Genomic DNA, 115,343 nt, shown 5'->3' on the forward strand with positions numbered 1-115,343 from the left:
TCATTTTTCGTGATAATGAATTGTCAAATGTGGCATCTACTAAATTACTAGGCGATTCATTGGCTTGCTGTTCAAGACTTTCAATTTCGCGGCTCATTTGCGCTTGATAGGTATCTATTTTTGATTGGTGCTGTTGTATTTCACGCGTAATTTGTTGAGTACGAATAAACGAATCAATCTCTTGGCTTTGCTGGTTTTTTGGGGAGAGAGATACAGATTGTGTATTCATTTCTAGGCGTTGCTTTTCTTTGATTAAGCGGTCTACATCACGTTGCTCACGCTCAATTAACGAATTATAACGCTCTGCCACAGAAGCCATTTGGTTAGCAATAGCGGTTTCTTTTTTTGCCCCTGTCAGATTATTTAATTGTGCGTCGGATTGATTTTTTAACGTCGCAATTTCATTATTCATTTGCTCAGTGTAAGTATCTACTTTATTTTGATGCTCTTGTATTTTTGCATTAATTTTCTTAATACGTATGTACGTATCCACACTGCCATTTTGCGTTTGGTTATTTTGACTATGAGTAATAATGTTACCTGGCACGCTGGGGTTTTGCTCTTTGATGGTAATGAGTTCTGCATCTTTACCACACGGGAACTGGCTAAACTCGACCACACCTTCTTTTTCACATTTGTATACCGACGCGTGTACTGGCTCTGACAAAAACGTAACAGTTCCAGCAAATAGGCAAGTTGCCGTTCGGGCAGTGAGTAAATAAAGTTTATTGGTATTCACAAATCAGCACTCCATTAGCTATCAACTCCTTTATACCGGAAAAATGAAATAAGTGCGATCGGACTTCCTAAACAATTCGTAGTAATTAAATTTGGGCGGCTATTTTGAAATACACTACTTTACGTTTAGTTTTAGGCGATCAGCTCAACGCCAATCACAGCTGGCTTAAGCAGCACTCTCAGGATGATGTACTTTATGTTATTAGTGAGCTTCATCAAGAAGCTAACTATGTAAAACATCATATACAAAAAGTGGCCGCTTTTTTTAAAGCCATGGAAGATTTTGCGAATGCTCTACAAAAAGCGAAGTTTAATGTTTTACACCTCACCTTAGATGACACAAAAAACGATAACTCGCTGCCTGATTTACTTAATCGTTTAGCCAAGCATTATCAGTGTAATAATATCGAATACCAATATCCTGACGAATATCGGTTAAAATCCCAGCTTGCGGAGTTTGCTAAAAATAGTAACTACACCGTTACGGCCCACGATACAGAACACTTTTTACTGCCTTTTACCGACATTAAACATCATTTCAAAAAAGACCAAGCAGTTAAAATGGAGTTTTTTTATCGAGCCATGCGCAAGCGTTTTAATATACTAATGCAAGATGATACGCCTCAAGGCGGCCAGTGGAATTTTGATAAACAAAACAGAAATAAACTTAAAAAATCAGATATTGCAGCGATCCCCGCCGCCAAATGTTTTGATAACAATGTTGCCACTATTATAAAACGTATTAAAAAGCACGCTATTGAAACCATGGGGGAATGCCCAAATAACTTAATTTGGCCAACCACTCGCAGCCAAGCAAAAAGCTTACTTAATCACTTTTGTAAGCACCTTTTGCCACTGTTTGGCCAGTTTCAAGACGCGATGACCTGCCAAAGCAACGAACAATGGACGCTTTACCATAGTCGTCTATCGTTTGCACTTAACAGTAAAATGTTGCATCCAATGCAAGTTGTTAGTCGGGTGCTTGAAGAGTTTACATCTCGTCCTGATGACATCGATATTGCGCAAGTAGAAGGCTTTATTCGTCAGATTATTGGATGGCGAGAGTTTGTCCGAGGTATTTACTGGCAACATATGCCTGATTACGCCGATAAAAATTATCTTACAGCAAACAATAAACTCCCCGATTATTTTTGGCACGCAAAAACAAAAATGAATTGCATGAAGCATGCTATAAAACAAAGCTTGGAGACCGCTTACGCACACCACATTCAACGATTGATGATTACCGGCAACTTTTGTTTACTAACCGCTATTGATCCAAAACAAGTCGATGAATGGTATCTGGGCATATACATTGATGCCATTGAGTGGGTTGAAATGCCCAATACGCGTGGCATGAGCCAATTCGCTGATGGCGGAATTATTGCAACCAAACCTTATGCAGCCAGTGGTAACTACATAAATAAAATGAGCGATTACTGTAAAAGCTGCCATTACAATGTAAAACAAAAAAGTGAAGACAGCGCTTGCCCATTTAACAGTTTGTATTGGCAGTTTATGTTACGCCATGAGCAGCAACTAACTAACAACCCGCGTATTGGTATGATTTATAAAAATTGGTACAAACAAGATAAGCATCAACAACAGGCTATTTTAAAGCGCGCTAAGTGGTGCCTAGATAATATTGAAAGCTTATAAACGATATTTATTACTGCACCTGCAATAAAAAGCCGCCTCAATGAGGCGGCTAAAACAACAAATAATCAGGGAAAATACGAAGGTTTATTCACCTTCTAGCAAGTTACCACTGCCAATTTCTATTTTACGTGGCTTAAGTGCTTCTGGTATCTCACGTTGGAGTTCAATACTCAGCAATCCATTGGCAAGATCTGCGCCCAACACTTTTACATGGTCGCCTAGCTGGAATTTGCGTTCGAAATTGCGCTCTGCAATACCTTGATGAATAAACTTACGTTCAATATCTTCAGTTTTGTCAGCCTTCACGCCGGCAACTTTTAAAGTATTGTTTTCTGACTCAATGGTCAGCTCATTGTCACTAAAGCCTGCAACGGCCATAGTAATACAATATTTGTCTTTATCGAGCGCTTCGATGTTATACGGAGGAAAACTTGGCTGCTTGTCAGTGCGAGCTGCTGCATCCATTAAAGATGCTAAATGATCAAAGCCAATAAATGAACGATAAAGGGGTGATAAATCTACTGTACGCATAATAATATCCTCTTATTTAAGCGATATTTTGTCTTTACTTTTCGGTTGAACAAGTACAGACAAAGTTAATTAATAATATAATTTTCAATTACTTTAGTTTTGTTTGGGACCCATCAGGCGTCCTCACTTAACTATATATGGACGGTAAAATTGTTTTCAAGTAAATAAATTAAAAAATCATAAAAACATTTCGCCACGCATTAATTATGCGTGGCGAAATACGCCTATTTATCCAATGTGCCGCGGATTGGATAATCATTATCGCGGATATAATTAATACCCGACAACAAGCTATTTAAATCTGGGCGTGAAAATGGCGCATTTGATCTGTCGAGAATATGCACTTGATTTTGTTCATTGAGTACAATAATCATCGGCTCTGAAAATGGATGATCCGTTTCGTTCTCATTACGCGGCTCACTGATATAAACACCCAGCTCTGTCATTTGCTTAAGCGTTAAACCGCTATATAAAGGGAAGTTAACATCAAGCTGTTCAAGGTGCTTTTTAAGTTGCTCACCACTATCGCCACTGACTGCACTTAGCTCGACTCCTGCAGTCGTGAAATCATCTTTCATGGTTGCAAGTTCATTAAGCTGTTTAGTACATAAAGGACAGTGCTTTCCTCGATAAACAACAAGCATCTTCCACGGTAAATCCGTTTCTCGCTTAGTGATATCAACCGCGTTATCATCAATATCGTTAACTATTAACTCTGGCATTTTCATTGCAGGTTTAAGTTCTGTATTTATATATCTGTGCTCCTTACATTAGAATTTACAACTTTTAACTATCTTATAAACAGACCTAAGGGCTAAGCTGATTAATTCAACTATAAAAATGTAACTAACAACTGTTTTTTGGAGCTTAAGTAAAATTAAGACGCAGTATAGTGGCCAATTGCTTTTAATAGGCCTAGTTAGCACAGCAGTGACTGTATTTCAGTAGCGCAATTTGCTTAACGCAAGCAATACTAAAGTGGTTCTTTGTTCCTTGGTTCAGTATTTTTCGCTACAGCATGCCTAATTTGCAAAGCGCTATTACAGGTATAGATACTAACGCCATCGGTATTGCTGTAGATTATCAATGTGAAAAAAGGTCAATAAGTTTATAAAGAACTAAAATTTGAACTCTCCGATTGTACTTAGCGACCGACAAATCCAGACTAACTATAAAATAAATGCTTTTTCTACTTATTATGTGATTGATGAATATTTACAGATCTCTTCACGCTTAATGGGTTATTCAAGTCAGCTTGGTATTTCAGTACGCGCGAAAATACATGCGAATTAAAAACGAGTAAATCGAACAGACTAATCGCTTTTTTGCACTGTTTATTTTCTATCAGTTAGTTAAGATAGTGATAAATAAAATTGAGGAGAACGATATGCTAACAGTTATTTTTGGCCGTGAAGGCTGCCCTTTTTGTGTTCGTGCAAAAAACGTTGCTGAAAAGCTAATGAACGAGCGTGATGACTTCAAATATCGCTATATTGATATAAATAAAGAAGGTATCAGTAAAGCTGATTTAGAGCAGTCTGCCGGTAAACCTTGCCCGACTGTTCCACAAATTTTTGTAGACCAAACACATGTTGGTGGTTTCACTGAATTTGAAGCCTATGCCAAGGAAAACCTAGGTCTTTATCAATAGATTTGTATCTAATATGTTAATCAGTTTAACTTACTCAAAAATTAAACTGATTAAATATTAACCAACATCAATCACATACAAATTAGTTGTAATTTATACAAGCAATTGCCTTATATTTCCTATATAATGCGCGCCTCTTTAAATTCGTTGAGGCGTATTAATGTCAGAACCAGTCACGTTTGAATCTTTAAATCTTTCTCCTGCAATTTTGAAAGCAGTTGAAGAATTGGGTTACAAGACTCCATCTGAAATCCAAGCTCAATGTATACCGTTATTGCTAGAAAGAAAGGACGTACTGGGACTAGCTCAAACGGGTACAGGTAAAACCGCAGCATTTGCACTGCCATTACTTAATAATATTGACCCGTCTGTGAAACAGCCACAGATCCTTGTACTCACACCAACACGTGAGCTTGCGATCCAAGTAGCTGAGGCATTCGAACAATATGCTAAACATGTTCGTGGTATTGAAGTATTGGCACTTTATGGTGGCCAAAGCTACAGTATCCAATTAAGTGCACTTCGTCGTGGCGCGCAAGTTATTGTCGCTACACCAGGTCGCTTAATCGATCACATTAACCGCGGCACTATCAAGTTTGATGCATTACAAGCACTTGTACTTGATGAAGCCGATGAAATGTTACGTATGGGCTTTATCGATGATGTTGAAAGCATCATGGAAAAAACACCGCGCGAAAAGCAAACATGTCTTTTCTCTGCGACTATGCCTAAGCAAATTCAAAACATCAGCAGCAAATATATGAATAACCCTGAACAGGTTCATATTTCTGCGCGTAACTCGACGGTATCGTCAGTTGAGCAAGTGTTTTGGAATGCCCACGTACACAAAAACAAAGCCATTGTTCGGTTCTTAGAAGCTGAGCAATATGAAGGTGCTATTGTTTTCGTACGTACGCGTAATGATACAGTACAACTAGCTGAGTTATTAGAGCGTGAAGGTTTCTCTGCAGCTCCACTTAACGGTGACATGAACCAGCAAGCGCGTGAGCGCACTGTTGATCGCTTAAAAAATGGCATGCTAAACGTAGTTATTGCTACAGACGTAGCGGCTCGTGGTCTTGATGTAGACCGTTTAAGCTTAGTTATCAACTACGATATTCCACAAGACTCTGAAGCCTACGTTCACCGTATCGGTCGTACAGGTCGTGCTGGTCGTACGGGTAAAGCAATATTATTTGTTAAGCATAACGAACGTTATTTACTTAAAAATATCATTCGTCATACTAAATCTGAAATTGCTCAAGTTGAATTACCAACAGCTAAAGTTGTTGAAGAAAAACGTATCAATGCATTACAAGAAAAGCTTACGCTTGCGCTTGAAAACAAAGATATCTCTTTCTTCAATGAAGTGGCTGCAAGCATGGCTGAAAAGCTTAATTCTGCGCCTGAAGACTTAGCCGGTGCGTTACTGTGTTTAGCACAGCAACAATCACCTATTAAAGTTGAAGAAGTTAAAATTCAACCTCGCGAACGTAACGATAGAAATGATCGCAACTCACGTAATGACCGTGGTCGTCGTAACGAGCGCGGTGGCGAACGTGGCGGTGAGCGTGCAGAACGTAAACCTCGCGAACGTAATAGTCGTGATGCAGGCCCTATGGATACTTACCGTATCGAAGTAGGTCGTGAGCATGGCGTTCAGGTTAAGAACATTGTTGGCGCTATCGCTAACGAAGCTGATATCTCAAGCAAGTTTATTGGTGACATTCGTCTACACGACAGTCACAGTACGGTACAGTTACCGCAGAACATGCCTAAAGATGTACTTGATCACTTTCAAAAAGTGTTTATTTGTAAACGCCCAATGGGTATGACAATTACACAAGATCAAGGCCCTTCTGAGCCACGTGGCGAGCGCCCAAGTGGTGACAAGAAGCGCGCACCAAGTAAAAGTGGTGACAAACGCGGCGGACCTCGTAAAGAGCGTCGCCCAGTAAGCTTCACATCTAAATAAATTTAATTTAGCTAGATACTAAAAACCTCGTCATGCAAATGGCGAGGTTTTTTTGTGTTTGAGAGTAAGTAAAAGTTAGCGAGCATGCAAGAGGATAGTTAGCTATAGGTTGGGTCGAGTCTGACGAAATCCTACGATAAATCAACCACCAGCCAAAATTTTAAAGAAAAATGAGAAGTAGATGAAGAAAAAATCGTATTTACTTTTATGGCGTCACTTTATTTGATTTACTTAAAGCCTACGCAAAAAAAGCCCCACCTTCATCGCAGGGCTATTAGTTTAATTGTTATTTATATTTACGGTGTTACTGCTGGATAGACATAACTGGCATCTAGCCCTAGTGGAATACCTATAGCCCAGTAACCGAGTAAAAATATACTCCAGCCGATCATAAAGGCGATTGAGTATGGCAGCATCATAGCGATAAGTGTGCCGATACCGGTGCCTTTTACATATTTTTGGCAATATACAACCACTAACGGAAAGTATGGCATGAGTGGCGTGATAATATTGGAGCTTGAATCCCCTACGCGGTAAGCAGCTTGCGTTAAATCTGGCGATATACCTAACTGCATTAGCATAGGCACAAACACCGGCCCTAGTAGCGCCCACTTAGCTGAGCTTGAGCCTACAAATAAATTAACAAAGCCAGTTAAAAAGATAATTCCCACTACAGTAACAGCACTTGGTAGCTCCATCGCCTTTAACAGCTGCGCACCTTCAATAGCCAAAAGCGCACCTAAGTTAGATTTACTAAACGCAGCGATAAAAAGCGAACAGAAGAAAGCCATAACTACGTAATAAGCCATGCCATGCATAGCTTTACTCATAGCGTCTATCATGTCTTTTGAGCTCTTGAAGGTGCCTACAGTAAAACCATACACAGCACCAGGGATCCAAAACAATAAGAAAATTAGCGGTACAATTGATTGCATTAATGGCGAGCGAAAGTTGGTAAGTGAGCCATCAGCGCTTCGCATAGCGGAGTCACTAGGGGCTGATACATACGCCAATAAAGCAAGACCTGCAATCATTACAGAGCTTGCAATAAAGAACGCACGCTTTTCGTCACTGCGGGCATCTTCAAATGCGGGTAAGTCCTCAGTCTCACCATCAACGGCCGTATTTTTTAATCTAGGCTCAATAATTTTATCGGTGATGTACCAACCTAATAGCACAATAAACAAGCTCGATGCTGAGGTGAATGCCCAGTTGTTAAGCGGGTTAATCGACATCGCTGGGTTAATAATTTGCGCTGCACTTTGAGTAAAGCTTTGCAATAATGGATCAATGCCTGATGGAATAAAGTTAGCACCAAAACCACCACTTACACCAGCAAACGCAGCGGCAATACCTGCAAGTGGATGACGCCCTGCAGCATAAAAAATAACACCAGCAAGAGGAATAACTAAAACATAACCGGCATCTGTTGCTGTGTGGCTAACAATAGCAACCAAAATAATAGAAGGTGTAAGTAGCTGTTTAGGTGTTACTTTTAACATGAGCTTTAAGCCCGTATTGATAAAGCCCGAATGTTCAGCAACCCCTACCCCTAGCATAGCGACTAGTACTACGCCCAGTGGCGCAAAACCAGTAAAAGTTTTTACCATAGAAGATAAAAACGTGGCAAGTGAGTCACTGGCCAACATATTATTGATAATAATAGCTTCGCCAGTACGTGGATCGATGGCATCAAAGTTAACACCTGAAAACCACCACGACAAAACCCAAATCAGCAACATGGCAAATAAAAATATAATTGCTGGATCCGGTAGTTTATTTCCGACTTTTTCTACAAAGTTTAAAAATCGTGCAACAAGCCCTGTCGGCATTGTCCCATCATTATTGTTATTCATTTCGCTTGTTCCCTAGAATTTTAACCCGCATACATTAACCCAAATGTTGTGTTAGGTAAATTTTTAGTAAACATAAAAATCATTTATTAGGAACAATTTATATTCGCGCACAAAAAAACGGCATGCTTGCCGTTTTTAGTCTTCATCGCTGTAACAAGCACTTAGGCGAGCGCTTTAACTTCCTCCCACAAGCGCACCACTAATACCTTGTCTTCTTCGTCAAGCTCACCATTGTGATAGGCTTTAATTAAACTTTTCTCTACAGTGTCATTAAGCTCTTCGATGGTAATAGTTAGCTCTTCAACTTCGGCGTAACCAACGGCTAAATCATAATGGCCGCGTAAGTAGCCACCTGCAAATAACTCATCATCGGTCGCTTTAATCACTAAATCATCAAAATAATGCTGAGCTGCATTGATATAACTTACTAAACTCATTTACTTCTCCTCACCTTGCAGCGCATCTTGATGACCTACTGCATACATAATATGGTCGTTAAATCCGGTGGTTACACGAATATAACCGCTTAATTCATCATCTAATTCACTATCGCCGGTATCGCTAATAAGCGGTCGACCCTGTAAAGCTTGTAATTTGGTTTTAGTAGCCACCACAATAATATTCTCGATGCCAATGCTACGAATAAGAGCTGGGCTTAACTGCTGATTACCACGGCCAAAAATATGCCCTTGGCCACCAATTAAAGTGATCACTAGTTTCGTATCACGACCAAGTGTTAGCTCACGTAACTGCTGAGCAGTTAGATCTTTTGTTACCAAGCTTTGATCTTCTACTAAGTCAACGCCTAATAGTGTGTTATCAAGCCCCATTTCTTGCATAATTGCGGCAACCGTTGAACCACTCCCCATAACATAGAGTGTGTCTTCGTCCATTTCTGATACCACATAGGCCGCAATATCCATCAGTACAAGTTCATCGGTTTCTTTGCCGCCATTTTTTACAGCTTGAACATAACGCACTTCGCTAGGTACTTGCATTTCACCATAGCGTTTAGCTTTTACAGTGCCTTGGCGAAACGCGACTTCGTCAATATCCATAACATCAGCATCACCTAGGCTGACAAGCTCACCTTTTACTAGCATTTCAACAACTCTACCCGCTGCTTTTGGTGTAATAGCGTATACGCCTGAATGAATTTTACACCCTGCAGGAATACCCAGTACCGGTAATGCATCTTCTACTGCATGGCAAATATTACGCGCAGTGCCGTCACCACCAGCAAATAAAATTAAATCCACATCTAATTGCTGCAATGCTTGCGCTGCAAGCTCAGTATCGTTGCTTGTGGTCGGTGTGTTACTTTGATAAATAACTTCGGTGGTAAAACCTAGCTCTTTTGCTGTGTTTTCGCCCATTGAGCCACTAACGGTATAAATAGTTAACTGCTCTTTATACGGCAGTATTACTTCAAGTGCCGCTTTAGTGCGCAAATTTGCTTTAGGCTCTGCGCCAAGAGCAATTGCTTTGGCGGCGGTATCAACACCGTCACTGCCTTTAAGAGCGACACTACCGCCTAAGCCCGCAACCGGATTAACAATTAAGCCTAATTTAAACTGCATTACGTAATTCCTTTGGGTGTTGCCAAGCAAACTGTTTCGCTGAAAGCGGCCATGGGGTACTATAATAATCACTCAATGCTTTTAATAATAATTGAGTGCGAGTATTAAAGCCTTGCTCGACTAAGCTAAGTACTTGCGAGTGTACCCGCGCTTGGAAGTCAAGCCGGCAGGTTTGTTCGCCGTTTAAATTATCAACCGAGACGTTAAATGCAAAGCCAGCTGCAACGCTCAACGCCCACTCGATGGCTTGCGGTTTAATTTCAACGCTTTCAAACTCTGCCTGCTGCGCCTTATCACGGCCATCAGGGCAATACCAATAACCGTAATCTTCTAATAATCGTCGTTTATCACCTGCCACTAACCAATGAGCGATCTCGTGTAGAGCACTGGCATAAAAACCATGGGCAAAAATAATTTGGTGATAAGGTGTTTGTTCGTCACGTGGAATGTAGATGGGTTCATGCTCACCCTTAACCAAACGCGTATCATAGGTTTGGTAAAAGGTGGCTTCAAAAATAGAAATCAAATCAGCTATTTGATGCATAAAATACAGCTACTCTACCTATTAACTCGAAAACACACTCAAAAATTAGGGCGAATTGTACGGGCTTTTTTAGTCAAAGTAAAAATCAATACTTTACAACCTTAATCTGTGCCTTCAATTATAAATTGATTTCGGCCATTATTTTTTGCTTTATACAGCGCCGAATCAGCACGAGCCAATACTTCTTTACTTTTCTCATTAGGTATAAGCCTAAAGTATCCCCAAAATTAGCCTTTATATATCAATGAACTAATAGTGTTAAAAAATATGGGTAGTGAGGGAACATTCATGGTGTTTTGTGATCTTATGAATCGCTTAAAAACAACAGAACTAAACACCATGAATGCGTCTACTATTTTGCACAATATGCTCCGCGCTGTCACCCCTAACTCTATTCATAAAGCCAGATTTAATACTCTAGTCGCTGCCGTTAAATCTCTTTTGCACTGTCAGCAATGCACCTTGACATCTATTGGTCGCAATTTGGATTCAAAAACAACTGAAAAACATGATATTAAGCGTATTGATCGACTACTCAATAACCACGAGCTTTTGCGTGAATCGACATCGGTTTATGTTCGCTTAAGCCGTTTTGTGGTCACTGAAAAGCATCCCGTCATATTGGTTGATTGGAGTCATGCAGATACACAAACCAAATACTGTATTCTGCGTGCTAGCATTGTCAGTGAAGGTCGCTCTTTGACCTTATACCAGGAAAGTGCATTCAGCTTTCAATATCATTGCCCAAAAGTACAAAAACGGTTCTTGAAGATGCTCAAACTGATCTTGCCGAGTGATTGTCGGCCCGTTATTGTTACGGATGCGGGCTTTAAAGTTCCTTGGCTCAAAGCCGTGCGAAACAATGACTGGCATTATATTAGCCGAGTTCGAGGTACGGCACACTTGAAAACGCAGGGCAGCGATGAGTTTGTTCCATGCCAGTCACTATTCAAGAGCAATCAACGTAAGAGCCAGTATCTTGGCGCGACCGAGCTGACCAAAAGTGCAAAATATCAAACGCATGCAGTGTTGGTTGGCAAGGGACATAAGTTATTAAAAAGAGATAAAGAACGCGGTTATAAAGAGCCTTGGCTACTCGTTTCTTCACTTCCAAAAAGGCACCATTTTCTCGAAAAAGTGCTCAAGCTATATGGTATGAGAATGCAGATAGAGGCAGGGTTTCGAGATCAAAAAAGTGTTAGATTCGGCTTAGGCTCAGATCTGCACAGAACGAACAAACTCAATCGATTAGACATACTTTTACTGCTCGCAACTCTGGTTCATTGGTTCTCAATGATGCTGGGGGCAGTGATAGACAAAGCAGGAAAGACAGGCGCTTTTCAAGCTAATTCAACCAAAAAAAGACGAGTAGTGTCATGGGCATTTGTTGGGCTGCGATACTTCAAAAAACAGTCCATTAAACTGCGACGGCGAGATTATTTGGAAGGGCTAGCCTATTTCGTACAGGTGGTAGTGAAACTCGATTGGAAAAATATGGATGTGAGTGATGTAATTGAAACTTAATGATTATTTCTGGGGATCCCTTAGGGTATAAGCGCTGTCACTCCAAAGCTTGCTGTGATTGGGTGTTCTATTTCTTTAATATTAAATATATTTTTGTTGAGCTGCAGAATGATTTTATTAAATAAGCCCCTTATCTCTTCGTAGGTATACATGGGTAGAATCATAACAAACTCCTCTCCACCCAAACGAAATAAGGCGTCACTTGATTGTAGTGTTTTAATTAAAGTTTGAGAAAACTCAATCAAAGCCGCATCTCCAACATCATGCCCGTAAGTGTCATTTATATACTTGAAAAAGTCGATATCTGCTATAGCTACATATACTTTTCTAGACTTATACTCCGCTTCATCTTGGTAAAGAGGAAAATGAGCATTAAATGCGCGCCGATTTGGGAGTTGTGTTAAAACGTCTTTAAACGCTTGCACTTTCATTTCTTTGGCTAGTGCTTTAAGCCACTTATTACGCACATGTAATTGCCTTTTTATAATATGCTCATGGGCTGAAATAGCAGCTCCAGCTAAATTAGTTGACACATATGCTGCACAAACCATAAGTTGCGCATGTAAACTCACTGACTTGAGAATAAATAAGAGAATAACGGCTACAACACAATATATGAGTCCAACTATACATGATGACTTAAATGAGAATAGCGCTGAAAAGTATAATGAAATTAAAATTATTACATCAAAACAGACATAAAATATGTAACTATCGTTAAATAGTAATGTCATACTTTGGAGGTGAACAAACAAAAATATGACAAAACACCAACGAATATACTGGAGTTGCTTAACCGTTTTTATGTAGTTAACTGAAACAGCAACTGCAATACATATAAAAATTAGCTTCCCTCGCAAAATCAAAGTAATCTCAGGCCAAAACTCAGGCTGGACAATCATGGGGTCGCAAAAAGTAATAAAGATTAGAATAATCGCAATAATACCACTTAAATACTGCGCTATTTTTTTATCGCGGGGCAACTTACTAAGTAGAAACGCTTGCTCATCTTCCATTGACTCAAATTGACATGTCCATCTAGAGATAGGTACTTGCTGGTAGGGGTAGAGTGTTTCTAGATCTTTCATATCACAAGTTCCACAACTAATTAAAAAGCGCAACCAGTTCTTCACCGATAAAGACCCCATCGCGAGCTTAATATATTTTATTACAAATTATACTATAAAAAAATTATATTCCTTGGAATTAACAGCATTCAGTGTCACCAAAATCACTTTGCCACGGATATTATTAACTACTAAAAAACATCGTAGACGCATTTTTCAAAAAACAAGCCATCGCAGCCATAATTTTAATAAAACAAATACTCAAGTTTACTCCTAAAGAAACAAGCATTATTATAGGTACTCGATCACTGAGTAAAAATAATTAATATGTACAAACTAATTATGGATAAACTGTTTAAAACCTTACTTATGGCTTTATTGAGTTTATCTTTTCCAACTATTGCAAAAAGTATCAGTATTAATGTGTTTGCAATTCCTTCAAAACCTATTATAAATTTGGTAGAACAAACCAGTAACTCATTAAAACAAAAAGGCATCGTTAGCTTTTACGAAAAAGGCATGCCAGTACACGCCACGCTGTATTTAGCTGATTATCCTGAAGGAACTCAAGAAGCAATTAAGCGCGCAGTAAAAAGCCTTGTTGAACAACACCAAGCTTTTGCTATTACTGCTGAGGGTTTTAAAGTGTCAAAAAGTAATTGGGCATTTATAAACTTGCACTTATCTGACAAGCTACAAAGGCTTTCAGATAAAGTGACCCTCGCCCTAGCCCCCCTGCGTAACCAACATGCAATAGTTCCTGTTTGGGTAAAAAGCTATCCAAATAAATTAACTGCATTTGAACGTTACGGTAGTCCAAACGTATTTCAAAACTTTCAGCCTCACTTAACATTATTAGCCAACGAGAAAAGCCCTCAACTTGCTATTTTTAATCAGCAAATGCAAGCTCAGCCACCAAAAGCACAAGGTAAAATAATAGGTATCGGTATTGGGCTTTCAGATCAGTTTGGCCAACAGAAACAGGTGATTGCAGAGTACTTTTTTCAAAACAATAAAAACTAAGTTTTATCGTTTTTGCTCTACTAAGTAACTTTTAAGTAATTGGGTATTGCGTGTATTTGCCTTAAAGAAAGCATCAAAAATATCACCGACAATTGGGAGTAAACCACAAAAGAAATCAACCAGCATATTAAGAATGATACGAAATTTAACCCCTTTACTAACTCCCAAACGCTGCGCTTCAAAAAGTACATAGCTTGATAGAATAAGGCCTACTAAGTCACCAACTCCTGGTACAATACCAATAAGTGACTCCGCACCCAGCTTAAAATTAGTAAAAGGAATACTAATGCTACTATCGGTAAAGTGGCTAAACTTCTCTAAACGCTTGAGTGCGCCTTGGTGTTTTGAATTGTTGTTCATAAAGCCCCCCAAATCAAAAAGCGCGGAGTAAATCCGCGCCTACAATTTTGTATGCTTTAAGCGTTACACCGAGCCATTTATTGGCCCATGTTCGTGGTTAACATGTGGGTTTTGTCCGCGCTGGCGCAGTAAGTGATCCATTAAAGTAATGGCCATCATCGCTTCTGCAATTGGAATGGCGCGAATACCTACACATGGGTCGTGACGACCTTTAGTGATCATCTCTACCGCTTCGTTCTCGGTGTTAATACTGTTACCGGGAATAGTAATACTCGATGTTGGTTTGAGTGCAATTGACGCGATAATATCTTGCCCAGTAGAAATACCCGCAAGTACGCCACCTGCATGATTTGATGTAAAACCTTCTGGTGTGAGTTCGTCGCGATGCTCTGAGCCTTTTTGTTCAACCACCTCAAAACCGTCGCCAATTTCAACGCCTTTTACAGCGTTAATGCTCATTAAAGAATGGGCAAGTTCAGCGTCAAGTCTGTCAAATACTGGCTCACCTAAGCCAACGGGTACATTTTTAGCGACCACTTTCACTTTAGCGCCAACGGAGTCACCTTGTTTTTTAAGGTCACGCATATATTCATCGAGTGCTTCAATCTTACTGGCATCTGGGAAAAAGAATAAATTGTTTTCGACTTCATCCCAGTCATAGTTTTCAGCTTTTATAGGTCCTAGTTGGCTTAAACACGCCCGTACTTCAATACCATGAAATTGCTTTAGGTACTTTTTAGCGATTGAGCCTGCAGCTACACGAATAGCGGTTTCGCGAGCTGACGAACGACCCCCACCGCGATAATCGCGCTGGCCGTATTTATGCCAATAGGTGTAATCGCCATGGCCTGGACGAAAAACATCTTTAATTTTACCGTAATCTTTTGAACGTTGATCGGTATTTTCAATCAACAATCCTATACTGGTGCCTGTGGTTTTACCTTCAAACACGCCTGATAAGATTTTAATTACATCGTCTTCTCGGCGCTGGGTAGTGTAACGACTTTGCCCTGGTTTACGACGATCTAAATCTATTTGTAAGTCGGCCTCTGTGATTTCAAGGCCTGCGGGCGTACCGTCCACAACACCGCCTAAGGCAACGCCGTGGCTTTCACCAAAGGTGGACACTTTAAATAACTGCCCGATGCTATTACCTGCCATTAACTTTCCTCATTCATAATGACTACTGAGTACCGAGCCTAAGGCTCGGCTTTAATTTTTGCTGTGATCAATCAGCGAAATACGCTACTAATTGTTTTTTACTGATCACAAATACACCAAGTCCGCCTTGTTCAAATTCAACCCATTCAAACGGCGCACCAGGGTAAAGTGCATCCATATGTACCATAGAGTTACCAACCTCGACAAATAACAAACCGTTATCAGTTAGATGATCTGCCGCTTCATTTAAGATAGTACGGGTAACATCTAGGCCATCATGTCCTGATGCAAGGCCTAGCTCTGGCTCATGGTGGAACTCGCGGGGTAAATCGGCCATATCTTCGGCGTCCACATACGGTGGGTTTGCAACAATTAGGTCGTATCTTTGTCCTGGTACGCCACTAAATACGTCTGACTGAATAGGAAGTACACGGTCACTGAGCATGTAATCACTAATATTAATATCAGCCACTTCTAACGCTTCGTAAGAGATATCTACCGCGTCTACTTGAGCCTGTCCAAATACTTGTGCAAGGGCGATAGCAATACAACCAGAGCCGGTGCATAAATCTAAAATACGGTTCACTGACTCAGGCTCTTCTAGCCATGGAGTAAAACGGTTATTAATTAGCTCTGCAAATGGCGAACGTGGAATAAGCACGCGCTCATCTACATAAAATGGCATATTGGCAAACCAAGCAATATTGGTTAGGTATGGGACGGGTGTAAAATCATTAATACGCTCTGCAATTAGGCCTGCGAAACGGTTTTTTTCTGTGCTAGTTAAACGCGCATGCATTAACTCTTTAGGTGCATCAACCGGTAAACTTAACGCCGGTAATAATAGGCTTACGGCTTCATCCCATGCGTTGTCTGTACCATGACCAAAAAAGATACCTGTGCTGGCAAATTGGCTGGTTGTCCAACGTAACCAATCATGTAAGGTTGAAAGTTCTGCAACAGCTTCGTCTAGGGTTGCTTCTTCTATTAGTAATTCACTCATCTGTTATCTGCCTGCTACTTTCAAAATTATTTATTTCAATCGAGGCACAACTAAGGCCCCATGATTGCCCTATTGTAACGTCTTTTCTCTTGGTTTTAACTCGGTTTTCACTCGATTTTTAGCGTTTTTTTGTTTAGACTGCCGCCATGAAAAAAGATCCTCACTCAAACAGCCCAATCAGCACTGACGACATTGATTTGTTTCGTCAAAGTATTAGTGGTGCCAAAGTGTTTAAACAAGACACTCATCGCTTTGCTAATAAACCTAAAGTGTCACAAGCTAAGCAATTTGCCCAGCAAAAAAAGCAGCATCAGTCAGAATTTTTCTTTTCGGACGAGTATATCCCTGATATTGACACGAATGGTACGGTTAATTACGTACAGGAGGGTCAAGACCGATTTTTAGCTAAGCAGTTGCGACGCGGCGATTATATACCTGATCTAACGCTCGATTTGCATGGTCTTAATAAAGAAATCGCAAAAGATGAACTTGCAGGGCTGGTCCATGAATGCAAAAAAAGGCATTACTACTGCGCCTGTGTTGTTCACGGTATTGGCGGGCATATTTTAAGACATAAAGTGCCGCAATATTTAGTGCAGCACCCCGATATTATTGCGATGCACCAAGCGCCCCTCGAATATGGTGGTAAAGGCGCGGTACTAATTTTAATTAACTTACCGCAAAGTGATGAGTTTAGGCGCTAAACTGTAAAGTATTTTTTAACCTAAGGCTGTAATGTAGTGCAGATTTTTTCAATCATCTTTCCGCTTATTTTTATTGTTGCGCTTGGGTTTAGCAGCTGCAAGTTAAAGTTCTTTGCAAAGGAACATATTGCAGGGCTGAGCAAGTTTACGTTTTATATTAGTTTACCTGCTTTTTTATTATTAAATATGGCGCAAATAGATTTACACCAAAGTTTAAGCCTATCCGCTTTTCTCAGCTTTTATGTACCAGTATTAACCGTGTTTAGCTTAGGAATATTATTCGACCGTTTTTATTTAGCTGAACAAAAAAACTATCAAAGACACAGTGTGTTTGGCTTAGCATCTAGCTATTCAAATATGGTGCTGGTCGGCATTCCTATTATCATTGCTTCTCTTGGCAAAGAAATGATTGCCATTGCCTTTATGATCATCACGTTCCATAGCACTTTGTTGTTTGCACTTACTTATTTAATTGGTGCTAAAGGCAACCTTGAGCGTTTTTCATGGCCAAATTTTGCTAAGAGCATGGTCTTAAACCCTATTGTTTTTAGTATCGGCTGCGGATTAATTATCAATGTTTCAGGAATTGAACTATTCGAAAACCTAATAAGTAGTTTAGAGCTACTAGCAACACCCGCTATAGCCTGTGCCCTATTTGTACTAGGAGCCAATTTAGCCTTTTATAAAATAGCCGCAAACTGGCAACCAGCACTAATTGCCTCATTAATGAAGATATTTTTACTCCCTGCATTGGTATTTTTAGTAGGTACTTATGTATTTACTTTAAACGAGCAAACTTTAACCGTACTGGTACTTTTAAGTGCATCCCCGGTGGGAGTGAATGCTTACCTCATTGCCAGCCAAATAGGCCAGCACCAAGTAACGCTCGCAGGGGCGGTGGTATTATCAACGGTATTGAGTGTGGTTAGTTTTACTTTTTGGCTAGCTTTATTACTATAGCGTTATTGCTCGGATGGCTTATTACTGTCACTTTATAAGCCACCCGCAACATCAATAAAACCACCGGTAGTAAATGATGCCTGCTCAGAGGCTAAAAAATAAATCGCAGCGGCCACTTCTTCTGGCTGCCCGCCACGTCTTAAAGGTAGTTTTTGTTTGAGCCTATCAACGCGATTTGCTTCGCCGCCATCGAGGTGCATGTCGGTGTAAATTAATCCTGGTCTTACTGAATTAACGCGGATATTTTGTTTAGCCACTTCTTTTGCTAAACCAATTGTTAATGTGTCCATCGCCCCTTTAGATGCCGCATAATCGATATATTCGTTTGGCGAACCTGTTTTTGCTGCACCGGATGAAACATTTACAATGCAGCCACCTTGTGGCATTCGTTTAATGGCTTCACGGCTGCACAAAAAAGCACTAGTGATATTAGTGGTGAGTATTTCATTTATACGCGCAGCATCCATTTCTAACAGTGGCATTTGTGGTTTTAAAATACCGGCGTTATTGACCAACACAGCTATTTCGTCAAATAATTCATCCAATTTTTGGAACATGGCAACAACGTTCACCTCTTTAGACACGTCTGCTTTTATTATTTCAGCACGCACACCATAGCCACGAACTTTCTCGGCTACTTGTTCAGCGCTATATTGATTCGTTTTATAATTAATACAGACGTCATAACCATGGCGAGCAAAATAGATAGCCGTAGCAGCCCCTATTCCTCGACTTGCCCCAGTAATTAACACCACAGAATTAGCAGACATAAATGATCCTTTTATAAAATAAAGCAACACATGCGCAGTCGTTTGCAGGCGTTCAATAGTCATAATAAAATTCACTAAGGTAATTTGGCACTAACTTAACAAAGCCAGTTGTTAAGCAGTATTTATTAAATAGTATCAGTAACTTTAAATATTGGCTGGGGCATGAATGCTGCGGTATTGGCACTTTTGCTTAGTTTCGTCATAATCAATAACGGCCACAGCACCGGTATTAAAAATAGGCATATTACCGGGACAAAGTTGGTCAACTATATAACTAACTATGGGCATATGCGCAACTAACAACCAAGAATTGCACTCAGGATGCATGGCAATTAGAGTTTCCAAGTAGTCGGCCGCAACTTGTGGGTTACCCTCCGGCACCATATCTTGGCAAGTTTGCTCAAAAGAGAAAGTATTGTTAGCCTTTACCTCTGTGGCGGTTTGCTGCGCACGAATGTAAGGACTTACCAACAAACCGGTGGGTAGGTATTGCGCTTGTAGCCAACACCCCATTTTTGCTGTTTCTTGGTGGCCATGTTGGGTTAACTTTCTACCCGCATCATCAGCCTGCATAGGCATTGCTTCACCGTGACGCATTATTAAGATTGTTTTCATAAAAAATCAACCAATTAAAGAATATAAAACAGTAGCCAGTTTGCCCGATTGTCCGCTATATTAAAACTAAGTCATACGACTCATCTAACAAGAAATCGCTTATGATATTCAGGTAGAATCCAGTTGCAGTTTCAATGCTGTCCTGAAGTTATCATCTGTTGTTAACAAGTAAACTTTAACGTTTCAGGAGCATCATTTGAATATCAGCCGCAATGATAACAGAACATACCGTGCCCTCACACTGGACAATGGTCTAAAAATTCTATTAGTTCAAGATAAAGATTCGTCGAAGGCAGCGGCTTCTATGGCGGTTAATGCCGGCCATTTTGACGATCCCCTTGATAGGCAGGGCCTTGCCCATTTTTTGGAACACATGCTTTTCTTAGGCACTGATCAATTTCCAGAATCTGGCGGCTTTAACAATTATGTTTCTCAAGCCGGTGGTAACACCAATGCGTGGACCGGCACTGAACATACCTGCTACTTTTTTGATATTAATAACCAAGAGTTTGAACAAGCACTGGCACAATTTAGTCGTTTTTTTATCGCGCCTTTATTAAACCCGGCTGAAACTGAGAAAGAGCGAAATGCCATTGAGGCCGAGTTTAAACTGAAAATAAAAGACGATGGCAGACGCATTTACCAAGCTCATAAAGAAACCGTTAACCCTGACCACCCTTTTGCAAAGTTTTCAGTCGGTAACCAACAAACCTTGGCCGACCGTCACGGCTGTATTAGCGACGAACTACAGGCATTTTTTAATACGTATTATCAAGCCCAGTGGATGACACTGGTTATTTGTTCAAGTGCTGATATTGTAACGATGGAGCTATGGGCGCAGCAGCTATTTAGCGATATTAAAGGCTCAAGCACTCAAAAACCGGTTATTAAAGCACCTCTTTATCGTTCTGAAGATTTAGGGAAAGTACTACATATTGAGCCGCATAAGCACATGCAAAAGCTGATCGTTAGCTTTGCTATGCCGAATATAGATGATTTTTACCGCCATAAAACGGTGAGTTTTATTGCCCATTTACTCGGTTATGAAGGCCAAGGTTCATTGTATTCTATTTTAAAAGAACAAGGCTGGATCAATGCATTGTCCGCCGGTGGCGGCATTAATGGTAGTAACTTTAAAGATTTTAATATTAGTGTCGCGCTTACTGATGAAGGTATTGAGTACTATGAAGATATTGTAGAAATGGTGTTTGAATACATTTTTTTAATTACCCAAAACACAGATAAACTACCGCGACTTTATCAAGATAAAAAGAACCTGCTACAAATCGCCTTTGATAACCAAGAACAAGCCCGTTTAATTGACTGGGTTAGTAACTTAAGTATCAACATGCAGCATTACGATGAAACTCATTATGTGCAAGGCGACTATTTAATGGATGGCTTTAATCAAGTCGCCCATGAAACAGCTATGCAGTGGTTAACCCCACACAATATGCGCTTAGTACTTATTCATCCGGATGTAGAGCCCGAACATAAAACCGCTTGGTATAATACACCGTATCGCGTGGAACCAATTTCATCTTGTTGGCTAGATGCGTTAGCAGAAATAAACACAGCCCTACCCGATATGCTTTTACCAACTGCAAATCCCTATTTAACTAAAGAGGTGGTACTGCATGACGTACTTGCACCGCAAACTAAACCAACACGGTTAGTACAACAACCTGGCTTTGATTTTTGGTTTAAACAAGACAACACCTTTCGCGTAGCAAAAGGTCATTTTTATCTAGCTATGGATTCTGACTTTGCAGTCAAAGATGTTAAGCATATGGCACTTACACGGCTTTTTGCTGATTTATTTATGGACAGTGTAGCTGAAAAATTTTACCCCGCAGAGCTGGCAGGTTTAAGCTATCATTTAACTTCACATCAAGGCGGGTTGACCTTACATACCGCAGGACTCTCATCAAGCCAATTAACCTTGGTAGATGAATTAATTGATGCGCTATTCAATGTCGACATTTGTGCAAAACGCTTTGCCGAATATAAAAAACAACTAGTAAGGCATTGGCGTAATAGTAACCATAACAAGCCTGTTGGTGAACTATTTAGTGTATTAGCCGCTCAAATAATGCCATGGAACCCTGAACCTAACACCTTGGCAAAAGCACTAAAAGATACTAGTTTTCATCAGTTTAATTGCTTTAGAAGTGAGTTTTTTAAAGCGCTGCACGTCGAGTCATTTTTACATGGTAACTGGCAAAAAAAAGATGCCGAAGACTTCCATAAAAAACTCAGCAAACATTTAGTAAAATCAACCGCAATTGAGGATTTAACACGCCCTTTGGTAGAAATTAATAAAGTCACGCACAATCCGCTGACACTTAATTGCAGCGATAATGCAATGGTAGTTTATTATCAAACGCTAACCGATTCTGTAGCTGAAAAAGTAAAGATGATGGCCTTAAACCATTTAATCAATCAAGATTACTTTAATGAACTTAGAACCAATCAACAACTCGGTTACTTAGTAGGTGCAGGTTATGCGCCATTTAATACCCGCGCTGGAATTGCTTTTTACGTGCAATCGCCAAACTATGCGCCTGAAACTATTTTAGCTCGCCATAATAGCTTTATTAATGAGTATGTCGCGTCTTTAAAACAATTAAGCGAGCAGCAATGGCAACAGAAAAAGCATGGTTTAAAAACGCATATTGGTGAGAAAGACAAAAACCTTCGCTTACGCTCACAACGTTTGTGGCTTGCTATTGGCAATCAAGATCACCAATTTCATATTCAAAAAAAATTACTAAACGAGCTTGAAAAGCTTAGCCTACAAGACATTTTAAACTATGCGAGAGCGACCTTTCAGGATGATAGGCCAAGATATGAACTGTTAAGCTCTGCAAAGCCCAATAAACAGAAAAAAAGTGAAGTTTATATGCATTCTCTTTGACTCTTCAAAGCGCTTGATTTAAATTATCGTTGCAAATATAAGAATTACATAATGATAATTAAAAAGATAATAACATCGTTACTAACAATTTTATTACTAAGCTATAGCCCATTGAGCTTTGGCTTTAGTGTGTCAGTGCTTCCACAAAGCTATTTGCAATATTTACCGAGCCTATTTATTCTTATAGTACTGCCCTACTTACTCTTTACTATTTACAAACTGCGCAGATCTCGCCACCAACTTAACATTTCAGAAAAACGCTTAAAAAGTACGGTCGAAGGCAGCGGAGATACGCTTTGGGATTGGCACATTACCAATAAGCAAGTTTTTAGAATCAATGATAAATACGCTTTAAACAGAAGTAATAACGTTGATTTTCCTCCCCACAGGACTTTAATTCATCCCCACGACATAACTCAAGTTGAGCAATTACTAAAACAACATTTCGCTCAAAAAACTAACTTTTTCGAAGCAAGTTATCGTTTAAAAGATAATTTAGGACATTGGCAGTGGGTGCTTGATCGAGGCAAAATAATCGAAAAAGATGCAAGCTTAACTCCCACTCGCATGGCTGGCACGCTAAGGGATATTACCCAATTAAAAGCCACCGAAGAGCGCTTAAATTTATTCGCTAAATGCGTGGAGTCATTAACTGACGCCATTGCCATTTATGATAAAGACTTTAATTTAGTCGATTTAAACCCTGGCTTTTTAAACTTATTTGGTGGTAAGCGCGAACACTATTTAAGTAAACCTTTTACCTTGTTTGGCTACGATAAAAGCTATATTGATGAAATTAAAAAAACAGTTCGCGACACCGAGCACTGGCAACAAGAATTAAAACTTCGTAACAGCGAACACACTATACTTCCAGTCGAGATTTCGATTGATGAAATCAAAAACGAGCAACAGCAAATTTGTAATTATGTCGTAGTGTATTCTGACTTAACTGAGCGAAAAAAAGCCGAGTCGCAACTTCATAACTTATCTAACCGCGACCGTACAACCGGCTTACCTAACCGTAACTTATTTTTTATTAACCTTAAAAAGCTCGCCAAACAAGGCGCTCATCATGCTTTATTAGTATTTGATTTAGACGACTTTAAAAAAATTAACGACTCGCTCGGTCATCACCTAGGTGACAGCTTACTTGCTAAATTAGGGATGCGATTAAATAAACTAACTCGCGAAAAAGACATTTTTTACCGCTTAGGCGGCGATGAGTTTGCACTGGTAATGTCGGATACCAACGATATTCACACTATCACACGCATGACCAAAAAGTTTTTAGGCGCCATAGCTACCCCCTTTAAAATGGCAGGCCATGAACTGGTGATCACTTCAAGCGTGGGCATTGTATTATTTCCTGAAGATGGCCATACGCCGGAAATTTTATTAAAAAATGCAGATACAGCCATGTATCACGCCAAGAAAAAAGGCAATAGTTACTTATTTTTTAACGATACCATGAACCGCCAAGCGGTAAAGCGCCTACAAATAGAAAACCTGATACGCTTTGGTTTAAAAGGAGATCATTTTGAAGTTTACTATCAACCAAAAATGAATATCCGTAACGGTAAACTTGAAGGGATGGAAGCATTAGTACGCTTTATTACCCCTAAAAAGGGCATTATTAGCACGGCTAGCGCATTTTAATCCCAGACTCTAGCAGGGTTGAGCGGTAATCATCGTCTAGCCCTGCCATTTTCTTTTTCCTCGCCATACTTGCTGACTTAGATGCATCTTGTTTAAAAAGCGCCATGGCTATCTTTCGCATTACATTAAACATTAATGGCCCTTGAAGTTTGCGTATTCTCGATTCATCTTCTCTGAAGTTCATATCAAGCATCCAATGCATGCTTTCAACCTGCCAGTGACTGCGTACTGCATTGAGTGCTTGCGCTGCATTTAAGTCTAATGAACTTATATACCAGCGTGTTTCAGTGGTATCCGACCCTGCCGACTTATCATGAACTTCAGCCCTGACCTTAATAATACTCGTTAAGCCAGGCCAACGATAATCCTTGCCTAGCCAGCTTTTATCTATAAGTAACTGCTGGCATGTACGTGTTTCAACACGCCCATGTCCTGAGCTTATTTCGGTATGTTCATCACAATTATGCTTAGTTAACCTTTCACGCTCGCACTTGTGCCACCACGCTTCTAGTTCCTTTTGCATGCCTGAATGATTACCTTTAAGTGCAAGAATATAATCTGCTTTTTGTTGGATGATTTGTTTTGCTATTTCTTGTTGGCATCCCATCGCATCTAACGTAATGATACTGTTTTCAATATCGAGCAGGGTGAGTAATTCTGGTATTGCGGTGATTTCATTTGTTTTATTATCAACAGCCGTCTGCCCAAGCACTAACTGGTGTTGGCAACTCCATGCACTGACCGTGTGTAAGGCACTTTTTCTGTCTTTTGTGGTAAATGAACGCCGTGCGGTTTTGCCATCGATAGCGATGATATCTGCACCTGTAGTTTCAATCAGTGATGATATCCAAGATTGAAATGCCCTTTCTATTTCATTTGCTTTTAACCGACACATGACGCGAGCAATCGTGTCATGTTTTGGAATTCCTGCGTTGAACGTGCCGTATTTTTTTAACCAATCAAGCTTTAGGTGCCCAAAGTCTTCAATATCTTCCCATCCTTCTGCACCAGAGAGTACAGCGCTAATAGCAAGGAGAAGAATATCGATAAGTTCATGCTTTTTACAACGTTCAATGCGAGGATCTGTAATTGAATTAAAATGTTTCAGAAAAGTAGTGCTCATATTTATGCGACCAAGTAATTATTATGCCTTGATCTGATCACTACTTGCTCTATAAGTTCAATTTATAATGATCTTGCCGTGTCCCGTGGGTGGCACTGAGTTTAAAAATACCAATTTCCGTTTGATTTCGGCAACGCATCACGATCTTAAGCGTCAGGTCGAAGCTAAGTTATTTAGAGAAGACCTACTTTACCGCTTGAATGTTGTGCCTATTCATTTGCCTCCTTTAAGAGAAAGAACTGATGAAGTTAAACCATTGCTTGAACACTATATTCAACATTTTAACGACAAGTATGAATTGGATTGTCGATGGCACCCCGATCTTATTGCGCACTTAAGCTCATATGATTGGCCGGGCAATATTCGTGAGTTAATAAATCTAACCGAGCGCTTAGTTGTTACAACAGATGAGCCTTTAATTACGGCGGCTCAATTGCCAAAAGAATTAGCTATCAAGAAATTCATGAATTTAGGAGTTCATACATTGAAATCTCAAGTGGAGGCCTTGGAGCAACAATTAATCACTGAGGCTTTGCTTGAGCACGGGACAACTAGAGCAGCAGCGAAAGCATTAGATATAGATCAGTCAACATTAGTTAAAAAGCAAAAGCGTTGGCGTCAAAATAACAATGAGGAGCAAGAAGACGATGTTTGATATTGAAGCTTTAAAGTTGCGCCAAGAGGCCTTTATCAATGGGGAGTGGATATCAGCGTCCAATGGAAAAGGACAATCAATTTTAAATCCAGCGACGGATGAAATAATTGGCTCCGTTCCTCTTTTGAGTCGCGAGCAAATAGATGCTTGCATCGTTGATGCCGAGCAAGCCTTTTATAAATGGCGTGATATTAACGTACGCCAGCGTTGTGCACTTCTTGCAAAATGGGCAGAGAAAATAACTAATAACAGAGAGAGAATTGCAAAAATTCTGACCTTGGAACAAGGAAAGCCACTGAATGAGTCTCTCGGCGAAATAGATTACGCCATCAGCTATATTAATTGGTACGCCCAACCTTCAATGATGGATCACGGTGGTGTTCTGCCTTTTGCAGAAAATGCAGACACAATGATTGTCACTAAAGAGCCTGTTGGTGTGTGTGGCGCTATTACCCCCTGGAATTTTCCAGCTGCAATGATAACTCGTAAGGTCGCTCCAGCTTTAGCTGCGGGTTGTACAATGATTGTTAAACCTGCTCCTGACACTCCATTTACCGCTTTAGCCTTAGTTGAGTTGGCTGCGCAAGCTGGTATTCCAGATGGTGTTTTAAATGTGGTGACCGGCGAGGCAGAAGTCATAGGTCAGTGTTTAACGCAAAGTCATATTGTTCGTAAGTTGAGTTTCACAGGCTCTACTGGTGTTGGCAAATACTTAATGGCCGCATCCGCCACTAACGTAAAGCGATTATCTTTGGAGCTCGGCGGAAATGCCCCATTCATTGTGAGCGAAAATGCTGACATAGAAAGCGCGGTACAAGGAGCTATGGTTTCCAAGTTTCGCAATGCTGGGCAGACCTGTGTCTGTGCCAATGCTTTTTATGTTCATGAAAGTATCTATGACGACTTTTCACGTTTACTTGTTGAGCGTGTAAGCAAATTAAAGTTAGGTTTAGGCTCTCAAGATGGTGTTGATATGGGCCCGTTAATTAATCAAGCAGCCTTAGAAAAAGTGGAGTCTTTGCTAAAAGATGCCGTAACAAAAGGAGCAGAAATCGCATGCGGTGGTGAGCGATGGGAGCAATCGCCAAATTGGTTTAAACCTACGGTTTTAAATTCAGCAACGATTGATATGGACTGTGTAAAACAAGAGATATTTGGTCCTATCGCACCTTTGATTAAGTATAGCGATGAGAGCCAGCTTCTAGCGCATTTACGTGCACAAAATACTGGATTGGCGGCTTACTTTTACAGTTCTAATTTAGCTCAAATTAAACGAATTTCACGCGCGATTGAAGCTGGGATGATAGGTGTCAATACGGGGTTGATTTCTGATGCAGCAGTCCCTTTTGGTGGTATTAAGTCTTCTGGTGTTGGTCGTGAGGGCGGAAAGCAGGGAATCGAGGAATATTTGGAAACCAAGTACATTAAATTGTGTTAGCAACAAAATAATAATATTGCAGTCTTTAACAACAAAGGATAAAACTATGAAATATATAACAAAACTACTTAATGTTGCGATTACAAGTGCTCTACTAGCGTCAGCTGGTGTGGCTTTAGCTGAAACGAGCCCAATCGAAGAATTACAAAAAGACATGCCAAAAAACTGGACTAAATGGGGTAAAGAGAACCAAATTGGCGCACTTAATTATTTAGACAAAGCACAGGCATTACGTGGCATAAAAGCAGTTAATTCAGGTAAAACTTTTACTTTACAACTTCCAATTACTCATGGCATCGGCCCTGTATTTCCAGGTCGTGTTCCAGCAATGCATTATATGACTCAAGATCAAAGCATGTATTCAACAGGGAAGCTTGATGAGCTAGCGGGTGGTGTTAAGTATTCAGATGATGCTGTGTTTATGTATTTACAAGGAACTACACATATGGATGCGCTTGGTCATGCTTGGTATGGCGATAAAGTTTTTGGCGGCGTATCCGCTGATAGCACCGTGCATGGTCATGATCACGTTGATGTTGGTGTATTGGGAGAACATGGTGTCGTTGGCCGAGGTATTCTGTTAGATGTTGGACGTTTGAAAGGCGGTAAGTCAGGCCGTCTTCCAATTAGCAGTTGCGTTACACTTGACGATTTAAAAGAAACAGCTAAAGCTCAAAACGTAACCGTTGAAAAGCGTGACATACTTTTAATTCGCACCGGTTCTGTCGGTCGCTTTTATACCGATACCCCTGATGCACCCTGGTCAGCAACAACTGAACCTGGACTGTGCTATAGCAAAGAACTAATCAAATGGGTTGATAACATGGAAATTCCTGTAATCGCAGCTGATAACCTAGCTGTTGAACTAGTTCCACAAAACATCAATGGTCAAGATTATATTATTCCTCTTCACGGTGCATTAATTCGTGATCTTGGTGTCGTATTAAGTGAACTATACTGGTTAGATGATCTTGCTAAAGATAGTGCAAATGATGGCCAGTATTCCTTTATGTTTACAGCTGCTCCTTTGAAGATGAAAAAAGGGTCAGGCTCTCCAATTAACCCGATAGTAATTAAATAATAAAGCGCTAAGAAGCTACTGTAATAACTTTGCTAGGTTATTACAGTAGTATTTCCGTCTGGGGATCACCATCTGGGCTAGTGTCATAGTAATAGACTGCTGATATTGGGCGCTGGTTGGCATAACTCATTTCAGCACGCCGTTATGTAAATACTACGCCACGGCTCCAGTCTACGTGTTTTTCTCATGGTTAGCGTCGCTATAGTGGATAAATGGATAACCATTTCTACCATTTTTGATTTAATTAGATATGCTTGGAATTCATTTTTTGTTTTATTGTGAGATGATAAGACGGATTTTTAAGGGGATTGTTTATCTGATCTTCCTTCAGTTACATATTCTATCAAGTCTAGCGCGGTTAATTACAGTATCTGAGATGTCATCAAAGCTCACTGCATACTTTTCCAGGCGCTCATAGGTTTTGTTGTTATTGAAAAATCGATTGAACCAGCTTTGAGCTGTGACGTTTTTAGCTCACCATGCTATTTAACTAATTATTTGTATTGTTATATACTATTAACTATGTATACAGGTAAAACCTTTACCTGAGAATTATTAAGTCTAGTGATAACATGCCCATTACCGAATAATGTAAGCACCTGCAATAACTCTAAGTTATGTAGTAAACTTCTCACTATTAGTTAAGGTGATAAATCGATATTATTCACCCAGTACCCCACACAGTCCCCCATGGTGTTATGGGTTGAAATAAAAGGTTTACATATCAAATGAGTAGAGCAGGAATACAGTGGTTCCCTGGGCACATGAACAAAGCCCGTAACGAAATTAAAGAAATAATGCCGCAAATGGATGTGATCATCGAAGTGCTTGATGCGCGCATTCCTTACAGTAGTGAAAATCCGATGGTGGCAACCTTGCGTGAAGGTAAGCCGGTCATCAAAATTTTAAATAAAGCTGATTTAGCCGATCCGAAAATGACGCAAACGTGGAAAGGCTATTTTGAGCAAGAAAATGCTGTTAAAGCTATTGCGTTTGGTAATGATAAGGCCGCTGAAGTTCACCGGATTAATGAGCTTTGTAAAAAATTAGTACCGCATAAAGTCGGCGCTGATAAGCAAATAAAAGCGATGATCATGGGGATTCCTAACGTTGGTAAATCTACGTTAATTAATGTATTGGCTGGACGCATTGTAGCAAAAACAGGCAACGAGCCTGCAGTCACTAAAGCGCAGCAACGTATTAAGCTTGAAGACGGAATTATGCTTTACGATACACCGGGTATGCTGTGGCCTAAAGTAGAAAACGAAAACTCGGGTTATCGTCTTGGTGCTACGGGGGCAATACGTGATACGGCGCTTGATTATGAAGAAGTGGCAAGCTACGCCGCTGAGTATTTATTACATGCTTATCCTGAGCTATTAAAAGCGCGTTATAAACTCGATGAACTGCCAGAAAGTGATTGGGAGTTTGTGGAAATGGCAGGTAAAAAGCGTGGCTGTATTCGTGGTGGTAACCAAATCGATACCTATAAAATGTCTGAAATTCTAATTAACGAATTGCGTGATGGCATTATTGGCCGTATTACTATGGAAACACCGGCGATGCGTGAAGAAGAAGAGATCATGGTGGCTGGGTTACGCGCTGCAGCAGAAGCCAAAAAAGCTGCCAAAGAAGAAGAGAAAAAGCAACGTCGGGCACGTGCGCGCAAAAATCGTCGTTAATTTTTATACTGCTCAGCGCACTAAATTACAGACATAAAAAAAGCCCGTAAGGGCTTTTTTAGTTTCATATCTACCGTCACCGATATGAGCAATGTAGCAAGTAAAATAGTAGGGCGGCTACCCGTTATCAACCTCAGGGGCGTTGTGATTAATAACAGGTAACCATCGCTTTAACGTGGGCTACACGTTGTTTCAGGGTCGAGAAACAAATTCAGTTTACTCCATAACAAACCGCTGTGCTTTATCGTCTTGTTGATATTGATTATCAGTTAGATTTGGTTTTGTGTCAACACTAAATGCAAATAATTCCTATTTATTTTAAGGCTGTTTATATAGATACATGGAAAACAATTAGTTAGCACTTAAAGTTGGGCTATAATTTTTATTAGAATGCCTATGCTGAGATTTAATAATAATTAAAAAGAAGCTGTTATGTTTTTTATTTGATTAATAAGCCTTTGGCAAGTGTGTATTTAAGCGTTTTATTTGCTGTAGCAAGTTGGGCAGATAAGCGTAAATCATTACTTTTAAATACTTAATTTATGGTTTTTCGCTAGGTGTTTACTGTACTTTTTAGGTTGCTAATAATGGTTGGTGGCTCGTATCTACTTAAATAGACACTGCTTTGTGCTTTGTATTTGGCTGGCAAATTTATTGTCGTATCGCACATATTGTTCGTCCGTACAATTTTAGTTACGCCGACAATGTCTGACAGGCGCTAACGAAGTAACTCAATCGATGGTCGATATCTTATTTGACCCAAACTCCAGTAAAAATTCACTGGAATGCTTATCAAAAGAGGGATTAGTTAACCTTAGAAAAATATTTGATGCTTTTAATGAGTATCAAAAAAACCTATTTACACAGGAAATGGGCTGCTTAGGGCCGTGGCATTATTAGCCCTAGTGTATTTATTCCTATTGCAGAAGAAACCGGGCAAATCATCGAAATTGGTGAAGTGGTCCTCAATAAAGCCTGTCGCGATGTAAAAGACTGGGTTGATGAAGGACTGTTTAATGGTCGAGTCGCTGTGAATCTATCAGCAAAGCAGTTTAGCTTGCCAGACTTAACCACCCGTATTGATGTGATCTTACAAAAAAATGCTCTACCCTCTTACTTTTTAGAGCTTGAAATCACCGAAGGCACTGTAATGGATGATCCACAAGAAGCTATTAGCATTATGCGCTCACTTAGTGCCCGTGGCATTCACTTGGCAATGGATGACTTTGGGACGGGCTACTCTTCATTAGCCTACTTAAAGCAATTCCCACTAAACACCTTAAAAATCGATAAAGCCTTTATTGGTGATATGAAGTCTGAACGTGACCGTAATATGGTCGACTCAATCGTTACCATTGCCTACAACCTTGATTTACATGTTGTTGCCGAAGGGGTTGAACAAGCAGCACAAATTAATATATTAGAGCAATTAAACTGCCAAACTGTACAAGGTTACTTCTATTCAAAGCCACTGTCTCGTAGTGAGTTTACCCAGTTTTTAAAAAGCCAGCGGAGCAAGTCAACCCCGAGCTTAATTCATTCAGTTAGCTAAAGCCTCCAAGCAGCATCCAGCATAGTTCAGAGCTGGCATTAAGATATATTATTATCATCAACAGAATGAATAAAAGTGTCAGCACCGATATACAAAAAAAAACTCTATGTATGATGATAGCAGCCCCAAGGCAAATACCCTTATCAGGAACAACCATATTTAATAGGAATTAATCATGTCTGATAACATTGAAAATGTATACGAAGCACCTGAGTCAAACCTTTCTCAAGACAACAGCTCTAATAATAAACCAATTCTCGATTTTGAGCGGTTTTCAGCATGGGGGGTCTTCTTCTTAGCGTTTCTGACTCTTGGAATTTATGGTGTATATTGGTTAGTTTCGCGTACACAAAAAGCCAACTCATTAGCAAAACATCAGTTAAATATAAACCTATTATATGGTTATATCGCACTATATGTAATTAATTTTGCCCTATCATTTGCTGCGCTTCCCCCAGTTTTATCGTTTATTCTTTCATTATCGTCATTTGTAATAGGTCTTGTAGTGATATTCACTCTTCGTACATCACTCGTTGAACTAATTAACGAAGGAAGTAATGAGCCTGTAAAATTAGGCGGTATTATGACCTTCTTCTTCAATATTATTTATTTCCAATATAAAATTAACGAAGCGATAGACAATCAAAAATAAGTTTTATTTTTAGTATTAAAAAAGGCATTGATATCAATGCCTTTTTTATTTCTAAACTCTCATTTCTAAACTCTCATAATACGCCGGAATGTTTTACACTTAAGTACGTATTAATCACATTAGGTAATAATTGCTCTGGCTTACAATCTATGGCAATAACACCTTCTTTTCGCAGCTTAGCCATATTTGCCTTGTGTGAATTTAGTAAGCTCAGTGCTACGCAATACTTTGTTGCGTCTTGACTATCAACAATTGGCTCGTCGATAACTTCATTTAGTGCGTAGTTATCAATATTGACCAATGCCACTAAGTGATGTTTTTGAAGCAGCTTTATAGCAGGGAGTAATTCTTCAAGACTTTGTTCGTCTAACGTCGTAACCAGTAGCACCAATGAGCGTTTACTACGCTTAGCTATTAATTTATTTGCGGCAACGATGTAGTCACTACTACTTTGATCTGGGTATAAATCATAAAAATGATTCATCACCCGAGATACATTCTGAGCACCTTTCACATTTGCTAACCATCGCGTTTGTTGGTTAAAACTTTGCATACTAAACCAATCACCTTGTTTCAAAACACGATGTGCAAGTAAAAGTAATGCATTAAGTGCGTGATCAAAGTGGCTGCCTCGTGTTGCTTCGATATTCATTTTTTTTGAAGCATCCAGCATGACTACCACATGCTGGTTTTGTTCTTCTTGATACTCTCGCGAAATAAGCTTGCGCCTTTTACTTGTCGCTTGCCAATCAATCTGACGAACACTGTCGCCTTGACGATACTCACGTAGTTGATGGAACTCTATTCCAGAGCCTCGTTTTTTAGCCAGTTTAAGGCCACCAATAGATTTTTTACTTATCCCGTTTAAGGACTGACTTGCTCTAACTGCGCTGAAGTCTGGGTAGACTTTAAGTATAATTTTTTGTTTGATTAACCAATTTGTCTGCCAAAACTTCCAAGGAGAACTAATTCTAAGTTCTACTGTATTTAGTGCGGCATTTCCCCGCTGTTGTCCTCGTAACCTAAAAGCCAAACACGCTTTTTCTGTATTTGCTAACGCAACACTTTTGATCGGTTTATCTAGCTCAATAACATTACTAAAGTGCAAGCTGACATCGGTTACTAAGCCTTGCTGGCTATTATTACTAATAATTAGCTCGGCCGTTTGCCATCGTAAAAGAGCCATATTTTGACTTGTTTTTACCGCAACCTCTATATCTCGAGGTAACCACGCCAAAACAAAATCAATTAAGACCAATAGAGTAAGCCCAATAAGTATTGCTGTAATAAACATATTGCCAAGAGCTAAAAGCGCACTGATCAATATAATTACCGCCAGTGAAAATAACAGCTTAACCAACCTTTTAGCTGGGCGAAGCTTTGTACGAATCATGAACGGGGCGCTTCAACACTAGCTAAAATTGAATCTATTATTTGTTCATGAGAGACACCTTCTAACTCTAAATCTGCAGATAAAATTAAACGGTGGCGTAAAATATTAGGAGTCACTAGTTTAATATCATCAGGAATAACGAAGTCACGACCATTAATTAAAGCGGTTACTTTTGCCGCTTTTATAATATTAATTGAGGCACGAAGCCCGGCACCATGAATAACGCCTTGCCAGGTGCGGCTACTGCGTACAACTTCTACAACATAATTCATTATTTTTTCGTCCACTAAAGTGGATGCGCATAATTGTTTAATTCCTAAATTCGGATAATAAGTGCAATTTCTCAGATTAGATGGCCAGCTGTTATAATTCGGCCATTTTCTCGCCAAAGGAAATTGCTTTAATGAAATATAAACAGCTGACACAAGAAGAAAGATACCAGATTTACGCGTTAATAAAAGCAGGAAATAACCAAAAGCAGATAGCTGAAGAACTAACTCGTTCACCGTCATCTATTTCTAGAGAGCTAAAACGCAATAAAGGACTTAAAGGCTATCGGCCTAACCAAGCCAATAACTTTGCTGAACAAAGACGTAAGTCATCTTTCAAAGCAAGTAAGTTAACAGAGGACGTCACTCACTGGATTAATAAATTGTTGCATGACGGACTTTCCCCTGAGCAAGTGGCAGGCCGCTTAGCTTTAGAGAAACAGGTCGTTTTACATCATGAAACAATTTATCAATATATTTACAGAGACAAGGCTCGTGGTGGCAAGCTACATAAGACACTCACTCGTGCATGTAAAAAGTATAAAAAACGCTATGGAAGCTATGATAAACGTGGACAGATAGTTAATCGAGTCAGCATTGATGAACGCCCAAGTATTGTGGATTCAAAGTCTAGGATTGGTGATTGGGAGGGCGATACAGTGATAGGTAAAGGGCGTAAAAATGCGCTTGTCACAATGGTTGAACGTAAAACGTTATATACAGTCGTTCACAGAATTGAAAGCAAGCATGCGAAAATAACAGCCGATGCGCTGATCACGTGTATGACACCATATAAAGGTAAGGTTATTACCGTGACGTTAGATAATGGAAAAGAGTTTGCTCACCATGAGCATGTTGCACAAAAATTAGAAGCTGATGTGTATTTCGCTCATCCCTATTCATCATGGGAGCGGGGCATAAATGAGAATACCAACGGCTTACTTAGACGCTTCTTCCCCAAGGGAACTGACTTTATGGCGCTAAGTGAAGCAGAGATACAGGCGGCAGTTGATAAGCTCAACCATCGGCCAAGAAAAACAAGAGGGTATAAAACCCCTCATGAATTATTTACGGGGCAATCAGAAGTTCTGGTGGCTGCATAATGATTGCACTTAATACTTGAATTCAAGATTTGAAAAATGTCATCAGCTGATAAAACGCTCGGTAAGTTGTCTACACTCGACTCATTTGAAAACACTTGTGTATTTAACTTAAGTAACTCCACTTCGGCTTCGTGAGATGGAAAGTCAAGTTCAACTTTCATCATGAATCGGTCAAGTTCTGCTTCTGGTAGCGGATACGTTCCTTCTTGATCAAGTGGGTTTTGCGTGGCTAATACCATAAAAGGCGAAGCCACTTTTAAAGATTCACCATCTAACGTTATCTGCTGTTCTTGCATTACTTCGAGTAATGCTGATTGTGTTTTTGCAGGAGCTCTATTTATTTCATCAGCAAGTAAGATATTAGTAAAAGCAGGTCCTTTCTTAATTGTGAATTCACCTGATTTCATATCATACAAACTATTTCCAAGCACATCTGAAGGCATTAAATCAGGAGTAAATTGAACTCTTGAGGAAGACACATTAAGGCTCTTGGCAAGCGCTCTAACTAGCAATGTTTTCCCTAATCCTGGAACGCCTTCAAGCAGCACATGGCCCCCTGCAAACAAGACTGTTAAAATATCTTCGACGATTTCATCTTGACCTATTAAAACACGCGCTATATTCGCTTTAACTTGCAGTATCGCTGATGAAGCTTCTGGTAAGCTTATTGGTCCTGTTGGTGATTCGCTTGTCATAGGGCATTCCTTAATTGTTTAAATCGCTTAATATATTCGACTTTTTTCGGTTCCGACTCTGGAAAAGTGCTGGACAACAGTTGAGCAACTTGTTGCTGATCGAAATTAGTAAGCCTTGCAATAACTTCTGCTTGCTGCTCGTTAGTTAATTTTCTAAAGTTTGGTACTTTAAGCTCAACCCTTTTGTAAAAATCTCGCATTAAAGCATCAACGAAGATCCTTTCATGGCCATGCTGGACACAAAAATTAGCAACCGCTTGAACGTGATTATTAAAACTTACTTTAATTAATGCATCTGGCGCGTAGGCTCGACCAATGCGACTACTCATACGCCACACCCACGTAACGGTCAAAACAAGTATAATGATGACTAATTGCCAACTCCAACCCCAAAGCTTTGCAAACCAATTAGAGTAGGTTAAATAGGGAATATAAGTAATGTTTTTCGCATCAGCTGCAAGCCAAAGTAACAAGCTACCATGATCTAAATCCCGAAGGTTATTATTTGTAAAAGGAGTCATTGAAGGCAACACAATAACGCGACCATTGCCTATTGTAATATCACAAATAACCACATTACTTGCGTCATTTTTAACGGCTCGACCCGGACAATTTTCTACACTATATTTTTCGCTAAGTTCAAGCTCAAGGATACTGTCAGTACTGAGCTCAAAGCTGGTATTTCTATTAGTCTCAGAGTTGATTGAAGATAACAGGTCAAACTCTTTCTCATCTGTCGCAATACGAATACCCAGCGTTTGAAAAAAAATACTATTATCGATTCCTAATGCCTCACGCTGTGATGATAAGACATAAATTAATTCCCCCCCCTGATTAACCCAGCTTAGTAATTGCTGATTTAGTTCATGGGACTCACTCAACGCAGCCTCATCTAAAATAAGCCGTGTATTATTATTTATACTCAACGGATCAGTTTCAATCTGAGCAACCACTAGCTTGTCTTTATCTTTGTGCCACTTTATTTGATAACGGTTTAGTAAGCGCTGCGCCATTGTAAAATTGTCTTTAGCAACATTGGGATGAAAGCCAGTTTCAACCTCTTTCTTCTCCCAATTAAGAGCAAGTAAAGCACTCGCAATTAACATAACTATAATAGCAATAATACCCACGACGACTACAACAAGAAAGTTGCGTTTCATAAATTAGGTCCTTGCTCATTTAGGCGTGCATTTTTTAATGAGCTAACCTCATCTGCTAGCTCAGCAAAGTTAAAGTCAATATGCTGATGGGCCCACGCCACTTTCATCCAAGTCAAAAATAAACGTTCGAAAATAGGTTGTTGCGATGGAGGTATTTTCTGATAAATTGCGAATTGACACTCACTTTCAGTCATAGAGTAATGCAGCTTAACACTATGCGCTTCCTGTGCCCAAAAAAGTGAGAACTGTAATAAATAAGCAAGTGCTCGTCTTAAGTTTCCTTCTTCATAAGCTTGTTTAGCTGCTAAAATCAAATCTTTAGGTATATCATTGTGCTGAATGTCCGCAAACAGCGTGGGTATTACATGCTCGCTGTTTTTACTCACCTTGTCATTAGGTGCAACACTTGTAAAAAAGCCTTTATTTTTGTAGAGATAATAAGCAAGTAATAAAACTAAGCCACCGACTAAAAGCCACGACAAGTTGCCTAAGCCTGTACCAACCCACTGAAAAAAGGACACTACCGATGATAGAAAGTCTTTTTCAGAGCTCCCGTCTGATTCATCAAAATGAGGTACCCATGTTGTTTTTTTCTCAATAACATCATTCTCAGCATATAAAGCCGCAACATCATTTTTAATGGTTTGTTTATTAAGCTCTTGTGCATAAGTTTTAGGTGAAGGTGCTAAAAAAAGAGCACTCACAAAAAAGCAGAGTACAGGTAAAATAGCTTTAAATCGAGATCGCATATTTTTAAACGCCAGCTCAATATCCCAACCTTCTAGCTCAACACGTCGATGTAAATAGGCTAAAAACCCTCCGGTTACAAATAAAGGAGCGATTAATGCAATAACAAAGATATAGATAAAATTAAACGACACTTCTACCCAAGTAGGATCGCTCTGAAACTGGTAATATTGCTCCTGTAGCGAAAAAGAGCCTGGGGTTAACGCTATAATAAGAGCAGCGATGCTAAACACCAAAATCAACTCAAAATGAACACATCGAGTAGGGTGAGGCTTATGCCTCATCCCTCTCACAGAACCGTACGTACGGACCTCGTATACGGCTCCTGTACCCTTCACATTTTATCAACTTATTTCCTAAACGCCGATAAAGCAAGCCATCCCGTATTCACTTTTTCTATTGGATATAAACCAAGCTCCTCAAACCATTGGTTTGGCATCGATACACAAGATAAAGGGCTTAGTGAGTTACGCCACGAGTTCATCTTAATGAACTTAAACGGTGGCTTTTTTCCTAACTGTTTTAGTCGTCGATGTAGCCTTGATGGCTTCTTCCACAACCTCAGCTGTATTGCCCTTAGTCTTCGTCTGATCCAACCTGCCAAGGCTTTTAGCTCTCGTTTACAATTGGCTATACTAAAATAATTTACAAAACCGCGCACAACTGGATTTAGCCGTTTTATTACTTCTGCTAAATTTATGCCGCCGTTACGTTTTGTTAATTGCTTCACTTTTTGTTTAAACCCGATGAGTTTTGATGCTTGTATCCGTGTCCACTGGCTACCTATCTCTACTCCCAAAAACTTCACTCCTTTGCTGCTATGAGCAATATGGGTTTTATTTTGGTTCACGGTTAATTTCAAGTCTCGCTCTAGTATCTGGGTGGATGCCTTAAGTGCTTCTTGCGCTGCTTTTTCTGTGCTGCACAAAATCAAGATATCATCTGCATACCTCACTATTCGGTGATTACGCTTTTTCATTTCTTGATCGAAAGCATCTAGGTAGATATTGGCCAATAACGGGCTAATTACGCCACCTTGTGGGCTTCCTATCGTACTAGCCTCCCAGTGTTCACCTATCATTACTCCGCTTTTTAAGAACTGATTAATCAGTTTTAAAATACTACCGTCCGTCACTTTGCGTCTAACACTCCTAATTATCAAAGCATGATCAAGCAGGTCAAAACACTTCGACAAATCCATGTCTACGACCCAGTCGCGATGGTATTTACGGATAAATACACTTGCTTTACTGATAGCGTCATGACAGCTTCGTTTCGGCCTATACCCATAACTCGATGGGTGAAAGTCGATGTCGAATATCGGTTGGAGTATGTTCAATAGTGTTTGTTGCACTATTCGGTCTCGAACTGCGGGGATACCTAGCATTCTGACACCGCCATCATCTTTGGGTATTTCCACCCGTTTGACAGGTTGTGCCCTATATTGCTTGGTTTGCAGCTCAAGTTGCAGTTGTTTTAAGTTTGCTTCTAAATTCAGGGCGAATGCGCCTACGGTCTGCCTATCTATTCCGGCCGCTCCTTTAGCTGCTTTCACTTTTTTGAATCCCTTGTACAGGTTATTAATGTCTAATAATTGTCCGTACAAGCTGTAGTAAACTGTCATTTTCTGCCTTTGCTTGCGGTATGTCTGCTCGTGTCACTCTACTTATCGCTGATTCTTCATGATGACATTAGGTGTGCTAGCCTTTTTTGGCAATCTGCCTAAGTGGTCAGTCATTACTCCATTGCTCGCCCTTCAATTCTCAGCGTCTACATTCCTGTTTGGCCGTCATATTTTGGCTATTTCCGTCGAAATACTTGTGAGCCGATAAACAAAAGTTCCCGTCTTTCATACGCTTAAAGAATACTTCCCCCCTTCGCAATCAATTAAAGCTTTTGGCTAAAGTTGACCCCATCAAACATAATGTTGATGGTCGGCTTGGTTTTCCCCTCCACACCATTACTGGCTTTCATCGGCCTAGCCTTACTCACTACTACGGGTTCATCTGCCACCTCACACCGACACTAAATCTTGGCTTTCACCTTGAATTTAGGCCACTTACTCTCATTAAGTTTAGATGCCAGGCTTCCCCAGTTACTGCACTGGCTCCCTGTTAGAAATCCCACCCTCAAGCACAGTATTGGTCTGACTAAGTATAGGGCGTTGCGCTATTTTGCACGCTGACCCACCAATACTGCCGAAACAGGTTACGGTTAGTTGTGTACCTCTAACTTCTTATGGCTTCCTTCAGACCCCACCGTTGGCCAGTGACGCCCTTGCCATTCAGATTATCTTCCCCTTAGTCAGGGTGATAAGGCATCTTTCAGCCTATCGGGTTTGCCAGCTTCGCTGGGCAAACAAAATAGCATCCATAAAGATTGCTTAGGTTTATTTGAAGAAAAAAGCAACAATTTACGAGCCTTTTTACGCTGCCCAGATAAGTTTTCAAGTTGTTCTACAGGCGCTAGAAAAGCGCGGTTTGGACTTAACCGTAATGTAGTAAGGTGCAAACAAAAATCAACAACTGACAACTTAAAAATACTGCCTATACTGGAGCGAATACTAGCTTGTTGGTTAAATATGACTTTTGAAAGATAATCTAACAGCGGCCGCTCAAAAACAGGCTTTAGCCACCAAGCAATCAATGCTCCCCATGACCAACCAAGCACTAAACCTAAAATGAGAAAGAGTGGTAATACCAATGACAAATAGATTGCAAAAAGAGCCATAAAATGTCGCTTCGTTAGCAACAAAGCTAAGTCAAATATTTCGTAGGACGTACGACTACGAGGATTAAAGCTTAGGTGGTTAAGTTCCATAACGCATTCCTTTATACAAACGGTATATTACGTAGGACCAACAAATAGCACCAGTAAAAAATTTAAACTCATCAGCAATATCACGTGGTGACCAGAACGCCTCTATAAATGCAGCTAAAACTAACATTATAAAAGCGCCAACAATTAAAGGTAAGGCTTTTTGAGCAGCATCTCTGATTGCATAACTGCGTGTATATTGTCCTGGATTCAATAACCCGAAGCCTATTTGGCAACCAGCCGCCGAGGCAATGATAATTGCTGTCAGCTCAAATGAACCATGAGTGACTACAAATGAGAAAAAGGGCCCTTCAAAGCCAACATTAACGATGTGCCCTGCTATCGCACCAAAATAAAAACTGTTAAACAGCAAAGCAAACACAGCACCGACACAAAACAACACACCGCCTGCAAACATCTGAAAAGCAATACCAATGTTATTATAAATATAAACACCAAACATCATTACATCTTGACCACTGCTGCGTGCTTGTGATTGCACACTGCCACTTGGGTCATACATTTTTTCAATTTCAAGTACCGTGCTTTGTCCTAAAAATGTATAAACAGCGTCGGGGTCTAAACGAACCCAAATAAAAGCAATTAACGCTAAAAAGAAAAAAGCAACTAGGTTAATGCTAAGCATTAAACGATTTTCATATAACGCACGAGGAAAAGCATTTCGTGATAAATAAAGAATTTCTGCAAATTGATTTTTAGGCGTTTGATAAAGCCTTTTTTGCCCTTGATGAACTAAACGGTTGAGTCGTTCAACTAGCATAGGACTATAATGGCGTGTGCGTGCAATGGCTAAGTCATTGCATATTTTTCGGTATAATTTGGGGAAATGCGAAGGTAGGTTTTCTTTATCGCCAAGCTCACACAACGACTTAAATTCATACCATACTTGATCATTACTATTAACAAATTGATGTTGCTTCATTATTAACCTTTACTCAGTGTTATTATTAGTCATATAACCTGAAAAATAACGTGCATAATTGAGTAGTCGCATATCGCTTTGTTGATCATCGCAGTCAATTACTTTTGATAAAATACTTGCCAGCTCAATTCGCCTTTCATTGGACAAGGTGTCACTTCGCTCAGCGAAGGTTAAAATAGCTAACTGCTCTTCTGTTGTGAAAGCAACGCTTGGCACCTCACTGCCCCCCTCTGGTAATGCAGGTCGCTCTAAGAACTCCTCATCATAAACAATTACCGTCCCTGCAGCCCAATCACCAATACGCTTGAAACGCTCATTAAAACTCATTACCAATAAGCCAAGAAAATAACCAAAAGGAAGCATATCTGCCGGGCGCAATAAGTTACGGACCACTATTTGGGAAAAGCTAGCGGGTAAACCATTATCTTGAACAACGCGGATACTAAGACGCTTTTTGCCCGGAGTTTGACCTGTTCTCGCTTCAAAAAAAATATTGTAACCCCAAGACACCACAAAAAAAGTGAGGAGTATAAGCCCTTCGCCAACCTCACCAAGTAGCCCAAAAATAAGCGATAAGACAATGATTATGATACTACGTATAGTAAAATCAATCATATAAGCATAGCTGCGTGCTACGAGCCCTACTGGGGTAATCGCAATTTCGACCCCTTCAGGTAAATTAACATAGTGTTTATTTTCTAGTCCGTGGCCAATCATTAAACCTACTAAAAATTATAGTTATATCGCGTTAATACAAATCGATATATAAAGTATGTATATATTTAAAGTGTATCGAATAATTACGTAATTGTGCTTACTATAACACTTTAACGATAGAGTTTAAGAATAGAATATTCTTTTAACTTCTTTTCTAACAATAAAAAGGTGACCAACCAAACGCTGCCCACCATAAGTGTAACCGTGCCACTGCATTTACTTTTAAGCGCGACCCATAAATTTTTGCTCTGCGGTATTGATACGAATGCGGTCACCGGTTGAGATATGCTCAGGTACCTGGATGCTTAGTCCTGTTGATAAACGTGCTGGTTTTGAACGCGCGCTGGCTGAAGCTCCTTTAATTGAAGGGTCTGTCTCTTCAACCACCAACTCTACGCTTGAAGGTAAATCGATCCCTACTGACGCACCATCAATTACAATAACATGCATACCTTGAGTTTCTTCATTAACGAATAAAATCTCTTCGCTTATCGCGTCTTTATTGAGGTTATATGGCGTATAGTCTTCATTATCCATAAATACATATTCTTCACCATCAATGTACGAAAAAGTTGACTCACGACGTATTAAATCAGCTAACTTAAGCGGGTCACTATCTTTAAACGTTTCATCAACTTTACTGCCAGTGACTACATCATATAAACGCATACGATATAAACTGCCCCCTGCACGACCTTGCGGTACTGAACGTACAATATCTTTAACCACTAATACGCGGTTATTAAACTCAATAGCAGTACCTTTTTTAACTTCACTTGCCTTTGGCATTAGTGTATTCCTGTAGTTTATTTAACCGATAGAAACATACCATGAACTGAACTTTCTTCAATATAAATTAACTGTTTAGTTGATTGATTGTTTGATCTAATAGATTTTGCGTATTCATCGATTCTTAGTAACGAAATGACAAAAAAGCTGCTATCTTTAGCGTATCTACAATGACTGCAAGGAATAGCTCATGGATCAATACATAGCACATGAATATTTAACAAAAAAGCCACTGGTTATGGTCACTAAACCATTTGGTCAAGAGGTCGATGTATACAAAGTAAATCATAAAATGTTTGCCACCTTGTCAACCGGTCATGAAGATCAAACTGATGAAGACGGTAACCTCATTTGGTGGATGAATTTAAAATGTGACCCTGATGAAGCCCAATCTTTGCGAGATATTTTCCCCTCTGTAATACCTGGCTATCATATGAATAAACGGCTATGGAATACTGTTATTCTTGACGGTACAATACCAACAGGTGAAATTGAGCGCATGATTGATAATTCGTTTTCTTTAGTGGTGGCTAATATGCCTGAAAAAGACCGTAAAGCGATTGAAGTTCATATGTAATTACGCTTATTAAATAAAAAAAGCCTGAAATCTAATCGATTCCAGGCTTTTTTATTTACCAGATAAACTTAAAGCTTACACTTCACAATAAGTTCACGTTAATACACTATTTTTTATCGGTCGATTGGTTATCTATTTCTTTAACACTTTCATCAACTGCCTGCGTATTACCTGTTTGTTCTTCAGGTCCCTTCGTATCCTCAGTTTCTTGCTCAACGACAGTCGCTTTTGCAGCATCAACAAGTGCACTTTGCTCCTCAGCTTGATAAAAGCTAGCACCAGAATCGGCCATGTTTTTAAGTGTTTCACAGGGGGCAAAGATTGGTTTTGTATTAGCCAAGGTGGCCATTTCTGAGCAAACCTTTTTGCTACCTTGCTTATCCATATAACTAAATGGGCCGCCTAAAAATGGTGGGAAACCAATGCCAAATATCGCGCCGATATCGCCGTCACGTGGGCTTGAAATAATTCCATCATCTAAACTACGCACGGCTTCATTTAGCATTTGTGCCACACAACGTTTGGCGATTTCACTTTTATTTAAGCGCGGCGCAGGGCTTACTCCTAGTAACTCATAAACTGACTCGTCAACTTTTTTGTCCTTTTTATCATAAAGATAAAAACCACGACCAGTCTTACGTCCTAAGCGTTTAGCATCAATTAAATGTGAGAAAGCATCTGGCGCTTTGAAACGTTCACCCAATTCTGTTTCAAGGATAGGCGCAATCTTAGAGCCAATATCGATACCCACTTCATCTAATAGTGCTAATGGTCCGACCGGAAAACCAAACTCGACTAATGCTTGGTCTATTTTCTCGATAGGTTCACCTGCAAGCATTAAATTAGCTGCTTCGTTAACATATGGCGCTAAAATGCGGTTAACGTAAAAACCAGCCATATCTTTAACGACTATCGGTGTTTTGCCTTGCTTACGAGCAAAGTTAACGACTCGTGAAATAGTCTCTTTTGAAGTACCTTGATGTGGAATAATTTCCACCAACGGCATCTTCTCAACAGGTGAGAAATAATGTAAACCAATCACATTTTCAGGTCGTGCAGCCTCGGCGGCAATTTGCGCAATCGGCAGCGACGAAGTATTACTGGCAAAAATGGTATTCGCTTGGCATTCGCGCTCTATATCTGCCACCATGCCTTGCTTTAAGCCTAAGTCTTCAAATACGGCTTCAATAGCAATATCAACATGTTTAAAACCACTATAGTCTGTAGTGCCGGTGATTTTACTCATCGTTTGCTGTAATTCCGCTTTAGACAAAATACGACGTTTTTGTTTTTTATCTAAAATTTTGTAGCTGTAATTCATGGCATTACTAATGCCCTGCTCTGCTACATCTTTAATACGCACCGGCATATCAGCTTTTACTGCACTAACATGGGCAATACCAGCGCCCATTAAGCCACCACCTAAAACAGCCGCTTTAGTAATTGCGGGTGCATCGTCACTACGCCATTCCTTTTTCATTTCAGTGGTTGCAAAGAAAATACCACGTAGCGCTTTAGACTCATCACTCATTACAAGGCTAGCAAAACCTTCTGCCTCAGTTTTATAGGCTTTAAGCTGGTCAAGCTCAACACTAGCACGCACTGCTTTAATTATAGCTTGTGGCGCAGGGTAGTGACCGCCCGTTTTTTTCAGCACATTTTCTTGTGCTTTTTTGAAAATGATATTTCGGCCAAACGGATTTGACTCAAGTAATTGGCTAATGCGGTCAAGCTTTGGCTTAGCTTCTGTTGCTTTACCTTTTAAGGCAAACTCTTTTGCCACATCAAGTAATACACTGTGCGGTACACTGTCATCAACAAGTCCTGACTTTTTAGCTTGTTTTGCACGCACTTGTTTACCGGTTAGCATCCACTCTAAGGCTTTTTGTAAGCCCACTAATTTAGGTAAACGTTGAGTTCCGCCGCCGCCAGGTAACAAACCAAGTTGCACTTCTGGAAAGCCAAGTTTAGTGATATCGCTATCAGTACATACACGATAATCACATGCCAGAGCAAACTCTAACCCACCACCAAGCGCCGCACCATGAATAGCACTAACCGTAGTGAAAGGGAGTTTCTTCATATCAAAAAAGGCACGATGGCAAAGCTCGCTGATGGCTAAGGCATCTTCATGCTTTTGCACACTATCGAGCATTTTTACGTCGGCGCCGGCAATAAAGTTATCGCTTTTACCACTAATAAATACCATACCTTTAACTGACTGCTTTTGTGCATCATCAAGTAAGGCATTTAAATCTTCGGCAAAGGTGTCGCGCAGGGTATTCATTTTCTCACCCGCCACATCAATGGTTACGACCGCGATTGATTTATCATCAACTTCTAAACTAAATACTGAACCTGTCATTACGCACTCTCCAATACAAAGGCTGCACCTAATCCGCCTGCGGCGCATGCTGTCGTTAACGCTAAGCCACCACCACGGCGATTAAGTTCATTTAAACTTTGGGTGATAAGTCGTGCGCCCGTTGCGGCAAATGGGTGACCATAAGCAAGCGAGCCGCCCATTACGTTAAACTTATCCATGTTAATTTCACCAATCGCTTTGCTACGCCCTAATTTTTCTTGGGCAAACTTATCAGAGGCAAACATTTTCATATTAGCTAAAGTCTGTGCTGCAAACGCTTCGTGCATTTCAATTAAATCTAAGTCAGCTAACGTGATACCCGCTCTATCAAGGGCAACCGGCGTTGAATGGGCAGGCCCCATTAGCATATCTTCATGTACACCAATTGCTGAAAATGCAAAGCTGCGCACATAGCCTAAAATATTATAACCTAAGGCTTTAGCTTTACTTTCACTCATCATAAGTACGGCTGCTGCGCCATCAGTAAGTGGCGTTGAATTAGCCGCTGTTACTGAGCCGTGTTGACGGTCAAAAGCTGGTTTTAATTTAGCGTAGCCTTCTACAGTTGAGTTAGTGCGAATGTTATTGTCTTGTTCAATAAAACTTTTATACGGCGGAACATGCGCAGTCATCACTTCATCTTTCAATTTCCCATCGTCCCACGCTTGGCTTGCAAGTGAATGTGAGCGATGCGCAAGTGCATCTTGATCTTCACGACTAATATTATGAGTTTTTGCCATTTGCTCAGCAGTTTGCCCCATTGAAAGACCCGTTGAGTATTCCGCAACCGCGGGCGGTACTGGCATTAAATCTTTTAAACGTAACTTTGAAAATATTTTTAGACGTTGGCCAAAAGTACGCGCTTTATTTAAATCAACTAAGCTACCTGCTAATTTTTTACTGACACCAATGGGTAATACCGATGAAGAATCAGCACCACCGGCGACACCTACTTGTATAGAACCTGCCATAATTGACTCAGCAACATTAGCAATAGCTTGAAAGCTCGTTGCACAGGCGCGCGATACCGAATATGCATCAACTGATGCTGGCATACCAGTGCCAAGTACTATTTCACGGGCAATGTTTGGCGCTTCTGGCATTTGTACTACTTGTCCAAATACTAATTGATCTATTTCTGATTTATCAAAGTTTAATCGCTCAAGCATTTCATTAACCACTAATTTACCCATATCCAAGGCTGGTACGTGGTGAAATGCAGTAGCTTGTTTAGCAAACGGTGTACGTAAACCACTTACTATGGCAATACGATCACCCTTTGCTGTTTTAAGTATGTTTTGCTCAGACATTTATGCTCTCCCACTGACAGGTCTGACCTGTTTGTTTTTTCCGATTCTAAACAACCTGTACACTAATGCCAATAGTGAAACTGAAATTAGTTATAAACCATAGACTTTTTTAAGCAAATTTACAAAAATAACCGCTATCTCTTTACCTCATTCGTTAATAATCGTGTATCTTAGAAAAATCGTTAAAAAATAACGAACTATTTTGTAAATTGCAGTCTAAGACTTGTGTTTTGGAACAATAATCCCAATAACTTATAAAGCTTAAAAAAACCTTGCTGACGAGGACAATATTTTTATTATGGCAGCTAACGCATTTTCACAACTAAAAACCTATTTAGACAGCCAAATCATTGGCCAGCCAGAGTTAACTCAGGCGCTACTTATTGCTATCTTAGCCGATGGTCACTTATTAGTAGAAGGCCCACCGGGGCTTGCTAAAACTCGCGCAGTTAATGCCTTAGCAAAAGGGGTTGAAGGTTCTTTTCAACGCGTGCAGTTTACCCCGGACTTACTCCCTGCGGATGTTACGGGTACTGATATTTACCGCCAGCAAACCAGTGAGTTCGTATTTGAGAAAGGCCCACTGTTTCATAACCTAATTTTAGCCGATGAAATAAATCGTGCTCCAGCAAAAGTACAATCAGCATTGTTAGAAGCCATGGCTGAACGCCAAGTAACGGTAGGTAAAAATACTTACCCATTATCTGATCTATTTATGGTGATGGCCACTCAAAACCCACTTGAGCAAGAAGGCACTTATCCGCTACCAGAAGCCCAATTAGACCGTTTTTTACTACATTTAAGTATAGGTTACCCTGGCGCCGAACATGAACGCGATATTTTACGCTTAACTCGTGGTGAAGCGATTAAGCAACATGAAGTACCCGAACAGAAAATCAGCCAAGCAGACCTATTTGCCGCGCGTAAAGCCATTTTAGAGCTATATTTAGCCGAACCGCTAGAGCAATATTTGGTGCAGTTGATCATCGCTACCCGTGAGGGAGCTGAGCTTGATGAGCAACTAGGTCGCTGGATTGAGTACGGTGCTAGCCCCCGTGCAACTATTGCCCTTGATAAATGCGCACGCGCTAATGCTTGGTTGCACGGCCGTGACTTTGTAGCACCTGATGATATTCAGGCGGTACTGCATAATGTATTACGCCACCGTATTATTTTAAGCTACGAAGCCCAAGCCGATGGTGTTACTAAAGATCAAGTGATCAGCCATATACTTGAACTTGTCGCTGTTCCGTAAATTATGTCGAACCAATTGTCGAACCAAGCATGGCTTGAAACAAGCCACAGCCATGGCGTTAACTTAGCGCTTAAAGAGCTGCTTTACTACAAAGCTAAGGCACGGCTTCTTGAGCTTGCACCTAAAGCGAAAATAAAAAATAGACTTACAGGTCAATATCTTGCTCCGCATAAAGGCCGTGGCATGGAGTTTTCGGAAGTACGCCATTATCAGCAAGGTGATGATATACGTTCAATTGATTGGCGTGTAACCGCTCGCACAGGTGAAACCCACACTAAGTTATTTCAAGAAGAAAAAGAACGTCCGGTATTTGTTTTTACTGACTTTTCTAACTCGATGTTGTTTGGCTCAAAGCTGTTACTAAAGTCGGTGCAAGCAGCTCATATTAGTGCATTAGTTGCATGGTCTGCCTGTCAGCGCGGCGATAGAATTGGCGGCTTGGTGTTTAATCAACATAGTCATCTCGAACTAAAACCATCTGCCCGTGAAAAAGCAGTACTTAAACTTTGCCATAATATGTGCGACAGCCACCAACAAGCATTGCAGCAAATAGATCAACAAGCACCCAATCATTTAAGTGAAAACTTAAAACGTTTGAATCATTTAGCAAAACCCGGCAGCTTAGTTTATTTAGTTTCAGATTTCAGTACGCTTGATGATGCCAGCTTTAAACAACTTGAAATACTTAGCCGCCACTGCGAACTCATTGGATGTCATATCAGTGACCCATTTGAGCACCAACTACCCGCATTTAATCAAACAGTAACGGTCAGTGCTAATGGTCAAGATTTAACTTTGCCATTGATGGATAAACGCTTCCGCGATAGCTTTGCTAACAACGCAGAGCAAGCTTTTAGTCAGCGCTTGCAAAGACTCACTAAATCGGGCCTTAATCTAATTTCATTTAATGCTGCTACGCCTCTTGAGCAACAACTTGTGAGAAAATAACATGCAAACCTCGCCGTTAGATGGCTTACATGATGTCATAGCACCAAATCAAGTTCACTGGTGGCCACTTGCCCCTGCTTGGTGGGCGCTCATCGTTTTAATACTGATGGCTATTATTGGCCTTGGTTACTATTTATATAAGCGCTCGCAGTTTATTAAAGCGAAGCGTCACGCCGTTGAGCTTAGCCAACAATTAGGTAACGATCCTCAGCAATTACATGTTTTAATTAAACGCTTAGTACTGCATTATTATAACCCGCAAGCAGCATCTAGTGAGACACAAAAATGGTGCCAAACGCTTAAAGCCTTGAGTGACATAGAATTTACTGAGCGGGAGTTACTTAGCCTCTATCAGGCTGGCAATGAATCTGCCAAATTGTGTGATAAGTTTCGTTTAGCCATTAAACAGTTTAAATTAAAGGAGCCACTGAATGTTTGAGTTTAGTTGGCCATGGCTATTTTTATTACTTCCTTTACCTTGGTTGTTGCGCTTTTTAAAACCACAAAAAGCTAACAGCGAAACACGGTTGCGCATTCCAAGCTTCGCTAATCATAATTTAGCAACAAGTAGAGTGCCCGCTCAACCCCGACGAATAAACTGGCTTGAATGGCTAATTTGGGTACTGCTAGTTTGTGCAATTGCCAACCCCACCTGGCTAGATGAACCTATGACTTTGCCGAACGAAGGTCGAGATATTATGCTCGCAGTTGATTTATCAGGCTCAATGACTGAGCAGGACATGGCTTATCAAGGACAATATGTAGACCGCTTAACAATGGTAAAAGCGGTGCTTAGTGACTTTATAGAACAGCGCCAAGGCGACCGCTTAGGACTTATTTTATTTGGTGATACCGCATTTTTACAGACACCGCTAACGCGAGATGTTAAAACCGTCAGCCAAATGCTTAGTGAAACACAAATAGGCTTGGTTGGTCGAGCTACTGCAATTGGTGATGCGTTAGGTTTATCGGTTAAACGCTTTGCAAATAAAGATAAAAGTAACCGCATTGTAGTGCTATTAACCGATGGCCAAAATACCGCCGGTAATCTCCCCCCTGAACAAGCATTACTGCTGGCCCGTGAAGAAGGCATTAAAGTGTATACGATTGGCGTAGGCTCAGATAACCCTCGTGGCTTTAGCTACTTTAATATGGGCGGTATGAGTGGTGGCAATTTAGATGAAAGCCTACTACAACGTATTGCTCAACAAACCAATGGTTTGTATTTTCGTGCAAAAGATGTAGCCGGTTTACAGCAAATTTATCAAGAGCTCGATAAGCTAGAACCGATCAGTGCTGATGAGCAAACTTTTCGTCCACAGAGCTCCCTTTTTTATGTTCCGCTATTAATCGCACTAGCGCTTATAATGGGTCGTTTTTTAGTTAGCACCTTACGTGCTTATCCTCAGGAGACATAAATGCTGGACTTTACATTTATCCGTCCCGAATTATTGTGGTTGCTACTCCCAGTTGCCTTATTGTTTAGCGTACTATTGTTAAAAAATAAAAAAGCAAAGCAACTCAACCTGATTGCCCCTCATCTAGCACAATTTGTAATAGACGAAAGCCCGAAACAAGCTAAGCAGCCTTTATCGCTAGTTGCGTTATTTTGCCTACTGGCGGTTATATTTTCTGCAGGCCCCAGTTTTGAAGAAAAACGAGTGCCCGTTTTTCAAAGTAAAAATGCTCGCGTGATTGTCATGGATATGTCTCTGTCTATGTATAGCACCGACATAACACCTAACCGCCTTATGCAAGCGCGTTATAAAGCGCTTGATATGATTGAACTATTTAAAGAAGGCGACACGGCACTGGTGGCTTATGCGGGCTCAGCTTATACAATTTCACCGCTAACTAACGATGCCGCAACCCTTAAGAACTTAATTCCGAGTCTCAGCCCAGAAATAATGCCCGATAAAGGCTCAAACATACTCGCGGGGCTTGATTTAGGGCAAGAGCTATTAACACAAGCCGGTTACAATGATGGCGATATTATTTTAATAACCGATGGTATCGAGCAAAGTGAACAAGCCGATATAAGCCAATTTACGGCTAACTCTAAATATCGTTTAAATATTTATGGTGTCGGTACTGAACAAGGTGCGCCTATTAAGCTCCCTGATGGTGGTTTTTTAAAAGACAGTTATGGGCAAATTGTAGTACCTAAACTTAATCAAGCACGCTTACAAAGTCTAGCGAGTAACAGCGGTGGAAAATTTACCATGTATCAACCAAATGACCGTGATATAGCCACATTTGCTCCAAGCGCAAATGCACAAACACTCAAAAGTGAAAAGCAAAGTCAGGTTTTATGGCGTATAGATGCGGGTATTTATGGTTTAATTATCCTGCTGCCATTGGCCGTGTGGCTATTTAGACGCGCAGCATTTTTAGGTGCTTTTTTATTATTTAGCTTTTTACCTAATCAGCATGCTTATGCAAATGAGCTAACAAATTTATTTAAAAATCAAGAGCAACGCGCCTTAGATGCTTATCAACAAGGTGACTATGAACAGGCTGCAAGTAACGCAAACACAAAGCAATTAAAAGGAGCTGCGCTTTATAAACAAGGTAGTTATGATGCCGCTATCGAACAGTTTAGCCAAGATAGCAGCGCAACCGGTTTTTATAATACCGGCAACGCGCTTGCAAAAGCAGGAAAACTGGATGAAGCCCTTAGTGCTTATAACCAAGCCCTGAAGCTCGACCCAGACTTTACTGAAGCGAAAGACAATCAAGCACTGGTCGAGCAACTCAAGCAGCAAGAGGAACAGCAAGAGAAAAATAAAGACGAGCAACAACAAAAAGAAGATGGCGAGCAGCAACCAAACCAGCAAGGTGATCAATCACAAAAAAATGATGATAATTCAGATCAAAGTAAGCAACAATCTGAACAGGACAAATCACAACAAAGCCAACAAGACGAGAAAAACCAGCAACAAAATGGTGAACCTTCAAAACCTCAAAGTGATGAAAAAAATAATCCTGATATGCAAGCTGAGCCTGAGCCGTCTGAGTCACAAGCAGATAAAAAAAATAAAGCAAAACAAACAGAGCCTCCTTCGAATAGCTCGCCTGAACCACAAGAAGTAAGTGCAGAGCAGCAAAGTGAAGCAGAAAAAAATACAGAGCAACAAGCAATGCAAGCACAGACTGCTGAGCTCACCAACGAAGAAAAAGAAAAAGCCCAGCAGCTTAATCAGCTACTGCGTCAAGTTCCTGATGATCCGGCCATTTTATTACGCAATAAAATGCAATTAGAAGCTCAAAAAAGAAACAACCAACGTCGTCCCCAAGGAGTCGAGAAATCATGGTAATGCGATTATTATGCTGTTTATTGCTGATCACGGCGACGCCCCTTTGGGCGCTAACTCAACTACAAGCAAGCGTGGATAAAAATCCCGTGCTCGCAGGAGAGTTTTTCATACTTAATATTACCGCTGATGACACTATTAAAGCCGAAAAACCTGACACCTCAGCACTGTTGAAAGATTTTGTTGTTGGGCCAACCAGTGTTAGCACAAGTACCAATATAATTAATGGCAGTATATCCAAACAAACTACGTGGTCAGTAAAGCTGATGACCCGCAGCGCTAATAATTATACTATTCCTGCCTTTACAATTGCTGGGGTAAGCTCTGACCCAATCGAGCTCAAAGTAACAGAGCGCAGTAAAGACGTTGACCAAGATAACGACATATTTATTCAATCTTCGATTTCAAGTGAGTCACTTTATGTTCAAGAAGCAGGCCTTTATACCGTTAAGCTATATTTAGCTAAAGAATTGCTTGATGGTAACTTAAGCAACCCAAGTATGCCTGATGCTCAACTACGTCAGATAGGTAAGCAACAAGAAGGCTATGAACTTGTTAATGGCAAACGCTATTTAGTGATCACCCGTGAATACTTAGTGCAGCCGCAAAAAAGCGGGCAATTCACCCTCAAAGCCCCTGAATTTCAAGGACGTATAAGACAAAATTACCGTCAAATGGAAGTCTCAGCACTTGGCGATAATGTTGATATTGAAATAAAACCTATTCCAAGTGATTACCAAGGCGCTTGGTTGCCAAGCGAGTTGGTTAACATTGATGAGCAGTATCAGCCAAAAGATGACAGTGTAGATGTAGGCACTCCCATCACTCGTACTATTACACTCACAGCACTAGGCGTCACTAAAGAGCAATTACCTGAGATAAACTTACCTAAAATAAACGGCATTCGTAGCTATCCTGATAATCAAGAAACTAGCCACTTAGTTCGCGACAATCGTGTTATTTCAAAGCAAGTGGCTTCTTACGCCCTGCTGCCACAAAAACCTGGTACGTATACGCTCCCTGAAATAAAAGTACCTTGGTTTAATACTAAAATTAACCGTGTCAATTATGCAACCTTGCCTGCTCGTACTATTACCGTCACAGGTAGTACGCAAGCAGCTATAAGTAAACCTATAAGCGCACAACATGACTCTATTGAAACGCCACCTACAGCATCAGCACCGGCTGTTCATACAAAAACGCAAACACGCCCTCCTTTATGGTTAATTATTGCCTCAATTCTTGGCTATTTATTATGGCTCACCACTTTAATATTATGGTGGCAGAGTAAAAAACACTCAAGTGTCACTGAAAAAAGCACTGCACAGCCTATCAAAGGCAATTTAGCGTCATTAGAGACACTTAAAAAGCTGTGTAAAAGTAATGATTTAAGTGCTTTTCATACTGAATTAACCCACTATGCTCAACAATATACAAAACAATCAAATAATGCGATAGACTCATTGGCGCAACAAATAGATAATGAGCAACTCACTTCGCAAATTGCCAACCTGCGTGCAGAGCTCTATAGTTCAAGTAATACTGATGTTGATCTTACGCTGATCGTTACTATTTTAGAAAATCAGCAAAAAAACAAAATAAATTCGCAACAAGCTGTATTAAAGGGACTTTATAATTGAGGGCGTTAGTGTATAGGGTTTTCCTAGCACTAAAGCAGAAAACTCCTTAAAATAAATAAAAAAATATACTTATGCTGGGAAATAAAAAATCCGATAGTCCGGTCTTAATTGATACGGCAGAGAAGCAAACCCGTTATGAAAAGCTTGTTCATATTTATCATAATGAGTTGTATCGCTTTGCTTATTGGCTATGCCGCGATCCAAACATTGCTGAAGATCTCGTACAGGAAACGTTTTTACGTGCTTGGCGATCTTTAGATTCGTTACTAGATCAAAAAGCAGCGAAACCTTGGTTGTTAACTATTTTACGCCGTGAAAATGCTCGCCGCTTCGAGCGCAAGCAGTTTGATTACAGCGACGTTGAAAATGACACTTTAGTTGATGAACGAAGCAGCACACTTGATGATGAAATGGAGCAAACCGTTATTCAACGCCAAATAGCTAAATTAGCTGATGAATACCGGGAGCCGCTATTACTTCAAGTGGTGATGGGTTGCTCTGGTGAGGAAATAGCTGACATATTAGATTTAAATAAAAACACGGTAATGACACGTTTATACCGTGCTAGAAGCCAACTTAAAGAGGCACTAAGCCGTAATGATGAAAAAATACAAGGAGCATCGAAGTAATGGATGAGCTTGAGTTTCGTCGCCGGGTTATTGCACAGCCAAACAGCACAGAAAAGGAGCTTATAGCGTTTGCTGAGCAGCACCCTGAGCAACAAAAATTTGTTGATGATATGCAAACATTTGATGAGCAATTAAATGCAGCACTTGATGTTGATGTGCCGCAAGGTCTTGCTGAGCGAGTTATAGCTAATACGGCCAACAATAGCTCCGAACAGCAAGCAGAAGAGTCTAAAAATAACAGCAATGAGCATATAAAGCAAAGTACAAAAGACAATGTGGTTAATGCTAAAAAACGCTTTAAAAAAGGCCGTATCCAATTAGCTATGGCAGCCTCGTTGATTGTTACTGTTGGAGCATTTTTTCTGAGCTCGCAGCAACATAATACATCTCATACGGTATCAGAGCATGCACTTGCTCACGTTTATCACGAGATTTTTTCTCTTGAAAAAAAAGAGCCTATTAGCTTGCAATCAGTGAATGAAAAATTCGCTCTTTTAGGCGGCCATTTAGATGAACTACCCGGTAAGGTCACTTACCTTATGTTTTGCGATTTTAAAGGCGAAAGAGGCCTGCACTTAGTTTTTGAATCAGAATTTGGCCCGATGACTGTATTTATTGTACCTTCAGAACATCAGTCTTTTGGTATCGGCAACGATGACTTTAGCGATGAGCGCTTTGCAGGTAATATCAATCGAGGAACACAAGCAGACACTATACTAATAGCCAGTTTAGGTGCGCCGATTGATAACTATAACAACCGCATCACTGATGCCATTCGTTGGCTGCACTAAACTGATGCTTTTTAATACTTATTTGTATTAAATTTGCATACGCATACAAAAAGCCCGCTTTCATAAACTGAAAAGCGGGCTTTTTTAATCTAGCTAGATTATTTACAAACGTCAGCAACCGCATTAGCAAAGTATTCAATATTAGCTTGGCTAATACCTGCTACGTTAACGCGGCTAGAACCAACGATATAAATACCGTATTCTTTTTGCAAACGCTCGATTTGCGCTTTATCTATGCCTAGGAATGAAAACATCCCGTGTTGACGGTCAATGAACGAGAAATCCTGAGCGATGTCTTTGGCTGCGAGCGTGTCTTTTATCAATGTACGTAGGCCATTAATACGGTTACGCATTTCATCAAGTTCACTGTGCCACATTTGCGTAAGCTCGGTGCTGCTTAAAATAGTATTTACAATGTCTGCGCCGTGAGCTGGCGGCATAGAGTAAATACTACGCACAACGCTCAATAACACTGAGTTTGAAATATCAGCAGTAGCAGCATCTTTTGCGATGATTGAACATGCACCAACACGCTCACGGTAAAGACCAAAGTTTTTAGAGCATGAAGAACAAATAATAAGCTCTTCAACCGCATTAGCTAAAGTACGCAAACCTTGCGCATCTTCTTCTAAGCTTGAACCAAAACCTTGATAAGCGATATCAACTAAAGGGGTAAAACCAACTTCTTTAGCAAGCTCAGAAACAGTGTTCCACTGGGTTTCATTTAAATCCATACCGCTTGGGTTATGGCAACACGCATGTAGTAATACCACATCGCCTTTAGGCACCTTTTTAAGGGTATTGATCATGTCATCAAACAACAAATCTTTATTTTCGTAGTCGTAGTATGGGTATTCCTTAACGGTTAAACCAGCCGCTTCAAATAGGCTAATATGATTCGCCCATGTTGGGGTTGTTACCCATATAGTTGCTTTAGGTTTGCAACGCATAATAAATTCAGCAGCAACACGCAGTGCACCAGTACCGCCTGGCGCTTGCGCTGTACGCACTCGATTTGCGAGCAATGCTTGGTGCTCACCTAGTAAAAGGTTTTCCATTTTTTGGCAGTAATCTAAATTACCAGCAAGACCAATATACGCTTTGCTGGTTTCGTTTTCTAAACGAAACGCTTCGGCCTTTTTCACTGCTTTTAAAACTGGTGTATTACCCTGCTCGTCTTTATAAACACCCACCCCTAAATCAATCTTATTTGGGTTAGTATCTTGCTTGTAGGCCGCCATAAGGCCAAGAATAGGGTCTGTTGGTAATGCTTTTAATTCTGAGAACATTGGCTATCTCTTATTATTTAGGGTTAGGGGTTATATAACGCTTAGCTTAGCATAGAAACGGCGTTTTTTTACTAGTGTTATTTATACCAAAAATTGAGGTATTCTAATACATGCTGCAATTAATAATGCTAACTTCGGCTTATCAAAAAAGTTTACTGTAAATGCTTCCCCATCAACAATACCAACACACTGTTGTTGAGCATTAAATAAAGGAATGCAGGTTTCTGCTTTTACTTTAGGGTCGCAAGTATAATACTCACCACCTTTACTAAGATACGCAGGTACATCATTAATAATGCGCCCTTTGCCAGTCAGCGCAACGTGTACATTGTTGCTGATTTTTGCGAAAGCTTCTGTTAATGGAAAAAGAGGTCGACTTGGCGCACCATAATAAGCCAGTTTTAATAATTGCGGGCCTTGGTCGGTTGCTGTTTCTTGGTAAATACCAAACCAATCTATGTTTGTTTCTGCTACCACATAATCAACAATACTTTTTAGCTTTTCAAGCTTTAAGGTTGTTGATTTATCTTGTAGTAAATAGTCAGTGAGTAAGAAAGGCTCATCCTGTAAATTGCCAAACAAACTGCATGCTCCGCCCTCGCCAAGCTCTGGTATTTGATACTGCCAACGCACATCGCTGGCACTTTCTTTTGCTAAATGAGCATCAAGCTTTGCAAGAGTGTTATTAACCAACTCTTCTGATACATCTAACTCCGCGAGTGATAAATATGAAGAAACCATCTAGCCATCCAAACATCTAAAGTGTATTTGAATCATATCATGCAAAAAAGCGTTCGACTACTATAGGATTAACCTATAACACATTTCAACCTGATTACCTGCTGCGCTATAAGTGACTTGGTGTGCAACCTCAGCTAATAAAGACACACCTCGACCATGCTTCGAGCTATTGCTTTTTGATTCCTACTCTGTGCAGCACAGCCATTACCTGAATCGCGTATAATAAAATAGGCACAATAATTTTCGCGGCAGTAATGTATATCTAAAATAGTCAAAGCATCATTGAATTTGGCTAATTCGGCTTCACATTGTTTATAATAAAAAAATAAAGCCATCATCGCGATTCTTTACCTCTGAATCGAGGCCAAGCACACCGTGATCAAGGGCGTTGATATATGCTTCTGAGACCAGTCAAAATAGGTTTGTACGATGCGCTTTTAAACCACTCACTCTAGAAATAACATTGGTCATCTCAAGCACCGGATCGGGTTTTTTATTTGTTTTGAGTTTAACCTAAGAGAAAAATTAAAAGGTAGTGGCGAGTAACTCTGACGTTCCTTTTCCGGCGCAACAACTGGCAGGCAATTTAAAAGCATTAAACTTAAATCATCTTGTTGCTCACAGCCATGAGCAAACCGGGTAACTTGAGCGACTAAATCAGTACTGGGCTTATCAATCAATATCAAACTTTTTGTCAAAGCGAGAGATCTGAAGTATTTTTTTAACTGCGGCTGACAATTGCTAATACGAATACTATCCACAGAATCGCCTAAGGTTTTTTCATATTCAGAAGCATCCCAAGTGCAGAGCTATCCATATAGTCCGTTTCGCGAAGATCAACGATAATCCTGTCAATTTTATCGCCTATATCGGCATAGGCTTGGCGAAAAGGTTGCACTAAGCTAAAGTCAAGCTTGCCCTTTATTTGAATTGTTAATGTGGTGCATCTGCCGACGCACTTTTATTCAAACTCATCACTTGTCCCCATAAGAATATTTTCTTTCCCTAATTCATTAAATATAACTGCTTGCCAGTGATAAACCAAAAATAAAAACACATAAACAAAAATTTGTTATCATTTGTGCATGTTTTTTCTTTTTAATTTAAGCGCAGGTTTATTATGAGCGACAGTAACCTTGTTTATTCCACAGAAACAGGGCGCATTCAGCATCCTAAGCAAGCTGAGCCGATTGCCGGTAAAGTCTTTAAAGATGGCTTTTTGCGTATTGAGCGTCAAACTAAAGGCCGTAAAGGTAAAGGCGTAATGTTGGTAGTCGGTATTGATAACGAGCAACACGATTTAAAAAAACTCGCTAAAACCATCAAAAGCAAAATGGGTCAAGGCGGCGCAGTTAAAGACGGTGTTATTGAAGTTCAAGGCGATGACCGGGATAAACTTAAAAATATTCTCGAAGGGTTAAAATTTAGGGTCAAAATTGCAGGCGGATAATATTTTTTCCCGTTAGCAATTACACCTTACAATAACAAAGCGCGGTGCAGCGAGCTCTTGTAGTTCGAGCGCCCTACTATTGCGAGTCACTTCATAAGCCCGCGCACTTTTATCGTTATACTAACGACTTTAAAACCAACTAAATAATTGACTGTTTTTATTCGCTCATCTATCAAGCTTTTCAAATAATGCAGGTAGTGAGAGTTTAATACTCAGCGAATTAAAACCAAAACGCGATGGCAAACGTCGATAGATCACAGCTCAACCTTAATTATTGATAATTTTTATTATTTGAATCTACGACATGAAATATACCCGATCCACATTTATAATTATAAATTTTTTGTAAATATTGATGAAAAAGCTAATTAATTAAAATAATTTATCCCTTTGCCCAGATCGAGTGTTGACTTTACAAGCCAGTATTCATACATTAGCAACATGAACATAATTATATCTCGCCACGATTTTTCTTTTTTTAGCTTCTTTCTATAGAAGAGGCTTATCTGTTTGCGAGAGTAAATCAACCGAATAGCAAAGCCTCCCAATTGGGAGGCTTTTTTGTTTTTATTATCTAAGCATGAACTGCATAGGTAACTTTTGGAGTGAGGAGCCCAAAATGACAAATGATGTACTTAATTCACTTAGGCATGATATCAATGAGATTGATTCGGATCTGTTGGTATTACTGGCTAAACGCCGACGAATCAGTCACGGTGTGGTGGAATATAAAATAAGTAACAATAAACCCATACGCGATGAAGCACGCGAGCAAGCATTACTAGAGAAACTTATAGGCTATGGCAAATCTCTTGGTTTAGATGCCTATTACGTTAATAATATATTTCAAACTATTTTAGAAGACTCTGTTCTTAATCAGCAGGCGATGCTGCAAAAAAATCTTAACCCTGAAGCAATAAACGAAACCCACCGCGTTGCCTACTTAGGTGGTCAAGGTACCTATAGTCAACTTGCTTGTCATAAATATTTTAGTCGCCGCCCTGGCAAGCTAGTTGAAATGGGCTGTGCTAATTTTGAACAGATTACCGGCAAAGTTGAAAATGGCCAAGCAGATTTTGGTCTTTTACCGATTGAAAACACTAGCTCTGGTAGTATCAATGAGGTTTTTGACCTTTTACAGCATGCACAAGTATCGATTGTAGGTGAAGTAACTCATAGTGTTGAGCACTGCTTACTAACAAGCCCAGAAACAGAGCTGAGTCAAATTAGCAAAATTTTTGCTCACCCGCAGCCATTCGCTCAATGTAGCCGTTTTTTACAAGGCTTAGGTGATATTCAACACGAAACCTGCGATTCAACCTCAAGTGCGCTGCAATCAGCACTTAAGGTTCCTAACAGCGCTGCTATTGGCTCAGCACAAGCGGGAAAACATGTGGGCTTAGAAGTGATTAAAACAGGACTTGCTAACCAACAAGAAAACCATAGTCGCTTTATTGTTGTAGCGCGCAAACCTTTACATGTATCAAAGCAAATTCCAACTAAAACCAGCTTAATTATGGCCACCAAACAACAAGCGGGCTCATTAGCCGATGCCTTAATGGTTTTTAAGCAGCACAATATTAACTTGGTGAAGCTTGAATCTCGCCCCGTACCAGGCAACCCGTGGGAAGAAGTGTTTTATGTTGATTTAGAAGCGAACCTCGTTGATAACGATGTAAAACAAGCTCTAGAGCAATTAAAAGAACACACCCAGTATGTACGCGTGCTAGGTTGCTACCAAAGTGAGTCTTTGCAAGCGGTTAGTGTAGAAAGCGAATAACAAAACCAGATAATCAAAAAGGGCCACAAAGGCCCTTTTTTTGTATTTATTTAACACGCTTAACCCAACACTTTCGAATCATTGGCTTTATTTAACAAACTGCGGCTTTGCGTTAAAAAATGCGCGGTTGAATCGGAGAAATACTCTTTTGCATCGGCGAAAGCGCTCATTAACGCGTCTTTATCTCCTGCTTTAAGTTTCTCAAGGGTTTGTGCAAAGGTATCTTGATACTGAGCTAGTAATTCTTCTACATTATCAAATTGCGCGAGCATAATATCTGAATAAAGCTCTGGTGATTGGGCAAATAAGCGCCCAACCATCATTAACTCTAACTGATAAATAGGTGATGAACAGCTACGTAACTCTTCAAGTGTATGGCCTTGCTTTGCTAAGAATTGTCCATACACAAAAGTGGTTAAATGGCGCATCACCTGAATAATTTGCATTGCTTCGTCGTGTTTTTTCGCACCAAGCTCAACGAGTTGGCACCCCCATACTTGTAGCTGCTCAAGTAAACCTTGGGCAGCTTCTGGCTTACGCCCTTCACACACAACGACTGTTTGTTTAACCCAGTGCGAAATATCAGGGCCAAACATCGGATGTAAACCGACCACTGCACCGCTATGTACTTCCTTTAACACATTTAAAGGCGCTTGCTTTACTGAAGTAATATCAACTAACAAACAATCATCATCAAGCGATGGTAACGCTTTAGCAACGCTTTCAAGCGCATTAATAGGCACGCTTATCATTACTAGCTTTGCGCCCTTTAAAATATCAGCGGCTTGATGCTGCTGGTCTTTATCTAGCACTTTAACTTCATAACCCGAACGCCGAAACTGATTAGCAAATAGTTGACCCATAGCGCCTTGCCCACCGACGATCACAACTGGCGATAACTTAGGTGCTTTACAGGCAAGTTTGGATTGCTGATTTTGATATGCTTCACGCATCATACGACGCAATATATCTTCAACTAACTCAGGGTTAACCCCCTGATTAATTGCCTCTTGGCGCCTTGCTGATAGTAAATCAGCTTCTCGGTCTGGGGCATGCAGTGGCGCAACGATCTGCTGTTTTATGGCACCAATTTGTCCTGTAATAGCATTACGCTTTGCAAGCAATGCGACTAACTCAGCATCACACTCATCTATGCCTCGCCTTAATACGGATAAATCATTTATTGTCGCCACGTCACTACCACCTTTAAAAAATGCAAAATCGTAAAGTATTAATTACAAAAAAGTAAACCTTATAATACAAATGATATTAACAGGATCAACGAGGTGATAAAAGGTTTAGAGAAAAATTAAAGGCCCAAGAAAATCTTGGGCCTTTATGCAAATTTAATCATTAAAACAGCTATAGTTATTTTTGCAGAGCGATTGAGGCCATTTTCATAATACTTTGAAAAGTTTCACTGCCTGCTATAAAACGCCCGTTATGACAAAACATCGCATCGTCAATTTCAGTCACAGCTTTAAATTCGTCGCCTGATAAGCCAGCCCACGCTTCTGGTAATGATTTTCTATCTTCAAATGAGCCTGGCTCTACAGGAACGGTTTGGATGATCCATTTACCAGAATGGGAAGGGTAGATCATATAAAGTGCTTCACGGGATAAATCGTGTACTGTTTTTTTCCATGGCGTATACTGTTCAAGTATAATCAGCCTTGGATCTTCAGCACTTTCAATTGCTTTAGCGACAATTTCTTTGGCATTCAACCCGCCACTTGCTGAGGCTATAAAACGTGATAAAACTCGCGATGCAAAAGCCACTGCTTCATGAAAACAGCGATCAAAATTACTTTCTTCTTGCCATGTTGGGTTAAACATCGAGATCGTTTGGCTCAAGCTAATGCCTGTCGGAACTCCGTCAACATAACCACAGTCAATAGCATCAATAGTCGAAACTAAACCATCATCAACAGCGTTAGCCACGTCTTGACTACCTTCGCATATTTCAAGACCATACTTTCGCCAAATTAAACCAAATGATGAATAAGGAGTTCCATTTTCTCTTGCCCCAGCTCCGCCGCGTTGGTGGTGATCAAAACGGCCTTTATCTGCATCATAGATACCACCTACGTCAATCACGATATCTGCGGCCTCTATTTGTTCTTCATCGCGGGTGCGAATAAGTTTAAAAGTAGGAATAATAATCTTCAGTGCTGCAATACTAAATACATCATCTGCGTGAAAGTTACCGTTATGGGTCACTACCGTAATCTCTGCCATTTAATTTATGTCACTTTTGAAAGGGATAAGAAGCTATGCGTGAATGATATCAATTTTATTAAAAAACGGGAAATTCGCTAATTTTACTTTCCCTAAAAAAATCAAAATGAGCTACAACCTGAGACTGCAATCCGTTCTATCTGCGTTAATAAGCCTACTCACATCGGTAGTCAATCACTTGGAATACATGCTCAATACCTATAAAGGTCTATAGACGCTCTTTCGTAACTTATTTTACTATTAACACCGAAAAACATACATCTTCTTTTAGCTGCTAATCTTCAAGTACTTTAATTATATTGTGGATTTACTTTAACTTTTTTGCTGTTCAACACAAAACTAAGCTTTCCAGTACAACCGCACTCTAAAGTTAGACTCAATGATACAGTTTTTTGGCAATCATTTGTCCCGTTCATCCAAGCCCAAACGCCTGAGCTAGTTGCATAGCAGTGCTTTCACGTTTATCCTTATACTATTCAAATAGTAACTAAAGTAAATAGGTGCCATATAATGGAAGAAATTTTAGGAACAGATGTAGATCCCTCGCAATTAATAGACAAAGCCATATCGCTAATTATGACTTATGCCCCTAAGTTGGTGCTCGCTATTATTACTTTAGTGGTTGGTTTATGGCTGATCAATCGCTTTGTTAACGTTTTAGACAGCAAGCTAGGCAAAAAAGATCCAACGCTAAACAAATTTTTATGTGGCTTAATTAGCGCAGTAATAAAAATCATGTTGCTTATTTCGGTTGCTTCAATGGTAGGTATTGAAACCACGTCGTTTATTGCCGTGATTGGTGCTGCAGGCCTCGCAATAGGTTTTGCACTGCAAGGAAGTTTAGCCAACTTCGCCGGTGGTGTGTTACTACTGATCTTCAAGCCTTTCAAAGTTGGCGATACTATTGAAGCCCAAGGCTTTTTGGGCGCTGTGATCGAAATCCAGATTTTATACACTGTAGTGGATACTTTCGACAACCGCCGCATTGTTATTCCAAACGGTAGCCTTTCTAATGCTACTTTAGTGAATGTTAGTATTTACGATAACCGTCGTTGCGATATGACTTTTGCGATTCATTATAACGACGATATAGATAAAGCGAAGGCTATTCTTCAACGTTTATGTGATGAAGATGAACGTTCTTTAAAAGATCCAGAGCCAAGAATCTGTGTTGCCGGTATTGGTGATCACTCTGTTAATTTGATGTTCCGCCCTTGGGTTGCAACCGATGATTTATGGCCGTACTACTGGGATATGCAAGAAAAGGTGAAAAAAGCTTTCGATAAAGAAGGTATTACGACTCCTTACCCACAACAAGGTCTGCATGTTTACAAATCTGAGTAAATTGCTGCCTTATATAACTACACATCATTAATGTTGTGCACTCAGGCTCACTAAGCTAAGGCTTAGAGCGGTGAGAGAGTAACAAGCACTCTTACCGCGAGCCTATCGAGACGCCAACTGATGCCCACACAAGTGAATTAGATAGCTTATTCCTTGACTCTTAGAGACCCTAAAAAGCAAACTATTCTCTTATGACATCTTCACTTAATTCGTTCACCTAACCAAATTTCACCCTTACTTTTAAGCATAGTAACTCTTTAGCTAATTATTATACTGTGGTTGTGAAAAGCATTTAAGATAACCCTGAGTTCATTTTATCTAGATTTAGTATTAGAGGCTATGGCTAGCTTAGTTTAGTTTTAGAAAATTTTGCATATAAAATGATGGAAGGATCTTTCATTAAACGTAGCTTTAATGCTATTTGTTAGGAATTTTTCTCTTTAGTTTGGTAATACGAACCCAAGCTCAAGCCGTAGTCTATTTTAATTCAGTAAAACTTAACAACAATAGTAATACGTTAGGTCTGCGCACTAAAATGCTTAACTAACCTTAGTAATGATAATTTCACTCCAGTTTAAACACATGAATATTTACAACACACTCATAGGTATAAACTCAGACGTTGTAGTTTTGTGCTGTAACGTACTGTATATGCATATACAAACAATAAAACTGTTATTTTAACCTTAACGTTTATTATTTTTAGATGTTTAATTTTAACATCTTACATCTTTGGTCTTTCATTTTATCTTTAAATTTTGGTCTTTTAAAACCAAAACGGGCTGCATCCCGAAGAATGCAACCCGTTTTATCTGCGTTGATAAACAGCGCGTATTAGTTAAGTTTTTCTCTAATACGTGCAGATTTACCAGAACGCTCACGTAGATAGTAAAGCTTAGCACGACGAACCGCACCGCGACGCTTAACTTTAACGCTATCAATAAGAGGGCTGTGCGTTTGGAATACACGCTCAACACCTTCACCGCTCGAGATTTTACGAACTGTGAATGCTGAGTGAAGACCACGATTACGCTTAGCGATTACAACACCTTCAAAGGCCTGTAGACGCTCTTTAGCACCTTCTTTTACTTTTACTTGTACTACTACAGTATCACCAGCACCGAATGCTGGTACGTCTGTTTTAAGCTGCTCTTCTTCAAGCGCTTTAATAATATTTTGGTTTACTTTTGCCATTATGTTTCTCACTTTCCTAGGTGTAACTGTCTTCTAGCCACAAGCTTGTTGGTACTCTTGCTGAAATTGCGCGAGTAATACCGCTTGCTCCTCAGTCAGAGCTAGGTTATGCAACAAGTTAGGACGGCGTAGCCAAGTTCTACCTAATGACTGCTTAAGCCGCCATTTAGCTATCTCTTGGTGGTTTCCACTGAGTAATACAGCAGGCACCTGTTTGTCGTCCAATGTTTCTGGCCGTGTATAGTGAGGACAATCTAGCAAGCCATCCGAAAATGAATCTTGCTCTGCTGATTGGTTATGACCTAATACACCCGGCACTAATCGCGCTACTGCGTCAATTAATGTCATGGCTGGTAGTTCACCGCCACTCAAAATAAAATCACCAATTGACCATTCTTCGTCAACATATGATTCTATTATTCTCTCATCTATACCTTCATATCGACCGGCAATTAAAATCAGATTTTTAGAGTTTGCGAGTTCGCTTGCTCCTTGCTGATCTAATTTGCGCCCTTGTGGGGACATATAAATTACTTTAGCACCATCGCCTGCAGCCTGCTTGGCTTCAACAATGGCTTGTTTCAATGGTTCAACCATCATTAACATACCCGGCCCACCCCCGTAAGGACGGTCATCTACGGTTCTGTGCTTATCAGTAGCATAGTCCCGAGGATTCCAGCAGTTAAAATCAATTAATCCATTTTTCACTGCGCGACCAGTAACGCCTTGGTTAGTAATAGCGTCAAACATGTCCGGGAAAAGGCTTATCACCCCAACCCACAACGAACTTGTTTGGCTCATTAAAAGCCAGGCTCCCAGTCTACGGTAATTTCTCTTGCATCATGCTTAACCTCTTTAATAACTGAATCAGTTAAAAAAGGAATTAAACGCTCAGCTTGCCCAAATGCATCTTTATTATTTGCTTTCACAACCAATACGTCATTTGAGCCTGTCTCCATCAGGTCATCAACTGTGCCTAAGTTATAACCTTTATCAGTTACAACCGACATGCCGATGAGATCTCGCCAATAAAACTCACCTTTCGGGAGTTCTGGTAATTGTGCAGCATCAACAGAAATTTCTGCGTGGGTATAAGCCACAGCTTCGTCTCTATCGTTTACTTGCGCAATTTTAGCGATAAAGCCCTTATTATGTCGACGCCAGTCGACCACTTCTAAGGTCTGCCATTTACCTTGCTGCCCTATCAACCACGGGCTGAAATCGAAGATCCTTTGGGGATCATCAGTAAATGAATGTACCTTAAGCCAGCCCTTTATACCATACGGGGCACCGAGCTTTCCTACGACAATTATTGATGAGGTGTTCTCTTGACTCATGGTTACACTTACGCCTATTAAGCCGCTTTACGAGCGTCTTTTACTAACTTACTTACGCGATCTGAAAGAGCTGCGCCTTGACTTACCCAGTGTTCAACACGAGGTAAATCTAAACGTACTTTTTCTTCTTGACCACTAGCAATTGGGTTAAAAAAGCCTACTTTCTCGATGAAGCGACCGTCACGCGAGAAACGGCTATCCGCAACCACAATTTGATAGAAAGGGCGTTTTTTAGCGCCACCACGTTGCAAACGAATAGTTACCATACCGTCCTCTAAATAGATTGACTGTTTTCATTAATAAGATTTACTCCCCAGAATGGGAAGCTGGGGAATTGTACGAGTTTTTAGCAACAATGCAAGTAAGAAGTGACTGAAAATGGGAGTTTAGTTGATTAAACTATGATCTACGCTTTAAATCAGAGTTTACAGCTCATTGAGCACATAATTTATCTATAAAAAAAGAGGCCTTTAACCTCTTTCTTTAACTAACCAGAAAAATAAATGAGCAAATTAAACCACAAACTAGAATTTTGGCCCGCCGCCACCCATCATACCCGGTGGTAAAGCGCCTTTCATTCCGCGCATCATTTTCATCATGCCGCCCTTACCTTTCATTTTTTTCATCATTTTTTGCATTTGCGTAAACTGTTTAAGCAACTTGTTTATCTCTTGCACTTGGGTACCAGAGCCTGCCGCTATGCGCTTTTTACGTGAGCCTTTAATAATTTCAGGGCGCGTACGTTCTTTTAATGTCATTGAGCTGATGATGGCTTCCATTTGAATAAATGTCTTATCGCCCATTTGGCCTTTTACTGCATCGGGTAAATTTGACATGCCCGGCATTTTATCAAGCATAGACATCATACCGCCCATATTCTTCATCTGCTTTAACTGCTCAGCAAAATCATCAAGGGTAAAACCATTACCTTTAAATACTTTTTCAGCCACTTTAGCAGCTTTATCTTTATCTACTTTCATTTCAACTTCTTCGATCAATGAAAGTACATCACCCATACCTAAAATACGTGAGGCAATACGGTCAGGGTGGAAAGGTTCAAGTGCATCAGTGCGCTCGCCAACCCCCATAAATTTAATTGGCTTACCTGTAATATGGCGTATAGATAAAGCTGCGCCACCGCGGGCGTCACCGTCAGTTTTAGTTAAAATTACACCACTGAGCGGTAATGCTTCATCAAATGCTTTAGCTGTATTTGCCGCATCTTGACCTGTCATGGCATCAACCACAAATAAGGTTTCGATTGGATTGATAGCACTGTGCAGGTCTTTAATCTCGTCCATCATGTCATTATCAACATGTAAACGACCTGCGGTATCAACTAGAACAACATCAATAAATTTCTTTTTCGCATGGCTAATTGCAGCAGTGGCAATATCCACCGGCTTTTGCGAAATATCACTTGGGAAAAACTCTACGTCAACTTCGGTTGCTAAGGTTTCAAGCTGCTTAATTGCCGCAGGACGGTAAACATCGGCACTGACTACCAGTACTGATTTCTTTTTTCGTTCTTTTAAAAACTTAGCCAGCTTACCCACACTGGTAGTTTTACCCGCACCTTGTAGACCCGCCATCATTACCACTGCTGGCGGTTGCGCGTTTAAGCTAAGTTCTTCATTAGCCTCACCCATGGCTTTTTCAAGTTCTTCACGGACAATTTTAATAAACACTTGTCCTGGGCTTAAGCTTTTGGTTACTTCAATACCGACGGCACGTTCTTTAACTTGCTTAACAAAATCACGAACAACAGGTAAAGCTACATCGGCTTCTAAAAAGGCCATGCGCACTTCACGCAGTGTATCTTTAATATTATCTTCAGTTAGGCGTCCGCGGCCGCTAATATTTTTTAAGGTTTTACCTAAGCGTTCTTGGAGATTCTCAAACATGTAAAAGTTCCGATAAACGAGTTATGCCAAGGCGCAAGCTATATAAGATTATCTATAAAAAATAACCACACCTATTAGCAGTATAAAAATTAAATTATTAGCAGTATAACGTAAATAACAGCAGACAATACAGTACTCAAATGCGCTGTTTGAGTTTCTTTTTACAAACTCTATGCATTTGCCTTGCTATAAAATACAATAAGGGCAATACGACAGGGATTTTTTTGACTCAACGTGAGCGACCAAAGCACTATGCTAATTATTAGTTTAACGATTATTGCTTGTTTATTTTATGTGTTAGCAACAACACATGTTTTATCGCGGCTTTTTCATAAACAAGGCCCAAGCCAAAAATTAACGGTTATTTTAAGCACCATTGCTATTTTGGCGCATATGTTGCTTTTAGTTAATTCGGTATTTCGCGCTGATGGGCAAGATTTAAGTATTGCTAATGTATCATTACTTACCTGCTGGGTTATTGTGCTATGCGTAACCACCGTTTCACTAAGATTCCCCGCCACCTTATTACTACCTGTTGTATATGGTTTTGCGGCCTTACTAACTTTTGCTAGTTTGTTTATTCCACACCATATTTTACTACAAAGTATTGATGTTGAAATCGGTTTAGTTGTGCATATATCGTTATCGCTATTGGCATTTTGTGTGTTGATCATCGCGACTTTATACGCAGTGCAATTTTACTTTATTGATAAACGCTTAAAGCGTAAAGATTTAGCCATCGTACATAGCCATTTACCACCTCTAATGGTGGTTGAACGCCAACTTTATCAACTATTAAATATCGGCACACTACTACTCTCTTTAGCGCTGCTCTCTGGTTTTGTATTTTTAGAAGGCATGTTTACGCAAGAGTTCATCCATAAAACGATTCTTTCAATCGTTGCTTGGATTATTTTCACCACAGTTGCGATTGGCCATTTAAAACTAGGCTGGCGTGGCAAACCGGTGGTGATCACCATAATGGTAGCTGCATTTATTCTAACACTGGCGTATTTTGGCAGTCGTTTTGTTCAAGAAGTAATACTGAATAAGTTTTAACTTGACTCGGCCACGACTCTACCGCTTAATACACCTTGGTTAAATAAATAAGGATCCCCTTTGGATAGCATATCTACGAGTGTTTTATTTGTAATTTTAGGAATACTCATACTTTGTTCGGCATACTTTTCAGGTTCTGAAACAGGCATTATGTCAATCAACAGAATTCGTTTGCGTCACCTTGCTAAAGAAAACCACCGCGCTGCAAAACGAGTTGATAAATTACTTAGCCGCCCTGACAGACTCATTGGTCTTATCCTAATCGGTAATAACTTAGTTAATATCGCCGCCGCACAAGTCGCGACAATTATAGGTATTCGTTTATATGGCGATTTAGGTATTGCCATTGCAACGGGTGCACTTACTTTAGTGGTGCTTATATTTGCAGAAGTTACCCCAAAAACATTAGCAGCCCTCTACCCTGAAAAAGTTGCCTTTCCAAGCTCAGTGATCCTCAAAGGCTTACTGAAAATAATGTTTCCATTTGTAGTTGTTACTAACTGGATGACCAACGGCATACTCAGGTTATTTGGTATTAGCGCAGAACAAATAGATGAGCACAGCATGAGTAAAGAAGAGCTGAAGACTGTACTCAATGAGTCAGGTGCGCTAATTCCTGCGCGTCACCAAAGCATGCTAACCTCTATTTTAGATTTAGAACAAGTCACCGTTGAAGACATTATGATCCCACGAAATGAGATTGTAGCGATTGACATCAACGATGATTGGAAGTTTATCAGTAAACAATTAACTCACGCTCAACATACCCGCGTACTTTTATATCGTGACCAAATTGACGACGCCGTTGGCTTTATTCACTCTCGTGATGCGCTACGCTTACTGACGAAAGAACAATTTGATAAACCATCACTACTGCGTGCAGTACGTGAGATTTACTTTATTCCTGAAGGAACCTCACTAAACACCCAACTTTTTAAATTCCAGCAATCTAAAGAACGTATAGGGCTTGTAGTAGATGAATATGGCGACATCCAAGGTTTAGTAACCCTTGAAGATATACTCGAAGAAGTCGTGGGTGATTTTACTACCACTCAAACTCGTACTCCAAGCGAAGAAGTAACCACTCAAGGAGATGGTTCATTCTTAGTCGATGGCGGTGCTAATGTCCGCGATCTAAACAAAGAAATGAATTGGGAATTTCCACTTGATGGCCCTAAAACACTCAGTGGTTTAATTGTTGAATATTTGGAAAACATTCCTGATGCCAACTTAAGCTTACGTATCGCAGGTTACCCAATAGAAGTTGTTGAAGTAAAAGAAAACATGATAAAGCTGGTACGTATTCAGCCAAAAACGAAAAAACATGAATAAAAAATAACAAAAGAGCAGCGCCCGCTGCTCTTTAATTACCACTGGTGTGGGGAAGTTCCGACCTTACATACCCCAAATCATACCCTAAATAATATAACCCTAGAATGCCTTAAACATAGTCTACTTTATTATCTCTAGACTATACGCGTGCTTATATTAGTCAGTTATATTGCATCACCTTTGATAAAGAAAACATCACCAGTTTATAAGGAGGTAATAGCTTAATAAGCAATACACGAGCATAAAAGCCATCCCACTAGAAACAAACCCGCGATGCGGGCTCGTTAAACTTCTAACATTTAAAATCAGCTAAACAAACGTTCAAACCAGTTTTTATCTAGTTCGTCTTCACAAGTTTTTAGCTGAGCGCCATAGCGGCTAGCTCGATGCTTCACTTTATTAGCGACACTCATTAGCCATTTTTTATTGCGATAAGTACCGCGTTTATAACCACTCCATCCTTCGTGATAATTAAGATATTGTGTATAAGCATCCCACTTTGAAATACCATTTACTTTATGGGTTTTATAAACAAACCATGCCATAAAGTCGATAGCATCATCAAAATCATCACGGTCAGCGCCATTATTGCCAGTTTCACGGATATAATCAGACCAAGTAGGTGTTTTAGCTTGTGAGTAACCATAGGCGTCGCTGGCTCGACCAATTGGAATGATCCACAAAAAATATTCCATAGGTGGTGCTGCATCGTGCCTAAATGAGCTTTCTTGGTACATCATACTCATTAGTACATGTTTAGGTGAACCCCATTTATCTTGTGCATCTCTGGCATCATAATACCAATCACTTTTTTCTTCAAAAATTTTACATAAATCATGAGGTTGCTTGGGTGGGGGCGTAGCGCAACCAGATAAAACAACCACCAGCGATAAAATAGTTAAAGTTTTTTTCATTTTCTTTGAATCTCACTGAACTTTTTCAAAATGGGGAGGTCTTATTTTATGAATGCAGTAGTATAGCATTGTTTCATCCCTGAAAAATATTTACGCAGCCGACTTGGCTGCGTTTTTTTATGCCTAAAGAAAAAAGTTAGTCATTTTATTGCTCATCTTAAACAGCTTTAAAGTAAGCGTCTAAAAATGCTGTAAATGTTTGCGTGTCTGCAGCTTTAACAGCTTGTTCGTCAATTTCGGACTGGCGTGCTTGCTCTGTCAAATATTGCTTAGAGTAAACATTATATGGACGCTTAAAATGGCTTTCTTTGTAACGCTCAGCAAGCGCTAAGGCAAAGTGACAGTTATCAATTCCAGATTCTTTAAGCTCACTCACATAGCGCCCAGAATAAGTTAGACTTGGAGAATTTATCCAATCGCTCATACCTTCAATAGTGCTTGAGTAAGTATCAACACCGTATGCTTTATCCATAAAAGTAGCAACTAGCCTTAGCTGGCTGAAAATATCTTGGCCCCAAGATTGCAAACTAACACTTTCACCAGAACGATTAAGCATAACACCCGCCTCACGGCCTTGGTTCACCACAGTATCTAAATTTTCAGTGCTGCGACTTTGAGAGTCCCATCCCATTTCCGGCGACTCTTTAAGTAGACAATAAGTCAAAAACACATCTAAAAAGTGAATTTGCTCAATATCAATACCTGTCTCACTAAATGGGTTTACATCTAACGCACGAATTTCAATGTACTCAATTCCACCGCGAAGCAGCGCATTTGTGGGTGTTTCACCATTTTTTGCATTGCGTTTAGGGCGGATCGGTGAGTAAAACTCATTTTCGATTTGTAGGATTTTTTTATTAAGCTGCTTAGGCTCACTGTGTTTATAATCATCTAGTTGACCATAAATATCAGACGGGGTATTAATAGCGCTTTTTAGCCCCGCAACATATTCATCTAACGAGTTATACATTACTTTAAGTGATGACTGTGCACTATTAGTATAGCCTAAATCACCTAAACGCAGCGCCGTACCCGTTTCAAGGTATAACGTGCCTTTACCTAACTTTTTAAACGGTAAGTCTGTAGCACGTCCTTGTAAAAAAGAGCCGCATAATGCGGGTGATGCACCAAACAAATAACTAATTAACCATAACTCACGCTTAAAATTTCGAAGTAACCCTAGATAACCTTGAGAGATAAAGCTTTGCAACTCGCTAGTATCACTTTTGATTTCTTGTAGTGCCTGCCAAAACGAATCAGGGAATGAAATATTAAAATGTACGCCTGCTATCGCTTGCATCATACTGCCATAGCGATTTTTAAGCCCTTTACGATATAGCGTTTTCATTTGACCAATATTTGAATCACCAAATTGCGCCAGCACAATATCGTCTTGATGTTCAATAAAACAAGGCATACTAATTGGCCACAGCAACTCATCACCCATATGTTCAAGAGTAAACTTTTGTAGATCTTCAAGTTGACTAAGCGTCTCTTTGGCTGAAGTACTTACAGGAGTTATAAATTCAAGTAACGACTCTGAAAAATCAGTGGTAATGTGGCCATTGGTTAATGCACATCCAACACCTTTCGGGTGTTCTTTTCCTGAAATAGCGCCACTTGGCTGAATTCTTAATGCTTCGCGTTCAATACCACGTTTAATACCTTTAATAGCATGTTGATATTGTTGTTGGCCTAATGCGTCAAGCGCTTTAGTTAAATCATGTGTTGTCAAAAAATGCTTCCTCGAGCCACGTGGCTTAATCCTTACTATATGGGGGCAAATTGATAATACTCAATACTAACTTGTTAAGATCGTAGCTTTTAGCCTATAAAATACTTACTTAACAAAAATACAGTGTTGATAATTAATCTTGCCATTGAAGTTAGTAATATACAATTGCTTTGTGTCATTGTTTTATTATCATTTACTTGGTGAAAGTAGACAGCTAAATCCCGAGTTCAAATTCAAAACGATTGTTCTAGAACATAAAAAATCAATTTTGCAGCACAAATAACCTATACTCAGCGAGAGCTACTTTATTTACTAAAGTACCAACTTTATACTCAATAAATAATACTAAAGCATAAAATTGAGGGCTACCAATGCGTCTTGGCTAAACCATTGTCGGTCAGCGGTTGTGTTTTTTAAAAGCATCAAGAGTTAGTCTCAACCACCGATTTACATGGTGTCGTCACTTATAAAAACAAAGATTTTTTCACTGTGGTTGGTTATAGTCTATATGATCTAGTCGGTAAAAATCATAATCTTGTGCCCCGCCCAGATAGGCCAAAAGCAACATTTAAAGAATTGTAGGAAAAGCTAAAAGCCGGCCACTCTTTGCTCGGCATGATAAAAAAACCGCTATAAAGATGACCGCGATTATTAGGTTAATGCCTTTATTACTGCAATATTTGAACATAGTCAATTGGTTGGTTATTAATCGGTCAAAACAAAAACTTCTGCTGATTTAAAAAACCGAGCACAACCCCTCTACAACAAAAACAAATTCTAAGCAGTGATATTGGCGACAACTTAAGTCGTATTAAATACCACAGTGATGAAAACTTAAACAAAACTTAAGCTTCAATGTTGCCAAAGAAGCCGCAGAACTTGTTGAAAATTCGCGCAAAGTGAATGACTTAATGTTGACGATTAAAGTTTGGGGAAAGTTGCAGGGTGATCAAACCGTGGACCTTATCACTTTTACAATACAACTAAAAAGGCCAGCAACGTTGCTGGCCTTTTAAATAACGGTTATAAATTAGCGCGAAGTAAACACCAGTCCGCTTTCATCACTATCAATAGTAATTGTTGCACCAGGGATATATTCGCCCCCTAATAGTTTTTGCGCGAGTGGGTTTTCAATCGTTTGTTGAATACCCCGCTTTAATGGCCTTGCCCCATAAACGGGATCAAAACCGCTAGCAGCAATGCGTTCAAGGGCTGCATCGGTCACCTCTAGCAAGTAACCTTTCTCAGTTAAGCGCTCTCGAAGTTTTTCTAGCTGAATATCGGCTATTTCTTTAATATGCTCATTAGCAAGTGGGTGAAACACAACGGTTTCATCAATACGGTTAATAAACTCTGGTCTAAACTCACTGACTAACACCCCCATCACTTTTTCTTTTAACGTGTCGTAATCATTACTACCGGCTTGATCCTGAATAATATCAGAACCTAGATTTGAGGTCATAATGATCACCGTATTTTTAAAATCAACAGTGCGGCCTTGACCATCGGTTAAGCGGCCATCATCAAGTACTTGCAATAAAATATTAAATACATCAGGGTGTGCTTTTTCAATTTCGTCGAGCAAAATAACGCTATAAGGACGACGACGAACCGCTTCGGTTAAATAACCGCCCTCTTCATAGCCCACATATCCCGGAGGTGCCCCCATAAGACGGGCCACCGAATGCTTTTCCATAAACTCTGACATATCGATACGCACCATGGCGCTCTCGGTATCAAACATATAATTTGCTAATGCTTTCGTAAGCTCGGTTTTTCCCACTCCCGTTGGCCCTAAAAACAAAAACGAGCCAATCGGACGATTAGGATCGGCAAGTCCTGCGCGCGAGCGACGTATTGCATTAGATACAGCCACCACGGCTTCGTCTTGACCAATCACTTTTTGGTGCAATGCACCTTCCATTTTCAATAATTTTTCGCGCTCACCCTGCAGCATTCGTGATACCGGAATACCTGTCCAACGCGAAAGAATTTCGGCTATTTCATCTTCACCTACTTGGTTTTTAAGTAAACTCATTTCTTGCACTTCAGCCTGTGAAGCTAGTTCAAGTTTGCGCTCAAGCTCAGGAATACGACCATATTGCAACTCAGACATCCGTTGTAAATCACTAGCACGACGAGCTACATCCAAATCAAGGCGTGCTTGCTCTAACTCACCTTTAATAACTTGTGTACCTTGAAGTGATGCTTTTTCTGCACTCCATACTTCGTCTAGTTCACGGTACTCAACGTCAAGCTCTGTGATCAGCTCTTGCATTTCAGCGCGGCGCTTTTGACTGGCTTCATCTTTTTCTTTGGCAAGGGCGTTATCTTCGAGTTTTAGCTGAATAATACGTCGCTCAAGTTTATCAAGTGACTCAGGTTTTGAATCAATTTGTAAACGAATAGAAGAGCCTGCCTCGTCTATTAAATCAATGGCTTTATCGGGCAATTGACGGTCGCTAATATAACGGTGCGATAGCTGCGCCGCAGCAACAATAGCTGGATCGGTGATATCAACAGAATGATGTAATTCATAGCGCTCTTTTAAGCCGCGTAGTATGGCAATAGTATCTTCAACAGAAGGCTCTTCAACTAATACTTTTTGAAAACGACGCTCAAGAGCAGCATCTTTTTCTATATACTTGCGATACTCATCTAATGTGGTTGCCCCCACACAATGCAGCTCACCACGGGCAAGGGCAGGCTTTAACATATTACCCGCATCCATAGCGCCGTCGCTTTTCCCTGCGCCGACCATGGTATGGATTTCATCAATAAACAAAATAACTTGGCCTTCTTCTTTTGCCAACTCATTAAGCACCGATTTTAAGCGCTCCTCAAACTCCCCTCGATACTTAGCACCAGCTAACAACGCCCCTAAATCAAGTGATAATACACGTTTATTTTTTAAACCTTCCGGCACTTCGCCATTAATAATACGTTGCGCTAGCCCTTCAGCAATAGCGGTTTTACCTACTCCAGGCTCACCAATAAGTACTGGATTATTTTTAGTGCGACGCTGTAGTACCTGGATGGTACGACGAATTTCATCATCTCGCCCTATTACCGGATCAAGCTTACCTTGCTCAGCACGTTCGGTTAAATCTACTGTAAATTTTTCAAGCGCTTGGCGTGTTTCTTCCGCATTTGGGTCGTCTACCTTTTGACCACCCCGAATAGCTTTAATTGCAGTTTCAACCTTCGTGACCGTTAAGTTAAGGGCGCGAAAAATGTTTCCCAATGGGCCTTTATCCTCACAAGCAGCTAGGACAAAAAGCTCGCTTGAAATATATTTATCTTTACGCTTTTGTGCATATTTATCAGATAAATTAATTAAAGACACCATATTGTTTGATAGCTGTACGTCACCGCCAACACCTTCAACTTTAGAAATTTTCTCGATTTCTTGAGATAACTTGGTGTTAAGTTCATCAGCACTGATACCTGCTTGCGCTAAAAGTGCGCGAACACTTGAGCCACTTTGCTGCAATAACGAATACATTAAATGCACAGGTTCAATAAATTGATGGTCACGACCAAGAGCTAACGACTGCGCATCAGAAAGCGCAGATTGAAATTTACTGGTAAATCTATCTAAACGCATGAGTGGATACCTAATAAAAAAACTAATTGTTTAATTAATGGGTATGTTTGTCGATTTGATCAAGTAACAAGCTGTAAATTAATTGCTAAAAGGTTAAGGTCTACTTATCTTCCCAGGCTAAGTTTGCAGCAGTTAGTTTGCTTGTTAGACAAAGCAGAACCTAAGGACGATTAACTCTTTAGTGCCTACATTGATTCAGGTAAGGGGCGAGCTCAGGACGCGATAGCTTTGCCCTATTTTTACTTAGTCCACTAGGATAAAATCTCGCGTCGCGATTAAGCCGTCCCTAAATAAACAAGTTTTAATCCTAAAAGGTCAACATGCCCAGGATTATTTACGCCATATCACAGAGGCCATCCGCCCTGTTTGACCATCTCGACGATAAGAGAAAAATAACTCAGACTGACTGACCGTACAATATTCACCACCAAAAACATCTTTAACTCCTAGTAAGTTAAGTTGCTGTTTAGCAATGCTATAAATATCGGCCAAAAACTTATCGTTAGGCTCAGCTATAAAAGCTGCTTGATGGCTGCTATGTTCAGCTTCAAAAATAGCTTTAACTTCACTACCGACTTCAAAATTCCCAGCACCAATTGCAGGGCCTAGCCAGGCAATTATATCGGCTCTTTCAACGCTAAATTGAGCAAGCGTATTATTAATAATGCCCGCCGATAACCCTCGCCAGCCACCATGAATCGCCGCTATTTCAGACCCACAACGCGTAGCAAGTAAAATAGGTAAACAATCAGCAGTCATAATAGCAAGCGGTTGATTTTTAACACGAGTAAATAACGCATCAGCATCGTACAGACAAGTTTTATCAAAATGTTTGTCGACGTTGATAACATCACCACTGTGCACTTGATTTAACCAAACAGGAAGTGCTGGCAACTGCGCAGTTAATACTGCACGATTACTGTTTACTGTGTTTGGGTTATCTCCCACATGTAAGCCTAAATTTAGACTCGCAAAAGGTGGCTGTGAGTCGCCACCTTTACGTGTTGTACTAAGCGCGCCAATATTCTGAGGAGCTGGCCATGTGGGCGTTAAGTTCATACCTGTAACAGTGCTCTTTAAAGCTCAATATCAGGGTTAGCTTTAGTGTCTTCACGTAGAGCCTGAGTCATAGCAACCATGTCATCGGGTATTGGGGCTTGCCACGTCATCATCTCACCGGTAATTGGGTGAGCAATACTTAACTTAACTGCGTGCAATGCTTGGCGAGTAAAATCACGTAACATTTGAAATAATTCTGGCGTTGCGCCTTTTGGTGGTCGTGGACGCCCGCCATAAGAGCGGTCACCAATTAATGGGTGATTGACAAAAGCCATGTGAACACGTATTTGGTGAGTCCGTCCTGTTTCTAGGCGTAAACGTAAACGTGTATGAGCACGAAACTTTTCGGCCACACGGTAGTGAGTTATCGCGGGCTTACCCTGCTCATGCACGGCCATGTGAGTACGCTGTGTAGGGTGACGCCCAATTGGCTTTTCAACCATACCGCCAGCAGTCATCGTGCCGTTACAAATAGCTTCGTATTCACGAGTGAAATTTTCACGCTTTTGCAACGCGTTTACTAAATGCGTTTGTGCTGGAATCGTTTTCGCAACCACCATTAAACCGGTAGTATCTTTATCTAAGCGATGTACAATTCCTGCGCGTGGCACATTAATAATTTCAGGAAAATGATGTAATAGTGCATTAAGCACAGTACCATCAGGATTTCCGGCACCAGGATGCACCACTAAGCCCATTGGCTTATTGATCACTAGAATATCATCGTCTTCATAAACGATGTTTAGTTTGATATCTTGTGCTTCATATTCACGCGGTGCTTCGATGGTGGTTTCAACATTAACTTGTTCACCACCAAACAGTTTTCCACGTGGAGTGTTGAAAATTTCGCCATTAACGGTGATTTTATCATCTAAAATCCATGTTTTTATGCGTGAACGAGAATAATCCGGGAACAATTGTGCCAATACTTGGTCTAGACGTTTACCGCCTAATTCAGTTGGAACCTCGGCTTGTAGAGAAATTTGCTCTGACATTAGTAACTTTACCCAATTTACCAGTGCAAGCTGTGCTCGACTGGGTTAGAATCGCTTTTAATAAAAGCATTATATAATATGTATAGTTTACTCGGTTTTACCCTATTGGCCTAGCCGAAGACATCGAAGGTAACAAATAAAATGATAAATAGAATAGGAAAACGTGCATTCGCCCTTGTTTTTACAATTTCATTACTTGGTTTAGGTGCTTGCTCATCAGCACCAGAGGAAGAAGAAATTCAACGTGTTCCTAATAAATCCGCACAAGCGCTTTATGAAGACGCTAAACAAACTCTTGATTCAGGTCTTTATGCCCGCGCTATTGAACTATTAACTGCTATTGATTCGCGTTACCCATTTGGCCCTATGTCAAAGCAAGTACAAATGGATTTAGTGTTTGCTCACTACCAAGCAGGTAATACCGAACGAGCACTTGCAACCATTGACCGCTTTTTGCGCTTAAACCCAAATCACAAAGACTTAGATTACATGTACTACATGCGCGGTTTAGTGAATATAAAAGCCGATAAAAATGCCTTTCAGGAATATTTTGGAGTTGATAGAGCCGATCGCGATGCAAATCGTACCCGCGTAGCGTTTACCGATTTATCAACGCTGGTAAAACGCTTCCCTAACAGTGGGTACGCACCAGAGGCAAAGAAACGTTTAGTATGGTTACTTAATAAAATGGCGCGCTATGAGTTAAAAGTAGCTAAGTATTACTACGAACGCGAAGCCTACCTAGCAGCCGCTAACCGTGGTAAGTACGTAGTTGAGCATTACTCACAAAGTAGCTACCTAGATCAAGCCCTAGCTATGATGGAAAAGAGCTACGACAAGCTTGGTCTATCAGAGCTAAGTGAGCATGCTAAAAGCACCCGAGAGCTCAACAAAAGAAATAAGTAAGTAAAAATAAACACATCGAGTAGGGTGAGGCTTATGCCTCATCCCTCTCACAGAACCGTACGTACGGACCTCGTATACGGCTCCTGTACCCTTCACATTTTATCAACTTATTTCCTAAACGCCGATAAAGCAAGCCATCCCGTATTCACTTTTTCTATTGGATATAAACCAAGCTCCTCAAACCATTGGTTTGGCATCGATACACAAGATAAAGGGCTTAGTGAGTTACGCCACGAGTTCATCTTAATGAACTTAAACGGTGGCTTTTTTCCTAACTGCTTTAGTCGTCGATGTAGCCTTGATGGCTTCTTCCACAACCTCAGCTGTATTGCCCTTAGTCTTCGTCTGATCCAACCTGCCAAGGCTTTTAGCTCTCGTTTACAATTGGCTATACTAAAATAATTTACAAAACCGCGCACAACTGGATTTAGCCGTTTTATTACTTCTGCTAAATTTATGCCGCCGTTACGTTTTGTTAATTGCTTCACTTTTTGTTTAAACCCGATGAGTTTTGATGCTTGTATCCGTGTCCACTGGCTACCTATCTCTACTCCCAAAAACTTCACTCCTTTGCTGCTATGAGCAATATGGGTTTTATTTTGGTTCACGGTTAATTTCAAGTCTCGCTCTAGTATCTGGGTGGATGCCTTAAGTGCTTCTTGCGCTGCTTTTTCTGTGCTGCACAAAATCAAGATATCATCTGCATACCTCACTATTCGGTGATTACGCTTTTTCATTTCTTGATCGAAAGCATCTAGGTAGATATTGGCCAATAACGGGCTAATTACGCCACCTTGTGGGCTTCCTATCGTACTAGCCTCCCAGTGTTCACCTATCATTACTCCGCTTTTTAAGAACTGATTAATCAGTTTTAAAATACTACCGTCCGTCACTTTGCGTCTAACACTCCTAATTATCAAAGCATGATCAAGCAGGTCAAAACACTTCGACAAATCCATGTCTACGACCCAGTCGCGATGGTATTTACGGATAAATACACTTGCTTTACTGATAGCGTCATGACAGCTTCGTTTCGGCCTATACCCATAACTCGATGGGTGAAAGTCGATGTCGAATATCGGTTGGAGTATGTTCAATAGTGTTTGTTGCACTATTCGGTCTCGAACTGCGGGGATACCTAGCATTCTGACACCGCCATCATCTTTGGGTATTTCCACCCGTTTGACAGGTTGTGCCCTATATTGCTTGGTTTGCAGCTCAAGTTGCAGTTGTTTTAAGTTTGCTTCTAAATTCAGGGCGAATGCGCCTACGGTCTGCCTATCTATTCCGGCCGCTCCTTTAGCTGCTTTCACTTTTTTGAATCCCTTGTACAGGTTATTAATGTCTAATAATTGTCCGTACAAGCTGTAGTAAACTGTCATTTTCTGCCTTTGCTTGCGGTATGTCTGCTCGTGTCACTCTACTTATCGCTGATTCTTCATGATGACATTAGGTGTGCTAGCCTTTTTTGGCAATCTGCCTAAGTGGTCAGTCATTACTCCATTGCTCGCCCTTCAATTCTCAGCGTCTACATTCCTGTTTGGCCGTCATATTTTGGCTATTTCCGTCGAAATACTTGTGAGCCGATAAACAAAAGTTCCCGTCTTTCATACGCTTAAAGAATACTTCCCCCCTTCGCAATCAATTAAAGCTTTTGGCTAAAGTTGACCCCATCAAACATAATGTTGATGGTCGGCTTGGTTTTCCCCTCCACACCATTACTGGCTTTCATCGGCCTAGCCTTACTCACTACTACGGGTTCATCTGCCACCTCACACCGACACTAAATCTTGGCTTTCACCTTGAATTTAGGCCACTTACTCTCATTAAGTTTAGATGCCAGGCTTCCCCAGTTACTGCACTGGCTCCCTGTTAGAAATCCCACCCTCAAGCACAGTATTGGTCTGACTAAGTATAGGGCGTTGCGCTATTTTGCACGCTGACCCACCAATACTGCCGAAACAGGTTACGGTTAGTTGTGTACCTCTAACTTCTTATGGCTTCCTTCAGACCCCACCGTTGGCCAGTGACGCCCTTGCCATTCAGATTATCTTCCCCTTAGTCAGGGTGATAAGGCATCTTTCAGCCTATCGGGTTTGCCAGCTTCGCTGGGCAAACAAAAAAGGCGCTACTTTAATAAGTTAGCGCCTTTTTTTTGTGCTTGATTACTTAAAGAACAACTTAAATTGCATCTTCATCTTCTTCCGCTGTACGGATACGCACGACACGCTCAACTTCTGTGACAAATATTTTACCATCACCAATTTTTCCTGTTTGCGCGGTTTTAACTATCACATCTATAGCACGCTCTACGTCCTCGTCACCTAATACGATATCAAGCTTAACTTTAGGTAAAAAATCAACCATGTACTCCGCACCACGGTATAATTCTGTATGGCCTTTTTGACGACCAAAACCTTTAACTTCACTGACCGTCATTCCTGTGATGCCCACATCTGACAGTGCTTCACGAACGTCGTCTAATTTAAATGGTTTTATGATTGCTTCTATTTTTTTCATATTAATTACTTTTTAAAGCTACAGTTGCCTCGATTTTAGACAATCATAAGGCTCATAGCAAACAAAGTGATTGTATTACGGTGATAAAACAATCTGCCATGCTATGATTATGCTAATAAAAATAGCTATACTAAGGTAATGAGTAGTCAATAAGATGTATATGAAAGTAAAACAACACGGGTTCACTATACTAGAGTTAATGGTTACTGTAGCTATTGCCAGTATTATCGCCACTATAGCATTGTGGAATAGCAGCGACATGCTAGAGGAAAACCGCGCCGAAAACTTTTTATTAGAGTTAAAAAGAAATATTTCTTATGCCCGAGCTCAAGCAGCAAGTACCGATGAGATTGTAATTGTATGCCCCGCGCCAAACCCAGCTTCAAGCAACACCAACCTAACATGTCAAAGTAAGTGAGACTCAACGAATACCGTTATTTTATTTATAGATGCTAATAGCAATGGTCGTTATGATAGCTCAGGCGACAGCCTACTACGTGTAATGTCGAACTCACCCTCTAATGACAAAATAAGTTTTTCTGGTGATAGCAGCCTTCGCTTTAACACCAGCGGTCGTATCACAACAAGCTTAGCCAGCATTAGTGGTTTTACCGGTTTTATTTATTGCACAAGTAATGATAATAATAAAGCATTGAGCGTATCAGTATCAGGGACTGCTTTTTATGTTGGTGATACCAACAACACGTGCGATTAAAAAACAAACAAAATACAGTTGTCATATAGCTATCATTTACTAGACTGAATTAATAAATTGTTAGTTCAGGATTTCAAGGATGAAATTATCAATACTAAAACTCAATGGAGCTACCCTTCTGGAACTAATGGTTGCTCTGGTTATAGTAAGCATTATTAGTCAGCTATCAATGTGGTTTTACCCTAACTTTTTAGCTAAAAACAGATTAGAAAATCATGTTAATCTCCTGCACAGAAATATCAACTACGGTCGCTTATATGCTGTTGAAAATAGTACTTATGTTACTCTATGCGCACTAAAAAATGGTCAATGCACTGAGGGTAAGTGGGATAAAAAAATGTCACTTTTTATTGATCACGATAAGTCAACAACGTTAGAGCACGACGAACTGCTTTTAAGTACATTTGAAAAGGTGCACAGTTCAGATAGCCTTGAATACCCTCGAAACGCAATAACCTTTCGCCCTGATGGGTCATTAAATGGCTTTCAAAATGGGACTTTTATATATTGCCCAAACAACAAAGCCAGCCTCGAAGGGCTAGCTTTGTCTATAAGTCAAACGGGTAGAATTCGTATTAAATCAACTGATAAGTGCCAAAAAGAGTAATTAAAACTACCGACCCCAGCAGTAGTCAACATCCTTTCCTTCGTTTGTTTTTGCCCCTTTAGCACCTTTAAGACCTGTATCAGTTATGAAAAGCTCAGTGCAATCACCGTCTCCTTTTACCGGCCCTGCAAAAGGTTTTGCAGTGATTGTAAAAGCATTTTTATTCGTCACTTTAATCGTTAATTCAAAATGTTTATTCTCGGTTTTACTTTGTAAACCTAAATCAGTAAATTTCTCTGTATACTCCCTATTGTCAACAAAATACTGCTCTTCTTTGTTTGCAGCATCTAATAATGCTGCAGCAGCCTCTGCACGTGAGGCACGCTTTACATACTCTGAATAATTAGGCAGTGCTATTGCAGCTAAAATACCGACGATAGCAACTGCTATCATCAATTCAATTAAGGTAAAACCACGCTGTTTTTTGATCATTTAAACCGCCTTAATCGTCTTCATTCTGTATATTTTCATCATTTTCTTCGCGCTTATATATATACGTTTGTCGAGTTTTAAAGCCAAACCCTGACGTCTCATCATTCACAAGCTTGATTTTACCATTAACAACATTCAAGCCTGGGCCTGTAATTTCCAGTGGTTGCAGTGGGTTTTTAGCACTATCACTTTTGATGCCTGGTCCAATTAAATAGAATTGGCTTTCAGGTACTTTTGAAGAATCATCATCGCACTTTCCATTACCATCGCTATCTGCACAAGTAGAGCCAAAATAAAGCTGCGGTGTATCGGGTACTTCTGTACTAGTTGCAAACTTTAAGTCATCATAAACTTTAGTACCATAATGTAAATGAAAAGCATAAAGCGAGCCGCCGCCGCCACTGAGCGAGCATTGGTTTTTAGTTGATGACTCGGAAGCAGGTGTGAAAGATGTAAAATAAGCAACACCACCGACAACGGTTGCAGCAGCTAATGACTTTTCTCCTGCTGCCAAACTGTAACGCCACCCTTTAAACTCTCCTCCCAACTTTGCTTCTTGTTCAATAAAGCCAGTTTTGTTACTCAACGCATTACCAAATGGGTCATCATTCATGCTCATTAAGTCAGCTGGTTTAATAGCCTCAGGCTCTTTACCTGTAAATGACTCTGTGACTGTATTTTCGTCTCGTATCATAAACAATTGATCTGAAGTTTCTGCGTCATTAGGGCTTGTTCTTTTACCACTACCAATAACAATGGCATCATACGGGGTGTCTAACCGTGTGGTCACTTCCCCTTCTATTGTCACTTTGCTAAACATAGTCCGAGCTACTAACGGCTTATAAAAAAAGCGCCTATCAGCCCCAACACCTAGCTCAGCCAATTTATAGTAACTAAATTCACTTTTATCATCACTAGGCATATCAATGCGCCAAATATTACCGCCTGTATCTGCTGCATATATTCTATCAATGTAGCCGTCATAATCAGAATCCAATAATGTAACACCTGCAGCAATACTATGTTTACCTTCAAAGCTGTCGTTATCCAATAATGACCAAAGCTTAGTGCCTGAATCTGCATCCACTATATATACATTATTACCTACAGAGTCAGCTTCAGAGCTATTATCTTTATTAGTATCGTAACCACCGCCGAAAACAAGTACTGGTTTATCGCCAAACGCTTTTATAAATGCAACTTGTGGCTTCGACCACGTTTGAGCAAGCTTAGTAAATTCACCCTCACCTCCTTGTATTGTCCATTTTAATTTGGGAGAGTCAGGATCAGTGATATTTAAACTATAATAGTTATTACCACCACGTCGCATTCCAGCGAAAGCCCACACTTCATCCCCTTTACTAGCATCAACAATTCCATCATTTACACTATCGCCATCATCGCTAATGAGGCTTTCATTTTTGGAGTACACACTTATTGGCCCATCCATACCATACTTTTTACCCGAGTCTTCATCTCGAAGTGGTTTAAGAATATTAAAAAGTGCAGAGGGTATAAATGCCCAACTTTCATCTACTTCATTATTAACATTATCGTCTTTAAACATATGTAAAAAACCCGCATTTGTACCAATTAAGATGCGTATATCGCCATTACCATAATCGATAGCAACGGGTTTTGAATGCAATGGGTCGCCAAAAATATCATTGCGAACAGATGACGATGAATTCTCATTATCAACGTCTACACCGCGAGCCCAATTAATTATCTCTTTAACTTCCGACTTATCGACATTAAAAGCCTTAGCAATATTCTGTTCACTATCATACGCTTCTTTAAGGGCATCAAAGTCAAAGCTAATTCGTCCGTCGGTATTTGCATCCGTAAAAATATTCCGTGATTCGGTTCTATTTGAAAGAGCAGCATTCACACCACCACTTTTCACTGAGTTCCCATCGGCTGCCTTATCTTTGTCCCAAAATGTAGCCGCATCTGTATTTATTAAACCATCATCATCAAGTGCGGTATTATTTTTAGCATCTATAATAGTATTGCCAGACACTTTTAATTTTTTTAAATTACCACGCCAGCGTGTACTTTTATCAGGAAAAAACATGGCAAGATAGATAGCATCGCCACTACGTGTTTGATCAACATTGTTACTTGCAAAAGATGGGGAGGTAAATGTACTGTTTTCACTTCTAATATCTGAAACAGCTTGATTTAAAGCTTCCGTTAACTTTTCAGGAGTTGTTGCAGGTATATTTTTCCCTCCACCCAACGTAGATGCTAGTTTTAATAAGTTTTGACCTTTTTCAGTCATGCCAGAACCAAAGCCGATGGTATATAGACGCCCTGTTTCATTAATATCGGGAGTAGATGGATACAAATCAACAATAGTGTCGCCTGTTCCATGAATAACTTTAGCAAGCTGATGCAGCATGTTATTATAATAGCGATCACCGTTAGTTAAATAACTACCAAAATACTTATTATGCTCAACGCTAATGTCATAATCTCTCTCATTATCACTTCCCGAAGATGGGTCTCCATCAGTCATATAAATTATATTTACTGAGTTATCACAGCGTTTAGCTTCAGCTAGGCTATCCGTAAAAGGGGATATGTAAGTGTGGCTATATACATTTTTCCACTTCCAACAACTGAGCAATCCCCACTGTTGGCATTCCCTACGAATAAAGGTTTTATTTTCAACACTACTATCCCTATTTGATTCACTAACTTGCTCACCATAGTGCACACTTTTCCCTGTTATATATAAATAAGCTTCCCAAAGTGTTTCAGTCAATGGAGTACCACCACTAGCAGGAAGGTTACTTATTGATGTTTTTATAGACTCTGAAGAACTGCCAATACCATTTAAAACATAACCACCATCAAGGCTATTAAAACGCATTAAGCCAAAATCTATAGAGTCTTTATTAACCTCAACTACTTGACTCATAGCTGACTGAGCAGCTTCAAGACGACTAATACATGAGCCATAACAGCTTTCACTACCAGTACTTGATGAGTAAGCCATACTTCCCGAGGTATCAAAAATCAATAAAACACGCGGCTTTTCATCAAGTTCTATATTTTCATTTACATAAAGCTCTATATCTTCTGCGATAACAGGTAACGCAATGACACAACCTAAGATTAAAGCGAATATATTTTTCAACATGAGTTTCATTATTAAATCCCCTTACCTATACTCGCCATCTCTTGAGCTATACCTGTTACTATAGTTAATTGGTGCTTGCTTTTAGAGCCATATTCTATAGTAGTAGATACTTGGACCATGTTGCATGAAACACCCGCTGTAAAACTATAACTACGAGGGCAGTTAAGCTCTAGCGAACCTCGATTTAAATTCGTCATTATGCTTTTCATTTCGTGCCCAGGCTCTGTAATGTCCTTCTCTGGTATAATTATTTTATTACCATCACTATCAAGCTTACCCGAATCTGTAGCGGTCTCATCTGGAGTAAGAAAAAAGTTACTATCAGCACCTTCTTTAGCTTCTGACGCAATCACTCTTTGCACTTCGCCAAGCAATTGATTTTCAGCGACTTCTCGCTCTTGTGCGGCATTGGTAATTTTAATATCAATGGTACTACTACTCATCAGTGTAACTGCAATACCGGTTACGGCAACAACCATGATCAATGCTACAATTAACACGACACCTCGTTGTTTACTTGGTAGTAACTTTAAATTTTCCATAGGTTTCCCCCAACGTTACTTAAACGAATAGTTGTTGTAAAAACAGTTCTTCTATAGTTATCATTAAAATTTAACTCTCGCTTTGCAGCTCCCTCACCTAAAATATATTTTTGGTTTTTAAGTTCAATCCCAGGGTCTGGTTGAAGTGCACGGATTAATAGAAAAACTTGCACCGTTAATATAGCTTTGCGGTTTTCCCATTCAGCAGCAGTAATTGTGCTGGCGCTTTTATAAGTATCAACTCGACTGTCGCTATTCGTGTCTAATCCAAACAAAAAACGCATATTTTCGACCCCTTCCATTATCGTTTCAGAGGTCATTTTTCCATTTACTAATCGTTTTCTTCTTAATGCAGGGACTTTTATTTCTTTATTATTTACTAAATATTTTTCTTCTTTAATATAATAAACATGATGACTATATGGCCAAATAGTTACGTTGATATTTGTTGGGGTATGTTTACCGGTTACAAAACGTGCTTGTTCTTGTTCTGCGATAAAATAATTTATTTTATCGCTAGTGGTATTAGTACCTGTAATAGCATCATATTGAGGATCACCTTGTAAAAACTTGAGCTGAAGAATATCGGTCTTTTTATTATTCTCAGGAATAATGCCGTCGTTTATGCAATTTAGGTTATCTTTACTAGCAGTCGTTTTCGCATAAATAGTACGAAAATTACTACTACTGGTTAAATCGGGAAAGCTGCCGTTATTAGTCCCCTCAGAGCAATCACCTGTAATCGTCGTTGCAGAAACGGTTGTATTTACTGAGGTGAACGAGTCATCGTAATAAGTTCCCCAAAAACCAACTTGCTCAATATCACGCTGCATAATATTTATAGCTAAACGCCCTGACTCTTGGAGCTCACCGATGGTCATCGTGTCTTTTGTGGTTACTTTCATACTAATAAAAGTGAACATAACGCCACCGAGAATTAAACCACCAATAAATAGTGAAATCATAGCTTCTACAAGCGTAAATCCTTTTTGCTTCATGTTAGCTCCTCACATATATATAACTGGTTAAAACCACTAAACGGCGTTTTTTATCGGCTGTTCCACAAGTAGTGCTTGTCGTGGCTGCATTTGCTGTAAATTCTTGTCGGCCCTGCCATGAAACAATGACTTCAATATTAAAAGCTTTACCACCTGAACCAGCTACTGCAACAGGATTTATACATACACTTGCATCATCGAGGGAACCCGTGTTGTCACGGGCACGTATTGCTCGTTTCCACTGTTCAAGATCAAGTAAAGCAATTTGTTCTGCAGTACATGAGCTGCCAAAACATGTTGTTGATGAGCTTATAGGTGTCTTACTAGTAAAGTCTTTTTTATAAAGTGTACCCAACTTAGGCGTATCATTAGCACGAATACGTTGGATAATGTCATTTCCAAGTGCAACAGCAGCAGCGCGCTGCATAGAATCAAAACTTGCTTGTTTAGCTTTTGCTTGCAAAGCAACGGCACCTAGCAGACCAAAACTGAGGATAATAAATGCAATAAGTACTTCAATTAAAGTAAAGCCTTTTTGCAATTTAAAGTGATGTGATTGCATATATAAACCAAATAAAAATTACCTAATTATAAGTTTATGCAATTAAAATCTAGATTCAAGCAAGACTACGACAAACGGCTATATTTGTTGATAAACGGTTAATAAAGTACTGGTTAATAATATTTAAAGCGTATTTTTAACCGTTTTTAGCTCGCGTCGACTAACCGCTAATAGCTCATTACAACCTTGCAGTTCAATAACATGATTCCCATTACCTTGAGAGTGCAGTGCTATAATTTTACTTTTAATTACCAAGGTATTACGGTGAATACGTAAAACAAGAGCAGGATACGAGAGCTCTAACTGTTTTAAGCTTTGCTCAATAAGAGCTTCTCCTGATTTGAATACCATCTTCGTGTACTTTTCTTTCGCATTGAAGTAATAAACAGACTCTATCTCAACGCTTTTGAGTGTTCCTGCAAGTTGATAGTTTATTTTAGTAACGTGTTGCTTTTGTACATGGGCTTTATTTATACGCCCGACTTGCTCAAGCACTGTTTGTAATGATTGTTCTGATATCGGCTTTACCAAATAACCCGCTGCATTTAATTGAATAGCATTTAAGGCATACTCTGGGTGCGCGGTAATAAATATAATCGCGGGTGGAACCGGTAATTTGTTTAACTCTTTTGCGACCTCCAAACCATTAATACCCGGCATATCAACATCTAAAAAAACTAAATCAGGTATCACTTTTTCAATAAGCTTTAGTGCTTCATTACCGTTACTTGCCTCCCCGAGTACTGTTATATCTTTATTAATTGCGAGTAGTCGTTTTAAGCGCACTCTTGCAAGAGGTTCATCATCAATAATAACAACATTCATAGATCACTCTCTGTTTGTTTAGGGAGCACTACTTTTACTCTAAACACATCATTTTTATTTGTAATGCTTAATTGCGCTTTATTATTATAATAAATATTTAAACGTTGACGAATATTATCAAGTGCCATGCCATTATTAGGTCTTATATTAGAATTAGCGCTAATCGGTGTTATTGGGTTTGAAACAATAATGGTTAAATAACCCGTTGTAACATGTAGTTCAACTTTAATTACAGTGCCTGCCTCCCTCGTTTCTACGCCGTGACAAACCGCATTTTCAATTAAAGGCTGAAGTGTTAAACAAGGTATTGCCAGTACGGGTAACTCATTTGGTATTTGCCAATCTACTTTTAAACGATTACCAAAACGCCACGTTTCAAGCTCGACATACTGTTTACTAAGTATTATCTCACTTTCAAGTGGCACACTCTGTCCTGAACGCATTGCCGCTTGTGATAAAGCCGCTAAGGCCAAAATTGCTTGCTCTGCTGCATTTGCATCTTGGTGGGATAGCTCAGCTGCTGTATTTAAGCTGTTATATAAAAAGTGAGGCCGAATACGTGCTTGTAATGCGTCAAGCTCAGCACGTGATAGCGCTTTTGTTTGCTGCTCTTTTTCAAAATGAATAAGTAGAAACTGTACGAATAATGCAGCAAGTAAAAACACAATTATACAATTGCGAAGTACAAAATAGATGAGTTGTTTATTGCTTTCTATACCAAAAGCAAAATGAGAGAATAGTACACTAAATATACTGGTACTTACTGTAAAAAAAGTAAAAAAGTAAAAAAGCTGAATAAGATGAGTTTGTTTTTGTAAAACCCCACTAAAAATATACAAAGAAGACGTGCTAAATAAAACAGTTAAGTGTAAAAAAAGGCTCATTACACCAAGACTAAGCCAAGCATCCCCCTCTATATTGGGTGCAAATGCCAAAACAATAGCAATAACTTGAGTAACAACTAAGGTAGCTAATACCCCCCGCTCATTAAAAAGAGCTGTAAAAAGCAATGCATCGTGGCGAGGCAAAGTGCTCATTCAGCTCTCCTATTAAAGTGTTCTGTACTACTTAGCGTAGTTCAATAGGTACTGCAAAAACAATATCTTCTTCTTTACCTGGGTTTTCAATAACCTGTGTACCGCCGAGTTCTTCTAAGCGGTTGATCACTTGCTGTACTAACACCTCAGGTGCAGAAGCTCCTGCAGTTACCCCAACGGATTTAAGACCTGCAAACCACTCGTCTTGCACATTAGTGGCATCATCAATTAAATAAGCGGTGGTGCCCATTTTATCAGCAAGTTCACGCAATCGATTTGAGTTAGAGCTATTTTTAGCTCCCACTACAAGCAGTACATCGACTTTGTCAGCAAGATCACGTACCGCATCTTGGCGGTTTTGCGTGGCATAACAAATATCATCTTTGCGTGGGCCATCTATAGCTGGAAACTTGCTGCGCAGCGCATCAATAACATCAGCGGTGTCATCAACCGATAAAGTGGTTTGGCTACAGTAGAATAAATTCTCTGAATTTTTAACATTAAGATTAGCAACATCCTCAGGGGTTTCGACTAAATAAATGCCGCCATCGTTATTATCATACTGCCCCATAGTTCCCTCAACTTCAGGGTGTCCTTGGTGACCAATTAAAATACACTCAATGCCCTTACGGCTAGCGCGAGTGACTTCCATATGCACTTTTGTGACCAGTGGGCAAGTCGCATCAAATATTTTAAGCGCACGACGTTTTGCTTCACTGCGCACCGCTTGTGATACGCCATGCGCACTAAAAATAACAATGCTGTCGTCAGGTATCTGATCAAGTTCTTCAACAAATACTGCACCACGGTTTTTTAAGCCATCAACCACATAGCGATTATGCACGACTTCATGGCGTACATAAATTGGCTTTTCAAAAATATCGAGTGCACGTTCAACAATACTAATAGCGCGATCAACGCCAGCACAAAAGCCACGTGGGTTTGCTAATAAAATATCCATTAACCCCGAACCTCAATTATTTCAACTTCAAACGTTAAACGCTGACCAGCTAAAGGATGATTGAAATCAATCGTTACCGAATCCCCTTGTACTTCACGTACCAGCCCGGGTAATTCAGTACCGTCAGGTTGAGTAAAAGCAATAATATTACCGACTTCCGCGGGGGTATCTGTACCAAACTTACTGCGTTCAACATAATAAATGTTGTCAGGGTTGGGCTGCCCAAAGGCATCTTCAGGTTCAAGTTCAAAAGATTTATCTTCACCTGCACTTAAACCCATTAAACACTTCTCAAAGTTAGCCGTTAAGCTACCATCGCCCATGATGAGTTTAGCTGGCTTATTGTGCACTTTCGTAGAGTCTGCGGCAGAGCCATCAGACAACTTAATTGAAAAATGAAAAATAACTTCTGAGTTTTCAGCAATTACTGTTTGGCTCATGTTTTTTGCTCCTTAGGGCTTTCGCCGGTAAAGGCATCAAATAATAAAAGTGCTGCGCCTATACAAATTGCGCTATCAGCGATGTTAAATGCAGGAAAGTGCCAGTTATCATAATAAACATGTATAAAGTCGATAACATAACCATAAGTAATACGGTCGTATAAGTTACCAATAGCACCAGCAAGCACTAAAGCGTAAGCACCACACAAAACCTTATTTGAGGCGGGTAAACGCTTTAACCACCAAATAAGTAACACACTGATTGATACCGCAATTAAACTTAAAAACCAACGCTGCCACCCTCCTGCATCACTTAAAAAGCTAAAGGCAGCGCCATAATTATGCACATAAGTAAAATTGAAAAATGGCAATATATCAATAGACTGGCGCAAATCCATAGTGCTTACAACCAGAGTTTTGCTCGCAAAGTCCACTACCAATAGTAGTAGACTTAACCACAGCCACACTAAACCACTTTTTTGGGTTAGTTTGCTCACTAAATACTCCTAAGCGAATTGACGCTGTTCGCCTTCACCATCAACATTATTAACACAACGACCGCAAATTTCAGGGTGTTCTGGATTACTCCCCACATCATCACAGTAATGCCAACAACGTTCACATTTTGGTGCGTCCGTTGCCGCAACTGAAATATACAGCCCTTCGATTTCTGTGGTTTGAGTATCAGCTGGTTGGCTTGTGACTGCTGCAACACTTACTGTTGATGTTAATAACACAAAGCGAAGCTCATCGCCTAATGCAGCAAGCTTTTCAGTAAGCTCCTCACTTGCATAAAGCTTTACATTCGCTTGTAACGTTGCGCCCAGTACTTCTTCTTTACGCGCAGCTTCAAGTACACGGTTTACTTCATCACGAACACTTAGAATGGTTAGCCAATCTTCGTTACTAAATTTACCATGGCTAGTCGCTTTTAAGCCTTCATACCAAACAGAAGTAAATACGTAATCATCACGTTCACCTGGTAATGCTTGCCAAATTTCTTGTGCGGTAAAGCTCATGATTGGTGCCATCCAACGCGTCATTGCTTCAGCAATATGGTAAAGCGCAGTTTGACACGAACGACGTGCATGGCTATCACTTTTAGCTGTATATTGACGGTCTTTAATAACATCCAAATAGAACGAACCAAGTTCACCGGTACAGAAATTCATAAGCTTTTGCGTTACATGTAACATTTGATAGTTATCATAAGCAGCTACAATTTCTTCTTGTAATTGTGCCGCGCGGCCAACAATCCAACGATCTAGCTCAACCATATCGTCGATCGCTACTTGATCTGTTTTTGGGTCAAAGCCACTTAAGTTAGCCAATAAGTAACGGCTGGTGTTACGAATACGGCGGTAACGATCTGCAGAGCGTTTAAATATTTCGTCAGACACCGTCATCTCAGCGGTATAATCTGTTGATGCCACCCATAAACGTAAAATATCAGCACCTAGTTTATTCATCACATTTTGTGGTGAAATAACATTACCCAATGATTTTGACATCTTGCGGCCATTTTCATCAACCGTAAAACCATGTGTTAACACTTGGCGGTACGGTGCATGGCCATTAATAGCGACCGAGGTCATCATTGATGACATAAACCAACCACGATGCTGATCTGACCCTTCTAGGTATAAATCAGCCGGGCCATTAAGTTCTTCGCGAGCATCCACAACACATGCATGAGTTACACCTGAGTCAAACCATACATCTAAAGTATCTTGCACTTTCATATATTGCTCAGCGTCATCATCCAGCAATGTCGCCGGCTCTAAGTCATACCAAGCTTGAATACCTGACTTTTCAACAAGCTGGGCTGCTTGCTCAATAAGCTCTTGGGTATTTGGATGTAGAGTACCGGTGTCTTTATCTACAAATAAGGTGATTGGCACACCCCAAGTACGCTGTCGTGAAATACACCAATCAGGGCGGCCTTCAACCATATTCGCAATACGGCTTTCGCCCCACTCTGGTAACCATTGAGTGTTTTTAATTTCGGCTAATGAATCTTGGCGTAAATTAGCCTGATCCATACTTATGAACCACTGCGGCGTAGCACGGAAAATTATCGGTGTTTTATGACGCCAACAATGCGGGTAACTATGATTAAGCGCATGATGATGCAGCAGAGCACCGCGTTCGTTAAGCACATCAACAACACTCGCATTAGCTTTAAACACGTGTTGGCCAGCAAAAAGCTCAGTATCAGGTAAGTACACACCATTTGCGCCAACCGGGTTGGCGACTTCTAAACCATAGTTTAAACCAGCCACGAAATCTTCCTGACCATGACCAGGTGCAGTATGAACAATCCCCGTACCTGAATCAGTTGTTACATGATCAGCCACAATCATTGGCACACTAAAATCATAAAACGGATGCGCTAATTGAAGGTTTTCTAGTGCTGCGCCTTTAACATACCCTAATACGTGGTAATGCTTAAAGCCAAAGCGATCAACCGCATCTTTTACAAGTTCTGAGCCTAAAATTAAACGCTGCTGTACGCCTTCATCTTCAATTTGTACAAGTGCGTATTCTAGATCAGCATGCACTGCTACAGCACGGTTAGCAGGTAATGTCCACGGAGTGGTTGTCCAGATGGCGGTGCTTACAGTCCCCGTACCTTCGTGGTCTGCTTTTAAATCAAACGCATTAACAACAGCTTGTTGCTCGTCAAATACAAAACGCACATCAATTGCTGGTGATTGCTTATCTTGGTACTCAACTTCAGCTTCAGCGAGTGCTGAGCCACAATCTGTACACCAATGCACCGGCTTAGCACCTTTGTGCAAATGACCTTTTTTGATAATACGGCCAAGCACACGAATCGCGTTAGCTTCAAAATCAAAGTTCATAGTTAGATAAGGCTTTTCCCAATCAGCAAAAACACCTAGGCGTTTAAAATCAACTTTTTGACCTTCAACTTGCTTTTTTGCGAAAGCACGGCACTTTTCACGAAACTCGCTGGCCGTGACTTTAACGCCTGGTTTACCCACTTTTTTCTCAACCATTAATTCAATTGGCAAACCGTGACAATCCCAACCAGGAATGTAAGGTGCATCAAAATCAGATAAGGTTTTTGATTTAACAATAATATCTTTAAGAATTTTATTAACTGAGTGACCTAAGTGGATATCACCATTTGCATACGGAGGGCCGTCATGCAAAATGAAGGTTTTTTTACCCTTTTTAGCGCTGCGGATTTGACCATACAGGTCGTCTTCATACCATGCTTTTAGCATTTTAGGTTCACGTTGTGCCAAATTGCCGCGCATTGGAAACATGGTTTCCGGTAAATTCAAAGTATGTTTGTAGTCGCTCATTAATCCTAGTTTCCGTATCGGCTACCTAATTTAAACCAAAACACTGTTTTGCGGCTGCAACGTCAATTGCAATTTGTGCCGTCAATTGTGTTAATGTCTCGAATTTTTTCTCATCGCGAAGTTTTTCAATCAACTCCACGTGCATAAATTGTCCGTAAATATCTTGCGCAAAATTAAATAAGTGTACTTCTAATAGAGCGCGTGTCCCATTAAATGTGGGCTTGTTACCAATATTGGCAACCCCATAAACCTGTTGTCCTGAAATCGTAGCACGAACTGCAAACACCCCATTCACAGGGCAGACCTGACGTTTTAAAGCGATATTTGCGGTTCTAAACCCTAGCTCTCTGCCTCGCTCCCATCCATGGATGACTCGCCCAGAAATAGCGTAGTCATGACCAAGCATCGCTTTTGCCTGAGCTAGTTGACCTTTTGCCAAAGCCTCACGAATAAACGTACTGCTTACTCTATCATTTAATTGGCGAAAACTGGCAGTGCTTTTTACATCCATATTCACTTGTTGGCCCATTTCACTGAGCAGAGAAAAATCCCCTTGACGACGTTTACCAAAACGAAAGTCGTCACCAACTGTCAGGGCTTTAACTCCTAGTTTAGAGTTCAACACTTGCTCAACAAACTGCTCAGCTTGCATATTAGCAAATTGTTGATTAAAACTAATACAAATAACCCGTTCGATACCAAGCCTGGCAAGTAATACCAACTTATCGCGCAATCGTGTTAAGCGCGCAGGTGCGTTACCTTTAGCAAAAAACTCTTGCGGTTGAGGTTCAAATAACATTACCGTACTGGGCAAATTATATTTTTTCGCATCATGAAGCAGCCCCTTTAGCACTGCTTCATGCCCTAAGTGTACGCCATCAAAATTACCAATAGTTAACACGCAGCCATAATGCTGAGCCCGAATGTTATGAATACCCCTAATTAACTCCATATGACCTTTTGCCTTTGCCAGCAAGTATGCTGAAAGTAACCCATCATTAGCTCGATAATAAAACCGAGGTTACAGAACCGCCGATTATATACCCAAACCACCCCAAGATGCGAGTGTCGTTGCCGTGGTTTTAGTGTCCCTTTTTTAGTTTAGTTCAGTAGTTGCAACGTTTTTTATGGTATTTAATCGCACGCCCAATATAAACAAGGTTAAGAAGTACATAAATCCAGCAATTAATAGCAATGCACCTAGCAGTAATAGCTGCTGTGTAAAATGCCATGTTTGCCATGCATAATAGCTGTTCAGGTAAAGTACACTAGCCCCCATAACAATACTTGCTGCAATGCACTTAAGCGTAAACCAGCCACTCATGCTAGAAAATTGATACACCTGCTCTTTTTTAAGCTGTCGATATAATAAGAATGCATTGCAACTAGCCGACATAGAGGTAGCAAGCGCAAGCCCTAAATAACCAATAAACGGCGCTAGCATAATATTAAAAACCATATTCAGCACTAAAGTAATAACACCTATTTTTACAGGCGTTTTTGTATCTTGGCGTGAGTAAAAACCGGGGGCTAATACTTTAATTAGCATAAAACTTACTAACCCTACCGAATACGCCATCACACCAAAACTTACCGCTTTAACATGATCAATTTCATCACTACTAAATGCACCATGGTCAAATAAAACAGTAATGATAAGTGGGCTAATAACCATTAATCCCACCATAGCGGGAATGCCTAAAAATATCACAAAGCGCACCCCCCAATCGAGTGTGTCTTGAAAATCACTACCTTTTTTACTGCTATGTAATTTAGATAGCGACGGTAAAATAACCGTGGCAATACCAATACCAAATAGTCCCAGTGGAAATTCAATAAGTCGGTCAGAGTAATAGAGCCAAGCAATAGAACCTGTCATCAATAACGAAGCAATAACCGTATCAAGCAATAAATTAATTTGACTAATAGAGACCCCAAATAGCGCCGGCAACATTAATTTACGTACTTTTTTCACATTCTCGTCTTGCCAACCCCAGCGCGGTGGAGCGAGCATTTTCGCGCGATATAGAAAGGGTAGTTGAAATAATAACTGCACTACCCCACCGACAAACACCCCGATAGCAAGTGAGTAAGCACCAACCGAAAACTTATCATGTAAAAAAATAGCGCAGAGAATAATAGAAATATTTAAAAGAACTGGCGTAAATGCTGCCACGGCAAAGCGATTATAAACATTCATAACAGCACCACTTAGCGCCACTAGACTTACAAAAAACAAATAGGGGAAAGTGAATTTTAGTAAGGAGCTTGCCAGTTCAAACTTGTCAGCATCAGGCCCCCCTTGCCACCAATCAATAAACCACCCAGTACCAAATAAGGCGGCAATAACGGGCGAAGCGACTACACCAAAAATTGTCACTAGAAGTAAAATAGTGCCAAGCGTGCCCGCAGCTTGCGCTACAAAAAAACGCACTTTATCATCGCCTTGCTGCTCTTTTATATCAGATAAAACCGGCACAAAAGCCTGTGCAAATGCACCTTCTGCAAATAAACGGCGTAAGAAATTAGGGATCCGATTGGCAAATAAAAACACATCGGCAGCAGCACTTGCCCCCAACAAATTAGCCACAACAGCATCACGTACCAACCCTAAAATCCGCGATATCATCGTCATTGCACTGACAATCATACCCGAACGAAATAACCCTTTTGCCACACTAAACCTGCTTTAAAAACAACTAAGAGTCACAATTATGCCACAGTCTTTTTTATAAATCGCTTTAAAGCACTAGGCTGGGTGGCTATGCTTTGTTATAATCCTGATATTAACTGCTAAAGCGGCAAATTGATGTTCGTTATAAGGAGCAGTTTTTCTTGAAATGTCAAAATTTTATTGACATTCATGATAAAAAAAGGCATATTCCACGGCCTTTAAATTAAGCTTATTTTAAGATTGTTAGGAGCAAACCTTGGCTAACATCAAGTCTGCAAAAAAACGCGCTATCACTAGCGAAAAAAGCCGTCAGCACAACGCAAGCCGTCGTTCAATGATGCGTACATACTTTAAAAAAGTAGTTTCTGCTATTGAAGCTGGCGACAAAGAAACTGCACAGCAAGCATTTGCTGCTGCAACACCTATTTTAGACCGTTATGCAACTAAGGGTCTAATTCACAAAAACAAAGCTGCTCGTCATAAGAGCCGTTTAGCTGCTAAAATTAAAGCACTATAATTTGTTTTTGAATGCATATAAAAAACCGGCTTAGGCCGGTTTTTTTTTACTTAAAATTTAAAGCCTTCGTTATACCAATTGCCTTGAATTACTGATCTGTTATCGCGATAAGTAAATAGCTCTTGGTTATAAGGAAGAAACTTTGAAGTATCGTTGTTTTATATAAATACTTTTATCGCAGTTAGTGAGTAATTTAATCCTCTATCATGATCATACTTTTAAGAACATGCTATTAATTAAGCTATATCTAATTCGGGGTAAAACTTCTTCAAAATAGCCGCTATTTTCTTTGGTGAGAAAGGCTTTACCACAAACCCTTTTGCGCCTTTATCAATCGCATCCCTAACATTCTCAACACCCGAGTGAGCAGACACCATGACCACATTTGCCTGTGGGTTAATTTCGCTAAGCTGAGCTATTAACTCTTTGCCGTCACCGTCGGGTAACTCAATATCAAGAAATATTATATTGTAGTCACTTGTTTGACATGCGCTGATACATTGCGCCGCTGTTGACGCCTCTTTTACATTTTCAATTCCTAAATGCATCAAAGTTTGATTTAAAAAGCTGCGCACGGTGCCTACATCATCCACTATTAAAATTGAAAGCTGTGTATTCATGCATGATCCCCATAGGCTATGAACTAGGTTTAAGTTATTATATGACAGCCTGAGCCACTGTGTTTATTATAAGAACTTATTTAATTAAATTTATAAGCCATTATAAAGAGCTATGCTTAAAAGACCAGATTTGCTTTAGGCCTAAGAAAATAAAAATCCAGCAAGTAGCAAAGGCCTGCACTAATTATATTAATGTATTATCAAACAAAAAAACCACACCAACAACCTATGAAATTAGACATAGTGATCGGTAGCATATATTGACTCGACTTCTTGCTTACACAAAGGCTTTAGATAATAAGTACTTTAAAACTATTGGCCAGTTTGAGATACGAAACGCTTTACTTATGCCATAAACTATCAACACCAAATAGCTTTAAAAAATGCAATACCAGCCATCAATATGTTTTTTTTACCACACTGAAAACTAAAAAACTGATTAATAAAACTAATCCGAAGCAGATAAAATTACTTGCTTGAAAGGTGTGCAAAAGTTCACCATAATGGCGCTCCTTTTTTCAACACTAGAATACTGACAAAACCATGCTGAACGAGCTAGATTGGCTTTTAAACATTTCTCTATTGGCCCTAGGATTGGGTGCCTTTTTTATAAACCAGCAGACTGTATTAAGAGTCGCGGCGATTAGTGCCTGTATGCTGCTGTTTTTATCTTTTAGTTTGGATTTGATGTCTTCAAGTGTTATTTCAAATATGAGCTTGGTGCTGATCAATACTTTTTATTTGTTTAAGGTATTTACGTTTGGACAGTTACATATTGCGCAAAACTAACTGCTTATAAACCTAATTAAAGTCCCTTTGATACTTTTATATACCTTTCTCAATTTTGAGTAAGGTATTTTTTTGCCTTGGCTATAAGTGTTGTTTTAAGTTTATTACACCTTTGCTGGCTTTGATTTATTTTTATCTTTTTGGAGGATGCCACGTCCATCAGGCACGATGTAGTTAATTGTAAATATATAGCTGACATACCTTATTATTCAATCCCAATGCCTCCTGCAGGAACTGCAAATATTGATGAAAACTATTTACGTAGTGAGCATCTAGAGCTACTCGACCTAAATATAAAATTTAGATTAGCTAAGTACAAATAGGTGTCACTGTAAACTTGCACTCCCACCTCTAAAAGGGCAAAAAATGCATTACTTATCTTTATCCTTGATTGTAATCGCAACAGTATACACGCAATACTTATTTACTAGGCAGCAGTGAACCTAGGTATTAATTAAAAAGTGATACAAAAATATTGAAAATAAAAAGCTACACTGCCAACGCTAAACGCTTTTTATAGTATTTGAGCTACTTTGTTGAGTTTGCAAAACAACTGTTTCAGATTGAGCATGTGCTTGGTTAAACCAAGCTGAAACTCCAAGTAAAATGACTGATAAAACCACGACACTTGTTTTTACACCACCTTGATTATGCTTCATGTCTACCTCTTATTATTTTTATAGGTTAGAAATTATCTACTAGAGTAGACAAAATTACAGATGTTAACAATATGTATTAGTAAGAATTTTAATAACCTTTAGATCTATCAACTGTATTTTTCAGCAATAAGCCAGAATGTAATCGGTTGACATTTTCGGCGACTTGCCCGGTCACAGTGCTAACATCTGAAAATGCGGCACAATGTGGTGTAATCGTAATTTGAGGGTGGTGCCAATAAGGGTGCTCTGAGCCTATAGGTTCGCTTGCAAACACATCTAAAGTAGCACCGCGTAACTTTCCGTCCTCGAGGGCGCAAAGTAAATCCTCTTCAATAATATGTTCCCCCCTTGCTACATTAATAATTACGCTGTTTGCAGGTAGGTAACTAAGTAACTGTTTATTGATAAAACCTTTTGTATGCGTAGTAAGCGGTAATAAGCAAACTAGGTAGTCAACGCTCGGTAATAAAGCATAAAGCTCAGTTTGGGTAGTTACACTATTGACCTCCTCTAGTTGCTTTGGCGTTTTAGAGTATCCACTCACAGTGAAGTTATTAGCAATTAAACGCTGAGCACAAGCTTGACCAAGCTCACCCAGACCTAATATACAAACATGTTTGTGAGCATAAGCTCGCTTTGCTTGCCACAACTTCGCTTTTTGTTTATGAAAATACTCTTGTAAACGAAGCTTATTTGCCAACACGTGTGTAAGCACATACTCCGCCATATCTTCAGCTAACTTGGTACCAACAATACGTACAACCTCCACATGTGCAGGTAGTAAACTTAAATCAATACTATCAACGCCTGCACCAAATGAAGACACTGCTTTTAAATTAGGTAGCTGAGCCCACATACCGGTTGGTGCATTCCATGCGAGTACAAATTCAATCTTTGTTAAATTTTCACATTCAGGCCATTGGCTAATGGTAGTACTAGGAAGTAACTGTGCTAATTCAGTCATTAATTTACTACAGTCTCGCCCAGTAATTGCAACTAATACAGTCATCGCTTTTCCTTTTTTATAACTCTTTAAAAAGTCACACAACTGCAACTTTACTGTCATCTTTAAATTCTACCCTAAACATAGTTTTGCTCATTATAGAGAAGTTACTTATGTTTAGTGTTGATAAAGTCATTGATGCAAACTTACCACAATTAGAAAATTCCCCCAAAGTGAAAGGGTTGGTTAAAAAAGGCTTAGGCTATTTATTACATGAACAAGAGTTTATTGCCTTTGCCGACGCGTATCCGCATTTGCAGGGCATTGAATTTGTCGAGCAGGTACTTGAAGAGCTAGATTTTAATACTCGCTATCAGCCTAAGCAAATAGAAAATATTCCCTCCGAAGGTAAGCTTGTTATTGTGGCCAATCACCCTATTGGATCACTTGATGCACTGGCGTTAATCAAAGTCCTCTCAAGTGCCAGGCAAGACTTAAAGGTTGTCGCAAATCGCATGCTTATGTCAGTTACCCCAATGCATTCACTGTTGCTCCCCGTAGATAACTTATCAGGTTCGAGTAAAAAACAAGAGCTTGCCAACATTCATCAACATTTAAAAAATGAAGGTACTTTACTTATTTTTCCAGCAGGTGAAGTATCGCGCTTAAGTCCTACAGGCATAAAAGATTGTAAATGGAATAGTGGTTTTTTACGTATTGCTAAAAAAGCCAACTGCCCTATTTTACCTATTCTTGAATTCAAGTATTAAGTGCAATCATTATGCAGCCACCAGAACTTCTGATTGCCCCGTAAATAATTCATGAGGGGTTTTATACCCTCTTGTTTTTCTTGGCCGATGGTTGAGCTTATCAACTGCCGCCTGTATCTCTGCTTCACTTAGCGCCATAAAGTCAGTTCCCTTGGGGAAGAAGCGTCTAAGTAAGCCGTTGGTATTCTCATTTATGCCCCGCTCCCATGATGAATAGGGATGAGCGAAATACACATCAGCTTCTAATTTTTGTGCAACATGCTCATGGTGAGCAAACTCTTTTCCATTATCTAACGTCACGGTAATAACCTTACCTTTATATGGTGTCATACACGTGATCAGCGCATCGGCTGTTATTTTCGCATGCTTGCTTTCAATTCTGTGAACGACTGTATATAACGTTTTACGTTCAACCATTGTGACAAGCGCATTTTTACGCCCTTTACCTATCACTGTATCGCCCTCCCAATCACCAATCCTAGACTTTGAATCCACAATACTTGGGCGTTCATCAATGCTGACTCGATTAACTATCTGTCCACGTTTATCATAGCTTCCATAGCGTTTTTTATACTTTTTACATGCACGAGTGAGTGTCTTATGTAGCTTGCCACCACGAGCCTTGTCTCTGTAAATATATTGATAAATTGTTTCATGATGTAAAACGACCTGTTTCTCTAAAGCTAAGCGGCCTGCCACTTGCTCAGGGGAAAGTCCGTCATGCAACAATTTATTAATCCAGTGAGTGACGTCCTCTGTTAACTTACTTGCTTTGAAAGATGACTTACGTCTTTGTTCAGCAAAGTTATTGGCTTGGTTAGGCCGATAGCCTTTAAGTCCTTTATTGCGTTTTAGCTCTCTAGAAATAGATGACGGTGAACGAGTTAGTTCTTCAGCTATCTGCTTTTGGTTATTTCCTGCTTTTATTAACGCGTAAATCTGGTATCTTTCTTCTTGTGTCAGCTGTTTATATTTCATTAAAGCAATTTCCTTTGGCGAGAAAATGGCCGAATTATAACAGCTGGCCATCTAATCTGAGAAATTGCACTTATTATCCGAATTTAGGATTTTTATAAAAGCCAAAAACAGTTCACTTTTTTATGGTACATCAATGATTTATAAACCATTAGCTAGTTTATTACTGGTTAAAGAAATGTTTAAGCAGCGCCAGAAGTCACTTGAATTTGAAATTGGCGCTTCAATCCCGCCAGAGTCATACCTTATTAATAATTTAAAAGATAAAGAAGTGGTAAATCTTATTCGTAAGCAGCTCTACCGTTTAACCAGTAAAAAAACATTGCCTTTAAAAACCCAAACCCCAATTGCAATGCCAGAGTGCAAAAAGGAATTGAAAAAAACTATAGAGCAATGCCAAAAATTGGGTGAAACACAAGATGCCATGCAAATCTATTTATACCAATACCAAGGCAGTTCAGCGATCTTTAGAGAGCTTGGTAGACTTCGCGAAATATCATTTCGCACCGTTGGTGAAGGCAGTGGTAAGCGTCGCGATATTGATAAGTACGATATGGACTATCAGCATTTAGTACTTTGGGATGCCAAACAACTTGAGCTTGTTGGTGCGTATCGCCTTGCTTGTGCTCAGCAAGTAATTGATAAAAATGGCCGCGAAGGTTTGTATACAGACAGTCTTTTTTCTTACTCTGAGAAAATGCAGCCATACTTTAAAGCTGGGATCGAACTTGGCCGCAGCTTTGTACAACCTAAATATTGGGGCCGTAAAAGCTTAGACTATTTATGGTACGGAATTGGCGCATTTGTCAGTACCTATCCACAATATCGATATTTATACGGTGCTGTGAGCTTATCAAATGCGCTACCAGAGCAAGCAAAGGCATTACTTGTTTATTATTATCAACTTTATTATGGTAATACAGCTAGCATAGCCACCCCAAACAATGAATTTAAACTTACAGAGCAGCAACTTAGTCAATGCCAAAATTTATTTAAAGGCAATGATATAAAAGAGGACTTTGTTGAGCTTAAACACGTCCTTGCCAATATGGGCGCACATGTTCCCACTTTATTTAAGCAATACACTGAATTATGTGCCCCCGGCGGCGTGCAGTTTTTAAGCTTTAGTGTCGACCCTGATTTTAATAACTGTATTGATGCTCTAGTACTAGTTGATCTTGAGAAAGTAAAAGAAAACAAGGCCAAACGATATTTAGGCAGGTAACGAGTTACAAAAAAACAAACACACTTTAATGCTTTTAGTCTGCCTGTTTAAATGAACTTGCATGACCAAGTGTAGTTTATAAACTAGTGATGACCTTCTTCTATAAAGGTTTCTCGACTCACTTTCGCTATATCTTTATCTTCTTTTGTGAGCCGAGTTTGCTGCCAGCTGCCGCGGAAAAACCATGTAAAAGCCACAATAGCAACGATAACGTTGGTCAAAGCAAATGAATACCAAATACCTTGATCCCCCAAACCTGTGTGTTTAGATAAAATATACGCTGCCGGGAACTGAATTACACATTGTGATAATAGCGCCAGCATCATCGCATTAAGCATATTACCTGAAGCACGAAATGCGGCCACAACACACAATTGCACGCCAATTCCTCCCCACGTCAAACACATAACCCGAATAAACTGCCCACCTTTAGCAATAACGGCCTCATCATCGGGAATAAAAAAAGCAACCAAATGCTCAGCAAAAACAAAAGCAACTAACCCAACAATGGTAAGCCCTATTACCCCCCATAATGACGCTAGCCGAGTTATAACATCTGCACGCTTGGGATTCCCCGCTCCCATATTTTGCCCAACTAAAGTTGATACTGCCATAGACAACCCCATTGCCGGGATCATTATCATTTGTAAGACATTTGAACCAACGCCATAAGAAGCAATAGTCTGTGTGCCAAAGCTAGCTACTAGGAACGACATAATAATCAAACCAAAAGCACGAGCTGAAAGCTCAATAGAGCCTGGAGCGCCTAAAAAGAAAGCCTTTTTAATATATTGCCAATCTGGATAAAAACTCTTTAGTTGTAATTGAATACCATGGCGACCGCGTAAAAATATAATCACTCCAGCAATTGCGGCTAAACTTTGGGTTGCTAACGTAGCTAGAGCAGCTCCCATAACGCCTAATCCTTCAAACTCACCGTAGCCAAAAATAAATAAAGGATCGAGTAAAAAGTTAAGTAATACTGTTACGCTAACAATAATTAATGGTACCCGGGTTTGGCCAACACCCCGCATCAGCGCTTGGAACATGGCATAAATAAATACAAAAACCACTCCAACAAATGAAACATGCATAAACTTTAACGCATCCTCAAAGACTGCTTGCTCAACCCCTAATAAGGTTAAAAAATAAGGAGATAATAAATAACCCATAAAACCAAGCATTATGGCGGTTATAGTCACCATCAGTGTAGTTTGCGCCGCCACATGATTTACTTTGTCTTGCTGCAATGCTCCCATATATTGCGCTGATAAAATAGCCCCGGCCATCGCAAGACCAGAACCAATAGCAATAACTAAAAATGTGACCGGCATACTCACTGACACAGCCGCTACTTGCGCTGCGCCTAAACGCCCAACCCAAAACGCATCCGTTAGCTGATAAGCAGACTGCAAAATATTAATTAATATAATCGGAACACCAAGTTTCAACAGCGCCTTGCTAATTGAGCCAGTTAGAAAAAGCTGTTGGTTATCATTCATAAAATACTCTTAGGGTTAAAGGGGAATACGATTATAACAAAAATGAATGAGTCTATCGTGAACATAGAGTCAATACTTTTAGGTAGCCAATGTAATAAAGTTTAATCTAAATCAAAAAAACACTTTATGTCTTTTAAATATTTCTGAAACTTTGATCTAGAACAGCTTTTGATTTTTTATAACCTTGATAATAGCTACAATTAAATTAAAGCTTTTGAGGGATAACATGAAAAAAACACTTACTATTACTGCACTTACTTCACTATTGGCACTTTCACCTTTAGCACATGCAAACTTTAGCGTTAACGTAGGTGCTATTAGTGTTGACCCTGATAACAGCAGCTCAGCTATTAACGAAGCGCCGACTTTGGGCCTAAAAGGTGGTGCAGATACACAATTAGGTATTACCATCGATTATGCCTTTAATGATAACTGGGTACTTGAGCTCGTTGCTGCAACGCCATTTGATCACAACGTAAACGGCACAGGCGGTTTAGCAGGAAACAAAATTGCAGATATAAAACAGCTACCACCGACATTATTTGCGCAATATCACTTTTTAGATAACAGCTATGCTTTTCGTCCATTTGTTGGTGTAGGCATCAATTACACTGTATTTTTTGACGAGCAACCCACTGACGCGCTAAAAGCAACACTAGGCACTGATGATGTAGAAGTAAGGCTTGATGACTCGTTTGGTTTTGCTGCGCAAGCAGGGTTTAATTATATGATGAGTGATAACTGGGGGTTACACGCTATGGTTTCAGCTATCGATATTGAAAGTGACGCCACCGTTTTTGCAGATGGAGCACAAGCTCTTACTTCGACGGTAAAAATAGACCCGGTAGTCGCTATGCTAGGTGTTAAATATAAGTTTTAATTTAAATACCCAAACCACCTCAAGATGCAGAATTCAGCGTTTCGCTGGGGCTTAATATCAAGACATTACTTTGCAAAAATGGCAGTCCTTTTTAAGAAGTAAAAAGGATGAGAGTAAGTCCCTGTAAAACGCCCAATGGGTTGGTTTAAAAGCGATTTATACTGCGTTATTAATTTCCCAACAGTATCACTTGCAATCAATGCCTTGCCTAAATAGCTTTTAATTCCAACGACGCTCGCATCTTGAGGTCGCTGGGTATATATCGTTAATCGGGTAAAAGACGTTAGCAGCCTTTAACCTAAAACTTATCGCGGTAAGTTAGTTGCCTTTTTTTGTTCAAGCATTTCTTTCCAATGCATGACTTCACTAGGTAAAATAGGCACTACCCCGTCAAAGCCCGCTACCTCAAGCATTTCCTCAACGCTCACCACACCTTTTTTACGCTTAAAAACACCGCGTACGTAAGCAATCGCATGTAAGCCGCGTTCAGAGTAAAATTTTTGCTCAATATAAAAATATTTATGATCCCAGCCAACTAGTCGTGTACTAACCGTATAACGCTGCATTGGTTTTATATCCCGTATATAGGTAATTGCTGTGGCATTAACAATAGGAAACCAACGGCGTTTTAATATATGGCTTAATAAACCTACCCGTTCGGTCATCCATGTTCGCGCTAAATCCATAATCGCAAGGTAACGAGAGTTAGTAAGATGCAAATTAATATCGCAATCTGTCGGCCACGCCTTAAATTCCATATCCACGGTATCAAGCAGTGCTTGATAATCATGGTTACGCTTAATTTTAAAAAATAATAGGATGAGTCGAAAATATAAATTCACAGTAGAAGGTCTTACCTGTTAGTAATGAGCGCAGTATAGCAGATCGTAACTATTGCAATCGCGACTTTCTGTCCTGCGCTCATTTTTTATAATTATAAAAAGCGTAAAATATGGGCACTAAAGGATCATGCCCACAAGTACTACACAACAATAACGGCCTAAACCTTAACCGTTTTGCGGTTAATACCGTAGTCACGCAGTTTGTTTGCCACTGCCGTATGGCTCAAGCCTAGACGTTTTGCAAGCTGGCGCGAGCTTGGATAAGCAGGGTATAGCTTTCGTAATAAAGTGGCTTCAAAACGCTTAATAGCCTGATCCAAACTGCCCTCAAAGTCAGACTCAAGATAGCCTAAATCATGGGTGAAAGTAGGTAACTGTAGGTGCTCTACTCTTAGTTCACTATCATCTAACAAAGACACCGCTCGGTAAATTGCATTTTCAAGCTGACGCACATTACCAGGCCAAGGATAGTCTTGTAAAAATGTTAAACACTCAAGTGATAATTCAGGAATAGCATAGCCATTTTGTTGTGCGTATTTTTGAATAAAATGTTCAGCAAGCGGGCCTATATCAGCTTTTCTATCGCGCAGCGGTGAAATTTCTAGCGTTAGCACATTTATGCGATAGTATAAGTCTTCACGAAAAGCACCTTCTTGCACTAATGCAGGTAAATCTTTTTGTGTTGCAGCGACAATGCGTACATTTACTTTAACTTCGTTTTCATCGCCAACTTTTCGAAAAGTGCCATCTTGTAAAAAGCGCAGTAACTTAGTTTGCAACTGCGTAGACATCTCGCCTACTTCATCTAAAAATACCGTACCGCCATCAGCCTGTTCAAGTACCCCGCGTTTTGGTGCAGTATTTTCTTCATAACCGGCGTAGCCAAATAATTCAGACTCAGCCACATCATCCGGTAATGAAGCACACGACAATGCAATAAACGGCTTTACTGAGCGATTTGAAGCATAATGGCAAGCCCGTGCCAATAGCTCTTTACCCGTGCCCGTTTCACCAGTGATTAAAATAGGGGCTTCAAGCTGCGCCATTTTACGCGCTTCACGTACTACACGTCGCATCGCTGTACTAAAATTATGGATGGTCGCAAAACTTTCTTGGCCATAACGGCGAAATGCACTGACTTGTTGGCCTAAACGACTTTGAGATTTAATATTGATTACAGCACCGGCAAGCACATCACCTTCAGCGCCTTGAGACACAGCAATAGGCAATATATCGGCAATAAAGTCTTCACCCGCAACTTCTACGCGGGTTGTTTGACCAAGCACGTCTTCACTTTCTAACCAGCGAGTGAAGTTAAACCCTTTCAATAGGTTATTGATGTTCGCACCAATAACCTCATGCTCACTCAGTTGTAAATCTTTACTGGCAGCATCATTACAAAGACGCACCCAGCCTTTTGCATCAATAGAGATAATTCCATCCGGCAACGCGCGCAGTAATGTATTTAACTCATTATGCTCTCGTTCAGATGGCAAAAAAGCAGTTGTACGCACATCTTGAACACCATCAATTAAGCGTATAGAAGGCATAATTTTTTGAAACTGCTCAAAATCAATGGGAGGAAAGCTCACATACATTCGGCAGTTAACAGAATCAACTTCAATACCTTTTAAATCAACTTGATAACTAACTAATATATTTAATATCTCTTGAGCTATACCAATTCTATCAGCACATTGAATATCTAAACGCATTACATCCCCAATAAAGAGAAACCTATATTAAAAATGATAATACGCGAACAATATTAATGTGGATAGCCCAATGTAAAGATATTTGGACATTTTACTAAAAAATAATAGAGCCCATTGATAGTTATAGCCACCCTAGATCTAGCTGATCAAACGAATTTACAAGCAATGCTCTCCCCCACCACGACGGGGTTAAAGCTCTTCCTGGTAACCGTTGTTTAAACAGCCATTGACTCAGTTATCTTCAGGGTAAGCGGTCCACTCCCCACCATCAAGCTGAATATAGGGACGATTATTCATATACATCATGATAGTGTCTTCGTTCTCAGCAACCTTAGGAGCAAGAGGTAAGTCAACTAACAATGATTGTATCGAGCTTTTCCCAGAAAAAACGTCATTACTTAGTGCTCGGCTAATTATTTCTGACAACCCGAAATAGCTAGTCGAGTCTTTTACTTCAATTAATTCTGAGTGCCTTACATTCGGACCAATAAACTTGATGGCACTAGGTACAGATACAATTTTTGGACTTGGTATTTCTCTAAGCCCTGAAAACTGTACTTTATCTCCTTCTAGTGCTGCGCCATGCTCTGGCACTATCACGAGTAAAGTATTTCGCTGTTGCTGCTCTAACTTGTCTATAAACTGATTTATATCTGAAAAAAGCTGCTGCTGCCTAATAGGGTAACTTTTAGTGCTACTCATTCGATCATAACCGGCAATCTGGTTACCATCATGAAGGCTTATTGTGTTGTAATAAAGGGAGCGCGGGGGACTATCTTGACTCTGAGCATCTAACCAACTTGTTAGTACTTCTTTATCTGAATAAATCGGCTTACCATCGAAGCCATATTGGGCTGGAGAATAACCTGAAAAATCCAGCTCGGTCGTATTCATCCCGCCATACTTATTTATTAATCCTTTAAAGTCATCAAAATGCCCGTCATGATTCATCGCCACAGAAGTGTCATAGCCAAGCTCTTCTAGGTTGTTAAATAAATAACACTGCTCTGCTACAGGTTTAAATAAAGCTGTTTGACTAGTTTGACCACAACTCGCTCTTAAAAGCCTAATAGCTGCAGGGCCACTGTATGAGGTAGCAGAATTGAAATCGCTAAATAAAATATCAAAATTACTAAAGAGCTGAGTTTCATCAACCCCAATAGCATCAAGATCAGCAGTAGCAAGTGAGCAGATATTCAAAATTAAAACATCAAAAGGTTCGCCTGCGATCTGCTTTGGAAAAGCGCTTTTTAATAAACTTTGTTGTTGATAAAAATCTTTTAACTGTTCGTTAGGCGTTTTCTCTCGCTGACCAGCCCCAATAGTTACTGTTGTTTGGGGTGATACATTAGACTGATTTGTTTGCTGAGGTAATTGAGCTGTCTGAGATGAGTCAATAACAGACCCTGTAGATAACCAATACGCATAAGCAAAACCTAACAATGAGATACTGGTGTAACGAAACCACTTATGTGAAAAACGATAAAATACACAAACAATAAAAATACTTAATAGTAAATCAATACTCACTACGCGAGCACTAATTTCAAAAAAATAGTCAAGGCTAAAGTCTTGTACATTGCCAACCTGTTTTGTTAGACGGGATATTGGAGGCAACCATGAATCATAATATAACAAGGCCATAGCAAGTAAAGCTGCAAATATATTTTTCACTCTTTGCTGCCAAGTTTTATTAAACGATAGCATCAGAAAAGCAAAAAATGCTAAATTCTCTAAAAAGTGAAATGAAATCTCTCCATAGGCAAATAATGCAAATTTGATTAAAAAATATAGATTCCAAATCCCTAAACCTGATAGTTTCACTCTTCATCCTTCTTTTTTTTAGCGGGTTTATAAGGCGTTAATATTACATGGCGAAATGTTAGTTTACGGTAATATTTTAAAAACTTTGTAAAAACTGTTTTACCCACGTTACTTAGAATAACTCCGATAATTAACGCAATAGTAAATGTGATAAAAAATTGTTCTAAGTTCATAATTTTGACTCATTTAACGTCATTGGAAAGCGTTGAGCATCCGGTCTTTTAACGCGATTAAACTCCGGGGACTCAATAGCTAATGAAGTTAAATCAATCGACTCTTGGCTGTATGTATAACTAGAGTTATCTTTTAATTTATCTGTGTAATCTGGAATTTCTCTATCTTTATATGCTTTTTTCAATCGCCGACACTCTTGTTGAATAAAAAAATGCTCCGCAATAACTGTTTTTGAATCTTGAATTCAAGTATTAAGTGCAATCATTATGCAGCCACCAGAACTTCTGATTGCCCCGTAAATAATTCATGAGGGGTTTTATACCCTCTTGTTTTTCTTGGCCGATGGTTGAGCTTATCAACTGCCGCCTGTATCTCTGCTTCACTTAGCGCCATAAAGTCAGTTCCCTTGGGGAAGAAGCGTCTAAGTAAGCCGTTGGTATTCTCATTTATGCCCCGCTCCCATGATGAATAGGGATGAGCGAAATACACATCAGCTTCTAATTTTTGTGCAACATGCTCATGGTGAGCAAACTCTTTTCCATTATCTAACGTCACGGTAATAACCTTACCTTTATATGGTGTCATACACGTGATCAGCGCATCGGCTGTTATTTTCGCATGCTTGCTTTCAATTCTGTGAACGACTGTATATAACGTTTTACGTTCAACCATTGTGACAAGCGCATTTTTACGCCCTTTACCTATCACTGTATCGCCCTCCCAATCACCAATCCTAGACTTTGAATCCACAATACTTGGGCGTTCATCAATGCTGACTCGATTAACTATCTGTCCACGTTTATCATAGCTTCCATAGCGTTTTTTATACTTTTTACATGCACGAGTGAGTGTCTTATGTAGCTTGCCACCACGAGCCTTGTCTCTGTAAATATATTGATAAATTGTTTCATGATGTAAAACGACCTGTTTCTCTAAAGCTAAGCGGCCTGCCACTTGCTCAGGGGAAAGTCCGTCATGCAACAATTTATTAATCCAGTGAGTGACGTCCTCTGTTAACTTACTTGCTTTGAAAGATGACTTACGTCTTTGTTCAGCAAAGTTATTGGCTTGGTTAGGCCGATAGCCTTTAAGTCCTTTATTGCGTTTTAGCTCTCTAGAAATAGATGACGGTGAACGAGTTAGTTCTTCAGCTATCTGCTTTTGGTTATTTCCTGCTTTTATTAACGCGTAAATCTGGTATCTTTCTTCTTGTGTCAGCTGTTTATATTTCATTAAAGCAATTTCCTTTGGCGAGAAAATGGCCGAATTATAACAGCTGGCCATCTAATCTGAGAAATTGCACTTATTATCCGAATTTAGGAATCAAAAAAATCAGCAATTTCAAGTTTAAATAAATGCCTAATGGCATTATCTACGTCATGCTCTCGGCATGCATGGAGATATAAATACACGTATTCATCAACGGTGCTAAAAACATCCCCTTCACGCTTAACATGAAATAACTGCAACGGGTGAATTGCATCAATTCTTGGTAACAGCCTAAATGTAACCATTACGCCACTTATGCCTAAATTAGCCGCTGAACTGCTGTAGTTTATGACCTGTCGCGCAAAGTCTAATAAAGGTAAGAAGCCTTTACTAAGTTGACTTTGCGAATGATGTAACACTTCTTCAATTGAGCTGGGTAAAGGCCTTGAAAATTCAAAACCCTGAATAGATTGAATTTGTGATAATAATCGCGATGGCTCAGAGAAACTATATAAAATAAGGTTTACCCCAAGCGTTAAAAATAAGCGCTCATCTTGATGGCGGATAATACCATCTACATTTTGAATAACGAGTTTCAGTTTTTTGCCACATAACTTTCTCAAAGAAAAGCATTGTTTTGCTAAATCTGCTAAATCTGTATAACGTGTTACTGAGAATACTAGGGTCGCCGCTTTCATTTCACTTGCATGCTGGTAAAGCGCTTCGTTATCTTCAAGCAGTTTATAAGACACAGGTAGTTTAGTCCCTTCTGGCACTACGTTTCTTACTAGCCATACATCATTTTCATCAAAGTCGCGATTAAATTTTAAAGTTTTGGCTTCAGTACTGCTTCCCTCGCTAACTTTAAATTTATTATTGCTCGCTTCTAATAGCACAGTTTCTCCAGCGATGACCCCCTCTGAGTGGCTCCAATAATCATACTCTAAGGCTTTAACAGTTGATTCATTAGAAACATACACTATGCCATCAAAAGATTTGTTCAAGCCGCGCATAAGCATACGAGCGCGCACAACTTCAAGCCCAGTAGCTATAAATATAAAAGTCAGTTGATACCTTCTTGTA

The 115,343-nt window shown here is 39.9% G+C and carries 100 protein-coding genes and 7 pseudogenes (2 of these 107 cut by a window edge); 39 read left to right on the plus strand and 68 right to left on the minus strand.

Annotated elements, in window-relative coordinates; translation table 11 throughout:
• Positions 1 to 739 carry the 5' portion of a hypothetical protein gene (locus ACT3S9_RS10600; protein WP_441836217.1) on the minus strand. Its footprint begins 89 nt before the window's first position, so 739 of the gene's 828 nt are visible here — the first part of the coding sequence; it begins with the start codon at positions 737 to 739; the stop codon falls past the left edge of the window.
• Positions 740 to 840: 101 nt separating this feature from the next.
• Between ACT3S9_RS10600 and ACT3S9_RS10605 the strand changes: the two genes are divergently transcribed.
• Complete coding sequence (locus ACT3S9_RS10605; RefSeq protein ID WP_441836219.1) at positions 841 to 2,397, plus strand: cryptochrome/photolyase family protein; 1,557 nt, start codon at positions 841 to 843, stop codon at positions 2,395 to 2,397.
• A gap of 84 nt (positions 2,398 to 2,481) precedes the next feature.
• Here the strand turns inward: ACT3S9_RS10605 and ACT3S9_RS10610 are convergent, their stop codons facing one another.
• Together ACT3S9_RS10610 and ACT3S9_RS10615 are read right to left on the minus strand one after the other, a co-directional pair.
• The gene (locus ACT3S9_RS10610; protein WP_444750935.1) at positions 2,482 to 2,928 is read right to left on the minus strand and encodes an Hsp20 family protein; all 447 of its coding nucleotides are present in this window, start codon (positions 2,926 to 2,928) and stop codon (positions 2,482 to 2,484) included.
• A 224-nt stretch (positions 2,929 to 3,152) separates the two neighbouring features.
• A complete protein-coding gene (locus ACT3S9_RS10615; protein ID WP_441836215.1) occupies positions 3,153 to 3,650 on the minus strand; it encodes a redoxin domain-containing protein in 498 nt (165 codons plus the stop codon).
• 665 nt (positions 3,651 to 4,315) lie between these two features.
• On the opposite strand from ACT3S9_RS10615, the gene ACT3S9_RS10620 reads away from it, so the two are divergent.
• Together ACT3S9_RS10620 and ACT3S9_RS10625 are read left to right on the plus strand one after the other, a co-directional pair.
• Positions 4,316 to 4,579 (plus strand): GrxA family glutaredoxin, encoded by a 264-nt coding sequence (locus ACT3S9_RS10620; protein WP_441836213.1) that lies wholly within the window; start codon positions 4,316 to 4,318, stop codon positions 4,577 to 4,579.
• A gap of 160 nt (positions 4,580 to 4,739) precedes the next feature.
• Entirely contained in the window at positions 4,740 to 6,554 is a 1,815-nt protein-coding gene (locus ACT3S9_RS10625) for a DEAD/DEAH box helicase (protein ID WP_441836212.1), read from the plus strand.
• A 296-nt stretch (positions 6,555 to 6,850) separates the two neighbouring features.
• Here the strand turns inward: ACT3S9_RS10625 and ACT3S9_RS10630 are convergent, their stop codons facing one another.
• From ACT3S9_RS10630 to ACT3S9_RS10645, 4 genes are all read right to left on the minus strand, one after another.
• A complete protein-coding gene (locus ACT3S9_RS10630; RefSeq protein WP_441836211.1) occupies positions 6,851 to 8,410 on the minus strand; it encodes an AbgT family transporter in 1,560 nt (519 codons plus the stop codon).
• A gap of 161 nt (positions 8,411 to 8,571) precedes the next feature.
• Entirely contained in the window at positions 8,572 to 8,847 is a 276-nt protein-coding gene (locus ACT3S9_RS10635) for a YfcL family protein (RefSeq protein ID WP_441993108.1), read from the minus strand.
• On the minus strand, positions 8,848 to 9,990 hold the full coding sequence (locus ACT3S9_RS10640; protein ID WP_441993109.1) for an ATP-NAD kinase family protein: 1,143 nt from the start codon (positions 9,988 to 9,990) through the stop codon (positions 8,848 to 8,850). It lies immediately after the preceding gene.
• The gene (locus tag ACT3S9_RS10645) at positions 9,980 to 10,534 is read right to left on the minus strand and encodes an elongation factor P hydroxylase (RefSeq protein WP_441993110.1); all 555 of its coding nucleotides are present in this window, start codon (positions 10,532 to 10,534) and stop codon (positions 9,980 to 9,982) included. Before ACT3S9_RS10645 ends, ACT3S9_RS10640 begins: the two co-directional genes overlap by 11 nt.
• A gap of 306 nt (positions 10,535 to 10,840) precedes the next feature.
• Here ACT3S9_RS10645 and ACT3S9_RS10650 point away from each other — a divergent pair, with 306 nt between their 5' ends.
• The gene (locus tag ACT3S9_RS10650; protein ID WP_444750800.1) at positions 10,841 to 12,058 is read left to right on the plus strand and encodes an IS4 family transposase; all 1,218 of its coding nucleotides are present in this window, start codon (positions 10,841 to 10,843) and stop codon (positions 12,056 to 12,058) included.
• Between the two features lie 20 nt (positions 12,059 to 12,078).
• Here the strand turns inward: ACT3S9_RS10650 and ACT3S9_RS10655 are convergent, their stop codons facing one another.
• Positions 12,079 to 13,146: a GGDEF domain-containing protein gene (locus ACT3S9_RS10655; protein ID WP_441993055.1), complete on the minus strand. Its 1,068-nt coding sequence runs from the start codon at positions 13,144 to 13,146 to the stop codon at positions 12,079 to 12,081.
• 321 nt (positions 13,147 to 13,467) lie between these two features.
• On the opposite strand from ACT3S9_RS10655, the gene ACT3S9_RS10660 reads away from it, so the two are divergent.
• Positions 13,468 to 14,148, plus strand: a complete 681-nt coding sequence (locus ACT3S9_RS10660; protein ID WP_444750936.1) for a 2'-5' RNA ligase family protein — start codon at positions 13,468 to 13,470, stop codon at positions 14,146 to 14,148.
• Between the two features lie 3 nt (positions 14,149 to 14,151).
• Here ACT3S9_RS10660 and ACT3S9_RS10665 read toward each other — a convergent pair whose 3' ends face one another.
• The 3 genes from ACT3S9_RS10665 to prmB form a co-directional block, all read right to left on the minus strand.
• Positions 14,152 to 14,508, minus strand: coding sequence for a DUF4112 domain-containing protein (locus ACT3S9_RS10665; protein ID WP_441836038.1), 357 nt, complete (start codon positions 14,506 to 14,508; stop codon positions 14,152 to 14,154).
• A 63-nt stretch (positions 14,509 to 14,571) separates the two neighbouring features.
• Entirely contained in the window at positions 14,572 to 15,669 is a 1,098-nt protein-coding gene (gene aroC, locus ACT3S9_RS10670; RefSeq protein WP_441836039.1) for a chorismate synthase, read from the minus strand.
• 67 nt (positions 15,670 to 15,736) lie between these two features.
• A complete protein-coding gene (gene prmB / locus ACT3S9_RS10675; protein ID WP_441836040.1) occupies positions 15,737 to 16,672 on the minus strand; it encodes a 50S ribosomal protein L3 N(5)-glutamine methyltransferase in 936 nt (311 codons plus the stop codon).
• A 146-nt stretch (positions 16,673 to 16,818) separates the two neighbouring features.
• Between prmB and smrB the strand changes: the two genes are divergently transcribed.
• Together smrB and ACT3S9_RS10685 are read left to right on the plus strand one after the other, a co-directional pair.
• A complete protein-coding gene (smrB, locus tag ACT3S9_RS10680; protein ID WP_441836041.1) occupies positions 16,819 to 17,376 on the plus strand; it encodes an endonuclease SmrB in 558 nt (185 codons plus the stop codon).
• Positions 17,377 to 17,412: 36 nt separating this feature from the next.
• Complete coding sequence (locus ACT3S9_RS10685) at positions 17,413 to 18,336, plus strand: AEC family transporter (protein ID WP_441836042.1); 924 nt, start codon at positions 17,413 to 17,415, stop codon at positions 18,334 to 18,336.
• A gap of 32 nt (positions 18,337 to 18,368) precedes the next feature.
• Here ACT3S9_RS10685 and ACT3S9_RS10690 read toward each other — a convergent pair whose 3' ends face one another.
• Both ACT3S9_RS10690 and sixA read right to left on the minus strand, forming a co-directional pair.
• Positions 18,369 to 19,106, minus strand: a complete 738-nt coding sequence (locus ACT3S9_RS10690; protein WP_441836043.1) for an SDR family oxidoreductase — start codon at positions 19,104 to 19,106, stop codon at positions 18,369 to 18,371.
• Between the two features lie 144 nt (positions 19,107 to 19,250).
• Positions 19,251 to 19,721, minus strand: a complete 471-nt coding sequence (sixA, locus tag ACT3S9_RS10695) for a phosphohistidine phosphatase SixA (protein ID WP_441836044.1) — start codon at positions 19,719 to 19,721, stop codon at positions 19,251 to 19,253.
• Between the two features lie 196 nt (positions 19,722 to 19,917).
• Here sixA and ACT3S9_RS10700 point away from each other — a divergent pair, with 196 nt between their 5' ends.
• Positions 19,918 to 22,638: an insulinase family protein gene (locus ACT3S9_RS10700; protein WP_441836045.1), complete on the plus strand. Its 2,721-nt coding sequence runs from the start codon at positions 19,918 to 19,920 to the stop codon at positions 22,636 to 22,638.
• 51 nt (positions 22,639 to 22,689) lie between these two features.
• Positions 22,690 to 24,276 (plus strand): annotated as a pseudogene (locus ACT3S9_RS10705) (diguanylate cyclase domain-containing protein); the annotation flags it as partial.
• A gap of 4 nt (positions 24,277 to 24,280) precedes the next feature.
• Here ACT3S9_RS10705 and ACT3S9_RS10710 read toward each other — a convergent pair.
• Positions 24,281 to 25,417 (minus strand): ISAs1 family transposase, encoded by a 1,137-nt coding sequence (locus tag ACT3S9_RS10710; RefSeq protein WP_008466968.1) that lies wholly within the window; start codon positions 25,415 to 25,417, stop codon positions 24,281 to 24,283.
• Between the two features lie 67 nt (positions 25,418 to 25,484).
• Between ACT3S9_RS10710 and ACT3S9_RS10715 the strand changes: the two genes are divergently transcribed.
• The 6 genes and pseudogenes from ACT3S9_RS10715 (at position 25,485) to ACT3S9_RS10740 (ending at position 32,477) form a co-directional block, all read left to right on the plus strand.
• On the plus strand, positions 25,485 to 26,072 hold the full coding sequence (locus ACT3S9_RS10715) for a sigma 54-interacting transcriptional regulator (RefSeq protein ID WP_444750937.1): 588 nt from the start codon (positions 25,485 to 25,487) through the stop codon (positions 26,070 to 26,072).
• Positions 26,065 to 27,510 carry an NAD-dependent succinate-semialdehyde dehydrogenase gene (locus ACT3S9_RS10720; RefSeq protein WP_441836639.1) on the plus strand — a complete coding sequence of 482 codons (1,446 nt, stop codon included), beginning with the start codon at positions 26,065 to 26,067 and terminating at the stop codon, positions 27,508 to 27,510. The genes ACT3S9_RS10715 and ACT3S9_RS10720 overlap by 8 nt, the downstream gene beginning before the upstream one ends.
• A 46-nt stretch (positions 27,511 to 27,556) precedes the next feature.
• Positions 27,557 to 28,591 (plus strand): cyclase family protein, encoded by a 1,035-nt coding sequence (locus ACT3S9_RS10725; RefSeq protein WP_441836638.1) that lies wholly within the window; start codon positions 27,557 to 27,559, stop codon positions 28,589 to 28,591.
• 728 nt (positions 28,592 to 29,319) lie between these two features.
• A complete protein-coding gene (ylqF, locus tag ACT3S9_RS10730) occupies positions 29,320 to 30,273 on the plus strand; it encodes a ribosome biogenesis GTPase YlqF (RefSeq protein WP_444511301.1) in 954 nt (317 codons plus the stop codon).
• Between the two features lie 886 nt (positions 30,274 to 31,159).
• Positions 31,160 to 31,825: pseudogene (locus ACT3S9_RS10735) on the plus strand (EAL domain-containing protein); the annotation flags it as partial.
• A gap of 175 nt (positions 31,826 to 32,000) precedes the next feature.
• A complete protein-coding gene (locus tag ACT3S9_RS10740; protein ID WP_441834635.1) occupies positions 32,001 to 32,477 on the plus strand; it encodes a DUF4234 domain-containing protein in 477 nt (158 codons plus the stop codon).
• Between the two features lie 73 nt (positions 32,478 to 32,550).
• On the opposite strand, the gene ACT3S9_RS10745 is transcribed toward ACT3S9_RS10740, so the two are convergent.
• A complete protein-coding gene (locus ACT3S9_RS10745; RefSeq protein ID WP_441834636.1) occupies positions 32,551 to 33,870 on the minus strand; it encodes a DUF58 domain-containing protein in 1,320 nt (439 codons plus the stop codon).
• Complete coding sequence (locus ACT3S9_RS10750) at positions 33,867 to 34,142, minus strand: AAA family ATPase (protein WP_444750938.1); 276 nt, start codon at positions 34,140 to 34,142, stop codon at positions 33,867 to 33,869. Before ACT3S9_RS10750 ends, ACT3S9_RS10745 begins: the two co-directional genes overlap by 4 nt.
• 131 nt (positions 34,143 to 34,273) lie before the next feature.
• On the opposite strand from ACT3S9_RS10750, the gene ACT3S9_RS10755 reads away from it, so the two are divergent.
• Positions 34,274 to 35,242 carry an IS30 family transposase gene (locus ACT3S9_RS10755; RefSeq protein ID WP_086959932.1) on the plus strand — a complete coding sequence of 323 codons (969 nt, stop codon included), beginning with the start codon at positions 34,274 to 34,276 and terminating at the stop codon, positions 35,240 to 35,242.
• On the opposite strand, the gene ACT3S9_RS10760 is transcribed toward ACT3S9_RS10755, so the two are convergent.
• The 8 genes from ACT3S9_RS10760 to efpL form a co-directional block, all read right to left on the minus strand.
• A complete protein-coding gene (locus ACT3S9_RS10760; protein WP_444750939.1) occupies positions 35,197 to 35,937 on the minus strand; it encodes an AAA family ATPase in 741 nt (246 codons plus the stop codon). The genes ACT3S9_RS10755 and ACT3S9_RS10760 overlap by 46 nt on opposite strands.
• Positions 35,934 to 37,097 (minus strand): DUF4350 domain-containing protein, encoded by a 1,164-nt coding sequence (locus ACT3S9_RS10765; protein ID WP_441834638.1) that lies wholly within the window; start codon positions 37,095 to 37,097, stop codon positions 35,934 to 35,936. Before ACT3S9_RS10765 ends, ACT3S9_RS10760 begins: the two co-directional genes overlap by 4 nt.
• Positions 37,094 to 38,077 carry a hypothetical protein gene (locus ACT3S9_RS10770; RefSeq protein WP_444750940.1) on the minus strand — a complete coding sequence of 328 codons (984 nt, stop codon included), beginning with the start codon at positions 38,075 to 38,077 and terminating at the stop codon, positions 37,094 to 37,096. The genes ACT3S9_RS10765 and ACT3S9_RS10770 overlap by 4 nt, the downstream gene beginning before the upstream one ends.
• 116 nt (positions 38,078 to 38,193) lie before the next feature.
• Positions 38,194 to 39,468: a group II intron reverse transcriptase/maturase gene (gene ltrA, locus ACT3S9_RS10775; RefSeq protein WP_086960535.1), complete on the minus strand. Its 1,275-nt coding sequence runs from the start codon at positions 39,466 to 39,468 to the stop codon at positions 38,194 to 38,196.
• 680 nt (positions 39,469 to 40,148) lie between these two features.
• Positions 40,149 to 40,664 (minus strand): hypothetical protein, encoded by a 516-nt coding sequence (locus tag ACT3S9_RS10780; protein WP_444750941.1) that lies wholly within the window; start codon positions 40,662 to 40,664, stop codon positions 40,149 to 40,151.
• A complete protein-coding gene (locus tag ACT3S9_RS10785; RefSeq protein ID WP_441834640.1) occupies positions 40,654 to 41,604 on the minus strand; it encodes a stage II sporulation protein M in 951 nt (316 codons plus the stop codon). Before ACT3S9_RS10785 ends, ACT3S9_RS10780 begins: the two co-directional genes overlap by 11 nt.
• Positions 41,605 to 41,613: 9 nt before the next feature.
• Complete coding sequence (locus tag ACT3S9_RS10790; RefSeq protein ID WP_441834641.1) at positions 41,614 to 42,321, minus strand: RDD family protein; 708 nt, start codon at positions 42,319 to 42,321, stop codon at positions 41,614 to 41,616.
• 222 nt (positions 42,322 to 42,543) lie between these two features.
• Positions 42,544 to 43,110, minus strand: a complete 567-nt coding sequence (gene efpL, locus ACT3S9_RS10795) for an elongation factor P-like protein EfpL (protein ID WP_441834642.1) — start codon at positions 43,108 to 43,110, stop codon at positions 42,544 to 42,546.
• Between the two features lie 190 nt (positions 43,111 to 43,300).
• Between efpL and ACT3S9_RS10800 the strand changes: the two genes are divergently transcribed.
• The gene (locus tag ACT3S9_RS10800; protein WP_441834643.1) at positions 43,301 to 43,687 is read left to right on the plus strand and encodes an MmcQ/YjbR family DNA-binding protein; all 387 of its coding nucleotides are present in this window, start codon (positions 43,301 to 43,303) and stop codon (positions 43,685 to 43,687) included.
• Positions 43,688 to 43,793: 106 nt separating this feature from the next.
• On the opposite strand, the gene fadJ is transcribed toward ACT3S9_RS10800, so the two are convergent.
• A complete protein-coding gene (gene fadJ, locus ACT3S9_RS10805) occupies positions 43,794 to 46,052 on the minus strand; it encodes a fatty acid oxidation complex subunit alpha FadJ (RefSeq protein WP_441834644.1) in 2,259 nt (752 codons plus the stop codon).
• Positions 46,052 to 47,362 carry an acetyl-CoA C-acyltransferase FadI gene (gene fadI, locus ACT3S9_RS10810; RefSeq protein WP_441834645.1) on the minus strand — a complete coding sequence of 437 codons (1,311 nt, stop codon included), beginning with the start codon at positions 47,360 to 47,362 and terminating at the stop codon, positions 46,052 to 46,054. The genes fadJ and fadI overlap by 1 nt, the downstream gene beginning before the upstream one ends.
• 298 nt (positions 47,363 to 47,660) lie before the next feature.
• Between fadI and ACT3S9_RS10815 the strand changes: the two genes are divergently transcribed.
• The 8 genes from ACT3S9_RS10815 (at position 47,661) to ACT3S9_RS10850 (ending at position 55,939) form a co-directional block, all read left to right on the plus strand.
• Positions 47,661 to 48,617 carry an AAA family ATPase gene (locus ACT3S9_RS10815; RefSeq protein WP_441834646.1) on the plus strand — a complete coding sequence of 319 codons (957 nt, stop codon included), beginning with the start codon at positions 47,661 to 47,663 and terminating at the stop codon, positions 48,615 to 48,617.
• Between the two features lie 3 nt (positions 48,618 to 48,620).
• Positions 48,621 to 49,565 (plus strand): DUF58 domain-containing protein, encoded by a 945-nt coding sequence (locus tag ACT3S9_RS10820; protein WP_441834647.1) that lies wholly within the window; start codon positions 48,621 to 48,623, stop codon positions 49,563 to 49,565.
• Between the two features lies 1 nt (position 49,566).
• Positions 49,567 to 50,004, plus strand: coding sequence for a DUF4381 domain-containing protein (locus ACT3S9_RS10825; RefSeq protein ID WP_441834648.1), 438 nt, complete (start codon positions 49,567 to 49,569; stop codon positions 50,002 to 50,004).
• Complete coding sequence (locus tag ACT3S9_RS10830; protein ID WP_441834649.1) at positions 49,997 to 50,983, plus strand: vWA domain-containing protein; 987 nt, start codon at positions 49,997 to 49,999, stop codon at positions 50,981 to 50,983. The genes ACT3S9_RS10825 and ACT3S9_RS10830 overlap by 8 nt, the downstream gene beginning before the upstream one ends.
• A gap of 3 nt (positions 50,984 to 50,986) precedes the next feature.
• Positions 50,987 to 52,882 carry a VWA domain-containing protein gene (locus tag ACT3S9_RS10835; protein ID WP_441834660.1) on the plus strand — a complete coding sequence of 632 codons (1,896 nt, stop codon included), beginning with the start codon at positions 50,987 to 50,989 and terminating at the stop codon, positions 52,880 to 52,882.
• Complete coding sequence (locus ACT3S9_RS10840; protein WP_441834650.1) at positions 52,876 to 54,519, plus strand: BatD family protein; 1,644 nt, start codon at positions 52,876 to 52,878, stop codon at positions 54,517 to 54,519. Before ACT3S9_RS10835 ends, ACT3S9_RS10840 begins: the two co-directional genes overlap by 7 nt.
• Before the next feature lie 71 nt (positions 54,520 to 54,590).
• Positions 54,591 to 55,148: a sigma-70 family RNA polymerase sigma factor gene (locus ACT3S9_RS10845; protein ID WP_441834651.1), complete on the plus strand. Its 558-nt coding sequence runs from the start codon at positions 54,591 to 54,593 to the stop codon at positions 55,146 to 55,148.
• Positions 55,148 to 55,939 (plus strand): DUF3379 family protein, encoded by a 792-nt coding sequence (locus ACT3S9_RS10850; RefSeq protein ID WP_441834652.1) that lies wholly within the window; start codon positions 55,148 to 55,150, stop codon positions 55,937 to 55,939. Before ACT3S9_RS10845 ends, ACT3S9_RS10850 begins: the two co-directional genes overlap by 1 nt.
• A gap of 98 nt (positions 55,940 to 56,037) precedes the next feature.
• Here the strand turns inward: ACT3S9_RS10850 and ACT3S9_RS10855 are convergent, their stop codons facing one another.
• The 3 genes and pseudogenes from ACT3S9_RS10855 to ACT3S9_RS10865 form a co-directional block, all read right to left on the minus strand.
• On the minus strand, positions 56,038 to 57,228 hold the full coding sequence (locus ACT3S9_RS10855; protein WP_441834653.1) for an amino acid aminotransferase: 1,191 nt from the start codon (positions 57,226 to 57,228) through the stop codon (positions 56,038 to 56,040).
• 81 nt (positions 57,229 to 57,309) lie between these two features.
• A complete protein-coding gene (locus ACT3S9_RS10860) occupies positions 57,310 to 57,969 on the minus strand; it encodes a GAF domain-containing protein (protein WP_441834654.1) in 660 nt (219 codons plus the stop codon).
• Between the two features lie 672 nt (positions 57,970 to 58,641).
• Positions 58,642 to 58,944: pseudogene (locus tag ACT3S9_RS10865) on the minus strand (STAS domain-containing protein).
• A gap of 145 nt (positions 58,945 to 59,089) precedes the next feature.
• Here ACT3S9_RS10865 and ACT3S9_RS10870 point away from each other — a divergent pair.
• Complete coding sequence (locus tag ACT3S9_RS10870) at positions 59,090 to 59,419, plus strand: stress response translation initiation inhibitor YciH (RefSeq protein ID WP_441834655.1); 330 nt, start codon at positions 59,090 to 59,092, stop codon at positions 59,417 to 59,419.
• A gap of 619 nt (positions 59,420 to 60,038) precedes the next feature.
• On the plus strand, positions 60,039 to 61,199 hold the full coding sequence (locus ACT3S9_RS10875) for a chorismate mutase (RefSeq protein ID WP_441992723.1): 1,161 nt from the start codon (positions 60,039 to 60,041) through the stop codon (positions 61,197 to 61,199).
• A gap of 59 nt (positions 61,200 to 61,258) precedes the next feature.
• Here the strand turns inward: ACT3S9_RS10875 and tyrA are convergent, their stop codons facing one another.
• Together tyrA and ACT3S9_RS10885 are read right to left on the minus strand one after the other, a co-directional pair.
• Entirely contained in the window at positions 61,259 to 62,392 is a 1,134-nt protein-coding gene (gene tyrA, locus ACT3S9_RS10880) for a bifunctional chorismate mutase/prephenate dehydrogenase (protein WP_441834657.1), read from the minus strand.
• Positions 62,393 to 62,567: 175 nt separating this feature from the next.
• Positions 62,568 to 63,437, minus strand: a complete 870-nt coding sequence (locus ACT3S9_RS10885) for an MYG1 family protein (RefSeq protein ID WP_441834658.1) — start codon at positions 63,435 to 63,437, stop codon at positions 62,568 to 62,570.
• A 510-nt stretch (positions 63,438 to 63,947) separates the two neighbouring features.
• Here ACT3S9_RS10885 and ACT3S9_RS10890 point away from each other — a divergent pair.
• Positions 63,948 to 64,781, plus strand: a complete 834-nt coding sequence (locus ACT3S9_RS10890) for a mechanosensitive ion channel family protein (protein ID WP_441834659.1) — start codon at positions 63,948 to 63,950, stop codon at positions 64,779 to 64,781.
• An 834-nt stretch (positions 64,782 to 65,615) separates the two neighbouring features.
• Here ACT3S9_RS10890 and rplS read toward each other — a convergent pair.
• From rplS to ffh, 5 genes are all read right to left on the minus strand, one after another.
• On the minus strand, positions 65,616 to 65,975 hold the full coding sequence (rplS, locus tag ACT3S9_RS10895) for a 50S ribosomal protein L19 (protein ID WP_441834266.1): 360 nt from the start codon (positions 65,973 to 65,975) through the stop codon (positions 65,616 to 65,618).
• A 33-nt stretch (positions 65,976 to 66,008) separates the two neighbouring features.
• On the minus strand, positions 66,009 to 66,776 hold the full coding sequence (gene trmD / locus ACT3S9_RS10900; protein ID WP_441834265.1) for a tRNA (guanosine(37)-N1)-methyltransferase TrmD: 768 nt from the start codon (positions 66,774 to 66,776) through the stop codon (positions 66,009 to 66,011).
• Positions 66,776 to 67,312 carry a ribosome maturation factor RimM gene (gene rimM, locus ACT3S9_RS10905; protein WP_441834264.1) on the minus strand — a complete coding sequence of 179 codons (537 nt, stop codon included), beginning with the start codon at positions 67,310 to 67,312 and terminating at the stop codon, positions 66,776 to 66,778. The genes trmD and rimM overlap by 1 nt, the downstream gene beginning before the upstream one ends.
• Positions 67,313 to 67,329: 17 nt before the next feature.
• Entirely contained in the window at positions 67,330 to 67,578 is a 249-nt protein-coding gene (rpsP, locus tag ACT3S9_RS10910; RefSeq protein ID WP_441834263.1) for a 30S ribosomal protein S16, read from the minus strand.
• Positions 67,579 to 67,836: 258 nt separating this feature from the next.
• Positions 67,837 to 69,216: a signal recognition particle protein gene (ffh, locus tag ACT3S9_RS10915; RefSeq protein ID WP_441834262.1), complete on the minus strand. Its 1,380-nt coding sequence runs from the start codon at positions 69,214 to 69,216 to the stop codon at positions 67,837 to 67,839.
• A gap of 252 nt (positions 69,217 to 69,468) precedes the next feature.
• Between ffh and ACT3S9_RS10920 the strand changes: the two genes are divergently transcribed.
• The gene (locus ACT3S9_RS10920) at positions 69,469 to 70,275 is read left to right on the plus strand and encodes a cytochrome C assembly family protein (RefSeq protein ID WP_441834261.1); all 807 of its coding nucleotides are present in this window, start codon (positions 69,469 to 69,471) and stop codon (positions 70,273 to 70,275) included.
• Here the strand turns inward: ACT3S9_RS10920 and ACT3S9_RS10925 are convergent.
• Positions 70,272 to 70,424 carry a hypothetical protein gene (locus tag ACT3S9_RS10925; RefSeq protein ID WP_441834269.1) on the minus strand — a complete coding sequence of 51 codons (153 nt, stop codon included), beginning with the start codon at positions 70,422 to 70,424 and terminating at the stop codon, positions 70,272 to 70,274. The two genes, ACT3S9_RS10920 and ACT3S9_RS10925, sit on opposite strands and share 4 nt — an antisense overlap.
• Here ACT3S9_RS10925 and ACT3S9_RS10930 point away from each other — a divergent pair.
• Complete coding sequence (locus tag ACT3S9_RS10930) at positions 70,369 to 71,607, plus strand: HlyC/CorC family transporter (RefSeq protein WP_441834268.1); 1,239 nt, start codon at positions 70,369 to 70,371, stop codon at positions 71,605 to 71,607. The genes ACT3S9_RS10925 and ACT3S9_RS10930 overlap by 56 nt on opposite strands.
• A gap of 305 nt (positions 71,608 to 71,912) precedes the next feature.
• On the opposite strand, the gene ACT3S9_RS10935 is transcribed toward ACT3S9_RS10930, so the two are convergent.
• Together ACT3S9_RS10935 and gshA are read right to left on the minus strand one after the other, a co-directional pair.
• Positions 71,913 to 72,521, minus strand: a complete 609-nt coding sequence (locus tag ACT3S9_RS10935; protein WP_441834260.1) for a transglycosylase SLT domain-containing protein — start codon at positions 72,519 to 72,521, stop codon at positions 71,913 to 71,915.
• A gap of 157 nt (positions 72,522 to 72,678) precedes the next feature.
• Positions 72,679 to 74,256 carry a glutamate--cysteine ligase gene (gshA, locus tag ACT3S9_RS10940; protein ID WP_441834259.1) on the minus strand — a complete coding sequence of 526 codons (1,578 nt, stop codon included), beginning with the start codon at positions 74,254 to 74,256 and terminating at the stop codon, positions 72,679 to 72,681.
• Between the two features lie 423 nt (positions 74,257 to 74,679).
• Between gshA and ACT3S9_RS10945 the strand changes: the two are divergent.
• Positions 74,680 to 75,025, plus strand: a pseudogene (locus tag ACT3S9_RS10945) (methyl-accepting chemotaxis protein); the annotation flags it as partial.
• 261 nt (positions 75,026 to 75,286) lie between these two features.
• On the opposite strand, the gene clpB reads toward ACT3S9_RS10945, so the two are convergent.
• The 3 genes from clpB to rluD all read right to left on the minus strand — a co-directional run bounded on the left by clpB (position 75,287) and on the right by rluD (position 79,917).
• Positions 75,287 to 77,863, minus strand: a complete 2,577-nt coding sequence (clpB, locus tag ACT3S9_RS10950) for an ATP-dependent chaperone ClpB (protein ID WP_441834258.1) — start codon at positions 77,861 to 77,863, stop codon at positions 75,287 to 75,289.
• 330 nt (positions 77,864 to 78,193) lie between these two features.
• Positions 78,194 to 78,922: a peptidoglycan editing factor PgeF gene (gene pgeF / locus ACT3S9_RS10955; protein ID WP_441834257.1), complete on the minus strand. Its 729-nt coding sequence runs from the start codon at positions 78,920 to 78,922 to the stop codon at positions 78,194 to 78,196.
• Positions 78,923 to 78,939: 17 nt separating this feature from the next.
• Positions 78,940 to 79,917, minus strand: coding sequence for a 23S rRNA pseudouridine(1911/1915/1917) synthase RluD (rluD, locus tag ACT3S9_RS10960; protein ID WP_441834256.1), 978 nt, complete (start codon positions 79,915 to 79,917; stop codon positions 78,940 to 78,942).
• Between the two features lie 141 nt (positions 79,918 to 80,058).
• Between rluD and ACT3S9_RS10965 the strand changes: the two genes are divergently transcribed.
• Positions 80,059 to 80,823: an outer membrane protein assembly factor BamD gene (locus ACT3S9_RS10965; RefSeq protein WP_441834255.1), complete on the plus strand. Its 765-nt coding sequence runs from the start codon at positions 80,059 to 80,061 to the stop codon at positions 80,821 to 80,823.
• Positions 80,824 to 80,930: 107 nt separating this feature from the next.
• On the opposite strand, the gene ltrA (ACT3S9_RS10970) is transcribed toward ACT3S9_RS10965, so the two are convergent.
• Together ltrA (ACT3S9_RS10970) and ACT3S9_RS10975 are read right to left on the minus strand one after the other, a co-directional pair.
• Positions 80,931 to 82,205 (minus strand): group II intron reverse transcriptase/maturase, encoded by a 1,275-nt coding sequence (ltrA, locus tag ACT3S9_RS10970; protein WP_086960535.1) that lies wholly within the window; start codon positions 82,203 to 82,205, stop codon positions 80,931 to 80,933.
• A gap of 799 nt (positions 82,206 to 83,004) precedes the next feature.
• Positions 83,005 to 83,343, minus strand: coding sequence for a P-II family nitrogen regulator (locus ACT3S9_RS10975; RefSeq protein ID WP_008114445.1), 339 nt, complete (start codon positions 83,341 to 83,343; stop codon positions 83,005 to 83,007).
• A 160-nt stretch (positions 83,344 to 83,503) separates the two neighbouring features.
• On the opposite strand from ACT3S9_RS10975, the pseudogene ACT3S9_RS10980 reads away from it, so the two are divergent.
• Both ACT3S9_RS10980 and ACT3S9_RS10985 read left to right on the plus strand, forming a co-directional pair.
• A pseudogene (locus ACT3S9_RS10980) lies at positions 83,504 to 84,058 on the plus strand (GspH/FimT family pseudopilin).
• 79 nt (positions 84,059 to 84,137) lie between these two features.
• Complete coding sequence (locus ACT3S9_RS10985; RefSeq protein WP_441834254.1) at positions 84,138 to 84,665, plus strand: GspH/FimT family pseudopilin; 528 nt, start codon at positions 84,138 to 84,140, stop codon at positions 84,663 to 84,665.
• Between the two features lie 6 nt (positions 84,666 to 84,671).
• Here ACT3S9_RS10985 and ACT3S9_RS10990 read toward each other — a convergent pair whose 3' ends face one another.
• The 13 genes from ACT3S9_RS10990 to murJ all read right to left on the minus strand — a co-directional run bounded on the left by ACT3S9_RS10990 (position 84,672) and on the right by murJ (position 99,577).
• Positions 84,672 to 85,097 carry a type IV pilin protein gene (locus ACT3S9_RS10990; RefSeq protein ID WP_441834253.1) on the minus strand — a complete coding sequence of 142 codons (426 nt, stop codon included), beginning with the start codon at positions 85,095 to 85,097 and terminating at the stop codon, positions 84,672 to 84,674.
• Positions 85,098 to 85,107: 10 nt separating this feature from the next.
• Positions 85,108 to 88,254 carry a PilC/PilY family type IV pilus protein gene (locus ACT3S9_RS10995; RefSeq protein WP_441993478.1) on the minus strand — a complete coding sequence of 1,049 codons (3,147 nt, stop codon included), beginning with the start codon at positions 88,252 to 88,254 and terminating at the stop codon, positions 85,108 to 85,110.
• 2 nt (positions 88,255 to 88,256) lie between these two features.
• A complete protein-coding gene (locus ACT3S9_RS11000; protein ID WP_441834251.1) occupies positions 88,257 to 88,787 on the minus strand; it encodes a pilus assembly PilX family protein in 531 nt (176 codons plus the stop codon).
• Complete coding sequence (locus ACT3S9_RS11005; RefSeq protein WP_441834250.1) at positions 88,775 to 89,785, minus strand: PilW family protein; 1,011 nt, start codon at positions 89,783 to 89,785, stop codon at positions 88,775 to 88,777. The genes ACT3S9_RS11000 and ACT3S9_RS11005 overlap by 13 nt, the downstream gene beginning before the upstream one ends.
• Position 89,786: 1 nt before the next feature.
• Positions 89,787 to 90,347, minus strand: a complete 561-nt coding sequence (gene pilV, locus ACT3S9_RS11010) for a type IV pilus modification protein PilV (protein ID WP_441834249.1) — start codon at positions 90,345 to 90,347, stop codon at positions 89,787 to 89,789.
• Positions 90,348 to 90,470: 123 nt separating this feature from the next.
• Entirely contained in the window at positions 90,471 to 91,172 is a 702-nt protein-coding gene (locus tag ACT3S9_RS11015; protein WP_441834248.1) for a LytR/AlgR family response regulator transcription factor, read from the minus strand.
• On the minus strand, positions 91,169 to 92,209 hold the full coding sequence (locus ACT3S9_RS11020; protein ID WP_441834247.1) for a sensor histidine kinase: 1,041 nt from the start codon (positions 92,207 to 92,209) through the stop codon (positions 91,169 to 91,171). Before ACT3S9_RS11020 ends, ACT3S9_RS11015 begins: the two co-directional genes overlap by 4 nt.
• A 31-nt stretch (positions 92,210 to 92,240) precedes the next feature.
• Positions 92,241 to 93,170: a 4-hydroxy-3-methylbut-2-enyl diphosphate reductase gene (ispH, locus tag ACT3S9_RS11025; RefSeq protein WP_441834246.1), complete on the minus strand. Its 930-nt coding sequence runs from the start codon at positions 93,168 to 93,170 to the stop codon at positions 92,241 to 92,243.
• Positions 93,170 to 93,610 carry an FKBP-type peptidyl-prolyl cis-trans isomerase gene (gene fkpB, locus ACT3S9_RS11030; RefSeq protein ID WP_441834245.1) on the minus strand — a complete coding sequence of 147 codons (441 nt, stop codon included), beginning with the start codon at positions 93,608 to 93,610 and terminating at the stop codon, positions 93,170 to 93,172. Before fkpB ends, ispH begins: the two co-directional genes overlap by 1 nt.
• Positions 93,607 to 94,107 (minus strand): signal peptidase II, encoded by a 501-nt coding sequence (gene lspA, locus ACT3S9_RS11035; RefSeq protein WP_441834244.1) that lies wholly within the window; start codon positions 94,105 to 94,107, stop codon positions 93,607 to 93,609. The genes fkpB and lspA overlap by 4 nt, the downstream gene beginning before the upstream one ends.
• Before the next feature lie 9 nt (positions 94,108 to 94,116).
• Positions 94,117 to 96,942: an isoleucine--tRNA ligase gene (ileS, locus tag ACT3S9_RS11040; RefSeq protein WP_441834243.1), complete on the minus strand. Its 2,826-nt coding sequence runs from the start codon at positions 96,940 to 96,942 to the stop codon at positions 94,117 to 94,119.
• Positions 96,943 to 96,967: 25 nt separating this feature from the next.
• On the minus strand, positions 96,968 to 97,894 hold the full coding sequence (gene ribF / locus ACT3S9_RS11045; RefSeq protein WP_441834242.1) for a bifunctional riboflavin kinase/FAD synthetase: 927 nt from the start codon (positions 97,892 to 97,894) through the stop codon (positions 96,968 to 96,970).
• A 144-nt stretch (positions 97,895 to 98,038) separates the two neighbouring features.
• Entirely contained in the window at positions 98,039 to 99,577 is a 1,539-nt protein-coding gene (gene murJ / locus ACT3S9_RS11050; RefSeq protein WP_441834267.1) for a murein biosynthesis integral membrane protein MurJ, read from the minus strand.
• Positions 99,578 to 99,872: 295 nt separating this feature from the next.
• On the opposite strand from murJ, the gene rpsT reads away from it, so the two are divergent.
• Positions 99,873 to 100,133, plus strand: a complete 261-nt coding sequence (gene rpsT, locus ACT3S9_RS11055; RefSeq protein WP_441834241.1) for a 30S ribosomal protein S20 — start codon at positions 99,873 to 99,875, stop codon at positions 100,131 to 100,133.
• A 236-nt stretch (positions 100,134 to 100,369) separates the two neighbouring features.
• Here rpsT and ACT3S9_RS11060 read toward each other — a convergent pair whose 3' ends face one another.
• Entirely contained in the window at positions 100,370 to 100,753 is a 384-nt protein-coding gene (locus ACT3S9_RS11060) for a response regulator (protein ID WP_441834240.1), read from the minus strand.
• 543 nt (positions 100,754 to 101,296) lie between these two features.
• Between ACT3S9_RS11060 and ACT3S9_RS11065 the strand changes: the two genes are divergently transcribed.
• Positions 101,297 to 101,542, plus strand: a complete 246-nt coding sequence (locus ACT3S9_RS11065) for a hypothetical protein (protein ID WP_441834239.1) — start codon at positions 101,297 to 101,299, stop codon at positions 101,540 to 101,542.
• Positions 101,543 to 102,045: 503 nt separating this feature from the next.
• On the opposite strand, the gene ACT3S9_RS11070 is transcribed toward ACT3S9_RS11065, so the two are convergent.
• Together ACT3S9_RS11070 and ACT3S9_RS11075 are read right to left on the minus strand one after the other, a co-directional pair.
• Positions 102,046 to 102,201, minus strand: coding sequence for a hypothetical protein (locus ACT3S9_RS11070; RefSeq protein WP_441834238.1), 156 nt, complete (start codon positions 102,199 to 102,201; stop codon positions 102,046 to 102,048).
• A gap of 88 nt (positions 102,202 to 102,289) precedes the next feature.
• Entirely contained in the window at positions 102,290 to 103,210 is a 921-nt protein-coding gene (locus ACT3S9_RS11075; RefSeq protein WP_441834237.1) for a 2-hydroxyacid dehydrogenase, read from the minus strand.
• A gap of 107 nt (positions 103,211 to 103,317) precedes the next feature.
• Between ACT3S9_RS11075 and ACT3S9_RS11080 the strand changes: the two are divergent.
• A pseudogene (locus tag ACT3S9_RS11080) lies at positions 103,318 to 103,896 on the plus strand (GNAT family N-acetyltransferase); the annotation flags it as partial.
• Positions 103,897 to 103,923: 27 nt separating this feature from the next.
• Here ACT3S9_RS11080 and ACT3S9_RS11085 read toward each other — a convergent pair.
• On the minus strand, positions 103,924 to 104,892 hold the full coding sequence (locus tag ACT3S9_RS11085) for an IS30 family transposase (RefSeq protein ID WP_086959932.1): 969 nt from the start codon (positions 104,890 to 104,892) through the stop codon (positions 103,924 to 103,926).
• A gap of 88 nt (positions 104,893 to 104,980) precedes the next feature.
• Between ACT3S9_RS11085 and ACT3S9_RS11090 the strand changes: the two are divergent.
• Positions 104,981 to 106,114: pseudogene (locus ACT3S9_RS11090) on the plus strand (GNAT family N-acyltransferase); the annotation flags it as partial.
• An 83-nt stretch (positions 106,115 to 106,197) separates the two neighbouring features.
• Here the strand turns inward: ACT3S9_RS11090 and ACT3S9_RS11095 are convergent.
• On the minus strand, positions 106,198 to 107,616 hold the full coding sequence (locus ACT3S9_RS11095) for an MATE family efflux transporter (protein ID WP_441834235.1): 1,419 nt from the start codon (positions 107,614 to 107,616) through the stop codon (positions 106,198 to 106,200).
• Positions 107,617 to 107,842: 226 nt separating this feature from the next.
• On the opposite strand from ACT3S9_RS11095, the gene ACT3S9_RS11100 reads away from it, so the two are divergent.
• The gene (locus ACT3S9_RS11100) at positions 107,843 to 108,496 is read left to right on the plus strand and encodes an OmpW/AlkL family protein (RefSeq protein ID WP_441834234.1); all 654 of its coding nucleotides are present in this window, start codon (positions 107,843 to 107,845) and stop codon (positions 108,494 to 108,496) included.
• 305 nt (positions 108,497 to 108,801) lie between these two features.
• Here ACT3S9_RS11100 and ACT3S9_RS11105 read toward each other — a convergent pair whose 3' ends face one another.
• From ACT3S9_RS11105 to bcsE, 6 genes are all read right to left on the minus strand, one after another.
• The gene (locus tag ACT3S9_RS11105; RefSeq protein ID WP_441834233.1) at positions 108,802 to 109,338 is read right to left on the minus strand and encodes a thioesterase family protein; all 537 of its coding nucleotides are present in this window, start codon (positions 109,336 to 109,338) and stop codon (positions 108,802 to 108,804) included.
• Positions 109,339 to 109,496: 158 nt separating this feature from the next.
• On the minus strand, positions 109,497 to 111,053 hold the full coding sequence (tyrR, locus tag ACT3S9_RS11110) for a transcriptional regulator TyrR (protein ID WP_441834232.1): 1,557 nt from the start codon (positions 111,051 to 111,053) through the stop codon (positions 109,497 to 109,499).
• Positions 111,054 to 111,284: 231 nt separating this feature from the next.
• Complete coding sequence (bcsG, locus tag ACT3S9_RS11115; RefSeq protein ID WP_441834231.1) at positions 111,285 to 112,877, minus strand: cellulose biosynthesis protein BcsG; 1,593 nt, start codon at positions 112,875 to 112,877, stop codon at positions 111,285 to 111,287.
• A gap of 169 nt (positions 112,878 to 113,046) precedes the next feature.
• The gene (locus ACT3S9_RS11120; RefSeq protein WP_441834230.1) at positions 113,047 to 113,235 is read right to left on the minus strand and encodes a hypothetical protein; all 189 of its coding nucleotides are present in this window, start codon (positions 113,233 to 113,235) and stop codon (positions 113,047 to 113,049) included.
• Positions 113,236 to 113,315: 80 nt separating this feature from the next.
• On the minus strand, positions 113,316 to 114,284 hold the full coding sequence (locus ACT3S9_RS11125) for an IS30 family transposase (RefSeq protein WP_086959932.1): 969 nt from the start codon (positions 114,282 to 114,284) through the stop codon (positions 113,316 to 113,318).
• Positions 114,285 to 114,367: 83 nt separating this feature from the next.
• Positions 114,368 to 115,343, minus strand: the 3' portion of a protein-coding gene (gene bcsE / locus ACT3S9_RS11130) for a cellulose biosynthesis protein BcsE (RefSeq protein WP_444750942.1). The gene runs 77 nt beyond the window's last position; only the last 976 of its 1,053 coding nucleotides appear in the window; its start codon lies beyond the right edge, outside the window; its stop codon occupies positions 114,368 to 114,370.

The organism is Pseudoalteromonas sp. AOP31-A2-14 (genome assembly GCF_052378035.1).
Taxonomy (GTDB): Bacteria; Pseudomonadota; Gammaproteobacteria; order Enterobacterales; family Alteromonadaceae; genus Pseudoalteromonas.

Excerpts from the sequence above, each read along its gene's own strand:
- ACT3S9_RS10610 (WP_444750935.1), bottom strand. The coding sequence starts at position 2,928 with ATGCGTACAGTAGATTTATCACCCCTTTATCGTTCATTTATTGGCTTT.
- ACT3S9_RS10615 (WP_441836215.1), bottom strand. The coding sequence starts at position 3,650 with ATGCCAGAGTTAATAGTTAACGATATTGATGATAACGCGGTTGATATC.
- ACT3S9_RS10620 (WP_441836213.1), top strand. The coding sequence starts at position 4,316 with ATGCTAACAGTTATTTTTGGCCGTGAAGGCTGCCCTTTTTGTGTTCGT.
- ACT3S9_RS10625 (WP_441836212.1), top strand. The coding sequence starts at position 4,740 with ATGTCAGAACCAGTCACGTTTGAATCTTTAAATCTTTCTCCTGCAATT.
- ACT3S9_RS10630 (WP_441836211.1), bottom strand. The coding sequence starts at position 8,410 with ATGAATAACAATAATGATGGGACAATGCCGACAGGGCTTGTTGCACGA.
- ACT3S9_RS10635 (WP_441993108.1), bottom strand. The coding sequence starts at position 8,847 with ATGAGTTTAGTAAGTTATATCAATGCAGCTCAGCATTATTTTGATGAT.
- ACT3S9_RS10640 (WP_441993109.1), bottom strand. The coding sequence starts at position 9,990 with ATGCAGTTTAAATTAGGCTTAATTGTTAATCCGGTTGCGGGCTTAGGC.
- ACT3S9_RS10645 (WP_441993110.1), bottom strand. The coding sequence starts at position 10,534 with ATGCATCAAATAGCTGATTTGATTTCTATTTTTGAAGCCACCTTTTAC.
- ACT3S9_RS10650 (WP_444750800.1), top strand. The coding sequence starts at position 10,841 with ATGAATCGCTTAAAAACAACAGAACTAAACACCATGAATGCGTCTACT.
- ACT3S9_RS10655 (WP_441993055.1), bottom strand. The coding sequence starts at position 13,146 with ATGAAAGATCTAGAAACACTCTACCCCTACCAGCAAGTACCTATCTCT.
- ACT3S9_RS10660 (WP_444750936.1), top strand. The coding sequence starts at position 13,468 with ATGGATAAACTGTTTAAAACCTTACTTATGGCTTTATTGAGTTTATCT.
- ACT3S9_RS10665 (WP_441836038.1), bottom strand. The coding sequence starts at position 14,508 with ATGAACAACAATTCAAAACACCAAGGCGCACTCAAGCGTTTAGAGAAG.
- aroC (WP_441836039.1), bottom strand. The coding sequence starts at position 15,669 with ATGGCAGGTAATAGCATCGGGCAGTTATTTAAAGTGTCCACCTTTGGT.
- prmB (WP_441836040.1), bottom strand. The coding sequence starts at position 16,672 with ATGAGTGAATTACTAATAGAAGAAGCAACCCTAGACGAAGCTGTTGCA.
- smrB (WP_441836041.1), top strand. The coding sequence starts at position 16,819 with ATGAAAAAAGATCCTCACTCAAACAGCCCAATCAGCACTGACGACATT.
- ACT3S9_RS10690 (WP_441836043.1), bottom strand. The coding sequence starts at position 19,106 with ATGTCTGCTAATTCTGTGGTGTTAATTACTGGGGCAAGTCGAGGAATA.
- sixA (WP_441836044.1), bottom strand. The coding sequence starts at position 19,721 with ATGAAAACAATCTTAATAATGCGTCACGGTGAAGCAATGCCTATGCAG.
- ACT3S9_RS10710 (WP_008466968.1), bottom strand. The coding sequence starts at position 25,417 with ATGAGCACTACTTTTCTGAAACATTTTAATTCAATTACAGATCCTCGC.
- ACT3S9_RS10715 (WP_444750937.1), top strand. The coding sequence starts at position 25,485 with ATGATCTTGCCGTGTCCCGTGGGTGGCACTGAGTTTAAAAATACCAAT.
- ACT3S9_RS10720 (WP_441836639.1), top strand. The coding sequence starts at position 26,065 with ATGTTTGATATTGAAGCTTTAAAGTTGCGCCAAGAGGCCTTTATCAAT.
- ACT3S9_RS10725 (WP_441836638.1), top strand. The coding sequence starts at position 27,557 with ATGAAATATATAACAAAACTACTTAATGTTGCGATTACAAGTGCTCTA.
- ylqF (WP_444511301.1), top strand. The coding sequence starts at position 29,320 with ATGAGTAGAGCAGGAATACAGTGGTTCCCTGGGCACATGAACAAAGCC.
- ACT3S9_RS10740 (WP_441834635.1), top strand. The coding sequence starts at position 32,001 with ATGTCTGATAACATTGAAAATGTATACGAAGCACCTGAGTCAAACCTT.
- ACT3S9_RS10745 (WP_441834636.1), bottom strand. The coding sequence starts at position 33,870 with ATGATTCGTACAAAGCTTCGCCCAGCTAAAAGGTTGGTTAAGCTGTTA.
- ACT3S9_RS10750 (WP_444750938.1), bottom strand. The coding sequence starts at position 34,142 with ATGAATTATGTTGTAGAAGTTGTACGCAGTAGCCGCACCTGGCAAGGC.
- ACT3S9_RS10755 (WP_086959932.1), top strand. The coding sequence starts at position 34,274 with ATGAAATATAAACAGCTGACACAAGAAGAAAGATACCAGATTTACGCG.
- ACT3S9_RS10760 (WP_444750939.1), bottom strand. The coding sequence starts at position 35,937 with ATGACAAGCGAATCACCAACAGGACCAATAAGCTTACCAGAAGCTTCA.
- ACT3S9_RS10765 (WP_441834638.1), bottom strand. The coding sequence starts at position 37,097 with ATGAAACGCAACTTTCTTGTTGTAGTCGTCGTGGGTATTATTGCTATT.
- ltrA (WP_086960535.1), bottom strand. The coding sequence starts at position 39,468 with ATGACAGTTTACTACAGCTTGTACGGACAATTATTAGACATTAATAAC.
- ACT3S9_RS10780 (WP_444750941.1), bottom strand. The coding sequence starts at position 40,664 with ATGGAACTTAACCACCTAAGCTTTAATCCTCGTAGTCGTACGTCCTAC.
- ACT3S9_RS10785 (WP_441834640.1), bottom strand. The coding sequence starts at position 41,604 with ATGAAGCAACATCAATTTGTTAATAGTAATGATCAAGTATGGTATGAA.
- ACT3S9_RS10790 (WP_441834641.1), bottom strand. The coding sequence starts at position 42,321 with ATGATTGGCCACGGACTAGAAAATAAACACTATGTTAATTTACCTGAA.
- efpL (WP_441834642.1), bottom strand. The coding sequence starts at position 43,110 with ATGCCAAAGGCAAGTGAAGTTAAAAAAGGTACTGCTATTGAGTTTAAT.
- ACT3S9_RS10800 (WP_441834643.1), top strand. The coding sequence starts at position 43,301 with ATGGATCAATACATAGCACATGAATATTTAACAAAAAAGCCACTGGTT.
- fadJ (WP_441834644.1), bottom strand. The coding sequence starts at position 46,052 with ATGACAGGTTCAGTATTTAGTTTAGAAGTTGATGATAAATCAATCGCG.
- fadI (WP_441834645.1), bottom strand. The coding sequence starts at position 47,362 with ATGTCTGAGCAAAACATACTTAAAACAGCAAAGGGTGATCGTATTGCC.
- ACT3S9_RS10815 (WP_441834646.1), top strand. The coding sequence starts at position 47,661 with ATGGCAGCTAACGCATTTTCACAACTAAAAACCTATTTAGACAGCCAA.
- ACT3S9_RS10820 (WP_441834647.1), top strand. The coding sequence starts at position 48,621 with ATGTCGAACCAATTGTCGAACCAAGCATGGCTTGAAACAAGCCACAGC.
- ACT3S9_RS10825 (WP_441834648.1), top strand. The coding sequence starts at position 49,567 with ATGCAAACCTCGCCGTTAGATGGCTTACATGATGTCATAGCACCAAAT.
- ACT3S9_RS10830 (WP_441834649.1), top strand. The coding sequence starts at position 49,997 with ATGTTTGAGTTTAGTTGGCCATGGCTATTTTTATTACTTCCTTTACCT.
- ACT3S9_RS10840 (WP_441834650.1), top strand. The coding sequence starts at position 52,876 with ATGGTAATGCGATTATTATGCTGTTTATTGCTGATCACGGCGACGCCC.
- ACT3S9_RS10845 (WP_441834651.1), top strand. The coding sequence starts at position 54,591 with ATGCTGGGAAATAAAAAATCCGATAGTCCGGTCTTAATTGATACGGCA.
- ACT3S9_RS10850 (WP_441834652.1), top strand. The coding sequence starts at position 55,148 with ATGGATGAGCTTGAGTTTCGTCGCCGGGTTATTGCACAGCCAAACAGC.
- ACT3S9_RS10855 (WP_441834653.1), bottom strand. The coding sequence starts at position 57,228 with ATGTTCTCAGAATTAAAAGCATTACCAACAGACCCTATTCTTGGCCTT.
- ACT3S9_RS10860 (WP_441834654.1), bottom strand. The coding sequence starts at position 57,969 with ATGGTTTCTTCATATTTATCACTCGCGGAGTTAGATGTATCAGAAGAG.
- ACT3S9_RS10870 (WP_441834655.1), top strand. The coding sequence starts at position 59,090 with ATGAGCGACAGTAACCTTGTTTATTCCACAGAAACAGGGCGCATTCAG.
- ACT3S9_RS10875 (WP_441992723.1), top strand. The coding sequence starts at position 60,039 with ATGACAAATGATGTACTTAATTCACTTAGGCATGATATCAATGAGATT.
- ACT3S9_RS10885 (WP_441834658.1), bottom strand. The coding sequence starts at position 63,437 with ATGGCAGAGATTACGGTAGTGACCCATAACGGTAACTTTCACGCAGAT.
- ACT3S9_RS10890 (WP_441834659.1), top strand. The coding sequence starts at position 63,948 with ATGGAAGAAATTTTAGGAACAGATGTAGATCCCTCGCAATTAATAGAC.
- rplS (WP_441834266.1), bottom strand. The coding sequence starts at position 65,975 with ATGGCAAAAGTAAACCAAAATATTATTAAAGCGCTTGAAGAAGAGCAG.
- trmD (WP_441834265.1), bottom strand. The coding sequence starts at position 66,776 with ATGAGCCAAACAAGTTCGTTGTGGGTTGGGGTGATAAGCCTTTTCCCG.
- rimM (WP_441834264.1), bottom strand. The coding sequence starts at position 67,312 with ATGAGTCAAGAGAACACCTCATCAATAATTGTCGTAGGAAAGCTCGGT.
- rpsP (WP_441834263.1), bottom strand. The coding sequence starts at position 67,578 with ATGGTAACTATTCGTTTGCAACGTGGTGGCGCTAAAAAACGCCCTTTC.
- ffh (WP_441834262.1), bottom strand. The coding sequence starts at position 69,216 with ATGTTTGAGAATCTCCAAGAACGCTTAGGTAAAACCTTAAAAAATATT.
- ACT3S9_RS10920 (WP_441834261.1), top strand. The coding sequence starts at position 69,469 with ATGCTAATTATTAGTTTAACGATTATTGCTTGTTTATTTTATGTGTTA.
- ACT3S9_RS10925 (WP_441834269.1), bottom strand. The coding sequence starts at position 70,424 with ATGCCTGTTTCAGAACCTGAAAAGTATGCCGAACAAAGTATGAGTATT.
- ACT3S9_RS10935 (WP_441834260.1), bottom strand. The coding sequence starts at position 72,521 with ATGAAAAAAACTTTAACTATTTTATCGCTGGTGGTTGTTTTATCTGGT.
- clpB (WP_441834258.1), bottom strand. The coding sequence starts at position 77,863 with ATGCGTTTAGATAGATTTACCAGTAAATTTCAATCTGCGCTTTCTGAT.
- pgeF (WP_441834257.1), bottom strand. The coding sequence starts at position 78,922 with ATGAACTTAACGCCCACATGGCCAGCTCCTCAGAATATTGGCGCGCTT.
- rluD (WP_441834256.1), bottom strand. The coding sequence starts at position 79,917 with ATGTCAGAGCAAATTTCTCTACAAGCCGAGGTTCCAACTGAATTAGGC.
- ACT3S9_RS10965 (WP_441834255.1), top strand. The coding sequence starts at position 80,059 with ATGATAAATAGAATAGGAAAACGTGCATTCGCCCTTGTTTTTACAATT.
- ltrA (WP_086960535.1), bottom strand. The coding sequence starts at position 82,205 with ATGACAGTTTACTACAGCTTGTACGGACAATTATTAGACATTAATAAC.
- ACT3S9_RS10975 (WP_008114445.1), bottom strand. The coding sequence starts at position 83,343 with ATGAAAAAAATAGAAGCAATCATAAAACCATTTAAATTAGACGACGTT.
- ACT3S9_RS10985 (WP_441834254.1), top strand. The coding sequence starts at position 84,138 with ATGAAATTATCAATACTAAAACTCAATGGAGCTACCCTTCTGGAACTA.
- ACT3S9_RS10990 (WP_441834253.1), bottom strand. The coding sequence starts at position 85,097 with ATGATCAAAAAACAGCGTGGTTTTACCTTAATTGAATTGATGATAGCA.
- ACT3S9_RS10995 (WP_441993478.1), bottom strand. The coding sequence starts at position 88,254 with ATGAAACTCATGTTGAAAAATATATTCGCTTTAATCTTAGGTTGTGTC.
- ACT3S9_RS11000 (WP_441834251.1), bottom strand. The coding sequence starts at position 88,787 with ATGGAAAATTTAAAGTTACTACCAAGTAAACAACGAGGTGTCGTGTTA.
- ACT3S9_RS11005 (WP_441834250.1), bottom strand. The coding sequence starts at position 89,785 with ATGAAGCAAAAAGGATTTACGCTTGTAGAAGCTATGATTTCACTATTT.
- pilV (WP_441834249.1), bottom strand. The coding sequence starts at position 90,347 with ATGCAATCACATCACTTTAAATTGCAAAAAGGCTTTACTTTAATTGAA.
- ACT3S9_RS11015 (WP_441834248.1), bottom strand. The coding sequence starts at position 91,172 with ATGAATGTTGTTATTATTGATGATGAACCTCTTGCAAGAGTGCGCTTA.
- ACT3S9_RS11020 (WP_441834247.1), bottom strand. The coding sequence starts at position 92,209 with ATGAGCACTTTGCCTCGCCACGATGCATTGCTTTTTACAGCTCTTTTT.
- ispH (WP_441834246.1), bottom strand. The coding sequence starts at position 93,170 with ATGGATATTTTATTAGCAAACCCACGTGGCTTTTGTGCTGGCGTTGAT.
- fkpB (WP_441834245.1), bottom strand. The coding sequence starts at position 93,610 with ATGAGCCAAACAGTAATTGCTGAAAACTCAGAAGTTATTTTTCATTTT.
- ileS (WP_441834243.1), bottom strand. The coding sequence starts at position 96,942 with ATGAGCGACTACAAACATACTTTGAATTTACCGGAAACCATGTTTCCA.
- ribF (WP_441834242.1), bottom strand. The coding sequence starts at position 97,894 with ATGGAGTTAATTAGGGGTATTCATAACATTCGGGCTCAGCATTATGGC.
- murJ (WP_441834267.1), bottom strand. The coding sequence starts at position 99,577 with ATGACGATGATATCGCGGATTTTAGGGTTGGTACGTGATGCTGTTGTG.
- ACT3S9_RS11060 (WP_441834240.1), bottom strand. The coding sequence starts at position 100,753 with ATGAATACACAGCTTTCAATTTTAATAGTGGATGATGTAGGCACCGTG.
- ACT3S9_RS11065 (WP_441834239.1), top strand. The coding sequence starts at position 101,297 with ATGCTGAACGAGCTAGATTGGCTTTTAAACATTTCTCTATTGGCCCTA.
- ACT3S9_RS11070 (WP_441834238.1), bottom strand. The coding sequence starts at position 102,201 with ATGAAGCATAATCAAGGTGGTGTAAAAACAAGTGTCGTGGTTTTATCA.
- ACT3S9_RS11075 (WP_441834237.1), bottom strand. The coding sequence starts at position 103,210 with ATGACTGTATTAGTTGCAATTACTGGGCGAGACTGTAGTAAATTAATG.
- ACT3S9_RS11085 (WP_086959932.1), bottom strand. The coding sequence starts at position 104,892 with ATGAAATATAAACAGCTGACACAAGAAGAAAGATACCAGATTTACGCG.
- ACT3S9_RS11095 (WP_441834235.1), bottom strand. The coding sequence starts at position 107,616 with ATGAATGATAACCAACAGCTTTTTCTAACTGGCTCAATTAGCAAGGCG.
- ACT3S9_RS11100 (WP_441834234.1), top strand. The coding sequence starts at position 107,843 with ATGAAAAAAACACTTACTATTACTGCACTTACTTCACTATTGGCACTT.
- tyrR (WP_441834232.1), bottom strand. The coding sequence starts at position 111,053 with ATGCGTTTAGATATTCAATGTGCTGATAGAATTGGTATAGCTCAAGAG.
- ACT3S9_RS11125 (WP_086959932.1), bottom strand. The coding sequence starts at position 114,284 with ATGAAATATAAACAGCTGACACAAGAAGAAAGATACCAGATTTACGCG.